This is a genomic window from Nocardia camponoti, assembly GCF_014646135.1.
Lineage (GTDB): Bacteria > Actinomycetota > Actinomycetes > Mycobacteriales > Mycobacteriaceae > Nocardia > Nocardia camponoti.
Window position 1 is genome coordinate 283,025 of sequence record NZ_BMMW01000003.1, and the last position, 115,343, is coordinate 398,367.

The following is a 115,343-nucleotide window of genomic DNA, read 5'->3' on the forward strand; positions in this document are numbered from 1 at the left end:
GACAGTGCCACCGGCGGCGGTGATCTTGTCCTTGGCGGACCCGGTCACCTTGTCGGCGGTAATCTGCACGGCCACGGTGATGTCGCCATCGCCGAGGACCTTAACCAGCTCGTTCTTGCGAACGGCGCCCGCAGCGACCAGCTCGGCCTTACCGACCGTGCCGCCCTCGGGGAACAGCTCCGCGATACGGCCCACGTTCACGACCTGGTATTCGGTGCGGAACGCGTTCTTGAAGCCCTTGAGCTTCGGCAGACGCATGTGAAGCGGCATCTGGCCACCCTCGAACGCCGGGGAGACGTTCTTGCGTGCCTTGGTGCCCTTGGTACCGCGACCAGCGGTCTTGCCCTTGGAACCTTCACCGCGACCCACACGGGTCTTTTCGGTCTTGGAACCCGGCGCAGGACGCAGGTGGTGCAATTTGATGGTCATGTCTAGACCTCCTCAACTGTTACGAGGTGGCGCACGACGTTGATCAGACCGCGGTTCTGAGCGTTGTCCTCACGAACAACCGTCTGGCGGATCTTACGAAGGCCGAGCGTACGCAGGGACTCCTTCTGATTCGCCTTGGCGCCGATGGTGCTCTTGATCTGGGTCACTTTGAGATCAGCCATGTCAGGCTCCCTGTCCCGCACGCGCACGCAGCATGCCCGCCGGAGCGACGTCTTCGATGGGGAGACCGCGACGAGCGGCAACCTCTTCGGGACGCTGAAGCATCTTGAGCGCGGCAACCGTCGCGTGAACGACGTTGATCGCATTGTCGCTACCGAGCGACTTGGCCAGAATGTCGTGAATGCCAGCGCATTCGAGCACGGCGCGAGCCGCACCACCGGCGATCACACCGGTACCGGGCGAAGCCGGACGCAGCATGACGACACCGGCCGCCGCCTCACCCTGAACGGGGTGAGTAATGGTCGAACCGATCATCGGGACGCGGAAGAAGCTCTTGCGAGCCTCCTCGACACCCTTCTGAATGGCCGCGGGAACTTCCTTGGCCTTGCCGTAGCCGACGCCGACGAGACCATTGCCGTCACCGACGATCACGAGGGCGGTGAAGCTGAAGCGACGACCACCCTTCACGACCTTCGACACACGGTTGATCGCGACAACGCGCTCAAGCTGGTTCTTCTCGGCAGCGTTGTCACGGCGGTCGTTGCCACCGCGACGGTCGCCGCCGCCACGCCGGTTGTTGCCCTCAGGGCCACCGGCGTTGCTGTTGTTGTTGTTTGCTCCGGCGGGTCCGTTTCCGCCGTCACGCCGCTGACGTCCCGGCATCAGACGTTCCCTTCGTTCGTAAGCTTGATCATCAGAACTTCAACCCGCCTTCACGAGCGGCATCCGCGAGCGCGGCGATACGACCGTGGTAGTCGTGACCGCCACGGTCGAAGACGACAGCCTCGACGCCGGCAGCCTTGGCACGCTCAGCGATAAGCTGACCGACCTTGGCGCCCTTGGCGGACTTGTCGCCCTCAAGCGCACGCACATCGGCCTCGATCGAGGAAGCCGAAGCGATGGTCTTGCCGACCGAGTCGTCAACGAGCTGCGCGTGCAGGTGGCGCGCGGAGCGGTTGACAACGAGACGGGGACGCTCGGAAGTGCCGAGGACCTTCTTACGAAGGCGGAAGTGGCGACGGTTCTTGGACAGACGACGCTTGGTCGAGTTGTCCTTGCCCAGCGGAGTCCGCTTGGCCTTCTGGTTTTCAGTTTGCGCCATGATCACTTACCCGTCTTTCCGACCTTGCGGCGAACGACCTCGCCGGCGTAGCGGATGCCCTTGCCCTTGTACGGGTCGGGCTTACGCAGACCGTGGATGACAGCGGCGATCTGACCGACCGCCTGCTTGTCGATCCCGGCGACCGAGAACTTGGTCGGCGACTCCACCGCGAAGGTGATGCCCGCCGGGGCCTCGATCGGCACCGGGTGGCTGTAACCCAGGGCGAACTCGAGGTTCGAGCCCTTGGCGGCCACACGGTAACCAACGCCGAAGATTTCCATCTTCTTCTCGTAGCCCTTGGTGACGCCCTCGATCATGTTGGCGATCAGGGTGCGCGAAAGGCCGTGAAGTGCACGGTTGGCGCGCTCGTCGTTCGGGCGAACGACCTCAAGCTCGTTGCCCTCACCCTTAACAACGGTGATGGGCTCGGCGACGGTGTGCGACAGGGTGCCCTTGGGCCCCTTCACCGTGACGACCTGGCCGTCAATGGTGATGTCAACACCGGCCGGGATTTCAATTGGCTTCTTACCAATACGCGACATTAGTCCTGACCTCCCTTACCAGACGTAGGCGAGGACTTCGCCCCCGACGCCCTGTTTGGCCGCTTGACGGTCGGTGAGCAGACCGGTCGACGTGGAGATAATCGCCACGCCGAGGCCGCCGAGGACCTTAGGCAGGTTGGTGGACTTGGCGTACACGCGCAGACCCGGCTTGGAAACGCGACGCAGGCCCTGAAGGCTGCGCTCACGGCTGGGGCCGTACTTGAGGTCGACGATGAGGCTCTTGCCCACCGGTGCGTCCTCGGTGCGGTAATCGGCGATGTAGCCCTCACGCTTCAAGATCTCGGCGATGTTCGCCTTGAGCTTGGAGTGGGGCGCCTTCACCTGATCGTGGTACGCCGAGTTGGCGTTGCGCAGACGCGTCAAGAAGTCTGCGATCGGATCAGTCATGGTCATGGTTAGACCTCGACACCTTTCTCGCCGCGGTTCCCATGCAGCATCATGCGCATTTTCATGCGCTGACCGTGGGCCTACGACAATTCGGCTGGTCCGGCCGAAGGTTTTTCGACCGGATGAGGACTCTTGCGAGCTCTCGGTGCACTGGGCGGCGTCTCGGGCGAGCTAGCGCGCGATAGACACAGATGTGCCCAGGCAACCGCTCTAGTGTAGACAATGCCGTGGTCGGGGCCAAAATCGGGGGTGTTAGTTCCCGGTTGCTTGCCGCTTTCGGGGGCGGGCGAAGCGGTTCATGATCGGCAGGTCGACCCAGCGATACATACCTGCCGCGATCGCGAGGGCTACCGCGAGGCTGAGCAGCGCGAATCCGGCCCAGCCGAGAATGCCGAAGCGATGGCCGCCGATGAGGTAGCGGGTGATCACGACCATCACCGGGAACTGGATGAGATAGAAGGCGAACGACACGTTGCCGAGCCACACCATGCGCGGGTGGGAGTTGAGTCCGCGAATGCCGTTGAGATCGCGCACGGCCATTGTCGCGACGACGGCGGTCATCGGGACAAGCAGCAACGCCGACATCTTGTAGTTGACCGGAACCACCCACGTCGCGGCGAACGCGACAGCGAGCGCGAACAGCGGCGGCCCCATTCGCACGTTGCGCCACACGCCTTCTAACACCATGCGCGCGGCGAGCACGCCGAGGAAGAACTCGGGCAGTCGCGTGAGGGGGAAGGTGTAGCTGAGCCAGTAGGAAAGCGAGACCGGGATGTCGGGCTGAACGAACCACGCGGGGTGGGCGTGCAGTTCGAATTTCGGGGAAACATCGCCTGGCTGGAGGCGTGGCGCGAAGGCGTTCGCGATTTCCTTCGGCCCGTCAACCCACAGGTAAAGCGCGGTGTGGATGGCGAGGATCGCGAGCATGATCGCCGCGAAGGCGAGCAGCAGACGTCGCGTTGGGATGCGCATGATCAGCGGCAGCGCGAGCGGAAAGCAAAGGTAGAAAAGCACTTCCGCCGCCAACGACCACGCGGGCACATTCAGGCCGCCGATCGTCGTCCACTTCGGAACCCATGTATGTACAAGCAACAGGTTGGGCACCCAAACAATTGCACGCGAAAGCGGAACGCTTGCAGCGACAACAAACGCGGCAGCCGCGAGCAGGTGCATCGGATAAATCTTGAGCACGCGGCGTCGATAGAACCCGCGCACCGACATTCCCGGCCGGAACGACCAGTAAATGATGAAGCCCGAAAGCACGAAGAAGAACGTGACGCCGGCCGCGCCCAACTGCATGGGAACGAACGAGTGAATCGTGCGGAACAGTTCGGATTTTTGGAACGGATAAACCGGCAGGAAAACCAGCGCGTGCAGCACGAAAACCGCGAACGCCGCCCACCAGCGCGCCCCCGTCAGCGACGGGAGCGGCGGGCGTGAACCAGTTTTCGCGGTGGTCGGCTTGGGGGCGACGGTCGTCATCGGCGGCTGTCGAAAATCGCTTGCGCGACGGCGGCGTCACCGCGCGCCGACGGGTGGAACGGCAGACCGATCGCGTCGGCGCGTGGATCGATGATGCCGTTGATCCACGGTTCGGCCGAGCACAGGCCGTGGCCGCGCGTCGCCGCGCGCGCGTCGAAGAACTCGACGCCGAGCAGTTTCGCCGCTTCGCGCTGGGCGGTGTCGACGCTGTTCAGGTACGCCTGCAGCGCTTGGGCGCGCGGCTGCACGATCGGCGACGGGCCGAACACGTTCAAGCACAACTTCGTCGCGCCCGGTTCCATGACCTCGGGGTAGCCGACGATCACGACGCGGGCATTCGGCGCGTAGAAGCGAATGTAAGTGAGCGCGTTGCGCATGCGCTCGGCGTAACGCTCGCCGGTCACGCCACGGAAATCGGGGATGCGACCCTGTTCGGCCGCTTCGATGTCGCAGCCGCGAATCAGGTCGAGCACGCAGTCGGTGAGCGCGTTCCACAGCGTCGACGGGTGCTCGCCCCACGAGTCGTTGGCGCCGAATTGGAGTGCGACGAGTTCGGTCGCGGGACCGAAGCCGCCTGCCCGGTCGGCGTCGCGGGTTTCGAGTGCGAGGGTGAAGCCGGGGCCCGTGTCGATCGACGCGCCGGAGCACGACACGTCGACGACGTCGTTGTTCGCCTTCATCAGCGTGGTCAACTGGGTCGGCCACGAAGTGTCTTTGCGGACGCAGTGGACGTTCTCGGTGAACGGGTCCCAGTTGTTGGCGCTGAACGAATCACCAAGTACCACAAGCTTTTTCCCAGCGGGGGCTTGCGCCGGTGCTGGATCTGCGTGGGCGGTTGCGATGGTGACCGATAGCGCTGCGCAGGTCGCGAAGAGCAGTCGCGTTAGGCGTGCCATTGATCAGTAACCTGCGCGGGGTTCGAAGCCGGGGAGGTTCAGCGTGGGCGCCTGCGCGGGCTGTTGCGCGGGGGCGGGCTGGGGCGCGGGCTGCGGGGCCGGTTGCGGTGCTGGCTGCACGGCAGGGGCGGGCTGCGGCGCCGGGGCGGGCGTTTCGACCTGCGGGGCCGGGGCTTCGACGGTGGTCGTCGCGCTCGGCTCCGGCGCGACGACCGGTGCGGATGAGGTTATCGGGGCGACCGTTGTGGTTGTCGGCGCGACGGTGGCGCTGGTAGGAGCCGGTTTGGCTTCTTCGCTGCCTCCGCACGCGGTCATCGCGCCGACGATCAAGAACCCACCAACCACGCCAGTCGCAAGTCGACCAGCGCGCCGCATCTTTGAACTCACCGAAAACCCCATATCGATCTTAAAGTGACTCGCTTCACTTCAGGTCGCAGCATACCGATCGCCTCGGGTTTGCCAGGGCAAAATGGGTGCCCCAATTAAATTAGGGCCAAACCTTGGTTGAGCTTGGTTGGTTGTGCTCAGGAGAAGAAGCACAGGAAGTCATAGAGCGGCGGCTTCTCGACGCTGCCGGTGGAGAACAGGAACTGCGCGATCGGCGAGCACATCAGGTTCCCGTCGGCCGACCCAGTTGAGCCGGTGCTGGGCGTGGTAGCCGCGTTCGCGGTTGCGATAGGTGCGATGACGAGCGCGGAACACAGCGCGGCAGTGGTGATGAACTTCCTCATGCGCAGCAGCCAACACCATGCGCCGCGCTGCGCGGAGTGAAACGCACATATTTCCCCCCCGCGGCCACAGCTCGACAACAATCAGCGGTTGACGGCGCGTTTGACGCGAATTAGGGACGCCCAAGCGCAACCCGACAGCTTCGGCAACCACGTCGCTCGACTGCCGCTGACGTCTATCATCAGTCCATGACGCACGCGCCCGACGAGCGCCCCGACCTGCCTGAATACATGACGTGGGAAGAGCTTGAGCAACTCCCCGAGGACATCGCCTCGTGCATCGAACTGTGGGACGGTCGCGTGGTCTGGGCGCGACGCGGGCCGGGGGAACATCAGGAAGCCAGCAATCTGATGTGGAGTGAGTTACGTCGAGACGCGAAACGGGCGATGGCAAACGAGCCCGAGAGGTGCTGGCAGGTTCGCACCGAAACCAACGTCTTCTTTGGCCACCACGGCAAATCCGACTTCGTGACTCCGGATTTCATGGTTCATCGGTGCCTGGATAAGGCATACGCCCACGTTCGCGCGGACGACGCGGTCCTGGTCGGCGAGGTGCTTTCGCCGTCGAACACTGCCGCTGAGATGGATGCCAAAAGAGCTAAGTACGCGGCGGCGGGCATTCCCTGGTACTGGGAAGTCACCCTGCATCCTCGGCGTAGCGAGATCGCCTACGTGCAGGCATACGGCCTCGCGTCGGCCACCGGGACCTTGCCCGCGGGCGTCTCCCCCCTCCACAAAGCTAACTACCTCTTGGCCGATGCGTGGTCACCAAATGACTCCACCCACATCGCCATCGACTTCCCGTTCCCGATCAGCATCCCGTGGACCGAGCTGTCACTTTAATCTGGGCCGCGACTGCGCGAAAAACGCAACAAGGCACGGACTCTCGCATAGAAAGTCCGTGCCCTGCTTCGTTATTCGCCTAGACGGCTGCGCTCACGAAGAGCGCGGGCTCACCAGGAGCTCTTGTGCACGCCCGGGAGCTCACCGCGGTGCGCCATTTCACGCAGGCACACGCGGCAAAGGCCGAACTTGCGGTAAACCGCGTGGGGGCGGCCGCAACGCTGGCAGCGGGTGTAGGCGCGGACGCCGAACTTCGGCTTGGCCTCCGCCTTGATGCGCAGTGCTTTCTTAGCCATGTGCTCAGTTCTCCTTGAACGGGAAGCCGAGGTGCTTCAGCAGCGCGCGGCCTTCTTCGTTGTTGGTCGCGGTGGTGACCACGGTGATGTCCATACCACGCGGACGGTCAATGGAGTCCACGTCGATCTCGTGGAACATCGACTGCTCGCTGAGGCCGAACGTGTAGTTGCCGTTGCCGTCGAACTGCTTCGGCGAGAGACCGCGGAAGTCGCGGATACGGGGAAGCGCGATGGACACGAGACGGTCCAGGAACTCCCACATACGGTCGCCACGGAGGGTGACCTTCGCGCCGATCGGCATGCCCTCACGGAGCTTGAACTGCGCGATCGACTTGGTGGCCTTGCGGACCTCCGGCTTCTGGCCGGTGATCAGCTCAAGGTCCTTGATGGCGCCGTTGATCAGCTTCGCGTCACGGGCGGCGTCGCCGACACCCATGTTGACGACGACCTTGACGACACCCGGGATCTGCATCACGTTGTCGTAGTCGAACTCGCCGTTGAGCGCGTCCTTGATCTCAGCGCGGTAGCGCGCCTTGAGGCGGGGCTGAGTCTGCTCAGAAGTGGTCATGTCAGATGTCCTTCCCGTTCTTACGGGAGATCCGAACCCGCTTACCGGTGGTTTCGTCGGTGCGGTAGCCCACGCGAGTGGGGTTACCGTCGGAATCGACGACCATCACGTTGGAAACCTGAATGGGGGCTTCCTGGGTCACGATGCCACCCGATGAGGCGCCACGCTGGTTCGCCGAGTCGGCGACGTGCTTCTTGATGCGATTCACGCCTTCGACGAGAATCTTGCCGGTCGCGGGGTAGGCCTGAATGACCTTGCCCTTCGCGCCCTTGTCCTTGCCCGAGATGACGAGGACGGTGTCACCCTTGTGCACCTTCATGGTCAGAGCACCTCCGGGGCCAGCGAAACGATCTTCATGAAGCGCTTGTCGCGCAGCTCACGGCCGACAGGGCCGAAGATGCGGGTGCCACGCGGATCGTTGTCCGGCTTGATGAGGACGGCGGCGTTCTCATCGAACTTGATGTAGGAACCGTCCGGACGACGACGCTCCTTGGTGGTGCGAACGACGACAGCCTTGACGACGTCGCCCTTCTTGACGTTCGCGCCGGGGATGGCGTCCTTGACGGTGGCGACAATGATGTCACCAATTCCGGCATAGCGACGCGACGAGCCACCGAGCACGCGGATGCAAAGGATTTCCTTCGCCCCGGTGTTGTCGGCGACGCGCAGTCGCGACTCCTGCTGAATCACTTCAGCACCTCCTGGACCTGGATGTATACGTACGCCGGATTGCCGACCCGACGCACATGGTCAGTTGCCACCCGAAACGCGCGCCTGCCAGCGGAAATAGCTCTCCACTGGGGGTTCGCGGCCGAATCGCGAACGCACAACGTTCGCAGGCAACCGGTCTAGTGTAGGCGAACCTGCAGCTCAGCCCCAAACTGGGGTGTCTGGAAGCGAAGCGGCCTCGCAGTGACGGTAACAGGTGGCAGCATTACTGCTTGACGGCATTGCAGCTAGCGAGGACCATCGTGACATGGCTAATTATCATGGTTATGCCGCCATCCAAGGGCGGGGCACGGTGGCGCTGCCCGCCGAATTGCGGCGAAAGTACCGCCTCGATGAGCCCGGCGCGCAACTTGAGATCGCTGAGCGCAGCGACGGCGTCATCGAACTACGCCCAACGCTTCCGGTCCCTGTCGACGAGATGTGGTTTTGGTCCGAGGGACACCAGGCAGCCGAACAGCAGGTTGAAGCCGATCTTGAGGCCGGCCGCTACCGCACCTTCGATGACGCCGAATCGTTCCTCGCCGACCTAGCTGAGCTTGCCGCGGAGCCGGAGGCGGAAACCAAGTGAAGTATCGGGTGGCCGAGTCGTTTCGCAATGACTTCCGACGCTTGCCCAGCGAGCACCAACGCCTATTCCAGGAGGCAGTACGCGTGCATTTCCTGCCCGCGATTGAAGCAGGCTCGTTTTCCGGCAGCCCGACGTGGCCGAAAAGGCTGCGCATTCACCGCCTGAATAACACCGAAATATATTCGCTCACCTGGAATTTCGCCTCTCCAGATGGGCGTGCCACTTTTCATCTTGACAAGACCGACAGCGGTGACCCCGTCCTGATCTGGCGCCGAATCGGCAACCACGACATCTACCGCCAGCCGTAGCCACCAAGACAAGACGGCCGACCCCCGTTGAATTGAGGATCGGCCGACCGTCGCTTACAGCGGTGCGAGTCGCCAGCTGCCGTCGCCTGCGAGGGTGAGGACCTGGGTGTGGTGCTGGTCGACCGTGCTGCGGTGGGCGACGCTGACGATGATGGTGTTGGGGGTTTCGGTGCGGATGAGGTTGTAGAGGGCGAACTCAAGCCCTTCATCGACTGCCGATGTTGCCTCGTCGAGGAAGACAACCTTCGGCTTCATCAGCAGGATTCGCGCGAAGGCGAGACGCTGCTGCTCGCCCGGCGACAGAATCTTCGCCCAGTCAGCTTCCTCGTCGAGCCGGTCGATCAGGTGTGCGAGGTGAACCTTGGTGAGCGCCTCACGAAGAGCTTCGTCGGAGATCGAGTCGGGGGTGCCCGGATATTCGACTGCGGTACGTAAATCGCCCAACGGGAGATAGGGAACCTGCGACAGGAACAGCGTCTCGGAGCCTGCGGGTCGACTAATTTCGCCGTCGCCGTAAGGCCACATCTGCGCGAGTGTTCGAAGCAGTGTGGTCTTGCCCGACCCGGATGCACCCTTCACCACCACCGCGTCGGTCGGCTGGAGCGCGAGGTTCAGCTCGTCGATCAGCGCGTCACCGTTGGGCTTGCGAACGCCGATCTTGTCGAGGTTGAGTCCGTCTTCGACGTCGGTCGCGGCGATCTTGGGCAGCTCACGCGATTCTTTGCTCGCGACCAGTAGGCCGTCAAGACGGATCACCGACGCCCGGTAGGCGGCAAAGTCGTCGTACGACTCACGGAAGAAGGAGAGCGAGTCTTGAATTTCGCGGAACGCGGAGGCGGTCTGACTCATTCCGCCGAGCGTCACCTCGCCGCTTGCGAAGCGCGGGAACTGAATGAGATACGGGAACAGCGACGCCGACTGCGTAACAACGAAGTTCCAGCCAACGAACTTGAGCATGCGGTAGACGTAAGCCCACTGGACTTTGATGACCTCAGCGAACCGGCTGAACAGGCTGACTCGCTCGGACTGCTCACCTCGGTAGAACGCGACACTCTCGGCGGCGTCGCGCACCCGCACAAGCGCGTAGCGGAAGTTGGCGTTGGTCCGTTCCATCAAGAAGTTGATGCGAATCAACGGGTGACCGATCCAGAACGCGATAATGGTCGAAATCAGTACGTAGGTCAGCACGATGAACAGCGCCGCGCGCGGAATCGTCACACCTAGAACGGTCATGGGGCCCGACAGATCCCACAGCACCTTCGTGAACGAGACCACCGAGACGACAGCCTCGATCGCGCCGAGCGAGAGTACGCGTGATTGCTCGGTAAAGGTGATGGTGTCGGCCTGAATTCGCTGATCCGGGTTGTCGATCGTCTTGTCGATGAACCGTGTCCGGTAGAACGCGCCGCCCTGCATCCAGTCGGCAGTGACGCGCTCAGTCAGCCACACGCGCCAGCGGATGTCGAACGCGAGTTTCGCGTAGAGGTAGACCAGCTGATTGACCGTCCAAATCACGATCAGCACAACCCACAGTTTGACCGCGTCCCAAAACGCCGACTTGGCTTCCGAAAGCGCGGCCGCATCACCGGAACCAAGCCCGGCGACAATGGCTTGGAATGAGGCGAAAAGGTCGTTGCCCCAGTAGCTGAGCAGCACACTGAGCCGAACGGTGAGTAGCGAGAACAGCAGCAGCACCGCGACGAATAGCCAAGTGCGCCAAGCACCTTCACCGCGGAAGTAGTTCCCACTGACGTTCCAGAACTGGCGACCCCACTTGGTCAGCGTCAGTAGCAGCGCACCAACTATGAGGGCAACAATCGCAGTGATGGGGAACGCGATCGCGAGCCATTTAAGGCTCTCAACCCACTCGATGCTCCAGTCCCTAGACGTCTCCACGCACACCCCATCTACGACGGCCGAAATTCGGCGCAGTCTAACCCGCCCCTAGTCTCCCCGCTCGCCAACAAAGCTGGCCCATCTGCAACGGAGTGCGTCAACAGCACGCGCGCCCCGAACTACACCCGAGCAGGAAGATAGGTTAGCCTAATCTCAGTAAAGGTTCAGGCTAGGAGATCCACCATGACGTCCATCCTCGGGAAGCATCGGATTTCGCGCGGTTGGCGCAGGCTGGGGATTGCGGTTGTCGCGGGCGCGCTCGCGGTCGGGGTTACCGCGTGCGGTTCCAGCGACGCAACCTCGGAACAGGGCGGCGATGTCACCATCACCCACGCCAAAGGCGAGACCACCATTTCGGGGACCCCGAAAAAGGTTGTCGCGCTTGGCAATCAGTGGCTCGACGCTTCGCTCGCGCTCGGCGTGACGCCGGTCGGCTACGTCGACAACATCGCCGCGCTGTCGAAGTCGACGCCCGCGTGGGAGCCCGAATCGCTTAAGCAAGCGAAAGCCCTCAGCACCACCGGCAACATCGCCGAGCAGGTCGCCGCGCTTGAGCCCGACCTGATCCTCGCCGACCCCTTCATCGCCGATCAGAAGACTTACGACGACCTGTCGAAGATCGCGCCGACCCTGCCCGCGCTCACCAAGGACGCGGTTTCGCCGTGGCAGGACCAGGTGGCCGCGCTCGGCAAGGTGTTCGGTAAGGAATCCGACGCTAAAGCTGTCGTTAAGTCCGTCGACGACAAGCTGGCCGCGATCACCGCGGCGAACCCGGGACTCAAGGGCAAGACCTTCGCAAGCACCTGGCTCGCCAGCCCCGCGCAGCTGATGGTGCTCACCGACCCTAACGACGGCTCGTCGAAAACCTTCACCCAGCTCGGCATGAGCATCCCCGCCAACCTCACCGCGTTGCCCGCGAACCAGGGTCGCCTGGCACTGTCGCCGGAGCGCGTCGACGAACTCACCGCCGACCTCCTGCTCGCCGGCTACTCCCCCGGCCTCGACGAGAAGTACCGTGCGCTGCCGGGCTACCCCGACCTGCCCGCCGTCCGCAAGGGCTCGATCGTCTTCCTGACCACGCAGGAGATCAGCGCCGTCAACCAGCCGACCGCGCTTTCGGTGCCCTACCTGCTCGACAAGCTCACGCCAGCGTTCACGGCCGCCGCGAAATGACCGCGATGCTCTACCCCGAACAGACGCGGTTCGCGCTGCGTACCGGCGTCACCTGCCTGACGACACCTGTCGGCGCTGTCCTCCTGAATCCGCCGACGAAGGAGAAGCTCACCGGGCTCGCATCGGGCGCGTTGCAGGCGCTCAAGACCCTGAATCAGGGTCCGGCGACGGTCGGCGAAATGGCTCGCGCGGCGGCGGGCGACGACATCGCGCCGCTGATGCGTCAACTGACCGACGGGGGCTGGCTCACGGTGACCGTCCGCGACGGTGGCCGCGACCTCTACAGCATCCGCCCGTTCGCCCAGCCAACCCCGCGCCCGTCAACGCCGCTGCCCGCGTGGTCGGCTGCGCTGTCGAAATTCGCTGTGCTGCATCGGGATTCGCAGGGTTTCGTCCTTGAACACCCGCGCGCGTGGGCGGACATCCGTATCCACGACCCGCGCCTACTCGCGTTGCTCGACGGCCCGCTTGCCGTCGATTCGCAGGTCCCCGTCGGGGTTAAGGCGCAGCTCATGGACGACCTGCAGTGGGCCGGTTTCCTGGTCGACGAAGGTGCCGAGGAAGCTGAGTTCAACACGCGGTCGTGGAACGCGCCCGACCTGTGGTTCCACCGCCGAAGCACGCTCGGCGCCCGCACAGTGACGTGGGACAACTTCGGACCAACCCGCTGGGCCGATGGCAAATTCCCCGAATTGCCAACGCGCCGAACGCCTTTCGATGCCGCGCCACTCCCCCTGCCGGTGCCCGACTTGGTCGCCCTGCGCGACGCGGACCCGAGTTTCACCTCTACGCTCGAAGACCGCGTTTCCACCCGTGCCTTCAACGACAACGTTCCGATCGACCTAACCCAGCTGGGCGAACTGCTGTACCGGACGTCGCGCACGCGCGCGGACGGTTCGCGCCCGTACCCGTCGGGCGGCGGAGCATACGAGCTTGAGGTCTACCCACTCGTCCGCAACGTGACTGGCGTGAATCCTGGTCTCTACCACTACGATTCGCACGATCACGCGCTTCGCCTGGTCGCCTCGATCGATGCGGAGCCGGTGCGCAAGCTGCTGCGCGCGACCTCGGCGACGCTCGCTGGCGGCGCGGAACCGCAGGTTCTCCTGCTGGTCTCGGCCCGTGCGGGTCGGGTGATGTGGAGCTACGAGCAGGTCGCGTACGCGAATATCCTCAAGCACGTTGGGGTGTTCATGCAGACGGTGTATCTCGCGGCGACCGCGATGAAATTGGGCGTCGTTGCCCAAGGTTTCAGTGACACAACAGCTTTCGCTTATGCGACCGGCTTGGATGAACTGGAAGAGATGAACGTCGGCTCAATAGTCCTGGGGACGACCAGAGCCAGTTGACGTAGCATTTTCGTGCAAGTTCGCCGCCTAACGGTCGGAAATCGGCCCTTAGTGCGCGAACTTGCACGATTATGCCAAGGGATCAGCCCCGTTTCACTTACCGATCAGCCCAAAGGGATTCGCGTCGGTGTCCTCAAGTACGCACACCCGCACTCCTGGACTCACCTCGCGTGGTGGCGCGATTTCCGAAGCGCCAGCGTCGATTACGGCTTTCTTCGCCGCGTCAACATCGGGAACCGCGGTGTAGGCGACGGGCCCCTGCGCGACGTCGCCGTTGGGGTTGAGCCCGACCTCAAGCCCGTCAACGGAGTAACCGACGTAGTAGGCGGTATCGGTATGCGGCTCCCCGAACAGGGCGGAATAGATGTGCTTCGCGGCGTCAAGATCCGACACCGGGATAACGATGCTGCCGAGCTTCACACTCATGAGGTTCCTCTCGGTACGACCCGTAGTGGACCCGACTGAGCGTATCGACCGAGGCACCCAATGCCGACGGAGCGGAACCCGCGTGTCAGTGGCGGCGCTATTGGCTGATGGCCTCGATCACCTCAGTCAGTGCCTGTTCCCAGCGGGTGGCGAAGGCGGCGGCTTCTTCCTCGGTGAACAATGACGCGCTCCAGCGGAAGTTTGTTGTCAGTGCCGGGCCGGTCGGGGTGGTGCCGATGCCAGCGATGACATCGATCGCGTAGCGCAGCGGGAGGTCGGGTTCGGGGTCGAGTGGGAGGGCGTCGTCGTACTTCCCAACCAGCAGCGACCACGGGTCGGTTGTGCTGCCCGCGAGGTCGATGCGGCCGAGATAGTTGAACTCGACCTGTGGTTCCGTGCGCAGCTCGGGGGCGCGGTTCACGTAGCGGAGTAGGCCGTAGTCGAGGCCCTGGTTCGGGATTTCGCGAAGGTGGATGGTGACGCTGTCGAGCAGGTCGCGGGTGTTGCCTGGCACGTGATCGGCGCCAAGTCGCACCGGGTACACGCTCGTGAACCAGCCGAGGGTGTTGGCGGTGTCGGTGTCGAGTTCGGCGTCGGCGCGGCCGTGACCTTCCAAGGCGATTAATGCGCCCGGGTTGTTGCCGTTCGCGGCGTGGGTGGCGTTGATCGTCAAAGTTAGTGCGGTGAGGAGCAATTCGCGCACGCCCTCGTCCTTGCCGACATGCGCGAGGAGTCGTTCGGTGAGCGCGACCGGCGTTGCGACCGTTTTCACCCGCAGACTCGACCACGTGTCGGCCGTCGGGTCGGGCAGTCGCGAGCCGAGCGGGGCGTCCGGCGCGCTTACCTGCGAAGCCCAATAGTCGCGTTGCGCAAGCACTTCCGGCTGATTGGCCCGCCGCGTCATCAGCTCGGCCCACTCCCGATACGAGGTGAACTCGGGCAGCATCTTCGGCGCGACACCGGCCTGAATCTGCTGCCATGCGGCGGCGAGCCCGTCGAGCATGATGTGCCAGGAGACGACGTCGACGGCCAGATGGTGGATCGAAAGGAGCAGCATCGGTTCGGGGCCGTCGAACCAGACCGCGCGCACCATTTCGCCTGCGTAGGGGTCGATTGCGTCGTTGGCGATGCGCGCGTACTTGGTGACAAGGGGCGCGAGATCGGGCTCCGGCGCGAAGTCGCGTTGCATGACGTTGGGGGAACTGTTGGCATCGGTGGGACCGCTGACCGGCGCGCCCGGCACGGCTCCTGCTCGCGGTACCTCGATCAGGACGTCTGCCGCGTTCACTACTCCCCGGGCGCGGGTCACCAAGCGTGGGCCGTCCGGGGTGTCGGTGAGTGTCGCGCGCAACGTGTCGTGGGCATCAAGCAGCGCCTGGAGCGTCGCGGTGAGGCCCGTGCGATCGACGCCAACCGGCAGGCGCAGCAGCGCGCTTTGGGTGAAGCGGCGGAAGTTGCCGTGTTCGTAGGCCCACGAGACGACCGGCAGCGGCTTGACCTCACCGTACGCGTCTTCGCCCCCGGTGGCCGTCACCGACGGCGCGTCATCAATCGCGGCGGCGAGCTCGCGAATAGTGGGACAGGACAACACCATTCGCGGATTCAGCGTCAACCCACGGCGACGCGCCTTGTTGACCAGCGAGATGGCGACGATGCTGTCGACACCAAGTTCGTAGAAGTCCGCGTCGACTCCGGGCGTGCGGCCGTCGAACAGTTCCGCGAACACCTCGCTCAGCACGGTTTCGGTCGCGGTCTCAGGTGCGGCGTTGCGCGACGCACTCGAAAGTGCCTGCTCGGCAAGAACATTCAGCACAGGCGCATCGAGCTTGCCGTTCACATTCACCGGCAACTGGTCAAGCACGATGATGCGCGCCGGGATCATGTACGACGGCAAGCGCTGCGCGAGGTCGGCCCGCACGCGACTCACCGCGACCGCGCGTCCCGCCTTCCCAACAACAAAACCAACGAGCGAAGCGCCACCCGCGCGACGGACAACGGTCACGGCGGCGGTGTCGATATCGGCCGACCGCCGCAACGCGGTTTCGATCTCGCCAACCTCGATCCGGTACCCGCGCACCTTCACCTGGGCGTCGGCGCGACCGAGGTAGCCGAAGCGACCTTCGGACAGTCGGCGGACGAGGTCGCCCGTCCGATACATGCGCTGACCTGGGCGAAGCGGGTCGGCGACGAACCGCTCAGCGGTGATCCCCGGCTTGCCGAGGTACCCGCGCGCCACCTGAACACCGGACAGGTACAACTCGCCGACGACCCCGCGCGGCACGGGCCGCAACCGCGAATCGAGGACGTAGGCGACCATGCCGCCGTTCGCGGTGCCAATGGTCGGGATCGGCGACGACGCGATCGGCGCGACCACCGCTTCGACCGTGGTTTCGGTGGGCCCGTAGCAGTTGTAGACGGCGATATCGGGCAGCGCGCGCAGGCGACCCCAGAGCGCGGTGTCGATGGCTTCGCCGCCGAGTGCAAGCACCGAGAGGTTTTGCTCAAGCAGGCCCGCGGTCGCGAGTTGGGCGAGCATCGACGGGGTGGTGTCGACCATGTCGATACCGAAAGTGCTTATCCCGCTGACGATTCGACTCGCGTCCCGCATCTCTTCGCTGTCGAACAGGTGCAGCGCCTGTCCGGCGAAGAAGCCGACCATCGGCTGCCACGACGCGTCGAACCCGAGCGACCACGCATGCGCGATACGCAGCGGACGCCCGAGCCGGGCCATCGCGGGCTCGTAAAACCGCGCTTTGTGGTCGGCGAAGTAGCCGACGAGGGCGGCGTTGGTGCCGACGACGCCCTTGGGTTCGCCGGTCGAGCCGGAGGTGAAGATGAGGTAGGCGGCGTGGTCGAGTTGGCGCTTGACCTGCGGTGCGATGGGCGGATGTGCCGCGATGCGCGCACGGACGTCGGCGTTGTCGATTGCCAGGAAGGCAGGGGCGATGCCAGACCGCCCGTCATCGGCGGCATCGATGCCGCGAGAGGCGGACGAACTTGCTGCGACGCCGCTCGCCAAGGGTGTGGGGACTACGTCGGTGCGGGCGGGTGTCACTGGATTAGGTGCCGCAGCGACTACCCATCCCGGGAACTCGTAGGCGTCCTCGTGCACGATGAGCACTGGGTTGGCTTGGCGGAGAATCGAATTGACGCGGTCCGGCGGGAGCGTGATGTCGACGGGGACGTACGCCGCGCCCGCTGCCAACGTCGCTAGAATTGTGATGATCGAATCTGTCCCGCGCGGAAGCAAGAGGGCGACAACGGTTTCCGGGGCCACGCCGTGACGCGCGAACTCTGATGCCAATTGGCAAGCCGCCGCATGCAATTCGCGGTACGTGAAGCGAGCGCCTTCCGTGGTCGTCAGTGCGAGTGCGTCGGGGGTCAGCGCGACCTGGCGCTCGAACAGTTCCCACGGGGTTTCCGTCGGCGCTGCGTCCAGAACCGTTGCTGCCGCGCGCAATTCGTCGTGTTCGGCAGGGGTGAGTAAGTCCAGTGCATCCGTTGTCGCGTCTGCAGCGAGGCCCGGCAGCGCGCGCAACAGCGTTACCAATCGCGCCCCCAAATCGGGGGGGTCGAGGTGGCCGAGCAGCGCGGGAATCGCCTCTACCAGCACCAACAGTTCGCCGTCGCTCATGTGCGAGACCACCGTCAGCGGGTAATGCGCCAGGCTTTCCATCTCGACCGGCTGAAAACGTGCACCGTCGGGAGCCGTCACCGCCTGAATCGCGTCGTCGATCGGGGCGTTCTCGAAAACGAAGAGCGTGTCGAACAGCGAACCGTGGCCCGCTACGCGCTGCAACGTCGACAGGCTGAGGTAGCCGATGTCGCGCATGGTGGCCGAATCTCGTTGCAGGCGTGCACATTGCGTAATGACGGGCTCGTCCGCGTCGAGCGTGTGCACCACCGGCACCGTGTTGATGAATAGGCCGACCATGCCTTCGACGCCAGCCAACTTCTCTGGACGGCCCGAGATTGTCGTCCCATAGACCACGTCGCGGCGGTCGGTGATGCGGCCGAGCAGCAGCGTCCACGCGAACTGCACGGCGGTGTTCAGGGTGATGCCATTGGCGCGCGACCACCTTTGCAGCTGATCGGTCTCGGTAGCGGTTAGGCGCAGCCGGGTGGTTTCGGGCACGGCAGACGCGGCCCCTGCCGCACCATCAGCCAGCACCAACGGCGCGGTGACCTGCGACAAGTACTCGGCCCAGCGCTCGGTCGCTGCGGCGTGGTCCTGGGCACCGAGCCAGCCGATGTAGTCGCGATAGGGGCGCGGCGCGGGCAGTCCGGCGATGCTGCCGCCCGCCTGATACACCGCGAGCAGTTCGGTGAAGAACACCGCGACCGCCCAACCGTCCATCAGGATGTGGTGCGCGGTGAGGATCATCCGCCGACGCGGTTCGGGTGCGTCCGTGACGTTGAGCAGGAGCACGCGCAACGCGGGACCACGGTTGAGCGCGAACGGAATTCGACGTTCAGACTCCGCGATCGCGTCGAATTCCGTTGCCGCCGCGTCACGTTCGGCCCACGGCAGTTCCGCGAACGATGGGATGATCTGTACCGGCTTGGGCACGTCGGTGTCCCAGAAAGCGGCGCGCAAGTTGGGGTGCCGGTCGAGCATGGCCTGCGCGCTGCGTCGCAGCAGTTCGGTGTCGACGGGGCCATCGATGTCGACAACGAATTGCATTGTGTAGAGGTCGATTTCCGTGCCCGCGAGGCGCGAAAGGGAGAACAGCCCTTCCTGCAGAGGACTCAGCGCGAGCACGTCTTCGATCTTCGGCGCACTCATCGGCTGCCCTTTCGAGTGTTGGGGTTGAACGGGCGCGTCGCAGGGGTCGCGTGGGGTCTGTGCACGGCCGACGCGCTGGTCGGATTCATTACTGCGAACCCCAAGCCGCGCTCAGGGCCGACAGGGCGTCGTCGTCCAGGCCCGACGCGCTCATCGGCGCGTGCGAAACCTGTTCGACCTCAGCCGAAGTCGCTGCGGCATCGACCGCGACGGCAAGTTCAGCGATCGTCGCGCACTCGAAAACCAACTGCGGGCTCAGTGGCAAGCCGAGCGCTTCGGCGCGGGCCGACCACTGGATCGAGATCACGCTGTCGCCGCCGAGCGCGAAGAAGTTGTCGTCGCCTTCCACGTCGTCGATTTCCAGCAGTTCCTCGATGAGCGCGATCAGCGTCGCTTCGGTGGTCGAATTACCCGCTGTAACGGCACCTGGAGTCGCGCTGGCAACCACCTCGGGCACCGTCCGCAGTCGCGCGAGTTCGTCGGCGGGCAGTACCGTCAGGTCGCTCAGCGGCAGGTCAGGACTGTCTGCGAATGCGCGCAACGTCGTGGCGAGCGCGTCGGCGATCGACCGCGCCGTCGTCGCGTCGTACAGGTCGGCATTGACGACAAAGCGCACGTCCATCCCACCTTCGGCGGTCACGTTGAGGCTCAGATTCAGGTCGAGGAACGACACGTCGAAGTCCGTCGGCAGCGGGGTAACGGTCGCGTCGCCAAACGGCACTGTCGTCGGTGCCCAATCCGCGCCACGGAAGTGGATCATGCTCTGGAACAATGGGTTTCGCGATCGCGAGCGACGCGGGTTCACCGCTTCAACGAGTCGCTCGATCGGGAGATCCTGATGACCGTTGGCATCGAGGACAACGTTGCGGGCGTGGATTACGGTGTCGCGCAAGGTGACTGACGACGCCAGATTGTTGCGCAACACGACCATATTCGCGAAGAGGCCGATCAGGTTGGTCGTCGCGGCATCGGTCCGGGCGGCAACCGGGGTGCCCAACGCGATGTTATCGCCACCCCCGAGGGCCCGTAGCACCGTGGCGACAGCGGCCTCGCACACCATGAACTCGGTCGCGCCGACCTGAGAAGCCATCCGCACCAGCCCATTTCGCACATCGGACGGCAGCGCGAAGGTCACGACTTCGCCCCGCTTGCCGAGCACCGGCGGACGCGGGCGATCGTGCGCGACATTGATCTCGTCAGGCACGCCAGCGAGCGTGTTGCGCCAGAACTCCAGTTGCGCCCCAGCGAACTCGCTTGGCGCACCGTCGAATTGATCGCGTTGCCATTGCGCGTAGTCGGCGAACTGGATGTCGAGTGGCTGCCACGCGGGCTCGATCCCCCGGCTGCGTGCCTGGTAGGCGGCGGTGAGGTCGGTGAGCAGCACGCCGAACGACGCGTGGTCGGCGACGATGTGGTGCACGAGCAGCGAAAGCACGTGGGTTTCGTCGTCGAGGGCCAACAGTTCGGCGCGCAGCAGCGGTTCGCCGTCGAGCGCGAAGGAGTAGGACGCGAGCTCGGCGAGCGTGTCGGTGACCTCGTCCTCCGCGATCGCGCGAACCGGTAGCGCGACCGGTTCGGCCGGGTGAATCACCTGGTGCGGGACGCCTTCGTGCTCGGGGAACGTGGTCCGCAGCGACTCGTGTCGCGCGACAACGTCGTCGAGTGCCGACCGCAGTGCGGCGATGTCGAGCGGCCCATCGAACCGCAGCGCGAGCGGGAGATTTCCGACCGCCGACGCCCCTTCCATGCGGTACTGGAACCACATCGCGAGCTGGGAATACGAAAGGGGAATGCGCTCGCCGCGTGCGCGACGCGTGATGGGCGGACGTACGTCGCGCCGCTGCTGCCCGGGAAACGCGGCGGGTGCGCGCTGCTCAGCGCGGTCAATGTTGGCGCACGCCAGCGGCATTCGCGCCGCATCGGGGTTCTGTTCGGAGCTCGAAACGGCTTGCGATTGCGCCGTACCCGAGTCAGTGCTCGCGTCGGCTTGCGATCGCGCCGTACCCGAGTCAGTGCTCGCGTCGGCTTGCGATCGCGCCGTGCCCGAGTCGGTGCTCGCCTCGGTGTCGACCGAACCGCCGCTGGCGAGCGCCCCGGGCGACTGCGTGGCGGCAGGCTCGCTCACGAGTCCCGCGCCCGCGCTGTCGACGGCGGACTCGTCGCCCGGCTCGTCGACCGCGTCGAGGTCCAGGTCGAATTCCGCAAGGAAGCGCGCGACCAAATCAGCAGCCAATGCCGCCGGGGTTGGGCTGTCGAAGATCACGCGCACGTCGAGTTCGATGCCGAATTCCGCGCGGATCTGCGCGACTAACCGGGCCGCGAGCAGCGAGTGACCGCCGAGTTCGAAGAACGAATCTTCCGCGCCGACCTTGTCGAGGTTGAACAGCGTGCCGAACAAGGCGCAGACCTTGCGTTCCGTCGCGGTCGCGGGGGCGCGATGCGTGCGGACGACGGCCGAGGTCGCGGTGGGCAGCGCGCGCTTGTCGAGCTTGCCGTTCACCGTCAGCGGGATTTCGTCGATCACCGCGAACGCGCTTGGCACCATGTATTCGGGCAGGTCAGCGGCGATAAATGACTGCACTTCGGCGAGGTCGACGGTATCGCCAGCGGGCACAACGTAGGCGGCGAGCATCGCGCCGATCGTGTCGTCGGTGGTGACAATGACAACGCAGTGCGCAACCGACGGATGGGCCGCGATCGCCGCCTCAACCTCACCCAGTTCGATGCGGAACCCGCGCACCTTCACCTGCTCGTCGGCGCGACCGACGAACTCCAGCTCACCAAAGTTGTTGCGGCGCACCAGGTCACCCGAGCGGTAAAGCCGTGCGCCGGGCGTGAACGGGTCAGCGACGAAGCGCTGCGCACTTAGCGCGGGCCGGTCGAGGTAACCGCGTGCGAGCTGCGCGCCGCCGAGGTACAGCTCGCCGACAACACCGTCCGGCACCAGCTGCAATGCCGCATCGAGCACGTAGGTGTACACGTTCCGGTTCGGTACGCCGATCGGGACAACGCCGGTGCCCTGCGGGCCCGTGACCGGCATGTGCGTCGAGCACACGACCGCCTCGGTGGGGCCGTAATGGTTGCGCAGCTCGGCGTCGAGGGTGTTGGCGAAGCGGTCAGCGACCTCGCCCGGCAGAGCTTCACCGCCAACCGGAACCTGTCGCAGCGAACGCCACTCGCTCACTTCGGGCAGCAGTAGGAACGTGCTCAGCATCGACGGCACCATGTGCAGGACCGTCACCTGGCGTTGCGAAATCAAGTCGGCGACGTAGCGGATATCGCGAAACGCGTTGGGCTTCGGGACAATTAGTTGCGCGCCGACGGTGAGGGTGATCGCGATGTCGACAAGCGACGCGTCGAAACTCACCGAGGACGACTGCATCAGACGGTCGGCTGACGTCATGTTCCAGTCGGCGGTGAAGCACACGATGTGCTCGGCAATCGCGTTGTGCGGCACCGGAACACCCTTGGGCTTGCCGGTTGAACCGGAGGTGTAGATCACATAGGCGAGGTTGGCCGGGACGAGCGGGCGCACGCGGTCGGCGTCGGCGGGGGCGGTTGTTGGCAATTCTTGCGCCGCTTCTTCCGCCAGGCCCAATTCGACTGCGCCAAGCAGCATTCGGGGCTTCGAGTCTTCGACCAGGTAGCCGATGCGGTCGTCGGGGTAGGCCGGGTCGATCGGCAGGTACGCCGCGCCAGCCTTCAGCACCGCGAGCACGGCGACGATGAACTCAACCGACGTGCCGAGTCGCAGGCCGACGATGTCTTCACTGCCGATACCCTCACCAATTAACCAGTGCGCCAACCGGTTCGCGCGGGCGTGTAGCGCGGCGTAGGTGAGTTCGGTGTCGTCGGAGACGAGCGCGAGCGCGTCCGGCGAGGCCGCAGCGGCCGACTCAAGCAGTGCGACGAGCGTGGTGGCCGGTTCGTCAACGAGCAGGCCGTGCGAACGGGTGAGGAGCGCGGCGCGGTCGGTTTCGCCGAGCATGTCGAGGTCGGCGATGCGGCGGTCCGGGCTGGTCACGGCGTTGTCGAGCAGTCGAGCGAAGTGGCCGAGCATGCTTTCGACGAGCGGAGCGGCGAGCACGTCGGTCTGATATTCGGCTTCGACGACCGCTGAACCGTCGGCTGCCAGCACGATCGCGAACGCGAGCGGCACCTGAGCGCTCACGGCACCCAGTTCGAGTTGAGTTGTCGTGATTCCGTCGAGTGCGAACCCGTCGGCGCTCTTGCGGACCGAGAAGCCAAGGCGCACAAGTTGATCCATGCCGTCGCGCCCGGCAACGCGGTCGGGGTTCGCCTCGCGCACAACGCGGTCGATCCCGACGCTGCGGCGCGCGAAGGAGTCGGTACAGGTGTCGCGGACGAGGACAAGTAGGTCGGCGAAACTTTCGGTGCCTGCGAGGGTCGCGCGGAGCAAAAGGGTGTTGCCGAAGTAGCCGATGAGGTGCTCGGTTCCGGCGGGACGGTCGGTGACCGGGACGGAAACGAGGAAGTCGTCGGCGGCGGTGTAGCGGTGGATGAGCACGTCAAATGCACTGAGCAGCACCATAAATGGGGTCGCGGAGTGTGCGCGGGCGAAGGCTTCGGTGCGGGCGACCAGGTCCTTGTCGAGCGTTGTTGTCGCGCGCGCGGCCTGGCGACCCGGGGTCGCGACCGGCGAACCTGGTAGTTCGAGCGGCTCGGGGACCGGGCGCATCACCGTACGCCAATAATCGACGTCGGCCTCGGCGGGTTCGGTAGTGGGCGCGATGGCGGCGAACTGCACCGATCCGCCCGGCCGCGTGCCCTGGTACGCCGCGTTGAGTTCGGCGAAGAAGATGGCCCACGAGTCGTCGTCGAAGCTGATGTGGTGAATGGTGAGCGCGAGGACGTGCTGGGCCGGGCCGGTTTTGAGGACCAGCGCGCGGATGGTCGCATCGGTCGCCAGGTCGAACGGGCGACTGAACTCGCGCTGAGCGAGCACCTCGACGCGCAGGTCACGGGCTGATTCCACGACAGCGGTGAGGTCGACTGTGGTCCACTCGGCACGCTTATCGGCGGCGAAAGTCTGGAACGGTTCGCCGTCGGCGTCGACGCCGTAGGTGGTGCGGAGGATGTCGTGGTTGGCGACGACGGTGTCGAACGCCGCGTGCAGGCGGTCGACGTCGAGTGGGCCGGTGAGGCGGTAGGCGACGCAGATGTTGAGCGCGGTGTCGGCGGCGTCGCGGGTTTGCAGGAACCACATGCGGCGTTGGCCGGGGGTGAGCGGACGACGTTCGCCCGGTTCGATGCGCTCCACGGATTGTGTTGTTGCGGTTGCCAATCCAGCCGCACGCAGCTTCTGCTGAAGGAGCAGCTTGCGACGCTCGGCGACGGTCAAGGTGGCGTCGGTGTCAGACATAAAGAATCGGCCCCTTAGCCCTGGTTGGTTGTCATGAGCGCGACGACGTCGTCGAGCGACGCGCCGCCAAGAATCGCGGCGACCGGCAGATCGCGATCAAGCCGCGCTTTGACCCGTTTGCGGAAGTCGAGCGCTTGGAGCGAATCGAGGCCGAGGGCAACGAGAGGTGTTGCGGCGTCGATGGATTCGGCATCGTCGCCGCCGATGACGTGGAGAAGTTCGGCGCGGACTTGGAGGTCGAGGGGAACGTCGTTGCCGACTGCACCGTGCGCGTCGGATCCCGTGCCAGTCGCGCTCCCTAGGCCGTTGCTCCGCTGCGCAGGCGAAAAGCGTGGTCCTGACGTGCTCCCGGCTGTCGAACGCGATCCCTCCGCGTAGGCGCCGTCCGAGCCAGCGTGGCGCGACTGGTCGTAGTGAGCGACGCCGCCGTGCACCGATCGTGCGGGCGCGTGTTCGGTCAGCGGCTCATCGCTGCGGGTTTCCGGGATCGACAGCTCCGACAGCAGTGCTGACCGGCCGAAAGCGCCCAATACCTCGCGTAGGAAGTGCCAGTCGGCGGCGATGATCATGCCGTCGCGGGCCGGGGTGGCTAGGCCGAGGGCGATCGCGTCTCCCGGGAGCATCGGGTACACGCCCGCCTCTTCGACGCGCGCGAAACCGGCCGCGTCGAGTGGGCCAGCGACGTTCCACAAACCCCACTGCAAACTCGCCGCCGCGATGCCGCGTGCGCGAAGGTTGGCGGCGACCACGTCGAGCATGCGGTTGGTGACCGCGTACAGGATCTGGCCCCGGCCGCCGATAGACGCGGCCATCGACGAGAACAGGAGGACGCGCGCATCGTCGGTCAGCGGGACGGTCGCGAGTACGTTCTCCAAGCCCGCGATCTTGGAACTTATCGCGGACTGAACGTCCTCTGCCGTGATCGAATCCAGTTCGGCGTCAACGTAATTCACCGCCGCATGGAGGAGCAGGTCCACCGGCTTGTCGATGGTCAGCCCGTCACTGATGTCGCGCGCAAGGACAACGATCTCGGTCGAACTGATCCGCCGCAGATGCGCGAGTTCGCTTGCCAATTCCGGGGTTTCGCCGCGACGGCTCACCAGCGTGACGCGACTCGCACCGGTTCGCGCGAAGTGCTCAGCGAACCGCAGTCCCAGCTTGCCGGTGCCGCCGAGGATCAGCACGTGGTCGGGAGCGAGCGCACCGTCATCGACGGCAGTGTCGACAACGAGCCGCTTAGCGAACAACTTGCCCCCGCGCAGCGCGAGTTCGGCCTCGCCGCTGGTGTGCAGCGCACCGACGATCTTGTTGGCCTGGTCTAGCGGATCTTCGCCCGCCGCGAGGTCGATGTGTCGGAAGTTGCGTCCGGGATGTTCGATCCCGGCACTGGCGAACCCGGCACTCACGCCCGCGTGGAAAAGGCTTGGGGCTGAATCACTTTCGCGGACGGCCACACCACCCACGGTGACGAGCCAGCAGTCGCCACCCGGGGCGAGTTCATCGAGCGCACGGGCCCACGAACGTTCGGCGTAGAACGAGGTGAGCGCCGCAGTCGCGCTAGCAACATCGTCTCGAGTCTGCGGCAGGAGAATGACCACGGAGTCGACCCGCGTATCAACGAGACCTTGGGCCACTGCGGACATCACCCGCGCCTGTGCCCCATGCCGATCGGCCGCCTTCACCAACGCTGCCGCCAGGTCAGCGCACTCCCCCGTCGGGTCGACGATCAGGAGAGAGCGCGAGTCGGTCAGGGTGCGGCGCGCAACCGGCTTCCACTGCGCGATCAAACGCTGCGGGCGCGGGGTCGTCACCTGCAGTTCCGGCGGGCTCGGCTGACGGTCGAGCGGGGCCCAAAGGTGCTTCGGGGACATGATGGTGTGCGGGAAATCGCGCAGCGGCAGAGCGACCGCGTCACTCACTTGCAAAGCGGACCAATTGAATTCGCTATGCAGTACCGCGACCTGCGCGAGGTTTCGGGTGAACTCCTCAAGGCCCGTCGCGGTGCGCAGCGACGTGCCGAGAACGCGTGGGTCGCGCACCGAACCCGCCGGTACGAGGCCCAAGTTCTCCTGCAACGCCAACTGCAAAACAGGGTGTTCAGCGACCTCAATCAGCAGGTCAACACCATCGCGCCCCGCCGCGACAACCGCCTTGTCGAAGCGAACCCGGTTGCGCAGGTTCCAGTACCAGTACTCCTCGTGCGTGAGGTCGGCTGTAATCGCCGCACCCAAAGTCGCGCCGTAGCAAGCGATTTCGGAGTCGGCGAACCGCGGCCCACTCATCTCGTCGCCGAGCAGCCCTTCGAATTCTTCGCGCAACTCCGCGACAATCGACGTATGCGCCGGGTAGGCAACGCGAATCTCACGCGCGAACTGGCCGCGCTCGGTCGCGGCGGCAACCAGGTCGAGGATGGTCTGGCGGTCGCCCGAAATCGCAAGGATATGAGGCGAATTCACCACTGACAGCTCGGCCCACCCCGAATTGCGAGCAAGCAGCGCTTCGCACGCCTCGCGGTCCATACCAAGCACCGCCATCGAGTAACCGCGCGGCGAAATGCGCTCAACCAAGCGCGACCGGTGCGTGACGGCGAGCACCGCGTCGCGCACGGTCATCACGCCAGACACCGCACCAGCGGCGAGTTCGCCCTGACTGTGCCCAATGGTCGCGGCTGGTTCAACGCCTGCCGCACGCCACATCGCGGCGAGCCCGGTCATGTGAAACATCAAGGCGGGCTGGACTTCCCACACGGTGTCCTCGTACGCGCCCTCGGTCCCGAGCAGGTAATGCAGCGGCTGCGAATGCCCGAACCGCTCGGCGTGAATGGCCGCGCACTCGTCGACGGAGGCGCGATAGGCTGCCGACAGCGAGTAAAACAGCGCGCCCATCCCGGGCCGCTGACTCCCCTGACCAGGGAAAACGAAGCCAACTCGCCGCCTGCTCGCAGCGCCGCGAATGAGCGCGGGATGCTCGCCACCGTCGGCGAGCGCACGAAGGGCGGCAAGGAGAACGTCGCGCCGCCCGTTCGCGTGACTGGCAAAGCTGTCCGCGACTGCGCCCGCGCCGCCGCCGTCCGCGCCAGCAAGGCTCGGACCCGCCTGACTAGCAGCGCCAGCTGACGCGATGTCCACGCGCACATCGGCGATAGTCCGCCCTACGTCGCCCTGGTGTTCGCAGCCATCCGCGACGCGGCCCTCAACGAGAATCAACGCCCGATACCGGCGCGCACTCCTCGTACGAAACAGCATGCTGGACAGCTCTTCTGGCGAAACATCATCGTGCGTCTCGACGTACGCCAACAACGACCGCGCCTCAGCAACCAGCCCAGCCGCCGTGTCGGACGAAACAAGCACCGGCACGGTCCCGTCCGGCATCCGATACTCAGCCACGGTTTTCCTCCTGAGCAGGCAAGCCGATGATGGCGTGCGCGTTGGTTCCAGCAACGCCGAAGGACGAGACAGCCGCGTAGCGCGGACGGTCCGACGGCCACGCGACCAACGAGGACGCAAGCCGCAAACTTGTTGTTGACCAGTCGATTTCGGAAGTCGGCGACTCCGCCCACAAGCTCGGCGCGATCGCCTCATGCTCACCGCACAGCAGCACCTTGATCAGCCCGAGCATCCCCGACGCCGCCTGCGCGTGCCCCACGTTCGACTTCACCGAGCCAAGCAGCGGGCCACTAGCGCGATCAACAGACCCGTAAGTCGTTGCGATAGCCGCTAATTCGAGTGGATCGCCGACTGCGGTGCCGGTCCCGTGACCCTCAACCAGGTCGACGTCGGCGAAAGAAATCTCCGCCGCGGCGACCGTGTCGCAAATCAACCGCTCCTGCGCGGCAGCGCTCGGCACCGCGAGCGCCGCACCAGCCCCGTTGTGATTCACCCGCGAACCAAGCAACTCACCGTAGATGCGATGACCCAAAGCCCGCGCGCGCGAAGCGCGTTCGAGCACGACAACACCCGCGCCTTCGCCCCACAACGTGCCCGTCGGGTCAGCCGCGTACGGACGACAGTGCCCATCGGTTGCGAGCGCGTTCGCCTTCGCGAACTCGTAAAACGCACCCGGCGAACCCATGACGCAAACGCCACCGGCCAACGCCCACTCGCACTCCCCCGCTCGCAGCGCCGACGCCGCCTGATGCACGGCCGTCAACGACGACGCGCACGCGGTATCCACCGACACCGAAGGACCTATTAGCCCGAGCCCGTGCGAGATTCGGCCCGCGACAGCGCCGAGCGCCGTTCCCGTCGCCCGATATCCGCTGTACTCATTGACTCCCGCAACGCCCGGCCCATACTCGGTCGTCGAAACCCCCATCCACACGCCGGCCGAATCCCCGTCCAGCGCACCGGGATTCAACCCGGCTTGCTCGAGCGCACGGAACGCGACCCGCAGCGCGACCCGCTGCTGCGGATCCATCGCAACCGCCTCGCGCGGGGTAATCCCGAAGAACGATGCGTCGAATGCGGTTGCGTCCGAAAGGAACCCGCCAGCGTCGCGCACCAGCCCCCAACCATCAAGACGACCAAGCGCGAAGATCTCATCGACCGGCCAACCCCGGTCACGTGGGAACGGACCGATGAGTTCCTTGCCAGCGGCGAGCGCGGTCCAGTAATCGCGTGGGGTCTCGATGCCGCCGGGCGCTTCGATCCCCATCCCGACAATGACGATCGGATCAGCATCACGCATCAGGCGGGCACCCCGGCCGTGAGCACTTCGGCGATGGCGTCGAGATTGTCATCGAGGAAGAAGTGACCACCGTCGAACAGCGCGACCTCCGCCGTAGCGGTGGTGCAATCGGCCCATCCGCGCAGGTCACGCGGCCCGACGAACGGGTCGTCTTCGCCGCCGAGCACGAGCACCGGCACGTCGACGCGCACGTCGGCAGCGCACGAATACGCGTCGAACGCGCGGTAATCCGCCTTCAACACCGGCAAGGCCATTCGCATTACCTCGCGACTCGCCATCACGTCAGCGCCGGTGCCGTTGAGCGCGCCCATGTGGTCGAGCAGCGCTTCGTCTTCGGTCGGGTGCGCGGGCAGCTCGGCGATGCGATGCGGCGACGCGGCTGCCGACGCAACCAGCAACCGGACAGGTAACCCCTTCGATGCCGCGAGCCGGACGAATTCGAACGCGACGATCGACCCCATGCTGTGCCCAAAAACGGTGACCGGAACGCCGGTTTGGTGAGCCGAGGCAACGAACGCGTCGAACGCACCGGCAGCTAACTCTGGCAACGTCTCAGCAGCCGCTTCGCGCGCCCGGTCCTGACGGCCGGGATATTGGACGATAACGGTGTCGAACTGGGCGGAAAACGTCTTCGCGAAGACGCGGTAGGCCGAGGCACCAGCGCCCGCGTGCGGGAACACGATCAGCGGCGGCAAACCTGCTGCTTCCGGGGCTTTGAACTGCCGGATCCAGCCAAGTTCACGTGCCATGTCGCTCTCCTCGTACGTTGACGGTCATGTTCACACCACCACGCACAACGGGAGTGGAGTTCGATTGCCACGCAAGCCCATTCGAGCTCGCGAACGCCCTAGCAACCGCCGGGCGATTAGTCAGGTAACCCTAACACTAGAGCATTAGTATAGGCTAGCCTTACCAACCCAGGTGATCAAGGTTACGACTGAATTGGAGCGCCGATGACGACCTACGTGCTGCCGCGCGAGCAGACCAACCTGCCCGCCGACGTTGCCGCGACCCCCGCGCCAGCACTGCCGGTTTTCGCCGCGCCCTTCCGCATGCGCATCGCCGACCCAACGGGCACCGACCCCGCGCTGCTCGCCGAATGGATGTCGCGCCCACACCTGCTTGAGACGTGGGAACAGGACTTCGACGCCGACCGTCGACGTGCCGATTTCGAAGCACAACTGGCCGGAACCTATTCGCGCCCTTGCATTTTGAGTCTCGACTTCGCGATCCTTGCCCAGCCAGAGCGCGGCTACGTCGACATTGCCTACGTTGAGTTGTATCGGCCAGCCAAGGACGAGATCGCACGGCTTTACGACGCCGAACCAGGCGACATCGCCTTCCACATCGCGACCGCCGAAACCGCGGTGATCGGCAAGGGCATCATGTCGGCGTGGATCACCACGATGTCGGCGGCGGTCTTCGCGGCCAACCCTGATTGCCGTCGCATCCTCGGCGACCCCGACCATCAGAACCCCGCTATCTGCCGCAGCTTCGACAAGATCGGCTGGCAGCGCGTTGGCGAGTTCCAGGTGCGCCCGACCCGGCGCATCGCGCTGTACGCGACGGGCCGGACGCCAACCGATATCGCGGTGGCCCGCTAGGCGACCAAAGCTGTTCGCACCGCGGCGCTTTGGAGCACGCGGTCCGAAAGCTCGCCAAGGCAACTGAGATTCGGGAACCCTGGCCCCTGCGACATCGCCGCCATGTTCGGCAGATACAGCTTGCCGGGCAGTCCAGCGACCGCGAGGTCGTACCCGATCGACGCCTCAAGTCGCGCCTGCGTCAGTGGGCCGCCAATCGCGAGTTCCATCCGGTCGGAAACACTTTGGTCGAACATCTCGGTGAACCACAGCGGTTGACCACCGGTCGCGTCGACAACCAGATCGAAGCCATGCACCTGGTCGGCGCGCTGCTCGTTCGTGAGCGTCAGCGCGAGCGAATCACCGTCGGGGACAACGCGAGTCACGCGGCCCTGCAAATGATGAACTCGACTGTCACCCAACAAACTTTCCTGCACGCGTACCGAGAAGACACCACGATCGGTGCGCCGAATCACGTCGCGCCGTTCCTGAAGGCTCAGCGCGTTCCACTTCACCGGATCGCTGAAAAGAGCGTTCTCGAAGTAGCTTTCGCCGCGCGTATACAGCGTTGCCATCGGCGAGATGACCGAAATGGTGAGCATCTCGTGCCGCACGAGTTCGTCGAGTGCCGAGCCAGCTGTTTCGCCACCGCCGATCACCGCAGCGCGGGAAGCCGCTGGGAGAGCGCGCTTTCCGGCTAAGTGCCAGAAGTCGGCGATGCTCAAGACGCGCGGGTGGTCAGCGAGCGCACGGGTGCTGCGGCCGGGGCCGGTAATCATCACGCCGTCAGCGCGGTGCTCGGTGCGCACACCGTCGGCGTCAGCGACGGTGACCGTCCACTGGTCGCCATCGTGGCCGAGGGTTTCGACGCGGCCAGCGACAAGGTCGAGATTGATCGAACGGGCGACCCACTGAAGGTATTTCGCCCACACGTGATGCTGCGGGCTCGGGCGACCACGGTCGATCCACTCGGCGTAGGTGCCATGTTCGATCAGGAACGACACCCAACTGAACGCCGACATCGCCTGGTCGATTTCACGGTTGCGGCCGCGCGCCCAGGTGGAGTGATACGGGAAGCCGATGTCTTTTTCCGGGCTTGTCCCGAGGCGATGTTGGCCGTCGGTCCAGCCGCCGCTCGGCAGCCAATTGCCGCCAACCACATGCGGTTCGACGACAACAACGCGCGGCGCTGCGAGCCCGAGCGAGCCCAAGACGTGCGCTTTTGTCGCTACCGCGAGCGCTTTGGGGCCCGCGCCGACTACTAAGAGGGTTTCCACCGCTTCGTTCTCCACTCTCACGCAGTCCCACTTTGCATAGGCTTACCTTACACATTTAGAACGGATAGGCTAACCTAAGCCGCATGGGTAAGGGATTCAATGGCCTGATGGTCAAGGCCTGGGGCGGCAGCGACTACCGGCTGACGGTCACCAGCAACGAGAAGATCACCGACAACTTCGTTCGAATCGGGTTCAGCGCCGGTGGCCTGCTCGCCGACCATCCCGTGCACCCCACGCAGTGGGTTCGCCTGTGGATCCCCGAGGAAGGTAGCGACAAGCTGCACCATCGCGGCTTCACGCTGGTCAACCAGAACCCTGAAGCCGACACCGTGAGCATCGACTTCGCCCTCCACGACGGTCCCGCTGCCAACTGGGCTCGCAACGCGAAGCCCGGGGATCCGCTCGACGCGAGCGTGCTTGGTTCTGACTTCCAATTGCCCGCCGAGACACCAAGTGAGTACGTAATTTTCGGCGACACCGCGTCGCTGCCCGCGATCAACTCGCTGCTCGCCGCCATCGGCGACACTCCCGCCCGCGTGTGGCTGGAATGGCAGTACGAATCCGATCAGCAGATCCCGGTGAACGCGGGCGCGAGCCACTCGGTGACGTGGTTGCGGCGCGTCGACGACGGTCGCCTGTTGCGCGAGGCCGCGCAGGAACTCGCTTGTGCGACAACCGCTTTCGCGTGGGTTGCATGCTGCGGACAGACGACGCGCTCGATCGTGAAGACCTTCAAGACCCAGCACGGCCTCGGCAAAACCGCCATCAAATCGCAGGCTTACTGGAAGTGACGCCGCGCTAGGCTGGGCCCAGACGTGCCCAGCCCCAGTCGCGAGGAGTCCGTTGTGTCGATTGTCGATGAAGCCACCCCGTTCGGCGCGCAGGTCGCCAAGCGCCTAGCCGATGAGACGATCATCTGGCTCACCGCCATCGCCGACGACACCCCGCAACCCAACCCGGTGTGGTTCCTCTGGGCGCACGACGAATTCCTCGTCTTCTCGGAGCCGTCCGCTAAGCGACTCGGCCACATCGTCGCCAGCCCGCGCGTCTCGTTGAACTTCAATTCGACGGCGAGCGGCGGCGACGTCGCGGTGTTCACCGGCCAGGGCCGCGTCGGCGTGCCGCCCGCCAGCGCCGACATCGCCGCCTACGCGAAGAAGTACGCCAAGGGCTTCAAAGACATCAAGATGACCGAAGAGTCCTTCTTCGCGACGTACTCGACGTCGATCTACATCCGCCCCGACCACCTGCGCGGTTTTTAGCCTCAGTAGCGATTGAGCCGGCCGCGCTGTTTGCTTGTGGTGCGCGCTGTCTAGAACACTGGACGGATGCGACGCAGGCAGCAACCGCCGCTGCCGAAACGGCACGGTCTCGATCCCGCTCGACTTCGACTACCCGAAGACGGGCAGTGGGCAACCGTGCGCGACCACCTCGTCGAGCGACTTCCCCGCGTTGATCCCGCTCGCATCGACGCGATGTTGGTCGCTGGCGAGATTGTTGACCTCGACGGGCCACTCGCGCCGGACGCACCTTATGTCCCCGGCGGCGCGGTGTGGTTTCACCGCGACCTGCCGGTTGAGCAGCACGTTCCCTTCGACATCGGGATCGTGCATCGCGACGACGACATCCTTGTTGTCGACAAACCGCACTTCCTCGCGACCATCCCGCGCGGGCAGCACATTCTCGAAACCGCGCTTGTCCGGTTGCGCCGCGACCTCGACCTGCCCGATTTGATCCCGGCCCATCGGCTCGACCGGGTGACGGCCGGGCTCATTCTTTTCGTCGTCAATCCAGCGCGACGCGGCGCGTATCAGACGATGTTCCACAAGCGGACAGTGTCGAAAGAATATGAGGCCATCGCGCCTTACGATCCTTCACTCGAACTGCCGCGCACGGTTTCCTCGCGCATTATCAAGGAAAAGCAGGTGCTCGCCGCCCAGGAAGTTCCCGGCGAGATTAATGCGATTACCGACGTCGAACTGCTTGAGCACCGCGACGGGCTCGGGCGCTATCGACTCCGCCCGCACACCGGTCGCACGCATCAGTTGCGCCTACATATGAATGGGCTCGGGGTACCGATTCTTGGCGACGATTTCTATCCGGTGATTACCGACAAGTCGGTCGATGACTATTCGCGGCCATTGCAGTTATTGGCCGCGTCGCTGGCGTTCACCGATCCGCTCAGCGGCGAACCGCGACGCTTCGAAACGCGACGCCAGTTGCAAGCGTGGGCCGATCCGACCGGTTGGGCTGCCGGTTAGGTCACACGTTTGGTGAGTTCGGACGATCTTGGTCGCTAGGTGTTCGGCCGGTCAGTTCCGCGATTTGCCGTTATCCGCGCGCGTCATCGCGGTTATTGGTCCGTGTTCATTCCGTAATAATCGCCTACACTCGGTCGAGTGCCTATGCCCGCTACCAGCGCCGATCCCCGGCCACGCCTTCACGCCTACGTCGACATCGCTGTCGTCGTTGTCGTGCTTGTCGGCACGAATTTGATCGCGCATTTCACGACACCGTGGGCGAATGTCGTCGCGGTGCCGGTTGCCGCGTTCACGCTTGTCGCATTGATGCGCAAGCGCGGGCTTGGATGGGCCGAGCTTGGGTTGTCGCCGCGACACTGGCGACGAGGAACGGCTTATGCGCTTGGCGCGGTCGCGATTGTGCTGACCGCTGTCGCGATTGGCGCGCTATTGCCGCTCACGCGACCGTTCTTCCTCGCCGACCGATATGCCACGATTTCCGGCGCGCTTATCGCGTCAATGATCGTCATTCCCTTACAAACGGTGATCCCCGAAGAGCTCGCTTTTCGGGGTGTCCTGCACGGCACGCTCGATCGCGTACTCGGCGCGCGCGGGCTCTTCGCCGGTGCTTCACTGCTGTTTGGGTTGTGGCATATCGCGTCGTCGCTTGGGCTCACCACGTCGAACACCGGGCTTACGCAATTGGTTGGCGGCGGGGTTTTCGGGCAGGTAGTTGGGATCGCTGGGGCGGTCGCGGCTACTGCGGTAGCGGGCATGGTCTTCACGTGGTTGCGGCGGCGCAGCGGCAGTTTACTCGCGCCGATCGCGCTGCACTGGTCGCTCAACGGCGCGGGTGCGCTGGCGGCGGCCCTGGTCTGGCACACCGCAGTTCGGTAACTGACATACGATCGGGTCAGATTTGGTACCGATCGGAGGTCAGGTGAATCGCTCGCTTGTTGGGCTTGTTGTCGCGGTAACCGGGGGTGCGGCCGGGATCGGACGGGAAATCGCGCATCAACTCGCCCTTCAAGGTGCGCTGGTCTGCATCGGCGACCTCTCGGGCGACGCCGCCCGCCTAGCCTCCCGCGAACTACCGGGGACGGTCCACGGGTGCGAACTCGACGTCACCGACGAGCGGTCGTTCCACGACTTCCTTGCCACCACCGAAGCGCTGTATGGGCCAATCGATGTGCTTGTCAACAACGCGGGTGTCATGTGGGTTGGGTCCTTCGACACCGAACCCGACACCGCAACCGCGCGCATGCTCGCGGTGAATCTGCACGGGGTGATTCGCGGCGTTCGACTTGTCGCGCCGCTGATGCGTCAGCGCGGACGCGGGCACATCGTGACCATCGCTTCGCTCGCGTCGAAGGTCGCGCCGGCCGGTGAGGCGACTTACGCGGCGACCAAGCATGGGGTGCTTGGGTATTTGACGGCCGTGCGCGAGGAGTTGCGCGGCAGCGGGGTTGCGCTGACCGCGATCATGCCCGGCGTTGTGGATACCGAACTTGCCGCTGGGACGGCGACGGGCGCGGCAGGCTTGTTGACCCCAGCCGACGTTGCCACCGCGGTGGTTTCGGCGATCCGCCAACCGCGTTTTCAGGTGACGGTGCCCGCGTACACGGGTCCGTTAATGGGGCTTGTTGGGATCTTGCCGCAGGGTTTGCGCGACGCGGTTTTGCGACGAACGGTGCCGAATCAGGTTGCCGCCGTGCGTGATTCGTCGTCGCGCTCGGAATACGAACGTCGCCTGACTGACTGAGGTGCATGCTTCTCGTTGACCGCGTTGGCGCTTGCGTTTACGCTCACTGGCAATCACACATATGTTCGATGAACATGTGTTCGAGCCATGCGGAAGGCGCGCGATGTCCAACGATCAGTCGACTGATGCTGGGCGCAGTGAGGTCGCTGTGCTTGCGCAGCAGGTAGCGACCGCGCGCGACAAGCTGCCGCTGCAACACGACACCGCGCTCTACGACGCGCTTTCCGACGCCGAGATTCGCGCGGAACGGGAACTGGCCGAATGGGTTCGGGCTAAGCAGCGCAAGCAGCGGCGGCGTGAGGTGATCGACGACATCGCCTCATCGCGGCGTGATCGGCGCACGCAGGCGTCGTTGCGACGCACCGATGAAGCGGACGCGCGCTGGCATCGCAAGGCGCTTGCCGCGCGGCGGCGGGCGTCGTCGGCGGATGCGCGGCTTGCGCAGCTGTATCAGCGGGCCGAATGGTCGTCGCGTGCACTCATTGGCGTTGTTGTGCTTGGCATGGTGTGGGCTGGGGTGAACGTCCAGCACAACCTCGTGCCGAGTGGGAACATGCGAGACCCGTTGTACTGGTTGAGCTTTGGTATTGAGGCGATGATCTCGGTGCCGATCATCACGATCATGGTTGCCGCTACCACCGCCGCTCGGTGGGGTCGAGAGTTGGAGCGGGGCAAGGTTTTTGCCGTTGAAGTGGTGTTGCTCGGAACCACGGTTGGGTTGAATACTGGGCCGCACCTAGCCTCCGGGGATTACGGGCGGGCCGTTGAGTTCGCGATCGCGCCGGTGATGGTTGGTGTGGTGATTTGGTTGCACGCGTGGGTTGCCGCGCGGTATGCGGTGTTGATTGAGGTGGCGAGTGAGGAAGATGTTGCCTCGGAAATGGTTGTGGCAGACCATGTTTCGCGCGGCCACTCGGCGCATGAGAGGGAGCCCATAGCCGCGTTGACCGCGCGGCCTGACACAGACCATGCGCTCGAAGGTGTTGCCGAGGCCCTAAAGGTGCCGTCCCCAGTCGCCGTCGAAGCGCGGCCGAGCGATGCGCCCATATCTGGTGCGCGCCACGCGGAAGCCGCGCGCCTGTCCGAGGCTGCGCAGCCGAGTGCACCCGTTCCCCACACCACCGTCGCATTCGACGTCATCCCCCAGCCTCGCGCGCAACAGACGCCCGCCAGCGAGCGGCGAATACCCGCGGCTGCGTCAACCGAAGTAGGTGAGCTCAACCCCGTTCCCGAGGCGACGGCCCACGCCGACCCCGCCGCCCGCGAACCCCACGGCGAACCCCCCGAGCTCCCCGAGCCCAACGAGCCCAACGAGCCCGAGGTTATCCCCAGCGCTCCCCAGCCCGAACAGTTGATGTTCGCGCCGGACCCCACTCCCCCGCTGACGGCCGACATCGTCGCGACCGCGCCCAAGGTGCTTGTCGACGCGACCAACTTGGTCAAGCCTTCGCGAACCGAGCGCACTGGTTCCGTCACCCGCGATGTCGCAGACAAGCCCGTAGGCGATGAAGATCAGCCGCGCACCCAGCCGAGCGATCCCACTTCAAGCGACGTCGCAGACGAGACCGACGACTACGACGACACCGAGGTCCGCGCCCTCGCCCGCCAGGTTGCCCACGCAAGCCCCCTGCGCCTGACGATCGACCAGATCGAAGAAATCCTGGAACTGGCCGACCAGTCATGGACCCCACGCAGCATCGGCGCGGAAGTGGGCGTCCCGGGCAAGACAGTCACGAACGTCATCGACTTCGCCCGCAAACTGAGCACCCCGTACGCCATCACCGGATGATCGCGCGCCCACACTCGCGCGCATGCCGACCGAAGTATGAGCCGGTCACGGAGCAGTCCGCGAAGTCCGCCGTCGCACTGCTCAAGGAAGCGGGTCTGCCGGGTCACAAGTACGCGCTCGACGCGTCTGTCGCCGAAGTCGCGTTGCGCCAAACCCCACCGGTCGCCATCGTCACGTCCGACGTCGACGACCTGACCAAACTCTGCGGAAACAAAGTCCGACTGATTGCCGTATAACGCGACCGGTCAGCCCCGGCGACCTTCTGGCTGCCGCACAGCTTCGGTCGTGTGGCGCTGCGCGATTATCGCGCGGACCTCATCCCTGGTCAGTGGGCCGCCCAAGTCGAATGTCTCCGAATCACTCAGTAGCGGACGCTCCGGCAGGAATTTCTCGCGGTCGTAGGAATGCTCGCTGCTCATGGGCGCTCATTCTCCTCCCTGTACACGCCGCACAACAAAGGCCCGCCTCCCAAAAGGGAGGCGGGCCTTTGCAGAAAAACGATCTCGATGGATCGAGGAAAAGACCTACTTGGCCTTCTCCAGGACCTCGACCAGACGCCAGCGCTTGGTGGCCGACAGCGGACGGGTCTCCATCAGCTGAACGCGGTCGCCGATGCCGGCGATCTCGTTCTCGTCATGCGCCTTCACCTTGGAGGTGGTGCGGATGATCTTGCCGTAAAGCGGGTGCCGGTGACGGTCTTCCAGCTCGACGACGATCGTCTTGTTCATCTTGTCCGAGACAACATAGCCGCTGCGTACCTTGCGGCTGTTGCGCTCTTCGGTGTTCTCGCTCATGCCGCATCTCCCTTGCCAGCGGGTGCCGAGGCCAGACCGAGCTCGCGCTCACGCATGACCGTGTAGATGCGCGCGATCTCGTGGCGGACAACGCGCAGACGACGGTTATTGTCGAGCTGACCCGTCGCCATCTGGAAGCGCAGGTTGAAGAGCTCTTCCTTCGACTCGCGCAGGCGGGCCACAAGCTCGTCTTCGTTGAGCTCGCGGAGCTCTGCGGCCGGTGTTCCTGTAGCCATCAGAACTGCTCCTCCCTGGTCACGATCCTGCATTTCATCGGGAGCTTGTGCATCGCGCGGCGCAGGGCCTCACGAGCAGTCTCCTCATTCGGGTAAGACATCTCGAACATGACCCGACCGGGCTTCACGTTCGCGACCCACCACTCCGGCGAACCCTTACCGGAACCCATTCGGGTTTCAGCAGGCTTCTTGGTAAGCGGGCGGTCGGGGTAGATGTTGATCCAGATCTTGCCGCCACGCTTGATGTGGCGGGTCATCGCGATACGCGCCGACTCGATCTGACGGTTGGTGACGTAGGCCGGCTCGAGAGCCTGAATGCCGTAGTCACCGAACGCCACAGCGGTGCCACCCTTGGACATGCCGGAACGGCTGGGGTGGTGCTGCTTGCGGTGCTTGACCCTACGGGGCATCAGCATGCGTCAGCCCTCCTGACTCTCTGCCGGCGCATCCGCCACAGCGGTGGCAGCGCGACCGACCTCGGTGCTGGTCGCGGTGGTGCCCGAGGCACCGGAACGACGCGGGCGGCTCGGACGCTCGCGACGCGGGCGCTCCGGAGCAGCAGCGGCAGCGGTCAGTTCACGACGACCGCCGACGATGTCACCCTTGTAGATCCAGACCTTGACGCCAATGCGACCGAAGGTGGTCTTGGCCTCGTAGAGGCCGTAGTCGATGTCCGCACGCAGCGTGTGCAGCGGAACGCGACCTTCACGGTAGAACTCCGAGCGCGACATTTCGGCGCCACCGAGGCGGCCCGAGCACTGCACGCGGATGCCCTTGACGTTCGGCGAACGCATGGCCGACTGAATGGCCTTACGCATCGCACGACGGAACGCCACACGGTTCGAGAGCTGCTCGGCAACACCCTGAGCAACCAGCTGCGCATCCGATTCGGGGTTCTTGACCTCGAGGATGTTGAGCTGAACCTGCTTGCCGGTGAGCTTCTCCAGCTCGGCACGGATGCGATCAGCTTCCGCGCCACGACGACCGATCACGATGCCGGGACGCGCGGTGTGGATATCCACACGGACGCGATCACGGGTGCGCTCGATCTCGACCTTCGAGATACCTGCCCGCTCCATGCCAGTGGCGAGGAGCTTGCGGATCTGAACGTCTTCCTTCACGTATTCCGCGTACTGCTTGTCCGCGTACCAACGCGACTTCCAGTCGGTGGTGATACCGAGGCGGAAGCCATGGGGGTTAATTTTCTGTCCCATTTACTTTGCCCCTCCCTTCCGGCGGCTACGAGTTGCAGCGCCGGCAGTGGGCACGCTCTCGACCTCGATGGTGATGTGGCTGGTGCGCTTGCGAATCCGGAACGCACGGCCCTGGGCACGCGGCTGGAAACGCTTCATGGTGGCACCCTCGTCGACGAAAGCCGTCGAGATGACCAGGGTGGCCGGGTTCAGGCCGAGGTTGTTCTCGGCGTTCGCCGCGGCAGACGCCACGACCTTGGCCACCGGCTCGCTCGCGGCCTGCGGTGCGAACCGCAGGATCGCCAGCGCGTCTTCGACACGCTTGCCGCGGACGAGGTCCACGACGCGACGAGCCTTCATCGGGGTGACACGGACATGCTTGGCAGTAGCCCGAGCAGTCGGGTTCTGCACCTCAGTTGCAATGTTTTCGCTCATCGCCGCTTGCTCTTCCGGTCGTCCTTGACGTGGCTCTTGAACGTCCTGGTCGGCGCGAATTCACCAAGCTTGTGACCGACCATGTTGTCCGAGACGAACACCGGCACGTGCTTGCGACCGTCGTGGACGGCGAAAGTGTGGCCGATGAAATCGGGGATGATGGTCGAGCGACGCGACCAGGTCTTGATGACCTGCTTCGTGCCCTTTTCGTTCTGGACGTCCACCTTCGCGAGGAGGTGGTCGTCGACGAACGGGCCCTTCTTGAGGCTGCGTGGCATTTCTTACCTCCTCCTTAGCGCTTCTTGCCGGTCTTGCGGCGGCGGACGATGAGCTTGTCGCTCGGACGGTTGGGCTTGCGGGTACGGCCCTCAGGCTGGCCCCACGGCGAGACCGGGTGGCGACCACCGGAGGTCTTGCCCTCACCACCACCATGCGGGTGGTCGACCGGGTTCATGACGACACCACGGACGGTAGGACGACGGCCCTTCCAGCGCATACGGCCGGCCTTGCCCCAGTTGATGTTGCTCTGCTCGGCGTTGCCCACCTCGCCGACGGTTGCGCGGCAGCGCACGTCGACACGACGGATTTCACCCGAGGGCATACGAAGGGTCGCGTACGGCCCTTCCTTGCCGAGCAGCTGGATGCTCATACCGGCCGAACGGGCCAGCTTGGCACCGCCACCCGGACGCAGTTCCACGTTGTGCACGGTGGTACCGGTCGGGATGTTGCGCAGCGGCAAGTTGTTACCCGGCTTGATGTCGGCCGTGGGGCCGGACTCAATCGGGCTGCCCTGCTTGATGCCCTTCGGCGCGATGATGTAGCGCTTCTCGCCGTCGGCAAAGTGCAGCAGTGCGATGTTGGCGGTGCGGTTCGGGTCGTACTCGATGTGAGCGACCTTGGCCGGGATGCCGTCCTTGTCCAAACGACGGAAGTCGATCAGACGGTAGGCACGCTTGTGGCCGCCACCACGGTGACGAGTGGTGATGCGACCGTGCGCGTTACGACCACCGGACTTGGTGAGCGGGCGCAGCAGCGACTTCTCCGGCGTCGACCGGGTGATCTCGGCGAAGTCCGACACGGACGAACCACGACGGCCCGGCGTTGTCGGCTTGTACTTACGGATTGCCATGAGTTCTTCTCTACTTTCTGGACGCCCCTCCGCTTACGCGGCCGGGCCTCCGAAGATCTCGATGGGCTTGCTATCGGCCGAGAGGGTCACGAGCGCGCGCTTGGTGTCCTTGCGCTTGCCGTAACCGAAGCGGGTCCGCTTGCGCTTGCCCTGACGGTTGGCGGTGTTGACGCTGGTCACCTTGACGCCGAAAACCTTCTCGACGGCGATCTTGATCTGCGTCTTGTTCGAGTCCGGGTGCACCAGGAAGGTGTAGGTGCCTTCCTCGATCAGCCCATAGGACTTCTCCGAGATGACCGGTGCGAGCAGGATGTCGCGGGGGTCGGCGATGGTGCTCACTTGCTCTCCTCCTGGGCCGCCTCGGCGGGACCGTGAACGAACGTGTTCAGGGCCTCGACAGAGAACACCACTTCGTCGCTGTTAAGCACGTCGTAGGTGTTGAGCTGATCCGGGGCGATCGGCAGCACGTTCTGCAGGTTCGCCACGCTCTTCCACGCGGCGACGTCCTCGCGACCGACGACGACGAGGAACTTCTTACGATCCGAAAGTTCGGCGAGGAAGCTCTTCGCGGTCTTGGTCGACGGGGCCTGCCCGGCGACCAGTTCAGTGATCACGTGGATGCGCTCGTTACGGGCCCGGTCAGACAGGGCGCCACGCAGTGCGGCGGCCTTCATCTTCTTGGGGGTCCGCTGGGTGTAGTCACGCGGCTGCGGGCCGTGGACAGTGCCACCGCCAACGAACTGCGGTGCACGGGTCGAACCCTGACGGGCGCGGCCGGTGCCCTTCTGGCGGTACGGCTTCTTGCCACCACCACGGACCTCACCACGAGTCTTCGTGGAGTGAGTGCCCTGGCGAGCGGCGGCCAGCTGCGCGATGACAACCTGGTGCATCAGCGCGACGTTGGCGGTGACGTCGAAGATCTCCGCGGGGAGTTCGACGGTGCCTTCGGTCTTGCCGCCAGCGACCTTGACCGGAAGGGTCAGGTTGGCCTTCTTCTCAGTGCTGACAGTGGTCATGCGCGCGCACCACCCTTCACTGCGCTCTTGACGATCACGACGTTGCCGCGACGGCCGGGGATTGCACCCTTGACCAGCAGCAGGCCGTTCTCAGCGTCGACCTTGTGAACCGAGAGGTTCTGCGTGGTGACGCGCTCGTTGCCCATACGGCCCGACATGCGCATGCCCTTGAACACGCGGCCGGGGGTGGCGCAGCCACCGATGGAGCCGGGACGACGGTGCACAGCTTGGGCACCGTGCGAGGCGCCCTGACCGGCGAAGCCGTGACGCTTCATGGTGCCGGCGAAGCCCTTGCCCTTGCTGATACCGGTCACGTCGACGTAGGTGCCCTCTTCGAAGACGTCGGCAGAAAGTTCCTGGCCGACCTCGAAGGTGGAGGCATCCGCGACGCGGATCTCGGTGATGTGGCGGCGAGGGGTGACACCGGCCTTGGCGAACTGGCCCGCGGTGGGCTTGTTCACCTTGCGCGGGTCAATGGCGCCGAACGCGATCTGCACGGCCGAGTAGCCGTCGCGTTCCTGAGTGCGAATCTGGGTCACCACGTTGGGGCCCGCCTTGATGACGGTGACCGGGATGACACGGTTCTTCTCATCGAAGACCTGCGTCATGCCAAGCTTGGTGCCCAGGATGCCGGCCTGAGGCCGATTCTTGTTATCAGTCATTGCTCGAGTCCCCGTCACTGAATGTTGACGTCGACGCTGGCCGGCAGGTCGATGCGCATAAGCGCGTCAACCGTCTTCGGCGTCGGGTCGAGGATGTCGATGAGTCGCTTGTGAGTACGCATCTCGAAGTGCTCGCGCGAGTCCTTGTACTTGTGCGGCGAACGGATGACGCAGTACACGTTCTTCTCGGTGGGCAACGGCACCGGCCCGACCACACGGGCGCCAGTGCGGGTCACCGTCTCCACGATCTTGCGCGCTGACGCGTCGATCGCCTCGTGGTCATAGGCCTTGAGCCTGATGCGGATCTTTTGTCCCGCCACGCTAAGTGTCCTTTTCTCCGCTTTCCTTCGTGGCAACAGAAGCGAACTTCCGCGCCACCCTCAATTTGCACAGCCCGAACACACGATGGATTTCCAGTCGAGACCGCGACCGCACGCGCCACAAATCGGGCACTGCTAGTCCTCGCCGCTGTTCATCTGTCATGGTTCTTCCGGTCCACGCGGTCGGGCGTGTCGCCCTGATGCTCATAATGCGATCTCGAAAAATTTCTTTCCCGAGACCGGCGAGCACACATTCGGTGGGCCGGAACGTATCCACACCGGTTTCCCGGAGGGACACTAACTATTTCTCGCCTTGCACGACATAGAACCTGTACAAGGCAACCCGAACAGTATGCACCATGCCGAGAGGCCGGTTCAAATCGGGGGGCTGCGGTATCGATCACGCCCGCGTTTGGGGCGCGACCTGGGCCGCAGCGACGTTCGAGCTGAGCTAGTCAATAGTAGCTGGAGCGATGCGGGCGACCTTAACCAGGAGCCTCCCGCACTAACTTACTTTTGAGTAAGATCGAGTGATGACGAAGGAAACCGCGACCTATCGCGGCTGGAAGAAGCTGCCCGACAATCGAATCGGGCACACCCTGTTCTCACTCGGCATGGTCGCGCGGGTGCCGTACTTCGGCACGGTGTTGCCGCAGGTAGTGCGGTTGGAACCGGGATTGTGCGAGGTCGTCGCGCCGAAATGGTTCGGCATCCACAACCACATCGGTACCTTCCACGCCATCGCGGCATGCAACTTGGCCGAGTGCGCGATGGGCATGCTCAGCGAAGCGACGGTCCCGACCAGCCACCGCTGGATCCCCAAGAGCATGAACGTGCAGTACTTGACCAAGGCCGAATCGGGTTTGCGCGCGATCGCGAAACTGCCCGAACTCCCCGACTTCGACGCGCTCACCGAGGGCACCGACCTGGTGGTCCCGGTGTCGATTTACGACAAGCGCGGCATCGAAGTGGTCCACGCCGACATCACGACGTGGGTCACTCCCGCCTGAACACCGCCCGCCACCCGCTCCGCTGACGAACTGCTTGAGCGGTTCGGACTGGCGGCGCGGCGCAAAGACAAGCTCGTGTTCTTCTAAACGGCTCTACCGGCGGGCGCTGCTGCAAACGCAAGGTCGGCTCACGCTTCGGCAAGCGCTGCGCCTTGCCGACTGACGAGCTGGGGTTTGCGGGCTGAGCTGGAGAAGCGATTGAATGCGAAGGTGAGTGTGCGGGAGTTTGATGTCGCGGTCGTCGGGCTTGGGCCTGCTGGGCGGGCGCTTGCCCATCGGGCGGCGGTCGCCGGGCTCAAGGTAGCTGCCATTGATCCGCGACCCGATCGACTGTTTCCGCCCACGTTCTCCTGCTGGGTCGACGAGCTGCCCGCGTGGTTGCCCGGGTTCGCGATCGCGCAGCGCATCGAAGCGCCGACCGTGTGGACCAGTGTCGAGCGAAGGATCACCCGCCCCTACTGCGTGCTTTCCAAGCCGGGCCTGCATGCCGCGCTCAACATCGACGACGCGACGGTCTACGCGGCGCGCGCCCGCAACGTCGACCAGCATCTCGTCGAGCTCGACAACGACACCACCGTCAAAGCGGCAACCGTCTTCGACACGCGTGGCCTGCCCGTCCTCAACCAGCGACGGGCGGCGTCAGCACACGGCATCTTCGTCAGCGAGGAAACCGCGGCACCGATGGTCGCGAAAGGTGAAGGGCTGCTTCTTGATTGGCGTCCGGAGAATGGCGCTGGTCCGGCTGAGCCGCCGTCGTTCCTGTATGCGGTCCCCCTCGGCGACGGCACGGTGATCTTCGAGGAAACCAGCCTCGGCCTGCGCGGCGGCATGCCGCAACACGAACTACGCAAGCGGACCCTCGCCCGGCTCAAGGCCCACGGCATCGAACTCACCGGCGACGAACCACACGAGGCCGCGCACTATCCACTCGACCAGGAACCGCCGAAAAAGGGTAGGGCCATCGCGGTGCCGTTCGGTTCGCGCGGCGGCATGATGCACCCCTGCACCGGCTACAGCGTCGCTGACTCGCTGGCCCTGGTCGACCCCGCGATCGACGCGATCAAAGCGGGCAACGACCCGATCGAAGCGCTGTGGCCGTGGCAGGCGCGACTGGTCTATTGGATGCGGATGCGCGGCCTGTGGGGCCTCGGTCGCCTGACGACCGCGCAGTCGATCGCGATGTTCGACGCGTTCTTCACCGAGTCCGAGCGCGGACAGCGCGCGCTGCTGTCCGCCCACGACGACTACCTAGGGTTGGGCGCGGTGCTGTTCAACACCGTCGCCCACACCTGGCCGTTCCGCTGGCGCTACGACCTCGTCGGTTGGCGCAACCGCGATCGTTGGCTGAACTACCCGTTCTGAGCTGCCCGCTTGTACCCGATGATCGCCGGGTAACCGAAGACGATGAGCATCCCGACCGACCACGCCGCGGTCTCAAGCAACGGCCCAGCCACCGGGCCGCCGTAGGAAAGCCCGCGCATCGCGTCGATCGCGCAGCTCATCGGCTGATGCGCGACGAAGGGCTGCAACCACGTCGGGTAGGCGAACACCGGGACGAAGCCCGAGTTGAAGAACATCAGCAGCGTGTTGACGATGCTGATGACGCTGAGCAGCATCACGCCTTCGGTGACGGTCGCGAGCGCGGTGACCATCACGGTGAACCCAAGCCCGAACAGCACGGGAACGCAGACCAGCGCGATGTTGGTGAGCGGGTTTTCCATGAAGAGGAAGCCCAATGGCACCGCGACGAGCAGCACGATAACCGTGGTCAACACGATGCGCAGCATTTCGGCGAGCAAGCGCCCGGTGAGCAGCGAACCCTTGTGGATCGGCATGGTGTAGAACCGGCTCAGCAGCCCTGACGACTTCTCGCGCTTGAAGCCGAGCGCACTCACCTGCGCGCCCGTCATCGCCGCGACCAGCGTCAGCATGGCGGCTTGGCCGTAAATGCTGGGGATGCCGGTGGCGTTGGTGATCGAATTGCCGAGCACGATCTGGAACATCAGCAGCGTGAGCGCCGGGTAGACGATCGTCTGAATCGTCGTTGACGGGTCGCGCAACCACACCTTCAACATGCGGCGGCACTGGATCAGGCTTTGGGTGAACCACAGCGTCAGCGAGTTCTCGGGCTTGCCAACAACGACAGGCAACCGAGCCGCGACCGCGTGAGCCGCGTCGGCATCGGGCTCGGTGAGCACCGCGTTGGCGTGTTCCATCGTTGTCATGATCGCCTCACACTCGCCCACACCGCCAGTGGGAGGAACAGCGCGGTGATTCCGCCGAGCCATGCCAATGACACCCAAGAACCGCCCCAAGTCATATGTCCGTTCGCCATGTCTTGCAGGGTTTCGGAGAACTGAGAAATGGGCTGGTTACGCGCGAACGGCCGCACCCATTCGGGGAAGCTCTTTTCCGGAACGAACCCGGTCGAGAGCATGCCGAAGATCAAAATCGGCAACGTGAGCGCCTGGGAGAGCGCTTCGGGGTTTTTGCTCAAGCTGCCCATCGCGTCGGCACCGAAGGTGAGCGCGACACCAACCGCGACGGCGAAGGCGGCGAAGCACAGCGCGTCGAGCCAGCCGCCGAGGAACCGGAAGCCGATCAGATAGCCGTAGAGGATGGTCGCGGTAAGCGAGATGAGCGAACGCACGATGCCAGCCGCGATCCGCGACATCAGCGGAACGAATTTGCCGATCGGCATCGTTTGCAGTCGCGTGCTGAAGCCGGTGAGCGCCTCGAACGCCGACAGCTGCGCGTTCGACATCATCGTCATCGCCATCGTCTGCAAAACGACGACGGGCATCACGAACTGGGCGTAGTCGATGCCCTGGAACTTCATCACGTACCGCAGCGGCAGGTAGAAGCTGATGGTGATGATGAACGGCGTGATGCACGCGACGATCAGCTCGCCCTTGGTAGCCATCGTGTGCACGATGCGCCCGGTGAGCGCGCGCCACTGCGCGAAGCTGCTCGGCCGTACCGCTGGTAGCTCAGCGAACAGCGCGTTCGCCGGTTTTATCGTCGCGGTCACTAGTTGCCGCCAGAGTGTCCGGTGATCGACAAGAACACGTCGTCGAGCGAAGGGCGACGCAGCGCGATGTCGGCGAGCTCCACGCCGGCGGCGTCGAGGCGACGCAGCGCTTCGGCGAGCGTTGCCGCACCGTCGGGCGCGGGGATCGACAGCTTGTCGGCGTTGACAGCTTCGGCGGCGACGTTGGCTGGCACGAGGTCGCCAAGCGCGGCGATGGCCGCGGGCAGCCGCGTGACCTCAACCGGGACGATCTCGCAGAAGCTGCCGCCGGTGCGGGCCTTGAGCTCGTCGGCGGTGCCTTCGGCAATGACCGTGCCCTTGTCGATCACGATGATGTTGTCGGAGAGGATGTCGGCCTCTTCGAGGTACTGCGTGGTGAGCAGCACGGTGATGCCCTGATTTTTGAGCGCGGTGACCAGGTCCCACACGCCCTGACGGCTGCGCGGGTCGAGCCCGGTCGTCGGCTCGTCGAGGAACACCACTTCCGGCCGAACAACAAGCCCGCACGCGATGTCGACGCGACGACGCATGCCGCCCGAGTAGTTGGCGACCGCGCGCTTACCAGCGCTGACCAGGTCAAATTCCTCAAGCAACACATCGGCGCGCGACCGGGCCGCCGACCGAGTAAGCCCCATCAACCGACCGAACAGTTCCAGGTTTTCCCGACCGGAAAGGTTCTCGTCGAGCGCGGCGTACTGGCCGGTCATCATGATCGATCGACGCACGCCAGCGGCATCGGTAACCACGTCATGACCCGCGACAACAGCGCGACCGGAGTCGGGGCGCAGCAACGTTGACAGGATTTTGACGGTGGTCGTCTTGCCCGCGCCATTGGGCCCGAGGATGCCGAGCACGCTCGCCTTTTCCGCCCGGAAGCTGACGCCCTGCAAGGCGTGCACGTCGCCAAAGGACTTGCGCACGTCGGACACCAGCACCGCGGGTTCGGTGTCGCGTGCCGCGACGCCTCCCACGGGCGAATCCACTGAGATCGAACTCGGCATCAACTCTCCACCATCGGCCGGTGCGCGGCGCGAACACACGCACGCGGATTGTTTGGGTTCCAGTAGGTGATCCCCACTGCTCGGCGCGATGTTACCGGTCGGCCGACTTTCCCGATTGTTCTTCGGCCTACTCACACGATCGCCGCAGGTGATCTTGTGTCGTTGCTCACCTGGGCAGTGGAAGGGCAGTACGCGAGCCTTGTCGGGTGTGTACGGCGGCCCATACCCTGACGAGCAGGGAAGTGGAGGTGACCATGAATGACCACATCATCGCGACCGTCGATCCACGCACTGGCGAGGAGAACGCGCGCTATCCGGTGCGCGGCCACGCCGAGGTCACCCTTGCGGTTCGTACCGCCAACCACACCCAAAACTGGTGGGGCGAGCTCGATTTCGCGCAGCGTCGGTCGGTGCTACTCGATTGGCGAGCCGAAATCGCAAGACGCAGTGGCGATTTGGTCGACATCCTCCGTAGCGAAACCGGTAAACCTGCCGCCGACGCGAACCTCGAAGTCATGCTCGCTGTCGAAAACCTCGACTGGGCCGCCCGCAACGCCAAACTCGCTCTTGGTCGAAAACGCTTGGCCGCCAATTGGCTAACGCGCAACCAGCACGCTTCGGTTGGCTATCTCCCGCTCGGCGTCGTCGGCGTGCTCGGCGCGTGGAACAACCCAGTTTTCACCCCGATGGGGTCGATCGCCTATGCGATGGCGGCGGGCAATTCGGTGGTTTTCATCCCCCACCAGACAACAACGGGCGTCGGGCTCTGGCTCGCGCAAAGTTGGTATCGCGTCATGCCTGACCAGCCGGTTTTGCAGGCCATCACCGGCGACGACGGCACCGCGCACGCGCTCTGTCAGGCGGGCGTCGACAAGATCGCTTACGCGGGGCCAGCCGAGTCGAGTCGCGACGTCATCACGCTCTGCGCGCGCACCCTTACGCCCGTGATCGTCGAGCACACCGGCAAGGGGTCGATGATCGTCGCCGACGACGCCAACATCGACGCCGCCGCCGAAGCAGCGGTGTTCGGCGCGATGGCCAACTCCGGCCAAAACGCCACCGGCATCCAGCGCTGTTACGTCGCCGACGCCGTCTTCGACGACTTCCTCGCCCGCACCGCCGACCGCGCGGCCCGCCTGCGCCCCGGCGCCGACAATCGCGCCTCCTACGGCCCGATGATCAATGCCGACCAGGTCGAAGTGGTGCGCGCGCAGGTCAGCGACGCGCTCGATCGCGGTGGGCACGCCGTGCTCGGCGGGCTTGAGTCATTCCGCGACCCCTACGTTGAGCCGATCGTGCTCGCGCATGTGCCCGAGGACAGCATCGCGATCACCGGCGAGGGCATCGGCCCTGTCCTTGTTGTCAATCGCGTCGCCGACCTCGCCGACGCCGTCACGCGGTCCAACGCGGCGGGCAACGGCATCGCCGTCACCATCTTCACCGCCGATGTTGGCACGGCCGAGTTCGTCGCTGAACAGCTCAAAGTTGGTGTGGTGACAGTCAATTCGTCGACCGCGTTCACCGGCATCCCCGCGCTGCCGTTCGGTGGCGTCGGCGAATACGGGCAGGGGCACAGTCACGGCAAGGAAGGGTTGCGCGAATTCAGCCGCACGATGTCGATCGCGCGCAGGCGCTTTCGTGCCCCGGTTCGCCTATCGACCTTCGACCGTCATCCGCGTCACCTGCGCACTGCGAAAGCCCTTTTCCGACTACGACACGGAAGGGGATAACACCGACGAAGCTAACGCGCCCATCCGCGCCAATTGCGCTGGGCGAGAATCGAATCGAAGTAGTCGACCAACGTCGATGATGATGCCAAGCGCGGCGTGAACGCGGAAGCGCGCCTCGATGGGATCGCCGTCAAGCAGGTTGGCCCATTCCAGCACCGTCTGCCGTTGCAGCGCGCGCAAGCGATGCTGTTCGGCGGGCGGGAGGCTGCCGAATTCGGCGTAGTACACCGGCATCAGTTCGGGCGTCATGAAGGTGAGTCGCACGAAGCGGTCAGCGATGCGGCGGGCGGCGTCGGGACGGTCGGTCGCTTCGCGCAGCGCGTCTTCGATGGCGAGGGTGATGCGGTCGCTCGCACGGTTGAACGCGGCGAGCAGCAGGTCGGCTTTGCTGTCGAAGTACCGGTACACGCTGCTCGCGTTGATCCCGACGGCAGCGCCGATTTCTTCGATCGCCGACTCGTGATAGCCGTTGCGGCCGAAGATGCGCATCGCTTCAGTGAGTAGCTGTTCGCGTTTTGATGAAACGGTGAGCCCAACTTGGCCGGGCTCAGCCGCACCTTCGGGCGGTTCGGGCGGCAGGTCGGCGAAGATCACCGCCATCGCCATTTCCAGCATCAGCGCCAGCGTGCGGGCCTGCGGCAGGTTGCTGCGATGCGCGGAGATGCTGGCGAGCACGCTCAACGCGCCAACCGCGCGCATCGCCACTTCGGTCTCGCTGAGCGAGGGGCGCAGCTCGGCGATCGGCGCGCCGACCATCGCTTCCAGTTCGCGGTAGTACGCGCGGATGCGATGCCGGTCTTCGCGTTCGAGGTAGCGGCGTTCCCAGCGGTAGAGCCCGGCTTCGCGGCGAATGTCGATGTCGCGCTCGGCAACCGCGGTGAGCAGGGCGGTTAGCCGATCGAGCGGCGGAAGCGAAGGATCGTCGGCGGCTGCCGCGCTGTCGCGTAGATCGCGCGCCCCCTCTTCAGCGGCGGCGACGAGCAGCGCGTATTTGTTCGCGAAATGCCGGTACAGCGCGGGGCCGGAGATGCCAACTTCGGCGGCAATTTCGTCGACCCCGACCGGGTGATAACCACGCTGACTGAACGCACGCGCTGCCGCTCGCATGATCTGGAGCTTGCGATCCTTGGGTCGACGGCGCACGGGACCCGATTCGGCCTCACTGCGTTCGGCGACCATCGATCCTCACTTAGGTGAACGGGGTCCGCCGGTGGGCGGAGGGCAACGTTGCTCCAGTCAACCTAAGTTAACCACAATTCGCAAACGCCCAGCTGCCGATCACCACGGCGAAATTACAGCCCAAGCCCCTTGGCGAGCACCGGCCACGACTGGTGCAAGTCGTCGTTCCAGTAGCCCCACGAGTGGGTGCCGGCGTTGCGGAAGTTGAAGGTGGCCGGGATGCCGAGCTCGTTGAGCTTGGTCTGCAAGTTGTGCGTGCAGTAGTTGGTGCCAGCTTCGATGATGCCGCCGACGATCAATTGGTTGGCGAGCCCGAACTGGCCGGGCAGCGCGTACGGGCCGTCGAGCGTGTCGTACGGACCAGGCAGCCCGTTGCCGCTGGACACATAAAGCTCAAGGCCGCGCAGCCCTTCGGCATTCACGTACGGGTCGTTGCGCACCCACTCGGGCGAGCCGACCGGGCCCCACATGTTGAGCGTGTCGCCGTTGCCCCAGGTCTCGACGGTGACCTTCACAAATTCCGAACCAACCGCGTCGGAGGTCTGCGCGCACCCGCTGTAGGCGGCGGCGGCCTTGTAGAGGCCGGGCTTGGCAATAGGCAACGCGAGAACGGTTGTCCCCGACGTCGACAACCCGGCGATCGCGTTCACGCCGTTGGTGCCGAGCGCGCCGTCGACGAGCGGGGGAAGTTCCTCGGTGAAGAAGGTCTTCCACTTGTTGCGACCGAGCACGGGGTCGTCGGCGATCCAGTCGGTGTAGTAGGTCCACTTGCCGCCGATGGGCTGAATGACGTTGACGTTCTTGTCGCCGAGGAACTGCAACGCGCCGGTCTTAGCGACCCACGAAGCCGAATCCTCGCCTCCCCCAGCACCATTGATCAAATACAGCGTGGGGCGCGGCACCGATGCGTCGGCCGGACGCTGGACGTCGACGATGACCTCTTTGTCCATCGCCGCCGAAAACACGTGCAATCGCAGGCTGCGCGAATCCTTGATTTCGGCCTTCACGATGCGCGAGCCGTCGGGTGCGGTCGGATTCGCAAGGAGCGCACGTCCGTCGATGATCGGGTCAGCCGACGCTGTGCCGATGCCACCAGCGGTGAGCAAGCCAGCGATCGTCGCGAGCGTAACCACGAACATCGCGGCAGCGCGGGAGCCCGTTTTCGACACGGTTTCCACCTTCACCTGGGAGACGCATATGGAATCGGTCACATCATGCCCCATGCGCAACATGACCGATAGCGCGCCCCATGATCATCTGTCGGTCTTATTGAGCAATTCGCCAAGGATCGGACCGATTTCGGCGAAGGCCCGGGCGCTTGTCATTTGGTCGTGCACCACGCCGGTCGGCCGGTCGATGATCTCGCCATCAACATAAGGTGCCCACTTCGCCGCGTCGTGGCCGAGCGCGCTGAAGTACTCAAGGCGACCCTTGAACCGGTCCGGGGTGTGCTCGGCGATCAGCTCGGCCGACCGCACCGCGCTGCGGTAAATCCGTCGCACCCGTTCGGGCGTGAGCACCGCCATGTTGGCCGGAATGATGGCGTGGAGGGCGGCGAGCGCGTCGTCGCTGAGTTCGCGCAGTCCGCCCGTTGGCAGGGCCGCGCCCAGGTCGACGCCCAGTTCGGCAAGTGCGTCACGCAACGCCGAGTGGAAATCGGGCACATCGGTGTCGGGGTGGGAGTCGAGCATCGCCAACAACGCGACCTCGTCGCCCGCCGCTTGCAGCCGCGTCGCGACCGCGTGCGCGAGCACACCGCCAAGCGACCAGCCCATCAGTCGATACGGACCTTCCGGCTGCACGGCCTTGATTTCGGTGACGTACCGCCCGGCCATCGCGGCGAGCGTGCCCGGCAGGTAACCGGCCTCGCTCAGCGCGGGCGATTGCAGTCCGAAAATGGGCCGCTTGCTCGGCACATACTGTGCGATTCCGGCGTAGCACCAGGAAAGCCCGTAGGCCGGGTGCAGGCAAAACAGCGGGTCAGCGGCCTGTTCGCCATGCGGGACACGGTTGCGGATGGGCAGGACGATGTTGAGCGCGTCGTCGGATTCAAGGTCGTAGTCGGCAGCGCCTGCCTGGGTCACGTCGATGCGTTCGGCGAGCGCGGCGACGGTAGCGTCGGTGAAGAACCACTGCACCCGAACGTGGACGCCAACGCGCATGCGAAGGCGGGCAATGGCTTTCGTCGTGACGAGCGAATTGCCGCCGAGTTCGAAGAAGTCGTCGTCGAGGCCAACCTTGCCGACGCCGAGCACTTCGGCGAAGACCTCGGCGACCGCTCGCTGCACGGCCGTCGTCGGCGGACGGTACGGGCGTGTTGCGAAGGCGGGCGAAGGCAGCGCGTGGCGGTCGAGCTTGCCGCTTGCGGTGAGTGGCAGGGCAGGCAGGACGACGAGCGCGCTCGGGGCCATGTACGCGGGCAGTTCCGTGCGCGCTTTCGCGAGAATGCCTGTCTCATCGACACTTTCGCTACTCGGAACCACGTAGCCAACTAGGCGGTCACCGCTCGGGCCGTGCACGAGGGTGACGGCGGCGGCGCACACGTCCGGGTGCGCGGTCAGTACCGCTTCGACTGCTGCGGGTTCGATGCGCTGGCCGCGCAGCCGGACCTGAAAACCGGTGCGGTCCAAGAACATTAAGGTGTTGCCGGTGAGCGCGACCAGGTCGCCGGTGCGATAGAGCCGGGTGCCACCCTTCGCCGCGACAAAGCGCTCAGCGGTGCGGGCGGGTGCGCCGAGGTAGCCGCGTGCGAGTTGAACGCCTTCGATATACAGCTCGCCCGCCGTGCCGGGCGGGACCGGGCGCAGGTGGCGGTCGAGGATGTGGACCCGCATGTTGGCGACTGGTTTGCCGATGGCGACAGTCACCTCGCCGGTGCCGCTTGCCGACGCTGCCGTGGCAACCGTCGTCTCCGCTGGGCCGTACCAGTTCACGAGTTCGCCGCTGTGCGACAGTCGGGCGGTTTTGCCACTAAGCGTCTCGCCTGCCGCGAAAACCCTTCGCAGCGAAGGGAACTCCCGTGTCGGATGTTCCGCGAAGAACGCGTCAAGCATGGACGGGACGAAGTGGATCACGGTAACGCCGTTGTCGTTGATCAGCCGACCCAGGTACGCCGGGTCCCGATGACCTCCCGGTTCCGCGATCACGACTGACGCGCCAGTCTGCAAGGGCCACAACAGTTCCCACGCTGCGATGTCGAACGCGACCGACGTCTTGTGCGCGACAACGTCGGTTCGACTCAGCGGATACGCCCGCTGCGCCCAACGGAACTGCGCGACGAGCTGCCGATGTGTGAGCATGACGCTCTTCGGCATCCCCGTCGAGCCGGAGGTGGGGATCACGTAGGCGAGGTTGTCGGGGGTCGCTGCGGCGAAGTCCGTCGCGGGGTCGCCCGCACAGGCAGCGAGGTCGACGACGGGCACGGCCGAGCCGGTGCTGAACCCGGTCGCGGCGGTAGTGAGCACGCAGACCGCACCGGCGGCGGCAAGCACACGTTCGGTGTGTTCGGCGGGCTGGTCGGGGTCGAGTGGGAGGTAGGCCGCACCGGTACGCAGGACCGCGTAGATCGCGATGGCGAGGTCGATGCCGCGTTGAATGGCAACGGCGACAAGGGCTTCGGGTACTGCGCCGTGTTCGACGAGCCCGGCCGCGACGGTGCGAACGCGGGCGTCGAACTCAGCGTAGGTGAGGGTGGTTGCGCCGCTAGTTGGCGCGAAGGAGTCGACGCCGGCGCCCGACGTGGCACCGGGGACGCTTACCGGGTGGGTGCGGGTTTTGCCGTCAACGAACGCGATCGCGTCCGGTGTGCGCGCGACCTGGGCGTCGAACAGCGTCAATAACGTTGCGCCGCCGAGCAGTTCGGGGGCGCCTGTGGCGTTGAACGACGCGAGACTCGCACGTTCCTCAGCGAGGAGCACGTCGATCGCGCCGATCGGTGTGGTCGGTGCGGCGACGAAGCGGGCAAGCAGCATCGAAAGACGTTGGGCGACAGCATTAGCCGCGTCTTCGTCGAACACGTCGCGCAGGTACTGCACCGAAACGCGCAGTTGACCGTCGGTGGTCACCCGAACCGTGAGCGGGTAATGCGTGGTGCTCACCGCGTCGTCGGTTTGCGACGCACCGAAGGCGACAAGCGAGTCGAAAAGGGGATCGATGCCCGCGATGTCCTGAATCTCGCCGAGACCGAGAACCTGGTGGTCGCGCAGCGCCACTTGCTCGGCGTGCAGGGTGGTGAGCAGGTCAGCGACGCTGTCACCAAGGCGAACGCGCACCCGAACCGGGACGGTGTTGAGGAACAGCCCGACCATGCGGTCAGCGCCCGGCAGTGCGGCGGGACGCCCGGAGACAGTCGCGCCGAAGACTACGTCGTCGCGGTCAACGAGACGCGCGATCAGCACGCCCCACGCCGCGTTGACGACCGTGTTCACCGTGACGCCAAGCCCATCAGCAAGCGCGATGAGCGCTGCGGTGTCGTCGGTCGACAGCTCGAAGCCGACTTCCCCTGTGCCAGCCACTATTTCGCGCCCAAGATCAACGGGCGCGAGCGGTGTCGGCTCGGTAAGCCCAGCTAGCGCACCCCGCCATGCCTGTCGCGCCGCATCAAGATCCTGTGCGGCGAGCCATTCGAGGTAGTCGCGGTAGGGCGCGGGTTTGGGCATGCGCCGAGTGCGGCCGTTGAGCCCGTGCGCGGCAAGCAGATCCTGTCCAAGCAGCGCCAGCGACCGCTCATCAAGCACAATCCGATGGCTCGTGACCAGCAGACGCGCTGCCGTTGGCGTGCATACCAGCGTGAACCGCACCAGCGGCGCGACGGCCATGTCGAAGTGGGTGGCGAGGTCGGTTTCGCGGATCTTCGCGAAGTCCGAGTCATCCGCCTCGACGGTCCGCCACGGCAGCTCAACGTCATCGACAACTACCTGCACGGGCGTGCCCGCCGTGTCGCTAGCGAACGCGACACGCAAATTGTCATGTCGCTCAACAACACTCGCGGCTGCGCGGCGCACCTGGTCGGGATCGACGCCAGGTTCGAGGTCGAGTACGGCCTGCGTGAGGTACGGGTCGACCGATGACTCCGCGAGCAGCGCGTGGAACAGCATCCCCGACTGCAACGGCGTCGCTGGCCACAGGTCGCTCAGCGACGGGTAGGTGCGCATGAGTCGGGTCAGCTCGCCCTGCGTCAGCCGAACGAGCGGGAAGTCCGAGGGCGTGAAACCGCCTGCGCCAGGGCGCAATCCGTGCTCCGCGAGGCCGCCCAGTGCGCGAATCCAGCCTTCGGCGAAGTGGCGAACCGCGTCGCCAGTGAGCGCCGATGTCGCGTAGTCGAAGCGCGCGTGTAATCCGTCGTCGGTGGCGTCGACGGTGATGACGAGCACGAGGTCGTCGGTGAGCGCGTCGGTGTGGACCTTCGCGGGCCGCAGATCGCGGAAGCGCACCGCGAAACGGCCACGGTCGAGGGTGCGCACACCGTCCGAATGTTGTTGGCGCAGTAGGCCAAAGCCAGCTCCGCCCATCGGGACAGCACGTCGCGCTTCCTTGACCTGACCGAGCGCGGCACCCGCCGCCGGACCACCGACGAGCGCGTCCGCGACATCGATGCCGTCGAGCCGCAGCGCGAGCGGGTAGTCGGTGGTGAAGCCACCAACGACCGCACCCGACTCTTCGCCGCCGAAAACGCGCTGGTCAGCCCATAGTCGCGCGACGGTGCCGAGCGTGCGCGCGGTGCCAGCCTCGATCCCGCCGTGCAGGGCGAGCGCGGCGGCGGTGAGCAGCACTTCGTCGATGGTCGCGCGATAGGCCTCGGCGACGGCGGCGACGGCCGCACTGCCTTCGCCCGTGATGCTCAGCGAGACACGTCCGCGTTGCCGCAGGTCAGGGGCTTCGGCGGTGCGCGGCCTGACCGCGCGATGCCAGTACTGTCGCTCGGCCCGCGCCGCCGCCGAAGCGGGGTAGGCGGCGAGCCCGCGCACGAGTTCGTCCATGCCAGCGTCGGGGGTCGACGGCGCGGCGTGTCGCCCGCGACTCCACGTGGCGGCGAGTTGGTCGATGACGGCGCGTAGCGAAAGGTCGTCTAGGACAAGGGCATTGGCGACGACAACGAGTCGACTCCCCACCCGGTCGCCGAGCGTCGCGTCTGCGACGCCCTCGGCACCCGTCAGCAAGAAGTGGATATTGCGGCCTTCGTCGGGGTCAAGCGCGGCCGTTGCCGCGGCGACGATGTCGTCGATCGGCAGCGACGCCTCACCGTCGGCGGTGTCGAGGCGACGGAACGCGGTACCCGTCCGCTCCCCCTGCGACGGGATGCGCAGCACCGGCGTTTCGCCCGTTCGGTCCAGCCGCACCCACAGCATCGGGTGCTGTCGCATCACGGCAGCAGCCGCTTCAGCGACCGAGTCGGCCGAACAGTGCGCGGGCACGTCGAGCACTACCGCGCGCGGCGAAACCGCAGCTTGATCGGCGTCGAGCAGCGCGCTCGCCGTTGCGGTCAGCGGGATCAGTTGGGTTGGTTCGGCCTTGGTCGGCAGCTCAACCCGGTCCGCGAGCGCGCCGATCGTTGACGTGTCGAATAGGTCGCGCGGGCGTAGTCGCGCGCCGGACGCGGCCGCGCGCGCGACCACCTCAAGTGCGGTGACGCTATCGCCGCCGAGTGCGAAGAAATCGTCGTCGATGCCGACCTCATCGTGGCCGAGCACCGCGCCGACGACCCGCGCGACGATGCGCTCAGGCTCGGTTTGCGGGGCGCGATACGTGCGTGCGCTTGTCGGCTCGGGCAGGGCGAGCTTGCCTGCCGCGTTCACGGGAATCGCGTCGAGCACGATGATCGCGGTAGGCACCATGTAGTCGGGAAGTACGCGCGAAGCATGGGCGGTGAGGCTGGTCGCATCGACCGCATCGCCAACGACGTACGCGATGAGTGTCGAAGCGCCGCTGGCATTTTCGCGACTGACCGTGGTCACCCACGTGACGCCCGGTGCGGACGCGAGCGCCGTATCTACCTCGCCCAGTTCAACGCGCAGACCACGCACCTTGACCTGAAAATCGTTACGCCCCGCGAACTCCAGCGCGTCGCCGCGCCTGCGCACGAGGTCGCCGGTGCGGTACAACCGCTCCCCCGGCTCACCGAATGGATCGGCGAGGAAGCGGCCTGCCGTCAGCCCAGCGCTTCGGTGGTAGCCACGCGCGAGACCTGGTCCGCCCAAATACAATTCGCCAACAACGCCGGGCGCGACCGGACGCAAGCGCTGATCGAGCACCAGCGCGCGCATCCCGCGAATCGGTCCGCCCATCAGCACGGGCTCGCCGGGTAGCAGCGCATCGGACATCGTTGCCACGATGGTGGCTTCGGTCGGACCGTAGCTGTCGTGAATACGCCGGTTAGGCAACGTATTCCATCGCGCGGCCAGCTCGGCGGGGACATCTTCCCCGCCAATGCAGACCGCGCGGAGCCCTGGCACCCCGTTCGGGTCGAGCGTCGACAGCACCGCTGGCGTGAGGAAGGCGTGCGTCACCTGTTCGTCGCGGATGAGTCGGGCGAGTTCAGTGCCGCCGACCGAAGCCGCGGGTGCGACGACGAGCGTGCCTGTCGAACCGATCGCCAGCAGGAGTTCAATCAACGACGCGTCGAAGGGCGGCGATGCGAAAGCCAGTGGGCGAGAAGAACTGTCGAGCTTGAGTCGCGCTACCTGTTCGGCCTGGAGATTCACCAAACCTCGGTGCGAGACCAGCACGCCCTTGGGCATTCCCGTCGAACTGGAGGTATAGGTCAGGTACGCGGCATTGTCGGGACGCGGGGTGCCGAGCAGTTCGATTTCGCGCAGCGCGACGGTCGCGTGTCCGGCGACCTCGGCGGTGAAAACCGCGTTGTCGAGCGCGACCCAGCCAACGGTCCCGGGCAGTGTCGGCAGGTCAGCCAGTTCGGCGGTCATCGTGATGCCGAACGCGACACCCGAATCGTCGAGCATGTGGCTGATGCGTTCGGCCGGATAACCGGGGTCGATAGGCACGATGGTCGCGCCGGTACGGGCGATCGCCCACACCGCGAGCACCGATTCGACCGAACGCCGCATCGCGACCGCAACACCGACCTCCGGCCCAGCACCCCGCGTGACCAGGGCGCGAGCGAGTTGATTGGCCGCTTTGTTGAGGTCGGTGTAGGTGAAGTCGCGCCCGTCGCCGCGCACCGCGACGCCGGTCGGATTGGCGGAAACCGCCGCGTCCATGAGGTCAGCGAGGGTGCGCGCGGGTTCGGCGGGCGGGCCAGCGAGGGTTACTTGGGAGAGTTCGTCGGGCGACATGAGCTCGATGGCGCCCGCGCTGACGGTCGGGTCGGCGACGGCTTGGGTGAGAATGCGGATGAGCTGGTCCGCGAATCTCGCGACGGTTGGCTCATCGAATAGTTCTGTGGCGTAGGTGAATTCGCCATCGAGTTGCGACGAGTGCTCACGGATGGTGAGCGAGAGGTCGAGCCGCGTCGCTGCGGTACGCGCGTCGATGCTGGTGACTTCGAGTCCCGGCAGGGTGAAGCTCCGCGCTGCGGAGTTGTCGAACGCAAGCGCGACCTGGACGAGCGGGTGCGCGGATGACCTGGTTGGTGCGCCCGCGCTTGTGATCCGGTCGGACCTGGTTGGCGTATCGATGTGGTGCCCGGACCTGGTGGGTGCGGGTGCCTCGGCGTGCCGGTCGGACTGGGTTGGCGCGAGGCTGTCGGGGTGCCGGTCGGAGTCGGTCTGTGCGAACCCGTCGGCGGGGCGCTCAGACCTGGTCTGCGCGAGCCCGTCGACGCGCCGATCGGCCCCTGCGTGCGCGAACCCGTCGCTGCGCCGCCCAGACCTATCCGGTGCGAGCCCGTCGATGTGGCGGTCGGACCCGGTCTGTGCGAACCCGTCGGGGTGGCGCTCGGACCTCGTCTGCGCGAACATCTCGATGAGGCGCTCGAAGGGAATGTTTGCGTGGGCGAAGGCGGCCAGGTCGGTTTCGCGGATAGCGGCTAGTAGGTCGGCGAAGTGGGCGTCGGGGGTGACTCGGCTGCGCAGGACGAGGGTGTTGACGAACGGGCCGACAAGGTCGTCGAGTTCGCGGTGAGCGCGTCCTGCGACGGGGGTGCCGATGGGGATGTCGTCGGTGCCGGTGAGTCGGGCGAGCAGGACCGCTAGAGCCGTCTGGACGACCATGAACACGGTCGCGTTGTGCGTGCGGGCGAGGTCGGCGAGGCTTTCGCTTAAGGCAGTCTCGATCGTAAAGCGAACTGTCGCAGCACTATTCGATGCAACGCGCGGGCGCGGGCGGTCGAGCGGAAGTGGCAGCTCGGCGGGGAGGCCTGCGAGCTGGGTCGTCCAATAGTTCAGTTGCGTCTCGTCCGACGAATCTTGTTGCAGGACGGCATAGTCCGCGTATTGCAACGGCAGGTTGGTCCACGAGGGTGCGCGACGGGCAGCGCGAGCGGTGTATGCCTCAACCAAGTCGCGAACGAGCGGACCCATCGAGAAACTGTCGACACTGATGCGGTGGACGACGAGCACGAGCACGTGGTCTTCCTGGCTCAGCCGAAGCAGTTTGACGCGGACCGGCGGCGCAGCGGTGACGTCGAAACTCGTTGCGACAGTTCGGCGAATCTCCGCGCTCAACGCATCTTCGGCGACCTGGACCGCCGTCAGCGACGGTCGGGCTGGCGGGCGGATCGACTGCACCGTGCCCGAACCATCGTCGGGATAACAGGTGCGCAGGACTTCGTGTCGGGTGAACAGGTCGTCGATCGCGGCGGCGAGCGCGTCGGTGTCGAGCTGGCCTGTCAAGCGCAGCGCGAGGGGGACGTTATCGACCGTCGCGGTGGGGTCGATGCGATTGAGCAACCAGTTGCGTTGCTGGGCGGCGGTGAGCGGGAGTCGATCGGGGCGCGTCGGCGCTTGCAGCGGGGTTTGCGCGGGCTCGTCCAGATGCGAAACCCGGTGTGCGAGTTCAGCAACCGTCGGTGCTTCGAAAAGCAGGCGGACGCCGATGGGACGGTCAAGTGCGGTGCCGATCCGCGCGACCGCGCGGGTGGCGAGCATCGAATTGCCGCCGAGCGCGAAGAAGTCGTCGTCGGCACCGACGGTCTTCGCGCCTAGAACTTCCGCGAACACGTCGGCAACGAGCTGTTCGGTTGGCGTTTCGGGAGCGCGGAACGTGGCGGTCGCGAAGGTTGGTGCGGGGAGATCGGCGCGGTCGATGGTGCCGTTGACCGTGCGCGGAAGCGCGTCTACGACGACAAACGCGTCAGGGACGAGGTAGGCGGGCAGGGTCGTGCGGAGCGCGTCGCTGATCTTGGCGACGTCGACCGAGCCGACCAGGTAGGCGACCAGTCGGACGCCCGTGTGCGCGTCGGCGCGGGCGACGACGGCGGCCTGCTCAACGCCGGGGAGTGCGGTGAGTGCGGCTTCGACTTCGCCGGGTTCAACGCGAGCGCCATGAACGCTGACGCGGAAGTCGTTGCGGCCCAGGTACTTCAGGGTGCCGTCAGCGTCGCGTGAGCCGAGGTCACCGGTGCGATACATGCGCCCGGCCGGGTCGAAGGGGTCTGCGACAAACCGCTCAGCGGTGAGCGCGGCGCGGCGCAGGTATCCGCGCGCGAGTTGGACGCCCGCCAGGTATAGCTCGCCACGAATCCCGGGAGGCACCGGACGCAGGCGCTCATCGAGCACGTACACGCGGGAGTTCCACTCCGGCTTGCCAATTGGCGTGAACGTGCTGTCGTCGGGGGTGCAGCGGTGATCGGTAATCGAGACGACGGCTTCGGTTGGGCCGTAAAGGTTGTCGATGCGAGCATCGGGCAGGAGGGCGCGCAGCCTAGTCGCGAGCGCGGGGGTGAGGTCTTCCGCGAGCACGCGGGCAGGGGCGCCGCGTTGGGGGCGCGCGTTGTCCCAGACAGTGGCGAGCGCGTCGAGTAGCGACGGCACTGCGGCGAGCGTCGTGACGCCGGTTTCGGCGATGAGGGTCGCGAGGTAGGCGGGGTCACGGTGACCGTCAGGTCGGGCGATCACCGTGCGACCACCGCAGACGCTGCCGGACCAGAGTTCCCACGGCGAACGGTCGAAGGTCGCAGGCGTTTTGAGCAGGATCGCGTCGGTAGTGTCGGTGCCGAATTCCCCACGGAACCACTGCAATTGGTTCACGATCGCGGCGTGCGCGACCGCGACACCCTTCGGCCTGCCGGTCGAGCCGGAGGTGAAGAAGACGTACGCGGTGTTGTCTGGGCGGAGCGGTTTGCGCCGGTCGCGGTCGGTGATCGGGGCCGCGGATGCGCTGTTGAGCACGGGGTGGTCGACGCGCAGCAGCGGGGCCGCTTCGGTGCGGAAACCCTTGGTGAGCACGCAGATTGGGGCTGCGGTGTGCAGGAGGTAGTCGGTGCGCGCCGCAGGTTCGTCGGGGTCGATCGGGACGTACGCACCGCCCGCGCGGGCTACTGCCAGCATCGCGATGAGGAGGTCCGCGGAGCGCGGAAGCGCAACGGCCACAAGCGATTCAGGGCCAACGCCCATCGAGATGAGATGCCGGGCGAGGCGATTGGCCTTCGCATTGAATTCTGCGTAGGTGAGGTCAATGCGGCCGTCGGCGGTGTCTTCGACGATGGCGATCGCGTCGGGGTCCGCGTCTGCGGCAATGTCGGCGAGGGTGCCCGCGCTGGTGGTGAGGTCGGCGGCACCGGCGGTGACCTCGGTGAGCCGTTCAGCGTCGGTGCGGAGGTCGATGTCGCCGACGGGCCGGTTCGGCGCGGCGACAATGGCTTCGAGCAGGAGGCCGAAACGGGTTGCGAAGGTGGTGACCGTGCGTGCGTCGAACAGGTCGGTTGCGAAGGTGAGGAAGCCTTCGATGCCCTGCGGGCTGCCGTCGTCCGCGTAGGTGTCGGCGACGACGAGATGCAGGTCGAGGTGGGAAACGGCGAGGTCGGCTTGAACCGGGGTGATGGTGAGCCCGGGGAGTTCGCGCGCGGGTTGCGTGTCGCTTTGTAGTGAGAGGCCAACCTGGAAGAGGGGGTGGTGCGCGGTTGAGCGGGGTGGGTTGATGGTTTCGATGAGGTGGGCGAAGGGGATGTTGGCTTCTACGGCCCGCTGGTTCGATTTACATTGTGCACCAAGGAGATTGGTGAAGGTTGTGCCGCCGTCGTAAGTGGTGCGCAGGACGATGGGGTTTTCGAAGAGGCCGATGAGGTTTTGGAGTTCGCGATTGGCGCTCGCGCGGCCGGAGGTGTCCGCTGCGCTGGGAGTGCCGATGCGGCCGGAGCTATCTGGGTAGCGGAAAGTGCGTGCGGGGCCGAATGTATCCGCGCGGCCAGAGGTGTCGCTTGAAGTGTCGAGGGAGCTACCCGGGCGCGCGGAAGCGCCGACGTGACCGGTGGCGCCGAGGCGGTCGGAGCTGGAGGTGTGGTCGGCAGCATCATGGCTGCCGAGGCGGGCGGTAACGCCAGCGTGACCGGAAGAGTCTGCGAGGCCGGTGGGGTCGAGGCGGCCGGGGCGGGCGCTAGCGCCAGCATGACCGGAAGAGCCTGCGGGGCCGGTGGGGTCGAGGCGGCCGGGGCGGGCGCTAGCGCCAGCATGGTCCGAAGCGACGGGGCGACTGAGGAATTCGCGGCTGTCACGACCGGGGACGGAGGTGCCGACGGTGATGTCGTCGCTTCCGGAAAGGCGAGCGAGGAGGATCGCGAAGGCGGTGTGCAGGGTCGTGAACAGCGTTGCGTCGGCTTCGGTGGCGATGCGCGCGAGGGCGGCATGCGTGGCGGCGTTGATGCGCACGCCGACACGTCCGCCCGCGAGTGACGCGACGGGCGGGCGTGGTCGATCGGTGGGGAGTTCGATCGCTGCTGGGAGCTTGCTCGCCTGTTCGCGCCAGGACGAAAGCAGTTCGCGCGCAACTGGATCTGCTGCGAGGTCACGCCGTGAGCGAAGCGGTGGCGCACTTGCGCCGTCATCGCCATCGGAGACTGGGGCACCTGGCTGTGAATGGGCCGCAGCTCCATCCGGGAGCGCACGCGAATGCTCGCCAGACGACGCGCGTAGAAGATCCGCTTGTCCGAGCGCGTAGTCGGCGTACTGCAGCGGGAGATCGGCCCAGCCGGGCGCGTTTCCGGCGGTTCGGGCGGCGTAGGCGGTGGTGAGGTCGTGCAGCAGCGGCGCCATTGATGCTGCGTCGGCGGCGATGTGGTGAACGACGATCGCGAGGACGTATTCGCGACTTGTCGACGCTGCTTCGTCGCTCTCGGTCGTCTCTTCTACGTTGTCGCCGGGCGATGCGTCGGATTGGGCGTCGATCACCTCAATGAGCTGAACGCGAAGCGGAACGTCGGCCGTGACGTCGAAACCCGTCGTAGCGAGCGAAGTTACGTGCTCGAAGACCTCATGGTCGGCGGCACGATGCACCGAGACATCAAGGTTCACCTCGTCCGCCGGGAGAATCATCTGATGCGGGCCACTGGCACTGTCGGGGTAGATGGTCCGCAGGATTTCGTGCCGAGCGATCACGTCGCGCAAGGCGGCAGCGAGCGCGTCGGCATCGACGTCCCCGCTCAGCCGAAGAGCAAGCGGCCGGTTGTACGCGGCGGCCCTAGCGCTGTCTAACCCGAACCGATTGAGGAACCAAACGCGGCGTTGAGCGGGGGAAAGGGGAAGGTTCGCGGGCCGCGGAGGAACCGGGAAATGGGGTGCGCCCGCGACATCGTCGCTGGACGCAACCTCGACCTCATCTGGTGCCGCCGCGCTCTCGATTCTGGGGCCAGATCCCGCACCGGGCGCCGCGACTTGCGCACTCACATCAGCAAGGTTCGAAGCGGCTTGCACCCCCGCCGCTAACTCGCCAACAGCGGTGTCCGCGTTCCCGGTGGCACCAGCACCCGCCACGTCATCGTCGGCGTTCAAACGCAGCGGGTTGATGCCTACGCGGCCGACTCGCTCGCCTCCACCGGTAAGCCCGATCCTGCGCGGATCACTGCCCGCCGTCGGATGGTCAGCGACGTCGACTGCCTTAGTCCCCTGAGCCGCAGTGAGATTCGCACTATCCGGCTCACCCGATACCGACGCGACCGGTTCGTCCTGCGGCGCGGCAGTCGCCGTATCAACGAGCCCACTTGGCGTAGCCGCCGGGAGTTCGGTAGCCTCCGTCACCCCTGCCCGCGACTCACAGCCAGGCGCGGATATCAGGGCATCGCCTACGACGCGGTCTTGCTTAACAAGGTCCTGCATAACGCGTTGCGGCAGAGCGGCATTGGTGGATGCCACCTCACCCAATTCTGACGTGTCTGGTTCGCCCTGCGGCGCGACAACCGCCGCATCGGCGGGTCCCGTTGGCGTTACGGCCGGGAGCTCACGAGCCGCCGTCAGCCCTGCACGTGACTCACGGTCGTCCGCAGGGTTCGGTGCGTCACCTGCCGCATCGGCCTCGTTAGCGCCTTGCGCGGGAAGCACTTTGATTGCGCCCTGCTCGCCCGACCCCGGCGCGACTGGCTCGCCCAGCGGCGCGGCTTTCGCCAGATTGCCTCGTTCAGTTGGCGTTACGTGCGCGAGTCCGGGAGCCTCCGTAAGTCCGGCTCGCAACTCACGGCCGGGCGTCACATTTGGGTCGTCACCTGCAACGTCGGCTGCCTTAATTTGCAGTGGCACAGCAACTCTGGTCGAGGCCGGCTCACCCGTCACTGGCCCGGAGGAAGCGACTTGCAGTGCGGGCGTCGCCAGCTCGGGCAACTCAGTTAGCTCGGCTGGCTCCTTCGACGCGGGGAGTGCCGCGGTCGGATTGGGGCCAGGCACGAGTGTGGCCGGGGTATCGATACGCGCGACCTCGGGGGCGTCGGCGTCGGAAATCAGTTCAATGGTCGGAGAGGGCGTGGGCGAGCTGCCGATTGTGGTCGGCGGCGCAACCTCTTCGCGCTCAATGGCGGGAAGGGGGACCAGGTCCGCAACCGACGTCGTCGGGTCGCTCGTCGCGCCCGCGAGTACGCCCATGAACTGGGCGGTCAGGTTCTCGATCGAAGGGGCGTCGAAAAGGGGCGTCGCGTACGTGATCGACGCGGGCATCGGGTCGCCAAGCGAAGCCGGTTCGACCGTTAGGTGCAGGTCGAAGCGTGCGGGCTTCGTGACGAAGTCGACGGGGGTCACTTCTAAGCCGGGCAGTCGTAGGGTCGGCAAAGCGACGGGTTCAAACGACAACGCGACCTGGCACAGGCAGGTGCGCTCCGGCGCGACCAGCTCCATCACGCGCTCAAAAGGCAAGTCGGCGTTGGCGAATGCGGCGAGGTCGGTGCGGCGGATGTCGGTGAGTACGTCGGCGAAACTCGCGTGGCCGTCGATGCGCGTGCGCAGTACGACTGTGTTGGCGACAGGGCCGACCAGGTCATCGAGACCCGCGTCGCGACCGGTGACGAAGGTGCCGATCACCACGTCGTCAGTCGCGGCCAACTGGCTTAGCAGCACCGCGAGCGCGGCGTGCATGACCATGAACTCCGACGCGTCGGACTGCACGGCGAGCTTGGCGACGCCGGCGCGCAACGGTGCCGGAATGCTGAACGCGAACTCCGCCCCTGTGCCGGTGGAAGCGTCCGGGCGATCGGTTGCCAGGTCAAGCAGTGCGGGCAGGTCAGCAAGCTCGGCGGTCCAATACGAAGCTTGTTGAGCGGCAACCGAATTCGGCTCATCCTCAGACCCGAGCGAAGCGGCGTGCCGCAGCAGGTGATCGGCGTACTGCGCGGGCAACGGTCGCAGCATCGGCCGCGACCGGTTGCGTCGCGCCAGGTACGCGCCGACAAGGTCGCGCAGCAGCGGCGCGACCGACGCCCCGTCAGCGGCGATGCGATGCACCGCGATCGCGAGCACGTGATCAGTCGGGCTCAGCGTGGCAAGTGCGACCCGCAACGGCACCTCTTCGGCAACGTTGAACCCGGTGGCGGCGAACTCGGCCAACCAAAGCGGCACGTCGTCTTCGTCGAGGTCATCGAGGAAAACATCGGGCGCGGCATCGGCGAGCACCACCTGATGCGCAACCCCGTCACCGCCGACCGGGTAGTGGGTCCGCAGCGATTCATGGCGAGCGACGAGGTCGGCGACCGCCGCATGCAGTGCGCGCGGATCGAATGACCCGCGCAGACGCAGCGCGAACGGAATGATTTCCGCGTCGCCCTCAAGGTCGCCCTGATTGAGCGCCCACAAGCGTTGCTGGGCAGCGGAAAGTGGAATGACAGAAGGCCGTTCGCGCGGACTTGTAGCGTCGAATGAGCGAGGGGCACTGGGAGATTCAGGCAGAGCTCCGCCGGCAATGTCGGGGCGCTCACTCACGATCGACTCGGGAGCAGTCACCACCGACTCGGGAAAATCGGCGGTCCGACTCGCCACCTCAGGCACGTCGCCGAGTTCACGCGAACCGAGAGTGGATGACGCGCCGACCCGGCCCTCGCCCGGCTCGGCGTCGTCCGATCGAGCCGAACTGATGTGGTCGGCCAGCGAGGACACTCCCCCGATTCCGCGCGACTCAAGCGACCCGGCCGGTCCGCGCACGCCGAACTCAGCTAAATCGGCGGCCGAATCGGAGACTACCGCCGAATCGTCCACGCCGGACGCGGACGAATCGGCATGCGCAGCGATAGGTAGTCCGGGCGCGACGGCAAGCTCACGCGTGGTCGGCGCAGGTGAATCGGCAACCACCCGTGCGAACCGGTCGGGTGCGGCAGGAAGCTCATGCACGTCTAACTCAGGAGAGAATCCTGTTACAGCAGGAGCGGACTCGCCTCCATCAACGCTCAATGCCGCCGCATCAGCAACCGTCACCTCGACCAGTTCCGGAACCGCAGTCAGGCGGCGCACCGAATCCGCGTGATCGGGGACCGGCAGCTCACGCGAGTGGACCTCCGGCGCGTCCGTGAGTTCACGGCGCTCCACAGGCCCAACGCCCATTTCCACAGGCTCAACTCCGGGAGCAGCGAAAGAAACAGCAGAAGCGCTCTCCCCCACCAGTTCCAGCGCGCCATCCACCCGTCGCACCAGTTCGCCCGTGCGGTACATCCGCCCAGCACCAAACGGATCAGCAACGAAACAGGCGGCGGTCAACGCACTTTCAAACCGATAACTCCGCGCAACCCCCGGCCCCCCGACGTACAGCTCACCAACCGCCCCATCCGGCACCCGCGCGAGTCGCTCATCAAGCACGTACTCGACCACATCGGCAAGCGGCGCACCAACATTCACCTCACCGCCAGCCATCAGCGCCGCGCTGATGTTGGCGACAACCGTCACTTCCGTCGACCCATAACAACGGTGGAAACGGCGCGTCGTCCCGTCCGGCAGCGGTCTCGCCCAGTCCGCGACCAACTCGGGCGCACAGTCGCCGGTCGCGACAACCTCAAGCGTCTCAAGCCCGGTCGGGTCCAGCGACGCCAACACGGCCGGGGTCGCGAACAGGTGTGTTACCGACGCGGCGCGAATCACCTCGCCCAGCGCAGCCCCGCCAAGCACAGCGTTCGGCGCGAGCACCAACGTCGACGCCGCGCTCACCGCCATCAACAGCTCAAGCGTCACCGCGTCCGCAGCGGGTCGCGCGAAAACCAGGACACGAGAACGAGATTCGAGCGCGAGTCGCACCCGCTGCTCCGCGCAGAGCGCGGCGAGACCAGCATGCGTCACAACAACACCCGCCGACCCTGCCGGATAAACCACGTACGCGGGGTGCTGCAGGCGAAGCGGCCGAACACGGTCGGCGTAGGTAACCGGGTCGCTCGACTGCGCCCCAAACGCGGCCCGCAGTTCCAGATCGTCAAGGTAGCGCCACCCAACAACATTGGGCAGCGCATCAGCATAGGACGACAGCGAAAGTCCAAGCACCGCACCGGAATCCGCGACGACAGCGGCATCGTGCGGGTCAACCGGCAAATAGGCGGCACCGGCCTTGGCGACGGCCCAGATCGCGATAATCGCATCAGGCGAACGCGGAAGCGCAACGGCGACAACATCTTCGGGACCGACACCGTCGGCGATAAGCAGGCGAGCAAGTTGGTTGCTGCGCGCGTCGAGCGCGGCGTAGGTCAACGACCCGCTCGGCCACGCGAGCGCGATGCCGCCCGGATTGGACTCAACCGCGACGGCGAGCAGCTGCGGCAGTGTTCTACCGCGCTGACGACCCCGGGTTCCGCCCGACCGAATCCCGTTGGTCGCCCCAGCCCGTCGCTGCACCACTTGTCGCCACCTATCCGTCCATCCCAACCGCCACGATCCGCCTATGCGGAGCGGGCGCGTTGCCGATCATCTCACTGACCCCGACAACCGTCGCGGCCGTCCCTCGCAACCCATCACCCGACGTGGTGAGCACGTGACTCACCTCGTCCTCCTCGTCGCTGCCCGCGCTCAACACCAGCGCGGCACCGACAATTCCAGCTGAAACTATCTCCGCAACCGCGATGAGTGAATCTGGCTGCGCGACAACGCGAGTCCGCGATTCATAGGTGAGTCCAACGCGTTCCGCGACGGCGGCGAGCTGGTCGTAGGTGAGCACGTAGTCGGTGCCCAGGTAGGCGATGTCGTCGCCGCGTAGTGCGCGCGTGCGGTGCGCGTAGGCGATCGGACGCGGCGACTCGGCAGCGACTTCGGCGACGAGCGCAGGGTCGGCGAGGTCGTACCAGTCGAGCCCGTCCGGCACGTCGACAACGTGGTACGCCAGTCCCAAAACCACCTCAAGGATGGCGGGCGGCGGCGCATCGAGGTGACGCAACGGCACGACAGCCGCGCCCGCCTTGAGAATCGCCCACGTCGCGACCGCCGACTGCACACCGCGGTCGAGTCGGATCGCGACGCCGGTGCCCGGGCCCGCGCCGCGTGCGATGAGCGAGCGCGCCAGTCGCGACGAACGCGCGTCGTAATCGCCGTATTCGATCGCGGTTTGGCCGAGGTCGAGCGCGGGGGCTTGCGCGTCGTCTTCGACAACGGCGGCAAGCTCTTGCGAGAGGGCGACACCGCTGGTTGACGGCGTGAAACTCACTGCCGGGTCAGCAGATTCGACGTCAGGAAGCGATGGTCGCGCCAGGTTCAGTTCCGCGACAATGGCATTGGGGTCCTCCGCAACGGCGGCCAAGATATCGACGAAGCCACTACCCAAGGTGCGAATGCTCGCCTCATCGAAAAGCGCTGTCGCGTAAGTGAATACCGCGCGCACCGGAGCTGGCTCGCCCATCTCGTCAACCGACGCATCGACACTAACCTGCACATCGAACTTCACCGGCCGCGCGACGAGATCAAACGCGTCGACCGTGAGTCCCCGCAGCTGCACCGTCGGGGTATCGGGTCGGTTGACCTCAAGAAGCACTTGAAGGTTCGCGTCAAAAGGCGTGTCCGCGTTGGCAACTGCGCGCGCACCTACTTCCCGCGCGACCGATACCAGCTCACTGAACCGCGACTCCGGCGCGAGAGTCGTGCGCAATGCGAGCGTGCTGCCGAAACTGCCAATCAGCTCGGCGAGTTCGGGCTCACTACGTCCCGCGAAGGGTGTGCCGACAACGATGTCGGTGTTGCCGGAGCTCCGCGACAGCAGCGCCGCCAACGCCGCATGCACTACCGCGAACAGCGTCGCGTCGTGCTGCTCCGCGACCGCAAGCAACCCAGCGTGCACGTCTGCGGGCAACGTGAAGCTGACCTCGGCGCTGCGCAACGAGGTGCGTTGCGGACGGTCATAGGTCAGGTCAGGCGCGGCACCCCGACCCGCGAGGTTATCCCGCCAGAAGTTCAATTGTGTTGCGGCCAATGAGGTTTCATCGGAAGAGTCGCCAAGAACCGCCCGTTCCCACAGCGCGTAATCGGCGTACTGCACCGGCAGCGGCGGCCAACTCGGCGAGCGACCTTCCACCCGCGCGCGGTAGGCGATCGCAAGATCACGTGAAAGCGGCCCAAGCGACCCAGCATCGGCGACGATCTGATGCACGACGATCGCGAGCACATGGTCTTCTTCGGCGAGCGGGTCGTCGGTCGGCACCGTGTAGAGGCAGGCGCGCAGCGGCACGCGCTCTGCCACGTCGAACCCGCCAGAAAGCAGGTCGTGAATGCGCTCGTGTGGGTCTTCGGTTTCCTCGACCGCGAGGCCGCCCGGCAGCGCGACGCTCACCGGCACGACGTCCTGAAACGGCACGCCGTCGTCGCCAAGGGGGAAGCGCGTGCGCAGCGCCTCGTGCCGTTCGAGCACGTCAGCGACGGCGTAGCGCAGGGCCGACGTGTCGAGTGCGCCGCGCAGGCGAAGCACGAGCGGGACGTTGTCGACGGCACCGTTGCGCGACCAAAGCTGCTGCTGCACAACGGAAAGTGGAACGACGCCGCGCTCGGCAGCGGCAGCCAAGGCCGGGCGCGCGACGATGGGCGCGGGCGCGGCTGGCGCGCCGATTTCCGGAACGTTCGCCACCACGATTTCCGGCGCGGGCAACGCGGAACGGTCGAGCTTGCCGCTTGCCGTCATCGGCAGCGCGTCGAGCACGACGACCGCGTCCGGGACCATGTATCCGATCAGGAATTCAGTCACCCGAGCGCGCACGACCGCCGGGTCAAGCTGGGTTTCGGTATCGGCGGGCACGACATACCCGATCAGCCGGTCGCCCGCGTGTTCATCTACGCGCACAACCGCCGCCGCACGCCCCACCCCGGCCACGCTGAGCAGCGCGGCTTCGATCTCGGCAGGCTCAATGCGATGCCCGCGCAACTGCACCTGCGCGTCGCCGCGACGGCCGTATTCGAGCACCGGCTCGCCACGGAATCCGACCCAGCGGCCGAGGTCGCCCGAGCGGTACCGGCGCGAACCGGGCGCACCGAACGGATCGGCGACGAAGCGCGTCGCGGTGAGGCCGGGCTCACCGAGGTAGCCGCGCGAAAGTTGGTTGCCGCCAAGGTAAAGCTCACCGGCGACGCCGAACGGGACCGGCTGTAGTCGATCGTCGAGCACCGCGACCGAAAGTCCGGGAATCGCGCGACCGATCAGGCTCACTGGCAAGTCGACGGTGCCTGGGTCTAGCTCCAAATGTGTGACGTGTCCGGCGCTTTCGGTCACGCTGAGCATGTTCACCAGCCGTGGCGCCGTCTCTGAGTACCTGCCGTACCAGCCGGTTAGCTTGCGCGGATCGACGGCTTCGCCACCAAAGATCAGGTAGCGCAACGGAAGTGGCGGTTCGCCCGCCACATAGGCGGCGCGGTCAGCCGCATCGAGGCGCTCGAACGCCGTCGGGGTTTGCGTCAGGACCGTAACCTGTTCGCGCGCAAGCAATTCCCGGAACTCGACTGGTGAGCGCGACGTGAGGTGGTCGACAACAACAACCGACGAACCGCCAGCGAGCGCGCACCACAGTTCCCACGCGGCGAAGTCGAAGGAGTGCGACATCGCCCACACGTCGTCCTCGTCAAAGTCGTAGAGCAGTTGCGTATTCGCAAACAGCTCAACGACATTGCGATGACTGGTGCTCACCCCGGTCGGTTTGCCCGCCGGACCGGACAGGTACGTCACGTAGGCGACATGATCGGGGCGAAGCGGCGCGTTGCGTTCGGCCGGGTGCAGCGGGTTGGGCGAGTACGCGAGGTCATCAAGCAGGACGACCGGGACGTCGGACGCTGGGATCAGCGCCAGTTCCGTTGTGGTGGTGAGTAATACCGACGGTCGCGCTTCGTTGAGCAGGTATTCGATGCGCTGCGCTGGGTAGCCCGAGTCGATGGGCAGGTAGCCCGCACCGGAAAGTAACACCGCAAGCAGCGCGACAGGCAGTTCCTCCGTGCGCGGAACACTTACCGCGACAAGCGATTCCGGCCCAACACCCGCATCGATCAGCGCGCGTGCCGCCGCCGATGCCTGACCGAGCAGTTCGGCGAAGGTGAGCGTGGTGTCGCCCGCGCGGATCGCGACCGCATCCGGTCGACGTTGCGCTTGGGTGGCGATGAGGTCGGGCACTGTGACCGGCGGAACGATCGCGCCTGCCGACTTTCCTTCGCGCAGAACGAGATCGCGCTCGCCGGGGGCGAGTACGTCGATGTCGCCGACGGGGATGGTCACGTTGGCGAGCACCGAGGCGAACACGCGGGCCCATCGGTCGGCGATGTCGACGACGGTTGCTCGGTCGAAAAGGTCCGTGGCGTAAGCGAATCCGACGATGATGCCGTCGGGCTGGCCGTCTTCGGTGAAGCGCTCGACGATGCCGACTTCCAGATCGACCTGCGTTTCGACGTTCGCCCGAAGGTCGCGTTCTTGGTCGGGGAAGGTCAGTAGCACCTGGAACAGCGGGTGGCGCGCTGGAGAGGGGGCAGGGCCGACCAGCTCAATCACGCGCTCAAGGGGGACGTCGGCGTTGCTGAACGCAGCGAGGTCGCGGTCGCGGACATCGGCAAGGAGGTCACCGAACGGGCGCGCAGGGTCGACGTGGCTGCGCAACACAACCGTGTTGGCAACCCCGCCCTCGTGGCCGCCGACCGCGATATCGCGACTTCCGGACAGTCGCGCGAGCAGCACAGCGAGCGCGGTATGCACAACGGTGAACAGGGTCGCGTCGGCCGTGCGCGCCAACGTCGCGAGCCCCGAGTGGGTTTCGGGTGGCACTTCGAACGACAGCGTTTCGGCGTCCCCGCTAGCGACAGCTGGACGCGGTCGATCGGTCGGCAGGTCGAGCTGTTCGGGGAGGTCGGCGAGGGTGTCGAGCCAGAACCGCACGCTGTCATCGCTGACCTCGTCGCGCTGCTGCGGAACGGATGCGGTCGCACGTTCGGCGGTGCCCGTAGGTGCCACGACCCCGGCGACGACCAGGCTTGAGTCTCGAACGGAGATGTCCTCGGCGGACGCACCGGCCCAGGCGGCGGCCCGCTCTTCATCTGGGCCACGCACAGCACCGGTGGACGCGACACCTGCGGCGACGCCTAGGCCTTCGCCACGGCCACGTACATCTTCGGCGGGCACGCCTTCCCCAGCAATTGCCGACTCTCGAACGCTCGCCGCCTCAGCGGACGCACCAAAGCTGGCGACAGCACTCTCTTCGCCCGAGACGCGCCCGTCGACGGCGTCCCTACCTCGCGTGCCAGCTTCGACATTCGAAGGGAAGCCACTGGGTGCGGCGAAGACCCCGTCCGCACTGCCATCGCGCGTGCCAGATTCGGCATTCGAAAATGAGCTGCTGGGTGCGACGGCAGCGGCGTCGCCACCTCCCACACCGCCCTGCGCGCTCGACGGCAACGTGCCCCCGGCGAGGTCGGCGACAGCGTCGGAACTGAGTTCGGCGACCTGAGTCCCTCCCCCGACCCGCTCACCACCACCCCGGCGATGCAATACCTGACGTCCCTCACTCGCCCACTCCGCGACGAGTTCGGGGCGCACCTCATCGCCAACAATCAGCACCGCGCGCAAATCGGGCAGCCCAGCCGGGTCTACGGATTCGAGTGCGTCCGGCGTGATCAGCAGGTGCGTGACCGCTTCACGGCGCACCAGGTCGGAAAGTTCGAAACCGCCAGCGATGCGCGGCGGGCAGATCACCAGCAGCGCGCCAGCGCGGAAGGTGAGCAGCAGTTCAAGGACCGCGTTGTCGTGCGCGGGCGAACCGACGTGCAGGACGCGGGATTCGGCGGTGATGTTGAGGTCGGCGCGCTCGGCCTCAACCCGCGCAGCCAAGCCAGCGTGCGGCACAACAACGCCGGTCGAACCCGATGGGTAGATGCGGTAAGCGGGGTCGCGCTCGTCAAGTGGGCGAACACGGTCGGCGTCGTTGACCGGATCGGCGGCGCGCGCGGCGATGCGTTCGGCGACAACCGGGTCGTCGAGTTCGATCCAATAGATCGCCGAGCCAAGCACTTTGCGATGCGCGGCCGTCGTCAGCCCAAAATCAGCGCCAGCATCTTTGGCGATGTGGGCGATGCGGTCGGCGGAATAACTGGGGTCTACCGGAACGAATGCCGCGCCGGACTTAACGACAGCCCAGGTCGCGACAACCGATTCGATCGAGCGGGCGATCGCGATGACGACGACGCTGCCCGGCCCGATCCCTCGATGAATGAGTTCGCGCGCGATCCGCGACGACTGCTGATCGAATTCGGCGTAACTGAGTTCGCGTTGCGCCCCGGGCATGCCGGTTGGGTTGTAGCGAACCGCTACGCCCTGCCCCACCCATGCGCTGACACTTGAGGAAGTTTCCACAGAACAAAGCACCTCTCGCGTCCGGCAGCCAGCCCGGTTCCGACACAGCATAGCCACACGCGAAACACACGCACCGCTTCTTTGCGGGCAATCCTAAACCGCTTGGTCTCGTAGTGCGTGAGTATCGCGTTCTGCAACCCCCGAAAACGCAAGCAGTCAGCGTAGCTCAGTGAGCCGACGGGCCCCACTCCAGCGGAACGCCCTTCGACGCGAGGTACGGCAGCGGGTCGGTCTTCGTGCCGTTCGCGTCCCAAATCTCAAGGTGCAGGTGCGGGCCGGTGGAGTTGCCTCGGTTGCCGACCGTCGCGATTACGTCGCCGGTGTTCACGCGCTGACCGGCGTGCACCAGCATCTCGTTGACGTGGCCGTAAACGCCGATGGTGCCGTCGTCGTGCTTGACGCGCACCCACAAACCGAAGCCCGACGCCGGGCCAGCCTCGATGACGGTGCCGCTGGAAACGCTGCGGATGGGCGCGCCGATCGAGTCGGCGAAGTCGATGCCGTAGTGCATTTCGCCCCAACGCGCGCCGAAGCCCGAACTGATCGGGCCAGCGACCGGACGCGAACCCTGCGAGGGCGCGACCTGATGCTGGATGCCTTGGACGATGTCTTCGACCTGCGACAGCGGAGCCGCGATCTCAGGCGGCAAGTTCTGGAGGCCGAACGGGGCGGCGACCGGCGCGGCGACCGGCGCGGCGACCTGGGTAACCGGCGCGGGCGCTTCGGCCTGCTTGGCGGCGACGAAGCTAGCTTCCGCTTCCTTTACCGACGCGACGGGCGCGACCGAGGGAGCAACCTCGTCGTCGTCATTGTGCGTTGGCAGCAACGGTGCCGCGTAAGCGATGGTCGGCGCGACCTGCGCGGCGACGCCAAGGACAGCGCCAGCGGCGACGGCGGCCGATGCGGCGGTGCGCACCCGATCCGAACGCGAAGCCGCCGCGCGGTGCTTACGCCGGGAACCACCCGGACCCCTGCCTGGTCCAGCGCAGCTCTCGCCGCCTCCGCTGAGCAACGACTGCACAGAGATGGATTCGGGACCGACACGGTGCTGCGACAAGGGTTCGTCCTAGCGTCCGACAACAGGGGAACGAAAGCGCCGAAAGTGGCGCTCCAACGGCCATTTCGGGCCGCTGGACCGAACCTAAACGTTACGGTTCGGCATCGTTGTGACGGGAACTCTACGCCGTCGTGACCATTTCGCAACCTTTTGTCCGACTTGATTTGAAAAGTCCCAGCTCGCGTCGCGCGTCACCCGCGACACGTTCGGGTCAAGATGCGGTATCGGTCCGGCGTGCGATCCAGACTGTAAGACATGGTTCTAGAGAAGTTGCGCATTCCGATCGTGGCCGCACCGATGGCCGGTGGTCCGTCTAGCCCAGAACTTGTGAGCGCGGTCGCCAACGCGGGCGGGTTTGGCCAGCTAGCGGCCGGTTACCTCACAGTTGAGACCCTGGTTGAGCAGATCGCGACTACCCGCCTTAACACCGGCGCGCCGTTCGGCGTGAATCTCTTCGCACCGGGCGCGTCGGCCGACCCGGCGACTTACGCCGATTACCTCGCCGAACTCGGCGCGCGGTTCCCGCTTGGCAAACCCGTGCACGACACCGATCACTGGGCCGAGAAGATCGAAGTGCTTGTCGCCGAACCGGTCGCGGTGGTTTCGACGACGTTTGGCTGCCCGACAGCCGTCGAGGTTGATCGACTGCACGCGGTTGGTTCGGAAGTGTGGGTCACCGTCACCTCGCCCGCTGAGGCGGCGATCGCCATCGACGCAGGTGCCGACGTGCTCATCGCCCAGGGTGTCGAAGCGGGCGGTCATCGCGCGAGTTTCATCGACGATCCGGCCGACGATCCCGTCGACGGACTCGGCCTGCTTTCGTTGCTGCAATTGCTCACCGCGAGTACCGACCTGCTGTTGGTCGCCGCGGGCGGCATCGCGACGGGCGCGGGCTTGGCCGCCGTGCTCGCGGCGGGCGCTTCGGCTGGACAGATCGGCACCGCCCTCCTGCGCTGCACCGAAGCGGGCACCAACCCTGTGCATCGCGGCGAGGTCGGCTCGGCTGAGCCGACGATGCTCACGCGCGCGTTCACGGGAAAGCGTGCGCGCGGAATTCGCAACACCTTTCTTCGCGACTACACCGCCGACGCGCCAGCCGCCTACCCCGAAATTCACTATGCGACAGCCCCGTTGCGCGCGGCGGCACGGGGCACCGGCAACCCCGACGAAGTGAATCTGTGGGCGGGCCAAGCACATTCTCTCAGCAGGGAGTTACCAGTAGGCGAACTGCTCGAAGAGCTAGCGGAAGGCGCGAAAGCCGCTCTCCGCAAAGCACTTTCAGAATGAATCCAGGGTTATTGACAACGGATTTCGTTTAGACTTGCAGAGCCGTTAATGAGGCATCGCATCCGCCGACCACCCCCTATTGGAGGAGAGCGCAATGTCCCTCGATGTATCCCCCACCCTGCTTGAGCGCGCCGAATCTGGCGATATCACCGACGCCGAATTCGTCGAATGTGTGCGTACGTCACTGCCTTACGCGTGGGAGGTGGTGAGTCGCGTCGCGGGCGAACTCCAAAGTTCGGATGCCTCAGTCGAATTCACCGACAACGTGGTTCCGCCGCCGGACGAGATCTCGCGCGGCCAGTTGCTTCGCGCCCTTGCCTCCGATGCCATTCGCGGTGGGCTGGAACGGCATTTCGGTGTGAAGCTGGCGTTCCAGAACTGCCATCGCGTCGCGGCGTTCCCGCTGTCTGCGGTGGGCGGGGACACCTACACCCGCTACATCAGCCCGCGCGCGCAGTTGCTCAACCAGAGTCCTGAACTGCGCAACTGCTAGACACACGAAAAAGGGCGGCACCAGAAGTTGTTCCGGTGCCGCCCTTTTCGACTATCCGAGGGTGGTTACGTCCAACTCGCCTTCGGCGTACTGCGCGCGCAGGCGCTTCTTGTCGAACTTGCCAACGCTGGTCTTGGGGACCTCAGCGATGAAGGTCCAGCGCTCGGGCAGCTGCCACTTCGCGAACTTGTCGGCGAGGAAGTCGCGCAACTCGGCGGCTTCGGCGGCGGCACCTTCGGCGAGCACGATCGCGACAAGCGGACGCTCGTCCCACTTCTCGTCCGGCACACCGATCACGGCGGCTTCGGCGACGGCCGGGTGGCCCATCACCGCGTTCTCCAGGTCGACCGACGAGATCCACTCGCCACCGGACTTGATGACGTCCTTCGACCGGTCAACCAGGGTGAGGTAGCCGTTCGGGCTGATCTTGCCGACGTCGCCGGTGCGCAACCAGCCGTCGTCGAACTTGTCCGGGTCGATTTCCGCGCCGGAAGGCGAGTAGTACGAACCGGTGATCCAGCCGCCACGAACCTGCAACTCGCCGAGCGACTCGCCGTCATTCGGGACGACCTTGCCCTCATCGTCGACCAGACGCGCTTCGACGTTGGCCGGGAAGCGACCCTGGGTGTAGCGGTAGGCCCACGCCTCTTCGCCTTCCACCCCAGCGGGCGCGTGCGCGACGCTGCCGAGCGGCGACGTCTCAGTCATGCCCCACGCGTGCAGGATGCGCACGCCATGCTTTTCCTCGAACGCGCGCATCATCGACGGCGGCACCGCGGCACCACCAACAACAGCGGTCTTGAGGTGCGAAATGTCTTGCGGCGCAGCGGCAAGCGCGGCGAGCACGCCACCCCAAATGGTAGGCACGGCCGCGGCGAAGGTGGGCTTCTCCGACGCCATCAGCTCAAGCAGCGGCTGCGGCTGCAGGAACCGGTCGGGCATGATCACGTTCGCGCCCGACATCAGCGCCGCGTACGGCAGGCCCCACGCGTTGGCGTGGAAGAGCGGAACGATCGCGAGCACCGAGTCCGAACCGTCGAAACCCATGCCGTTCGGCGAGTTGACCTGCATCGCGTGCAGCCAGTTCGAGCGGTGCGAGTAAACGACGCCCTTCGGGTCGCCGGTGGTGCCCGAGGTGTAACACATGGCAGCGGCGGACCGCTCGTCGATGACGGGGAAGTCGAAGTCGGGCGACTGGCCGTCGATGAGCGTGCGGTAGTCGTGCACCGTGACACCATCGGGCGCGGTGAGCGCCGACGCGTCGCCGTTGACGACGATCACGTGCTTCACCGTGGTGAGCTTCGGCAGGTACTGCGCAAATAGCGGGACCAGGGTGCCGTCGACCAGCACGACCTTGTCCTCAGCGTGGTTGGCGACGAAAACCAACTGCTCAGGGAACAGGCGAATGTTGAGCGCGTGCAGCACCGAACCCATCGCGGGCACGGCGATGTAGGCGACCATGTGCTCGTTGTTGTTCCACATGAAGGTGCCGACGCGGTCGCCCTCTTCGACGCCGAGGCCGCGCAGCGCGTTGGCCAGCCTGCCTGCTTCGGCACCCAGCTCGCGGTAGGTCATCGTGCGCACGCCATCGCCGGTCCAGGTGGACACGGTCGAATCGCCCTGGAAAGTGGCGGCGTACTTGAGCAGTGTGGCCAGCGAAAGCTGGTCCTGCTGCATGGTGCTCTGCATCGAGGCTCCTTCTAAGTTGGCGCACATGAGCTGCGTCACACGAAATGCTACCGAAATGTCGGGATTTAGCTATTAGTGCCGATCATTTTTTGGTCACCGCACCAAACCGTATGGTGTGGCGCATGGCTGTTGAGCGCATGCTGCCCACCGAAGAGGCACGCGATCTGATCGAATTGACCCGCGACATCGCCGACAAGGTGCTCGAACCTCGGGTCAATGCGAGCGAGAGGACGGGCGTCTTTCCGGATGGCGTTTTTCCCGCGCTAGGTGCTGCTGGCCTGCTCAGCCTGCCCTATCCCGAAGAATTCGGCGGCGGCGGGCAGCCGTACGAGGTTTACCTTCAGGTGCTTGAGGAGCTTGCGAGTCGATGGGCGGCGGTCGCTGTCGCGGTGAGTGTGCACGGGCTTTCATGCCACCCGCTCTTTACCTATGGCAACGATGCGCAGAAGTCGCGATGGCTTGACGGGATGTTGTCGGGGTCGCAGATCGGCGCGTACAGCCTTTCGGAGGCGCACGCGGGGTCCGACGCCGCCGCGTTGAAGTGTCGCGCGACACCGGTAGCCGATGGCTATCGCCTGAACGGGACCAAAGCGTGGATCACCAACGGCGGTCAGGCCGACTTTTACACGCTGTTCGCCCGCACCGGCGAAGGGTCGCGCGGAATCTCCTGCTTCCTTGTCCCCGCTGACACCGACGGGCTGTCCTTCGGCAAGCCCGAGGAGAAGATGGGGCTGCGTGGCGTTCCTACTACTACCGCCGCTTACGACGATGCCTTCCTGCCAGCCGATCGACTGATTGGCGTTGAGGGGCAAGGTCTTTCGATCGCGTTCAGCGCTCTGGATGCTGGCCGTCTCGGAATTGCCGCTGTCGCAACCGGTTTGGCGCAACGCGCGCTTGACGAGGCGGTCGCGTATGCGAAGGAGCGAGAAGCGTTCGGTCGCAAGATCATTGACCATCAGGGGTTGGGCTTCGTGCTCGCCGACATGGCCGCCGCCGTCGACACCGCCCGCGCCACCTACCTCGACGCGGCCCGTCGCCGCGACGCCGGACTGCCGTACTCGCGCCAGGCTTCGGTAGCGAAGCTCGTCGCGACCGACGCGGCGATGAAGGTGACGACCGACGCCGTTCAGGTGTTCGGCGGGTTCGGTTACACGCAGGACTTCCCCGTCGAGCGGTACATGCGCGAGGCGAAGGTGATGCAGATCTTCGAAGGGACGAACCAAATCCAGCGACTCGTGATCGCGCGGCACCTAGCTAACTAATAAGGTACTGACCCAGCGGGTCGCGGCCAGCCGGGCAACCAGTCAGTAAACTTGAGCGTTCCTCCCATGAAGAGAGGTACGCGATGCTGTGGTGGTTGCTGCTTATCCTCGTTGTCTCGGTTGGGTTGCTGCTGTACTTGCGGGCGTCGGCCAACCGGCGCCAAGCCCGCGAACTGGCCGACGCACGCGACGACGCGCGAGTCACGATCGAACGCCTCGGCGGCCAGGTGTACCAACTCTCCCCAACCAACGACGCGTCGCGGCAGGCGTTGGCCGACGCCTCCGAGCGCTACAACGCGGCTGGCGGACAGATCGACCGCGCCGACTCCGTCCACCAGGCGCTGCTGGCGAAACAGACCGCGCTTGAGGGGCTGTATTACATCCGGGCGGCGCGAGTGGCGATGGACATGGACCCTGGTCCCCCGATTCCTTCGCTCGACGGGCAGCGCATCGCTGGTGAGGTTGAGCAACCGCGCGTTGTCGAGCACAACGGTCGCCGGATCGCCGCATCCCCGACGCCGTCGAACTCGACACCGAACTACTTCCCCGGCGGACGCGTCGCGGGTCGACCTGTCCCCGCGGGTTGGTATTCGGAACCGTGGTGGAAACCGGCCCTGATCGCGGGCGCTTGGGGCGTTGGTTCAGCCTTGCTGTTCTCGACGCTGTTCAACGGGATGCCCGGGGTGCCGTACGACGCGCAAGCGTTTGAAGATGGGAGCGGGGAGGCGAGCTTGGACACCGGCGGCGACACGGCATGGGGCGACCCGGGCTATGACGGAGGCTACGACGCGGGCGCTGGCGGGTTCGACGGAGGTGGCGGCGACTTCGGCTCGTTTTAACGCTTCCCCGCCACAGCTGGTCGCACGCTATACTCGGTCCGGCCGTTTGGCCCCCCGCCTTCGTAGCTCAGGGGATAGAGCAACCCTCTCCTAAAGGGTAGGTCGCAGGTTCGAATCCTGCCGAGGGCACACTTTCGCCGAGGACCGAGGCTCGACCCCGATTACCTAAAGGGCAGGCCTCAGGTTCGAATCCTGCCGAGGGCACACTTTCTTCCGCACCAGCGCTGGGCGCCGAGGACCGAGGCTGACCCTGATTGCCTAAAGGGTAGGCCGCCAAGAACAGGACCTGGAGTGCGGCCCTCGCGGGGAGCGGCATTGTCTTGATCCCTGAATCAGACTGTGCCACATGGACATTCGCCGGGGAAAGGGCAAGCAGGAGGACGAACAAGCCTGCTGCTGACCGATCCTGAGGAGTTAGCGCACAAGATGATCGCGACGATTCGCTTCGATTGACGACCGCGCATCGGCGGTGGGCCTTCGCAACCACCTGGTTGCGGCAAACATGGCATAAACGTGCACGTTCGCGCTCGGATGCTCCAATTTGTGGCTTCCGGCCCTGAACTTGCACGAAAATGCCATCACTGACGCAACCGTGCAGTTGCAACGGCAGTCGGCCGAACGCTTAATTCCCGACCCGGCCGGGGCCAGCGAGCAAAACCGCCGCGCGCGCTCGAATCAAGCGCCGTACCTCCGGCACAACGCTGCCGCACTGTCGTCGATCGCGCTGATGCGCGAAACGCTCACTGGCCGGTTACCCAACAGGCCCACATCGGCGGACCGCGCAAAGCCCCGGCCGGTTAGCGCGATGTAGTGCTGGCCGAGTCCGGCGGCCGCGAGGCGGTGGAGTCTGCGGGCCGCCTGGCGTTCGGGAACCGGCCACTGCTTCGTCGTCATCGTCGACGGACGGGTGGCCTCTCGAAGAAAGCGCGCTGCCTCCTGCCAAGAACCGAGGCCGACCCCGATCGCCTCAAAAGAGTAGGTCGCGGGTTCGAATCCTGCTGACTCCGCAGGTGCGCGGAACGCGATGTCGTATTGCCGCCAGCGACTTTCGCTCACCTCCACGACAGTTGGGAACAACTCGCGCACCGCATGGCGAGTCCCTAATCTCATCCTGCGAAAGGCGAACGGATGCACGTGGTTCCCGGTCTTGAGGTGCTGTATTTCGGGACGCCAGTGGTGCTGATCAGCACACGCAACGAGGACGGAACCGCGAACCTCGCGCCGATGTCATCGGCCTGGTGGTTGGGCCAATCCTGCATGCTCGGGCTCGGCAACAGCGCCCAGACCACGGCGAACCTGCTGCGCGAACGGGAATGCGTGCTCAACTTGCCTTCGTCGGCGATGGTCGACGCCGTTGACCGCATCGCACTCACCACCGGAAAAGCGCCCGTGTCGGACCGCAAGCTGAAGCAGGGCTACCGGTACGAGCGGGACAAGTTCTCGGTCGCGCAGCTGTCCGAGCAGGCATCGGAGCTGGTCCGGCCACCGCGGGTCGCGGAATGTCCGATCCAGCTGGAGTGCAAGGTCGTCTCCACGCACCCCTTCGGCAGTCCCACACCTACCGCCACCGCTTTCGAAGTCGAGGTCCTTCGCGCTCACGTCGAGCAGGACCTGGTCATACCGGGGACCCGCCACGTCGCCCCGCTCGGCTGGGACCCGCTCATCATGAAGTTCTGCGAGTTCTTCGGCGGCGGCCACAACATCCATCCGTCGCGACTTGCTGAGGGCTGGAACATGCCGCATGACATCGAGCCGGTGGCCACCTGAGCAATCGGGGAGCAACGGACTTACGGACACCAGCGGGCGATGGCCGCCGCGATCGCAACGCCTTGGTCCTCGGTGGCGTGGTGACCAGCTGGCCCGATGTGCTCGATTGCCAGACCAGCGACGTTGATCTCCGCCCTCGCATCCTCGCCGAGCTGACCACTACGGCGTGGAGCATCGCCGGTCGAGGCTGGGTCGCCGCCGACGCGAACGGTGGGCGCGGCGACCTCATCAACCGCTTGCATCAGGCCTTCGCCGTCATCCCCGACGCGCTCGAACTGTCGGCGTAACCGGCTAGCGACCCTGGTTGATTTGCCACGTGATGGAGTGCGGCGCAAGCGAATTCAGGAATTCGGTTGGGTCGAACGCTTCGGCAGGCGCGAGAGCACCGGGCTTGAGGTCGCCCACCGCAAGGCGGGTGGCAGCCTCCACCGCCATGATCGCGGTGTCGCGGTAGGCGTCCGGTCCACTGAGTGTCGCGCGCACGGCGGTGCCGTCGGTGCCGATGGCATCGAGCACGAAGTCGTATCGCAGGTCACCGCCCGGCTCTGGCAGCGAATCCAGCAGCTCGGGGGTGAAACCCGCCAGCTGGGACAGCATTTCGGCGCCGACAACGCCCGCTACGAACGACACGTCAGTGTGGCGGGGAATGGTGAGAACCGGTGGCTGCTGGAACTTCGCGACCGCGGTCGGCTCCGGATCTTCGGGGAAGGTCATGAACGGATGCCGATCCATCGGGCCCGTGCGCAGGGCACCGCCCTCGTAGTGCCAGCCGCCCGAGCGGAACCAGTCAAGTCCGGCGAGCACGGTTTCCGCGCTGCCGCGCGATCCGCCGCCCTCACCTCGCGCGATCAAGCTCATCACGATCTCGGCGGGCCCAGCCACCTGCCGCGCGGCCAGGTAGCCGAGTAGGTCACCGGGCAGATTGCTGTTGGTCACACCACTCAGAACTGTCACACCTGCGGCTTCGGCGCGCGGGCCGTACTCATCGAAAGCCTTCTTCACGAACAGTTGCTCACCGGCGGTGTCGGTGTAGTGCGCGCCCGCCGCGATGGCGGCCGCCAACACCGGTTCCCCGAACCTGACGTAGGCGGGCAGCGTGCTGATGACCACGTCGACGTCGGCGAACGCGGCGGTCAAGGCCGCCGGGTCGTCCAGGTCCGCGACCCGGATCTCGGCGTCAGCGAGGCCCGCGGCTTCGGCGGCTGCTTGCATACGGATTTCGTTGCGTCCCACCAGAATTGGCGTGATGGCGCGGCGCTGCAGTTCATCTAGGACATAGCTGCCGGTGTGACCGGTGGACCCGTACACGGCGACAGTGGGCTGCGAGTTCTTCACGGTGTTCGTCATGACTACGAAGTTATGAGGAATTGCGCGGCGTTTGAATGGCTCACTGACTCAACTCGATGCCCGAAACGCTCACCGGGACCGACCCGGCCCGCATCGGCGGACCCCGCGAAGACCCGACACTGCCGGAAACGCTCCTGTTCGCGGCGTATCCGCCAGAGGTCGGGCAACCGTCGCCTTCCGCAGTATGCAAATAGTTGGCTCCTACCCAACTATGTGCCTACTCGCCTCGACATCTACAGGGCGTAGTCGGCAGATTGACGCCGCGATCTTCGGCAGATCCACGGAACCTCCGGCAGATTGACAACTTGGAGCGGGATCATGACACGCAGCAAGCCTCCGATCTCTTGCCCCAAAAGGACGCTGACCTGGGAAAGAGGGCGCGAAGACCTCCGGCTGGGCCATCAACGCGCTCGGCTTCCGCACCCTTCTGCGACGACCAACAACTCCTTTTCGGAGACGACATGTCCGGCATCCCGATCAGCGCCTTGTGGACTACCCGGCACCCATCGGAGCGCCCTCAGCCGTTTAGGCTTGTGGCGATTCCAGAGGGGGCAAACACCACATGACGACCGAACTCGAACGAACCGCAGAGTTGCCGCGCTTTCAAGCACTTCACGATCCGCGCCCACACGACAACGCATGGCCGGCCATGACCTGGCCGGTGCCGAAGCACGCGGTACTCACCGGCCAACATGTGCGGTTGACGCCTGCTGATCCAGCCGCGGATGCATCGGAATTGTTCGACGCGCTCGATCACGACAGTGTGTGGGCTCACGTTCCCGGACGCCCAAATAATGCGCACGGACTGGAAGATGTTCTTCGCCAACGGGATTCGCTCGCCGATTGGCAGGTTTGGGTCGTGCGAACGACAAAGGCGATCGGTGATCTTCCCGCTGGGGCGATCGTGGGCGTCACGTCCTACCTCGACGCCCGACCACACGATGCGGCTTTGGAAATCGGGTTCACGCTCTACACACCAGCGGTCTGGGCGACAGCCGTCAACCCCGAAACCAAGCTGCTGCTGCTTGAGCACGCGTTCGACACGCTTCACGTGGGGCGAGTGCAGCTCAAGACCGATGTCCGCAACCAACGTTCCCAACAGGCGATTGCCCGTCTAGGTGCGACTTACGAGGGAACTTTGCGGCGACACTTCCGGCGCAGCGACGGGACAGTCCGCGACAGCGTCATGTTCTCGATCATCGCCGAGGATTGGCCGGACGTTCGACAGCGGCTCATTAGCCGAATCGACCGCTAGCGACGCGCACCGTCACCCGACGAAGACACGCCCGGATGCGCGCGACACGAAAGCGCCGGTGGCATTTTCGTGCACATACCTCGCCTCAACCCCGCCTTTCGCGGCTCTGCGCGCGAAAGTGCACGAAAATGCCAATGGCTAGGGCCGTTGCGCACGTCATACCGGTCGCGCCGAGATCGACACGCCCATGAGCGCCGTCCACCATCGCCGCAGTGATCGCCACACCGAGTACCCCGCCCAGTTGGCGCAGGGCGGTGAACGCGCCGCTGGTGAGACCGACGACGGCACCGTCCGCTGCGCTCAATAAATTCGCGGTGATAGTCGGAATCGCAAGTCCCACACCGAAACCCAGCAACACGGCGCTCGCTGACACTGCCCCATCGCTGCGCCAACTTATCGCGATCAAAACGGAGCCCAGCAGTTGCGCGGCGAGGCCCAGGGTTACGACGGCGCTGTCGGCGATCCGGGCTCGAATTCGTCCGACAAGCATTGTCGAAACGCCGCACGAGATCATCATCGGAAGAAATAGCGCGCCCACAACCACTGCCGAGTTTTCGCGCCCGTAGTAAATCCCCAGCGCGTAAAGCATGCCAAAATTCACCGCACTGATGATTCCGCCGATCGCGGCGGAATAGCGGAAGACTGACCACATCGCGAGCGCGCGAATTGGCGAAACTCCAGCGAGCTGATGATCTAGAGACTTAATCCGGGAATATGGTCGAAGCAGCACCAGCGCCCCAATAACCAGCGGGACATTAATTACGAAAATTCCTCGCCACGATACGAATTCAACGAGCAGTCCGCCAAGAAGCGGTCCCAGCGAGATCGCGATCGAAGCGGAAAACACCCACATCGCAATAGCGCGTGCGAGCTGCTCCGACGGCATTCGCTCACGCAAGACCGCGAGAGCCGACGGTACACAGATCGCAGCTCCAACACCCTGCACCAGGCGAGATAGCAGCAACAGCGCGAGACTTGGTGCCGTCGCACCCATCACCGATCCCACTCCGAACACCACACTGCCAACCAGAAACGCAGGCGCGGACCCCAGCCGATCCGAGACCGCGCCGCCTGCCAATAGCAGCACCGCGAACGCGATCGAGTACACCTGAACAACCCAACTCAACTGTCCGACGGGCACGCGCAGTTCGCGCTGAATTGAGGTGAGTGCAACGTTCACCATTGTCACATCAAGTGAAATCAACAGATTGACGGTGCAGGTCGCAATAATCGTTCCAACTAATTTCAACGAAACATTCCCTATCACGTGGCGGAATAGCGTGAGATCGCGCTTTTAGGGGGAATGTGCCGAAGAAAGAACTTGCGGCTGACACCGCTTGGCGGCGTGAAGGAAGAAATCGGCAGATGGCTTGACGTGTTCGGTCCCGGTAAGGACACACGAGCCGCACCCTGCAATGGTGACCACTGACGTAGCCCGCAGCTTAGCCGCGTTCGTGTAACTACGCGAGAGTTCGCAGACAGTCAGGCTCTGACCTCGAGCCGCTGTACCGCAACTACGGCTGTTACTAGACCGCACCCAGGTCGATAACGACGTCGAACGGGGCGACTGCGCTCACCGTCCGGGTAAAGACCTCGTCCACGCGATAGCTTCCCGTCGCGGAGTCGAGGATGTAGGTGTAGACCAACGGAACACCAGTCGCGGACTGCTCGACGCGCCAATAGAACGCGATCCCAGCCTTCGCATACTGCTCGGTCTTCACGATGCGGTCGGTAGTTTCCGAACCCGGCGACACCACCTCGACAACGAGCAGCACGTGCTCGGGGCGCGTAGGGCTGATGTCGATCGTGTCAGCGCGGTAGACAACCACATCCGGGCGACGGTTGGTGAATGGCACGTCTTGCAGACGTACGTCGAAGTCAGTGTCGGCGTTCCACTCGGACCCAGCGGCAGCGTCGAGCGCGTTCGCGATGATTCTCGCGAGGCGGTTGTGCCGCTTAGACGCGCTGGGGCTCACGACGACCATCCCGTCCACGATCTCGATACCTTCGCACTGCTCGGCAGACCACGAGTCGTATTCGGCAGGCGTGACCTGCTGATGCATCCAGGCAGGTGCCACCGGCTCAGCGCCCACGTTGGCCTCCTACTGGGTGTCGGACGGGACTCGTTGCGAATTCTATCCAAGACCTGCGGGTAGTGGACCAAAGCCGTAACCCACTCCGTTAACTTCGGCTCAAAATCCCACTAATCTTCCCGATTACCCCCGTCGTCGCGTACGCGACGGTGTTGTCGGGGTTCAACGAGATCGTCGAAACCGCGCCGTTGTCCAAGCAACCGCTTACCCCACCGGAAAGCCTTGCGGTGAGGGTGATTTCGGTGTCACGCACTGCGGTTAACCGCTCGGTCCGCTCGCACCGAGCCGCGCTGAGTTGGCCGGTGTTGACTGCGGTCGCGACATCGTCGCCCACTGCGCCCGCTCGGATGATGACCTCGATGTCAAAGGTGACAAGGGCGTCGCGTGCGGTGCCGGTCCATTTTCCTACTAAGCCCTGCGGGACCGCCGACGTCGGCGGTTTGGCGCCGGGAGAATCGCCGTCGACCAGCGTGGCCGTCACCCACGCGACCAGCACGGTCAGCGCAACGGACAACACGCCAAGAGCCCAGGCGATCCGACGCCGCGAAGGCGCCTTACTCGGGTGCGTCGAAGGCCAATGCGGGACCGACGCTGGCTGGTCAAGTCGCGCGAAAGTCTGTGCCGTGCGCCGGAAATCGTTGTGCGGCACCTCGACCACATCGGGGTCCAGATCAAGCAACGCACTCGCTCGGCGATTGATCTCCTCAAGCATCACCGTCGGCAACCCGCTGCCCAGCGTTGGCTCAGTTCGCAACTCCCGCAACACATCCTGTGGTCCAGGCCGCGCACCGGGATCCTTCGATAGGCAAGCAAGCAGCAGCGGTCGAAGTCGCTGCGGCACCCCGTCCAGATTAGGCTCGCCGTGCACGACCGCGTACAGGACGCGTGTGAGGTCCCCGCCGCCGAATGGCGCGCGACCGGTCACCGCGAAAACCAGCAGACCAGCAAGCGCGAAAACGTCGGCGGCGGGCCCGATCGACGTCGAGGTCACCTGTTCCGGCGCCATGAAAGCCGGTGTGCCAAGCACACTTCCGGTCCTGGTGAGGGCGGTGTCGTCCAGCGTGCGGGCGATGCCGAAGTCGATTACCCGAGGACCGTCAACGCCGAGAATCACGTTGGCGGGCTTCATATCTCGATGCACGATCCCGGCGCCATGTATTGCCATCAGCGCTTCGGCCAAGCCACAACCAAGCGCCAGCACGGCGTGCTCACTGAGCGTGCCGAACCGGTCGACCGCCTCGTTCAACGGCACCCCGGCGACGAATCCGGTTGCGAGCCAAGGCGGATTGCCGTCGGGGTCGGCCGCGAGCACCGGCGCGGTGAACGGGCTGCGCACCCGCCTCGCTGCGTCGACTTCGCGTCGAAAACGCCTGCCGAACTCGTCGTCGGTGCTGAGGTCGGGCCGAATCACCTTGACCGCAACCGCGCGCCCACCGGATGTCCGCCCGAGATAGACCTTCCCCATCCCGCCGGACCCGAGCACGCGCAGCAAGCGATAATCGCCGATGCGGGCGGGGTCGGCAGGACCGAGCAACAGCATGGCGAAACCCGTCCCTCTCCCCGGCTCCGAACCGGTGCGATCAGCTACATGATGCACGAAGAGGGCATTTCACAAAAGCGCGTGGGCGGCAGCCTGTTTCGATCACCGGGCCCTAGCAGAGCGCACCGGAACGCGACGCCAACCTAGCTATTCCGATTTGCCGCGCAGCCGATCACGCTCCGCGCGCAGCCGCGCAACGGTGTCCTCAAGTTCGAGAATGCGCGCGACCGCGTTTAGGTTGACGCCTTCGCCAGTCAGAGCCGTGATGCGGTGCAGGCGAGTGAGGTCGTCGCCGCTGTATCGACGAGTGCCGCCCGCGCTGCGTTCGGGAGTGAGCAGCCCATGCTGCTCGTACAGGCGCAGGGTCTGGACCCCGATGCCTGCCAGTTCGGCGGCCACCGAGATCGCATAGACCGCCCGCGCGGGTGACGGCATGCCGTCGTTCGGGGACACCATCCGTGCTTTCTCCTTTGACTCGCAACCAGATTACTTGGTGTTGGGTCTTGCACTCACCTAAGTCGAGTGCTAAATAATATCTATGTCAGATGGCATAGGTTATCTGACAACGAAACTACCGAGAAATGGAGTGAGTTGGAGGTGGCGACCATGTTGATGCGCACCGATCCGTTCCGTGATCTGGACCGGTGGACCCAGCAGGCGTTCGGCACAGCGGCACAACCAGCGGCAATGCCGATGGACGCTTGGCGCGATGGCGACGAGTTCGTCGTGGAATTCGACCTTCCGGGCATCGACCCGGACTCCCTAGACCTTGACGTCGAACGCAATGTGGTGACCGTGCGCGCCTCCCGGCCCAGCCTCGACGCGAACCGCTCGATGATCGCCGCGGAACGTCCGCGCGGCGTCTTCAGTCGGCAGCTTTTCCTCGGCGAGAGCCTCGACACCGACCAAATCCGCGCCGACTACCGCAATGGCGTACTGCGCCTTTCGATCCCGGTCGCTGAGAAGGCCAAACCGCGCAAGATCGAGATCATTCGCGAAAGCGACCGCGAACCGGCAGTGATCAACGCCTGAGCCCGCCTTTGAGCGGCGGGCGATAACCAGCTTCGACCGATCAGTATCGAGAGCGAGGTGATGGTATCGACCGATCCATGACGAACTCTTCCAGTGAGCTCGATCCGATTCCCTTCGGTCCGGTGGCCGTGGTCCCCCGTGGACCCGGCCACCCCTACCCCTCGGCCCGTGGGCTGTTACCCCTGACGCCAGCTGAACGGGCCAGGCAGGTCGACCGCGTTCTTGCGCGTGCGCGAATTCCACGACCACGGGCCGATTTTCACACCCCACGACGTGAGCCCCGCCTGGGTGAAGTTCAGCTTGATCGGGCCGATCGACTTGCGCTGACGGAATTTGATTGGCATCGTGCCTCCCCTTGTCGTCGCCAAGCATAGCGGCGAATCATGCTGTGCGCGAGGCGGAAATCGAGTCCTGACCTGCGCGTGAGCAAACTTGTCGGTGGGTGCCGATACAGTCTGGCTCGCAAGCAAATCGTGCTACAAGGTTGGGGGCCTTGATGCTCCCAGAGGGGTAGGGGGATTCGATATGCGTACTGACACAACCACTCTCGATGTGCCGACCTGGCTCATTCAGGATGCCGAGCGGCTCGAAGAGATTTCCACGCCGTTGCGCGTCGCGGTCTCGTGGTGGAAGCAACGGCTCGCCAACGCTGGGCTTGAAGACGAAATGTTCGACGCCAGCGGCACTTTGGACCGTGAGGCTATCTTCGCCATCGCGGCCGACGGAATCGACGACGGCCCGAGTGCCCGTAAAGTCCTTTGGGCGGCGCTCGCGTGGGGCGAGGGCAACCGCGTTTTCCGCAATCCGCGCCGGGTTGCCGCAGTACTCGACGATCTCGAAGTGAACGGCAAACTGCTGGTCGAAGCGGCCAATGCCGCAGATCCCGAAACGGGCTACCGCACCCTATTCGGCGCGATCAAGGGGCTGGGGCCAGCATTCTTCACGAAGTACCTGTACTTCGCCAACCCCGACCGCTTCTTGATCCTCGACCAACGGGTGGCGACAGCGCTGCACAACGAGTGCGGCTGGACCTCGCTGTCGCCAACAACCAGCTGGCCACCCGACACCTACGCGCGCTACTGCGAACTGCTCACCCGTTGGGCCGCCGAACTGTCGGAAGCGGGCTTCAAAACCAGCCCCGACCAGCTGGAATACCGCCTGTTCGAGCGCACGTTCGACGACAGCTAGCCCAGGCTGATTCGAGGGAGGAACGCACCGGCGGTCGCACCGACGACCGCCGGTCCGACAACCGTGCCCACCCAGAGCCACCACGTCGGCTGCATTTTGGCCAGCAGTTCTGAGACGTAGTCGTCGTCAACGAGCGGCTCGTAGCTGCCGTAGTAACAACTGGTGGTGTCCGGCCCGACAAACCACCATGCGGCGAGCACGGCGGTAGCCGCGAGCCCGCACGCCAACCCAAACACCATGCCCGCGAACACCTTTGCTCGAAACGAAAGCTGTCGACTCATCGCCGGAGTACATCACGCCGACTCCGCCCGAACGGCTTGACACGACTAGGCAACCTTGGTCGCTTTACCGCAAACTCATCTCAAGGGGGAATTATGTTGCGCCGCTTCATAACTGCGATCGTTGGTGTCGTTGCCGCGCTCACGATGAGCGTCGCGCCCGCGCTGGCTGACACCGGCTCCGCAGCGACCGTGCCGCCCGGTGCTCCGGTAGCGGAACCGATCAACTGCCGACCCGATGCCAGTCACCCAAATCCGGTGATCGTGCTGCCCGGTGGCGACGGACTCGTCGCTGACACCGAGTCGCAGTGGGACACAATGCTTTCCACGCTGCGAGGCGCGGGCTTTTGCGCGGTCACGTTCCAGGGCGGCGTAGTGGATGGTCGAAGGTGGGGCGGCGACATGCCCACCTCAGCGCGACAGCTAGGCGATTACGTCGCAGAGGTGAAAGCGGCAACGGGTGCGGCCAAGGTCGACATCGTCGCGCACTCGGCGGGCGGCTTCGTCACGAACTACTACGCGAAGGTTCTCGGCGGCGGCGCGAACCTGCGCAGCGTTGTGCTGCTCGCGCCGGAAACGCGCGGCGTCGACGGGACGGGCTTCCTCGAACAGTCTGGCGTCACCGGAATGTCAGTCACGCCGGTCGACCTCCTGCGCCAGGTGCCTGGCCTGCGCGCATCCCTAAGCACGGCGATGCCCAAAATGGCCAGCATGCTGCAGGTCCTTCCGGGCTCACCGGCGTATCACGCGGTAATGGACGGCCCGCTTGCCATCGAAGGCGTCCGCTACGCGGTACTCGCCACCCGCAACGACCGCGTCGCGACCCCAGCGGGAGCGTCGTCCTTCATCCTCGAACCGGGCGTCACAAACGTCTTTTACGAGGACGAATTCCCAGCCGCCGCCCCCGTCGACCACTCAACCTTGCGCTCAAGTCCGCTAACGGCGGCCTGGGTTGTCAGCCAACTCGTGTCCTAATGTCCTAATTCTTAGGACAAAACAGCGCGATGTGTCTCAAGAATTAGGACATCGGGACACCTCATCCGGCGATTCGCCTGCACATTCACCGCAAAATCTGCGGCGAATCGCGCGTAGAATCGCCGCATGGCTGGCATGTATATCTGGGAGCGCCCCGACTGGCCCAACTTCACCTACAACTCCGATGTGATCGCTCAACGGGTCGCTGAGGTCGCGCGTGAGCAAGGCAGGCTTTACGGGCGGCTCAGCAGTTTTGAGCAAGCAACCCAGGACCGCGCGGCCGTAGAAGTGCTCACCGCGGACGTCGTGAAGACCAGCGCTATTGAAGGCGAACTGCTCGATGTCGCGTCCGTGCGTTCCTCGGTGGCGCGCCGACTCGGCGTGGATATCGGTGCGACAGACCCGAGTGATCGGCGCGTTGACGGTGTCGTCGAGATGATCCTTGATGCCACGCGCGACTACGCGTCGCCGCTTACCGCTGAGCGGCTTTTCGGGTGGCATGCCGGACTGTTCCCCACCGGCTATTCCGGTATTTCCCGGATCACAGTCGCTGGGTGGCGCCGCGATGAGACTGGACCGATGGAGGTGGTGTCCGGCGCGTACGGGCACCAAAAGGTGCACTTTCAAGCCCCGCCAGCCGATCGACTTGAGGCGGAGACCGCGGCGTTTCTCGCGTGGCTCGACGCGGACACACCCGAGCCTGGGCTCGTAAAGGCCGGGCTCGCCCACCTTTGGTTCGTGACGCTCCACCCGTTCGACGACGGCAACGGCCGCATCGCGCGGGCCATCGGCGATCTTGCGCTTTCTCGGGCCGAACACACGCATCACCGCTTTTACAGTCTTTCCGCCCAGATTCAACGCGACCCGAAGAACTACTACGCGATCCTCGAACGAACCCAGCGTGGCGGGCTCGACGTCACCGACTGGCTGACATGGTTCCTCGACACCGTGGCTGCCGCGGTTGATACAGCGCACGCCATTGTCGACAAGACAACAGCCAAGGCGGAGTTTTGGCGCACCTGGCGGTCGGTCGCGTTGTCTCCTCGGCAAACGGCGATGATCAACCGACTGCTCGACGGTTTCAACGGCAAGTTGACCACCAAGAAATGGGCGGTTATCACCAAAACATCGCAAGATTCGGCGCTGCGAGACATTAACGAACTGGTCGCGCTCGGCCTGCTTCGCCGCTCGACTGAAGGAGGCCGCAGCACGTCCTACGAGCTCGTCAGCAACGCCAACTCCGCGTCCGAATCCGGTTCAACCGGGTAAACAACGATCAGCTAGTCAGGGTGGCTCGCAACGATCAAATCCCCACTGCTCGAAGATAATTCGCCGATATTCGGGAGGTCGGCGGCGAGCGACAAGGTCGACTACAGGCCGCCGATACCCCGCCCGAAGACCAACGCGCCCATCACCGCGAGCACGATCGCCATCACCAAGTGGTTGTTGACCTGCAACCAGTCACGCAGGCTGTGCAGCGTCGGCTCCAGTTTTTCGGCGGCGACCAGGTAGCCGATCACCACCCCAAGCACGGTGCAGGACGCGATGAGCGTGAAGATGATCAGCGCGACAAAGTCACCGCCCGCGCTCACGCCGCCCGAGCCGATCACGATGCCCGCAGTCACGCACAACAAAAGATTCTTGGGGTTGATGCCCGAAAGCAGAAAGCCGATCGCGGCAGCGCGGCCGGTGGTGAGCTTGTCGATCGTCGCCATCCACTCCGGTTCGGCATCGTCGGCACGCGACCACCACTGCTGCACCGCGAGCACAACCAGCGCGAGCCCGAGGATGATCTTGCACCACGATGCCGCCGTCGACGGTTCCTTGGCAGTCGATGTCCCGAGGATCGTCGACATCCAAATGAAGATCAACGTGATCACCACGATGCCAGCGACCCAGCCGCCAGCGAACCCCTTCGCGGCCGACCGCGCGTTGCTCGACAAGACCATCAAAATGGCCGCGATGATGGGGATCGGCGAGATGGCGACGCCGATACCGAGCGGCAGAAGATCTCCGATGACTGTGCCCACATTGTGAAGCTAACCGCGTGCGCGACCCGGCCACCTCACACGAGACGGATGAACCGCGGTTGTGAACCGCCCTAAACCAACAACGGGCATAAAGGACACAACGCAGGCGGGTCGTAAAGTTTCCGCTATGGCTGATCCGTCGGTTGCCGATTCCATCCAACGTCACGCCGAGACGGCGCTGCTCGGCGGACCGTTGCGCTACACGCGCGCCCAGGTCGCCGAACAGTCGGGCGTGCCCGAAGCCGATTCGCAACGGCTGTGGACGGCGTTGGGTTTTCCGGCGAATCCCGACGACGAAGTGGACTACACGCAGGCCGACATCACCGCTGTCACCAATTTCCGCAGCATGCGCGTTGTTGCCGCGTCGGATGTGCGGCAGCAGGCGGCAGCGTCACGCACGATCGGTCAGGGCATGGCGCGACTCGCCGAATGGCAGGCCGACCTCGTGCTCGCCGAAATCAAGGCGCGCGCCGAAGCCGCTGACCCCGCGATCCCACTCGACGAGCGGATCAAAGCCGCGACCGATTCGACGATGGCCAGCATCGAGCAGTTGCAGATCTACGTGTGGCGACGGCATCTGAACGCGGCGATCGCGCGCTCGGTCGACGGACCCAACGACGCGCCTGGCGAGTCCCTTCGACACCTCGCTGTCGGATTCGCTGACATGGTCGGTTTCACCCGGTTGACCAGGCATTTGCATCACGACGAACTCGCGACGCTGCTTGAGGCGTTCGAGTCGACAACAACGTCGGCTATCACCGACAACGGCGGCTGGGTGATCAAAAATGTCGGCGACGAAGTGATGTTCGCCGCCGAAACCCCCGAAGCCGCAGCGCATATTTCGTTGGCGATTCAGGAGTCGACGATGCTCGTCGGCGGCACGCCCGACCTGCGCGTCGCGTTCGCCTACGGCGAGGTGCTGCAACGGCTTGGCGATTTGTACGGGTCGGTGGTCAACATCGCCGCGCGGCTCACCGGTGTCGCGCGCCCAGGCAATGTCCTCATCGACGACGCCGCTGCCGCCGCGCTCGCCGACCACCCGGAATTCGCGATTCGACACCTGCGCAGCGTGCGCGTTCGCGGCTTCAATCGACTTCGACCTCATCGATTGCGCTACGCCTAAGGCCCTAGGGTGTTTGCGGTGACGATCACCTGGGACACCGTGCGCGCGAACAATACGGTCTACGCCGACGACGCGGTGCTCGCGTTGAACAAGCCCGCTGGCATCGCGGTGACCGGCGAACGGCACGACACCGACCTTGTTCAGCTAGCAGAAGAGGCCGGAACGAAGCTCTATCCGGTGCATCGGATCGACAAGGTGACGTCGGGTTTATTCCTCGCCGCGACCGACCTAGCAGCCCACGGGCAACTCACCCGACAGTTCGCGAAGCAGACCGCGAACAAGGCGTATCTGGCGATCGTTTCCGGTGCTGACGACCTGCCCGATCGCGGTGAACTCGACCTGCCGCTGAGCGTTGGTCGCAAAAATCGCGTGCGCATCGCGGCTCCGCGCGAGGCGATTATCCGCGAAGGCGACCGCTGGTTCGTCAACGACGACGACCTACTCGCGACGAAGAACTACCCGTCGCTGACGCGGTTTCGGACCGTCGGACGACGCGGTGACCTCGCCGTTGTCGCGCTCGCGCCGGTGAGCGGCCGACGCCACCAGCTGCGCGTTCAGCTCGCGTGGACGGGTCACCAAATTCTGGGCGACCCGCTTTTCGATCGCTCCGAAACCTTCCCGCGCGCGCACCTGCATTCGTGGAAATTGCGTCTCGACGCCGACTGGCTCACTCCCCCGGCTCTTGACCTGTCAGCGACGCCCGACGCCGATTTCTGGCAACCGTTCAGCACCGACGCCGACGAGATCGCCGATCTGCTGACTCGCGCCGCGCAAGATGAATCGTGACACAAACCACAAGGTCTGCTCACCTCCGTCACGCAGCTCACGGAGACGGATATGCCCAGCTCAGCTAGCCTTATAGGGGTGCCAACGGGTTATCTCGGCACACTCTGAACGCAATGGAGCGATCCCCAGAGCAGGAAGCGACTGCCGATGATCCTGGCGGCCCAAATCAGCGACACCCACTTCGACGAAGCGCCCCGCAACCTCGAACGCGCCGAGCGCGCGATGACCTATCTCGCGAGCTTGCGACGCAAGCCCGACGTCATCCTGGTAACCGGCGACATCACCGATTCCGGTAAGCCAGCCCAGTACGCCCAAGCCGCAGCAACCTTGCGCGGGGTTGGTGATATTCCGGTTTACTTCCTGCCTGGCAACCACGATGACCGTGCCGCGTTCCGCACCGCGTTGCTCGACGAGACGCCGTCGACGGACCCCATCAACGGCGCGTACCGGGTTGGCCCGCTCACGGTGTTGATGCTCGATTCGTCGGTGCCTGGTGAGTCGAGCGGACGCCTGGCCGACGACACCCTCGACTGGTTGCGCGAAGCACTGGCCGAAACACTCGACGGGCCGATCCTGCTCGCCTTACATCACCCGCCAAAGTTGTTGCACAGCCCCATCATTGACGTGATTGGCCTAGCTGAGCCGGAAACGCTGGCCGACATCATCGCCGCCGACGACCGCATCGTCGGCACCCTCACCGGCCACGCGCATTCGGCAGCGGCGTCGACCTTCGGCGGCAAACCGCTGATTACGTGCCCGAGCACCGCGTCGGTTTTGGGCGGAGTTTGGGAGGTCGAACCGCCGACGAAGGTCATGGACTACGCGCCGGACCCGATGGTCGCGTTGCACGTCATCGACGAAACCAATTCGCTCACAACCCATTTCCGATCCGTTCCGATCGGCGGCTGGTTGGCGACACCGCTCGCGTAGGAACACGCCAATGTGGAAAATGTCTCAATCAGTGCCGGAGGGGACCGGCCAAGGACCGTCGGTCTCTTCCGCATCGCACCTCAACCACTGGCGATGCACCCGGGGCCCACACGCTGACGACCACGCGCGCCACTGAACGCTCTGGCTGCTGCGGAGCCCGCGAGTTCATTCCCCCGGTCAGCACGCCCTTCACCCATTAAGGATGAACTGAGGATTCGAGGGATACGCCTTTACTCCTGGCAGACTGGACGCGTGACGAAATCGCCGACCGCCCCCTTGCGCGGCCCGTTGCGCCCCATCGAGTTGGCAACCGGGGCCGTGATGGCTGGCCTGACGGTCGGGCTGATCACCGTTGGTTCGCTTGTCCCGTTGGCCGCCGCATTGCAACTGGTCGCCGCCGTGCCGCTCGGGTTGCTCGCCAATCGCTACCGCCTGCGCGCGCTCGCGACCGCCACCGTCGCCGCGTTCCTCGTCACCTTCGTCGCCGCTGGGTTGATGCCTGCGCTCGGCGTGCTCAGTGCCGCGACGATGGGCGGCATCATCGGCGGGGTTCGACGACACGGTCGCGGACTGCCGACGGTCATCGCCCTTTCGGTGGTCGCCGGGCTCGGCTGGGCCGTGATTTCGATCGGGATGCTGTTGGTTTTCGCCAACACGCGCGAACTGGTCTTCGAAGCGATGCGCAATACCGCGAAGGGATTTCAAGACCTGACGGCGAAGGTGTCGCTGCTCGCGCCGCTCGGCGACTTCGCCAATTACCTCACCGTCACGCTGTTGCGCTGGTGGTGGCTGTATTTGGGCAGCATCGTCGCGCTTGGGGTGCTGGTCAGCGCGGTGATTTCGTGGTTCATCCTCGGCACTGTCCTCGACCGGCTCGCGTGGTTGCCCGGCAGCGACCGACTCGACGCGCCGACCGACGACCGCCCGGTCGACCCGCTGCCCGTTCGCCTGCACGATGTTGGTTACCGCTACCTGGGCACCGACGTCGACGCGCTCGCCGACATCAACCTGGTCATCAACCCGGGCGAATTCGTCGCTGCCGTCGGCCACAACGGGTCAGGCAAATCCACGCTCACCCGCATCCTCGCTGGCCTCCCACCGACCAGCGGATTCGTCGATCGACCTGGCTCGGCCGGGCTCGGGCAAGCGGGCGGAACCGCGCTCGTGTTGCAACGGCCCGAAAGTCAAACGCTCGGCGTTTCGGTCGCCGACGACGTCGTTTGGGGCCTGTCCGCAGAACTAGCGGCAGAGGTCGACGTCGACGGCCTGCTCGCCGAAGTCGGCCTCGACGGCATGGGCGCGTTCGAAACCGCGACGCTGTCCGGCGGTCAACAGCAACGCCTCGCCGTCGCCGCCGCGCTCGCCCGCAAACCCGCGCTCCTGATCGCCGACGAAGCCACGTCGATGATCGACCCCGACGGCCGACGCGACCTGGTCACGCTGCTCGCGAAACTGCCGCGTCGCCACGGCACCGTAGTCGTCCTGGTGACGCATCACGAAGCCGACGCCGCAGCTGCCGACCGGGTGATCCACCTCGCGAACGGCCGCACGGTCGACCACCTGCCGAGCTGGCCGCAGCCACGCCACACCCAGCGCAGCCGACCAACCGCCGAACCGCTGCTCACTCTGCGCGGGGTCAAGCACACGTACAACCGGGGAACGCCGTGGGAAGCGGTCGCGCTGCGCGGCGTCGACCTGACTGTCCATCGCGGCGAAGCCGTGCTGATCGTCGGCGGCAACGGTTCAGGCAAATCGACGCTGGCGTGGGTGATGGCCGGGCTCATCGCGCCCAGCGTCGGCACGTGCGAACTGCGCGGCAAGCCCGTCGCGGACCAAATCGGGAAAGTGGCTCTCGCCTTTCAACATTCGCGCCTGCAACTCCAAAAACAAACGGTCGGTGCCGAAATCGCGGATTGGGGTGGTCACGCGACCGGCTCAGCGGCAGTTGCCCGCGCACTCGACGCGGTCGGCCTTGATCGCCGATTCGCCGCCCGGTCGATCGAGGAACTCAGCGGCGGCCAAGCCAAGCGGGTCGTGCTCGCCGCGATGGTCGCGAGTGCGCCGCAGGTTGTCGTCCTTGACGAACCGCTCGCCGGACTCGACCCGCACGGTCGCGCGGAAGTGGTCGAACTGCTTGCGCGCCTTAGAGATTCGGGCTGGACGCTCATCATCATTTCCCACGACGTTGGCGACGTGACCGCGTTATGCGATCGCACGGTCGTGCTAACCGGCGGCTTCATCGAGACCAACCTGCGCGAAAGTGAGTCGCTGCGATGAGCATGGTGTTGTTGCGCGAAGTGCCGGTCGACTCGCCGATCCATCGACTGTGGGCTGGCACGAAAATGATCGCGGCGTTCGCGCTGAGTCTGTTGCTGATGTTCTTTCCCGGTTGGTGGGTGCTCGGTCTGGTCACCGCGTTTCTCGCGGTGGTGTGGCTGATCGGGCGGATTCCACTCGGCGCGCTCCCCCGCTTGCCGCTGGCGTTTTGGGCGCTTGTCGTCGTCGGCGCGCTGATCAACGTGCCGGTCGGGCTGAAAGCAGTCCTCGGCTACACGCAGATTTTCGTTTTCGGGCTCGTCTTAGTTGTCGCGTCACTGGTCATCGCGCTCACTACCCCGATGGGCGAGATCGCGCCCGCACTCGCGACACTCGGCAAACCGCTGCGCAAACTTGGCCTGCCCGTTGAGGAATGGGCCGTCGTCGTCGCGCTCACGCTGCGCGGCCTTCCGTTGCTGCTCGACGAGATTCGCGTGTTGCGTGCCGCTCGCAAGCTGCGGCCGAAGGGCACCTTCGCGCAGCGCGCGGCTGACAACAACGGACTCATCGACATTCTCACCGCGTGCATGGCCGTCGCGAGTCGTCGTGCGGGTGAACTCGGCGAGGCCATCACCGCGCGCGGCGGCACTGGGATGCTCACCGCGCACCCGTCGCGGCCGTCCGGGCGTGATGCTGTGGCGTTGCTCGTTGTCGCCGCGGTGTGCGTGGGCGGTGTCGCGCTTGGCCTGCTGACCTAGCTCGCGCCGTTGCCGCGTTCGCACAGCTCGACGGGCGATACTGTCCCACGTGAGCCACACCACCGTCCCCGCGTGGCGGCAACCCACCGAAGGTGAGTCGCGACTAGCCGCAGGCAGCGCCATCGTCGTCGTGATCGCCTTCCAGTGGCTACTGCCCGGCAAACTCCTGCCGCAACCAGCATGGATTTTGCCGCTACTCGAAGCAGCGTGCTTGGTGATCTTGATGATCGCCAACCCGAGCCGCTTAAGCCGGGCTGAACCGTGGGTGCGCGGCCTGAGCCTCGTGCTCGCTGGCGTGATCACCATCGCGACGATCGTCTCGACCGTCCGATTAATCGACACCATCGTCGCGGGCACCGCCGACAAATCCGCGAGTGTGCTGCTTGGCTCTGGCGCGATGATTTGGGCGACGAATGTGCTCGCCTTCTCCCTCTGGTACTGGGAGTTCGACCGTGGCGGCCCGGCAGCACGCGCCAATGGCATTGAGCCAGAACCCGACTTCCTCTTTCCACAAATGCAGGACCCACAAAACAAACTGGTTTCCAAGGATTGGCGACCCGAGTACTTCGACTACCTGTACCTGTCGTTCACCAACGCGGCGTCGTTCGCGCCCGCTGACGTCTTACCACTTTCGCGCTGGTGCAAGATGATGATGATGGCGCAAGCGATCATTTCGCTCGCCCTTACCGCGATGGTGATTTCGCGCGCGATCAACATCCTCAAGTAGTTACTGATCATTCATCCGCGCAAAACCCTTGAGCCCACTATGGTTGCCGTCGCGTCATGCTTCTTCCTGCACGTCACCTGGTGAAAAAGGGGAATGTAGTTGATGATCTTCCGCAAGCTCGCCGCAGCCACTATCCCGGCCGTCGCGGCGGTAATTGTCGGCACGGGCACCGCTGCCGCCGAACCGACAACGCCCGATGTCGGCTATCGCGCCGAACTAGTTGGCAACACCGTCATCACCACGCTCGTCAATGGGACTTTCGAATTAACTCCGGACGGCGTTGAGATCCGCGACAAGTCCGGGGCCGCGCTGATCGCCATGCCACTTTCCGTGCGCGACGGCACTTTTGAGTATCCGCTGCCGCACGCGGTGCGCGCGGACAAGAGCGTGCTGGAAATCACCGCGGTCAAGGATGTCGCGAAGGCCGTCCCGAACGCCACGCCGGTCGCTTCGCCTGCCGAAAACCTCTCAGCACAAAGCAACTTCTCGTCGACGTTCGGATTGGCAACGGCCGTCGGCGGTTTCATCGGAACAGGCATTGGCGCGGTGATCGGCTTCACGGTTGGGCTTCTGTTCGGTGGCATTGGCGCGATTCCCGGCCTCATCACCGGAGCCTCCGTTGGCGGCATCATCGGCACGCTCGTCGCGGGCGGCCCCACCCTGGTCATCGCTGGCCTCGACCTGATCAACACTTACAACGCGCCGCCCGGAACCACGAAGTGGGCGCCTAAAACGAACTGAGATATCGGCCGACCCGCAACCGAGTGGGTCGGCCGTTCTCTGTGACTCAGTTACGGATCGCGCCCTTAGCCGCGTCCTGCGCCGCATCGACCTGACCAGCGAACTTGCCGCCGGTCTTCTCGTCGACGACGTCGCCTGCCTTCTCGATCACTCCATCGACCTTGTCCGCGTGCTGAGCGGCCAGGTCCATCGCTTTACCCGCAAGGTTTTTGAAATCCATAGCGCAACCCTAGCAACCATCCAGCGTCCGCGCCGACCGAATCACTTGGGCCACTTCGTAACCCCATCCCAGACCGGATGCCACAGCCTGCCCGAATCGGTCCATGCTTGAAAACGCACGATGCCTTCCAGCTCAGGTTCGACCCAGTGCGCGTCGCGTTTCTCGTCGGCCGTCATTGGGCTGGTGAAAGGCGAAGTGGGGCGCGCCAATTCACGCAGCGCTGCCCCGATGCGGTCCTGCTGCTCATACCCGAAACCAGTGCCAACGCGACCGACGTAGATCAGCTGGTCACCCTCGCGCACCCCGAGCAGCAGCGATTTAAATGGCCGCTTCTCGCTGGCACGCCAGCCGCCAACGACGACTTCTCTTGTGCGCCAATTACGTTCCTTGATCCAGTTGGGGCTGCGTTTGCCCGGCGTGTAGCGCGAATCGAGCCGCTTCGCAACGACACCTTCTTGCCGCTGATCCCGACTGAGCCGCATCGCGAGCTTGCCCGGGCCCGGCGACTGCGGTTCGACGTGTAGCGAAGGGGCAAGTCGGCCAAGCATTTCCAACACAACGCGACGGTCGGAATAGCGTTTGTCGAGCAGCAACGTGCCGTCGAGGTAGAGAAGATCGAAGGCGACGAACACCGCGCGGGGAGCGTCGGCTTGCAGCGCGGCGATGTCGGACAGCCCGTCGGCATTGAGCACGACCGCTTCACCGTCGAGGACAGCATTGTGGCCAGCAAGCTCATCGACGATCGCGGCGAAACGCGGGTAACGCGTGGTCACGACGTTGCCGTTGCGGCTGCGAATCGTGAGCTCGCCGTCGTCGAGTTCGACAATCACGCGGAAGCCGTCCCACTTCGTTTCGAAACTCCAGCCCTCACTCGGCAAGCCTTCGACGTCGCCGGGGCTGGCCAGCATGGGCCGGAGGCCACGTGGAAACGCCGTTTCCACTGGCTTTTGTTCGGCAGGCTGATCGCGCATTTTGTGCATGAGCCACTGGTCGCCCTTGGTTCGAATGAACGCGTACCTGCCGTGCAATTTGTCACCGTCGAAGTCGACAATCACCTCGTCATCGCGCCATTTCTCCGGCGTGTACGTGCCGCGATCCCAGATGGTCATCGCGCCAGCGCCGTACTCGCCTTTCGGGATGGTCCCGTGAAAGTCGAGGTATTCGAGCGGGTGATCTTCGGTACGCACAGCCAGGCGATTGTGTTTCGGATCGGTTGGCGGCCCCTTTGGCACAGCCCACGAGGCGAGGGTGCCGTCATGTTCGAGGCGCACGTCGAAGTGCAGGCGGCGCGCGTGGTGTTCCTGGACGACGAACTGGTCGTCGGAACCCGTGCGTGGCGGGGTTGCCGGGACCGGTTCGGGCGTCCGAGCCGGGTCGCGCATGCTCCGGTATTTCGTGAGCGGATCGGGGCGAAGGGGCGGGTCGAGCCCGGCAAGCAGGTCGCCGTCTTGCGCGAACCGGGCCAGCACCTGTTCAAATGTCAACTGGCGCAATGCTTTCGCGTCTTCGATCTCGGCCCACGTCCGAGGTGCGGCAGCCATCGGGTGCGGACGACCGCGCATCGAATAGGGCGCGATCGTGGTTTTGGCCGCGTTGTTTTGACTCCAGTCGAGAAAGACCTTGTCGACGCGCGCGGTCTTTGCCATTGTCGCCGTGACCAGTTCCGGATGCAGCTGCTGCAAGTTCTTCGCTACCTGCTTGGCGACCGTCGACGCGCCCGCCGAATCAACCTCGCGTTCCAGCGGCACGTAGACGTGAATTCCCTTGCTGCCGCTGGTAACTGGGTAGGCGCGCAAACCAATCTCAGCGACCATGTCGCGCACGGCGAGCGCCACCCGCGCACACTCGACTAGTCCAGCGCCCGGCCCAGGGTCGAGGTCGAACACGATGCGCGTTGCCGGACCACGTTCGTCGTCAACGAAACGCCACTGCGGCACGTGAATTTCCAGCGCGGCCTGCTGGCCAAGCCACGCGAGCCCAGCCTGCGAATCGAAAACGGGATAAACAACCTCGCGATTGGAATGCTGCACGGCGACGCGATGAATCCATTGCGGCGCACTTGCTGGCAGATTTTTCTCAAAGAAATCGGGGTGATCGACCCCATTCGGCCAGCGCTTGCGGGTGGCAGGCCGCCCGGCGATATGCGGCAGCATCGCGGGCGCGATGGCCGCGTAATAGGCGATGACCGCGCCTTTGGTGGTGCCTGTCTCGGGGTAAAGGACTTTATCGAGGTTGCTGAGCTCGACCTCGATGTCGGGTTGACCCGGTGCTCCCGCGAACTCCTCGGCGACCATCGCGGCCGATTGCGCGACTCAGTCGCGGGGATCGCAGCCTGACCAGCGACGACCCCCGTACTGAATCAGGCAGGCGAACCAGGAGTGGTCGGCGGGTTGTTAGGCGGAGTCGGCGGCGTTGCCGGCTTCGGCGCGGGCGGCGGAGTGGCAGTGCCGCTCGCACCTGCGGAGCGGGGGTCGGTTGGCACGGCCTTCTTGGCAGCCTCGGTGGCCTTACCAATCTTGTCGCTGTACTTGCCCTTGGTCTTCTCGTCGATGAAGTCGCCAGCCTTGTCGACCGCGCCAGTGATCTTGTCGGCGTTCTGCTCTACCGTTTCCTTGCCCTTGTCGAACAAGCCCTTCAAGTTATCAACGAAGCTCATCTGCGAGGTCCTTTCGCGTTGTGGCCGTCACTCCACATTTTTCCACCACGAAACCCGTGGTGGAAGGTCATTCGGAACGACGCGCTGTCCCGGCTTGGGAACGACCACCTGGGTGCCAGCCGCATCGGCTGCCGCGACCAGCCGATCGACCGGTTCGCCCCATTCGTGGAACGCGAGGTTAAAGGTGGCCCAGTGAATCGGCACGAAGACGCCGTAGCTCGGATCGCCAAGGTTCAGGTCGGCGTGGGCGCGCACCGCTTCCTCAGGATTCATGTGCACATCAGTCCAGCGGTGGTCATAGGCACCGATGGGTAGCAGCGTGAGGTCGAACGGACCGAGCACCGCGCCCGCCTGCGAAAACGCCTTCGTGTACCCGGTGTCGCCACCGAAATAGACGCGCTTGGTTGGGCCAGCGAGCGCCCACGAGGCCCACAGCGTGGTGTTGCGAATAAGTCCGCGACCGGAAAAGTGGCGTGCCTCAGCGCAGGTGATCGTGAGACCGCCGCTGTGCGCGCCCGCCGAACGACCAACAACGACCGAGCCACCCCAGTCGAGTTCGATAATGCGGTCTTCCGGCACACCCCACAGACGCAGGTGCGCGCCGATGCCGACAGGAACGACGAACGGCGCGAGCTGCTTGCGAACGAGCGCTTCGACCGTTGCTTTATCGAGGTGGTCGTAATGGTCGTGGGAGATGATGACCGCGTCGACCTTGGGAATGTCGGTGAGCGTGCCGGGCACCGGATGCAGCCGCGAAGGGCCGATGAGCGGTGACGGCGAAACCCGTTCGCTCCAGACGGGGTCGGCGAGCACGCGGAAACCGTCGACTTCAACGAGCGCGCTGGCGTGGCCGTACCAGGTAACCGCCAGGTCGGCGGCCAATTCTGGCGGCTCGGGCCGAACAAGCGGGACAGGCCCCGGCGGGCGACCAGCGCGGCCCTTCGTGAGCCCCGACCACAGCAGCGACGCGGTAGCGCCGGCGGCGAGCATGCTCGACGGCTCGGTGTTGTGGAAGCGACCGTCGCGATACGACGACTTGCCCGCCGCCGTTGGCTCGATTTCGGAAGTACGCGCGCCGATGGCGCCAGGTAGGCCCCACGCGGCGCGCGCGAGAACCCCGAGCCCCAGTGCGCTCGCCAACGCCTTCACCGCACTCGGGGCCCGCATCATCGACCCACGAACTTGGCTGGACGCTTTTCCTTGCGAGCCAGTCGGCCCTCTTGCGCGTCTTCGCTCTGCCATGCGGCGGCGAGCGCCGCGCGTAGCTCGGGACCGCCGGGAGTTCGGGTGTCGTCGTCGTTGAGCATGAGCTTCATGGCTTGCAGCGAAAGCGGGGCGAGCGCGGCGATGGACTTTGCCCAATCTTGGGCGTCGGCGAGCGTGCCGAGCTTGTTGGCGAAGCCGTAGCTGTAGGCGTCGCGCGCCGAAACCGATTCAGCGCCAAGCAAAATCGTGCGAGCTGGGCCGCCGCCGATCAGCGAAACCAAGCGCCGAACGGTCCATTCATCAACGGAGATACCAAGTTTCGCAGCGGGAACCGCGATGAAGGCATCGGGCTCGATGACACGCAGATCCGACGCGATGGCCAACTGCACACCAGCGCCAAGCGCACCGCCGTTGATGGCCGAAATGACCGGCACTGGAACCGATTCGATGGTGTGCAGCATGTCGAGCAAACCATCGATGAAGGTCTGCGAGTACACGCCAGACAGGTCGGCACCCGCACTGAAGATCGGGCCACGGCCGGTGAGCACGATGACGCGCGCACCCGCGGCGACCGCTTCGAGCAAGGCCCCGCGCAGCGCGGCGACCAACTCTTCGTTGAGCGCGTTGCGCCGATCTTCCCGTTGCAATTCGATGGTGACCACATCACCATCACGCGTCACGCCGAGCATGCGTCCCTCCGGGGTTAATGGATACCTTCACTCTGCCACAGCAGTGTGACAACTAGTCGAGGCCAGCTTTGAAGACCGAGGGGTCGGGGCCGATTCGGTCGCCTTTGTCGAGGGGGCTCAACGCTTCCATCTGCGCCGGAGTGAGTTCGAAATCGAACACATCGAAGTTCTCGGCGATCCGCGATGGGGTCACCGACTTCGGGATAACGATGATGCCCTGCTGCAAATGCCAGCGAATGATGACCTGGGCCGGCGTGCGACCGGTCTGCTGCGCGACGCCGACAATCGTCGGGTTGTCGAGGAGTTTGCCCTGGCCGAGCGGACTCCACGCTTCGGTCGCGATGGCGTGATTGTCCTGGTACTGCCGCAATTCGCGCTGCGCGAGCGTGGGGTGCAGTTCGATCTGATTCACCGTTGGGGTGACGCCGGTCGCGTCGATGAGCGTTTCCAGGTCAATCACGCGGAAGTTGGAGACGCCGATCGAGCCGATCCGGCCGTCGGCCTGGAGTGCCTGCATCGCGCGGAAGGTGTCGACGAATTTGTTCGCCGACGGCACTGGCCAGTGAATGAGGTAAAGGTCGAGGTAATCGAGGCCTAGTCGTTCCATTGACGCGTCAAAAGCGCGCAGCGTTGAGTCGTAGCCCTGGTCGGCGTTCCATAGCTTTGTCGTGATGAACAAGTCGTCGCGCGGGATGCCCGACGAACGGACCGCTTCGCCAACGCCCTTCTCATTGCCGTAGATCGATGCGGTGTCGATGCTGCGGTAACCAACTTCGAGGGCGGTAGACACGACTCCGGCGACCTGATCCTCGGGCACCTGGAACACGCCGAACCCCAGTTGGGGAATCACGTTCCCGTCATTGAGCACGATGGTGGGGACAGAACTAGCCTGGCTTCGGAAGGTCACTCAAGCGACGGTAGAAGCGTCTACGCTGCACGTCAACGAAGGCGGGCGGTGTGTTTCTCGGCGATACCGAGGCGACGGTAACGGTTGTGCCTGCGTTCGCGCAGTTCGTCGGGGGTCTCGGCGCGTAAGTCGGCGAGCTCGTCGGCGATGGCGAGAACAGTACGCAAAGCGAAGTCAACGGGTTCAGTTGCCGCGTCTGGGTTTTCGTCGATGATGCGGTCGACGATGCCGTCGTTGAGTAACTCAGCCGAGCTAATGCCCTGTGCGTCAGCCAGTTTCGGGGCGTGAGCAGTGTCACGGTAGACAATCGCGCTTGCCCCTTCGGGCGGCAGCGGCGCGAGCCAACCGTGCCGGGCGGCGAGCACGCGATCGGCGGGCAGCAGCGCGAGCGCGCCGCCACCGGTGCCTTGACCGAGCAATACCGCCAGCGTCGGCGTTTCCAACGTCACCAAATCGGCCAAGCAGCGGGCGATTTCGGGCGCGAGGCCACGTTCTTCCGCTTCCTTCGACAACGCGGCACCGACGGTGTCAATCACGGTAACCAGCGGCAGTCGCAGTTCCTGCGCCAATGCCATCGCGCGCCGCGCTTCGCGCAAAGCCGCTGGGCCCATTGTTTGTTCGCCATCTTGGCCAGTGCGGTCATGGCCGAAAACCACGCACGGCTGCCCAGCGAACCGGGCGAGCGCGAGTACACACGTGCGGTCAGTTTCGCCCTGCCCGGTCCCGCTCAGCAGCACGCGCTGCGTTGCGTGCCGCAGTAGGTCACGCAATCCTGGCCGGTTCGGCGAGCGGGAGATGAGAACCGAATCCCACGCGCTCACTTCCTCGGTCGAGCTCGGGGCGTCACGAATCATGTTTGCCCACTGTGGTTCACGCGGCTCGACAACATCACCGCTCGCGACACTCAACGTGCGATGGGCGATGCGACGAAACACCGGCCCCGTAACAACGCCGTCGATGACACCGTTGCGGTAGAGGCTTTCCGCAGTCTGCACGCCTTCGGGAAAGGGCTTGCCGTACAACGCCTCATACACGCGCGGACCCAGAAACCCAATCAGCGCACCAGGTTCGGCGAAAGTGATGTGGCCAAGCGAACCCCACGACGCGAAAACGCCGCCCATCGTCGGGTTACGCAGATAGACCAGATACGGCAGACCCGCCCGCTTGTGCATCGCGACCGCACCAGCGATCTTGATCATCTGCACGAAGGCAATCGTGCCCTCTTGCATTCGAGTGCCACCCGAAGTCGGCGACGCGATGAGCGGCAGGCCAAGTTCGGTCGCCCGTTCAACGGCCGTCACGATCCGCTCAGCGGCGGCAACGCCAATCGAACCAGCGAGGAAGTCGAACTCGCACGCGATGATCGCGACCCGACGCCCACGAAGCCGACCTTCGCCCGTGACAACCGACTCGTCCGTGCCCGACCGCTGTGCGGCTTTCGCCAGCTCAAGCTGGTATTCGGGCGACGGATCAACATCGAGCGGGGACCCATCCCAGCTCACGAACGAATCGGTGTCGAGCAGTTGTTCGATCAGCTCATTGGCCGAGGTCCGCATGGGGTGAGGATGCTACCTCAGTAGCCCTGCATCACCTTGCGCAGCGCGTACTCGGTGAGCTGAACGAGCGCCTGCTTCGCAGGCTCCCGACGACGCGCGTCGATGGACATGATCGGCACGTCAGCGGACACAGCGAGTGCCTGCCTGATGTCTTCAAGCGGGTACTTCGGCGCGTCATCAAACTCGTTGAGCGCGAGCAGGAATGGCAGCCCGCGCGCTTCGAAGTAGTCGACAGCCGCGAAGCTGTCCTCAAGCCTACGGGTGTCGACAAGCACAACCGCGCCAATCGCGCCGCGGATGAGGTCGTCCCACATAAACCAGAACCGGTACTGACCTGGCGTACCGAACAGGTACAAGACCAGGTCGTCGGCAAGGCTGATTCGACCGAAGTCCATTGCCACCGTGGTGGTCGACTTCTGGGGAATCCCAGTGAGGTTGTCGATGCCGGTACTCGCGTTGGTCACCAACGCTTCGGTGCGCAGCGGAACAATCTCCGACACCGCGCCGACCAACGTCGTCTTACCGACACCGAAGCCACCGGCGACAACGATCTTCGCCGAAGTCGGCTTGCTCGTGCGGGTGTCGACCTGCGCCGTCGAATCAAATACGCCGGAGTCCACTGAGAACCCTTTCGATCAGCTCGCGACGTTCATCGTCGCTGGAATCGTCTTTCAAAGTCGCCGAAACCCGCACATGACCAGCCTCGATGAGGTCGGCAACGAGAACGCGGGCCACCCCAATCGGGATAGTCAGCTGGGCAGCTATCTCGGCGACGGACGGCGATTGCCTGCACAACTCAACGATGGATGTCTCGAGGTTGTTCAGTTCGTACTGCCGCTCCATGGCGACCGGATGCGATGCGACAAGCGCCTCCAACGCCAACTCAACCGCCGGCCTGGTGCGACCGGCAGTCAAGGAGTAAGGGCGTACGAGGCTAGGCTCGGCGCTTCCCATGCGGTGATCGTCTATGTCCATCCCACCATCAGGAACCCATCGTGACGCGTGGTGTGGCCTGGACGGTCTGGCCCACACGCTCGACCAACAAAGCCATTTCGTAGCCGACCTGACCAATGTCACACGAGGTGTTGGTCAGGACCGCCAAGTAGGAACCGTCGCCCACTGCCATAAGCAGTAGGTAGCCGTGCTCCATCTCGACGACGGACTGCAGTACCGTACCGCCTTCGAACAGATTCGACACACCGACGGAAAGGCTGGCAAGGCCAGCGGTGACAGCGGAAAGCTGCTCAGCACGGTCAACCGGAAGCTGGGCGCTCGCCGCCATCAGTAGGCCATCAGCCGAGACCAGGACGGCATGGGCTACGCCAGGAACCTCGTTGGCGAAGTTCGAAACCAGCCAATCCAGCTGACGGTTCGTACCACCTAGATCGGGGTTCATCGGTCTCCTTTATCTCCGGTTAGGTTCATTGCCTTCATTGCGCGGCCATCCCGGACGCCCTGCTGGTGACGACTCAGACTGGACCTGATGGTTTCGGGATCGCGCGACGGCGTGCGATCGGCGGCACCGGCCACACCGCCTGGCACAAGTCGAACACCAGGGTTGCGCTGGGGCAAGCCTGCTGCGGTTCGCACCTCAGGCTTGGCCTCGCTGGCCGCGCGAGCAGCCTGCCAACCTTCGTCACCGGGCGATTCGAAGGCAGCTGCCGCTTGCGACCGATCGGAGTTCTCATCCGTCAGCCACGCCGACATCATTTCCGCGAAGATTGGCGTTCCGCCCATCACGGAATCACCCTCGGGTGCCGGCTGCAACCTGGTTTGGAAGAACGACGCGGTCTTGGTCGGGTTAGACCGGTAACTGTGTCGACCCGGATCGCGCCCTGCCGACGCAGCACTCTCCGGCCCAACAGGCGCTACGGAATCCCGTTGCGGCAGTGCCACACCGGGGCCAGCGTTGGCCTGCGGGACAACAGTAGCGCCGGGATCTCGTTGCGGCAGCCCATTCGGACCAGGTTGCCCTGCCGCGGGGGCGCGGGTTGGGCGGACGGTCGGCAACGGACCGCTAAGCGGATCGTTCTTGACCTGCGGCAACGGGCCGCTGAGCGGGTCGATCTTGGGCAGACCGCCGGTGTTGTCGCGGTGCGGCAGGCGGGCTACCGGTTCGCGGGTGCTGCGCTGCGGAGCCGCCGGGTCGCGTTGCGGCAAGCCGTTGGCGTCGTCGCGCTGCGGGGCGGTGTCGCGCTGGGGCGCGCCACGCTGCGGCAGGCCCGATGCGGGGTCGCGTTGCGGAAGTCCGCCGCTGACGTTGTCGCGTCCGCCGCGCTGCGGCAGGCCCGAATCCCGTTGCGGGAGACGGCCATTGGCGTCTTCGCGCTGCTGAGCCGACGAATCACGTTGCGGGGCATTCGCTTCGGTGTCGCGCTGCGGCAAGCCCGTCGCGGCACCGCGCTGCGTGAAGGCAGCACCGGGATCGCGCTGGGGCAGACCACCGTTGGCGGGGGCGCCACGTTGCGGGCTGTTGGTGCCGTCGCGCTGGGGTAGCCCAGTCGACGGATCACGCTGCGGGAGACCGCCATTGGCGCTGTCGCGCTGCGGCAAGCCCGATGCGGGATCGCGTTGCGGAAGGCCACCGTTGGCGCCACCACGCTGCGGCAGGCCGGTCGACGGATCACGCTGGGGCAGACCGCCGTCGGCACCTTCACGTTGCGGGCTATTCGCGCCACCACGCTGCGGGAGACCGGTCGACGGATCACGCTGGGGTAGCCCGGTCGACGGACCACGCTGCGGCAAGCCACCATTCGCACCGTCGCGCGATGGCGCGCCGTTCGAACCTGGCGAGCGCTGCGGCAAGCCGCCCGACGCGCTCCCCTGCTGCTGACCGGGACCGCCAGGCGCTGCCGGACGCGACGGCGCACCGTTCGCACCCGGCTGACGCTGCGGGAGTCCGCCAGCGAGCGACTGCGGCGCGTTGGCCGGCTGCTGATCGCCTGCGGGCGCACCCGAACCGCCGAGGCCGGGACCACCGAGGCCGGGACCGTTAGGCCCACCCGGCCCCGCAGGCGGACGCGGTCCACCAGCGAGGTTGCGCTTCGGGAGTGCCGCCGCGGCGAGCTTGCCGCGCTGCGGCGCATTCGCGGGCGGGTTCTGTCCGGCAGGGCGCAACGTGGGCGCCGACTGCTCGGCGGCATCCTGCTGCAAACCAGTCGCCATCGAATTGCCCGGCTGACGCTGCGGCAATGTGCCGCCCTGGCCGGTCTGAATCGGACCGCTGACACCTGGGTCGACGGTCACCATCACGTTGCCGCCAGGCGTGCGGGTGATGGCCCGCGTCTGCATGGTCGACGGCTGCTGCGGCTGCTGAGGTGCGGCCTGCTGCTTGTTCTGGTTTTGGTTCTGCGGGTTCGGTCGAACCGGCTGCGCGACGGCGGGAACGCCCTGGCCCGCGCCACCACCGGAAACGATGAGGCCGACCGGTACGTGCACCGTCACAGTGACGCCAGGGTCGCGCGCGGTGTCGAACGTCGGACGCAGCCGCACGGTGAGCCCGTGGCGTTCCGCGAGACGACCAACAACGAAGAGACCCATGTGACGCGCGGTGTCGGGACCCGGTTCCGCCGTCTGCTCAAGGCGACGGTTGATCTCGGTCATCTCGACCGGCGGCATACCGATGCCACGGTCAGCGACCTCGATCAGCAGACCCTGGTCGTGTGCTTGCGCGAAGGTGAACTTGACGTCGGTCTCCGGCGGCGAAGCGCGGAGCGCGTTGTCGAGCAACTCGGCGAACAGGTGCGCCATATCCGATGCGGCAGGTTCGACGAGCGAACCGCGCGGAGTGGCACCAAGCTTGACGCGCTCGTAGTCCTCAACCTCGGAAATCGCGGCGCGAAGGACGTCGGCGATTTCGACCGGAGCCGACTTCGTTCGACGCTGCTTAGTACCGGCGAGGATGAGCAGGTTGTCACCGTTGCGGCGCATGCGCGCGGCGAGGTGGTCGAGGCGGAAGAGGTTTTCGAGCAGACGCGGGTCTTTTTCGTCGTACTCCATCGCCTCAATCAGCGTGAGCTGATGATCGACGAGCGACTTCGACCGACGCGCGAGCGTCTCGAACATGTCATTGACCTGCGAACGCATCTGCGCCTGGTCGCTCGCGAGGCGAAGCGCCTGGCCGTGGATGTCGTCGACAGCGCGAGCGAGCTGACCGATTTCCTCATCAGAGCGAACCGGCATCGGCTCAAGCGGCACGTCTTCGGGAGCGGCACCGTTGCGGAGCTGGGCGACCTCGTGCGGCAGGTCGGATTCGGCGACGCGCAGCGCGGCCAAGCGAAGCCGGTGCAGCGGCACGATCATCGAGCGCGCGACGAAGACCGCGAGCAAAAGCGCGGCCATGATGGTCGCGATAACGACGGCGGTGTAGGTCCATGCGCCAGTTGCTGCCGAGCTGGACAGCTGGTCCATCGCCGACTTGATCGCGGTTGCCGACTCACCAACGACAGCCTGATAGTTCGCGAGGCTGGCGTAGGCGGAATTACGAACGTCGCCGACGGGGAGCTTGCCCGCCTGCAGTTCAGGCCCGCTCAGCATCGAAGCGCGTAGATCAGCCTGGCTCTTGAGATCGGCGATGACCCGGTCACCGTCGGGGAAGCGGTTACCAAGCACGTCGAGCAGGTGACGTTCGGTGGCGACGCTGGCCTGGAAGTGCGATAGGCCCGTAGGGATTCCGCGTAGCAACTCGACGATCGCGGCAACCTGGCCAACGAGCACTGAACGGGTATTCAGCGTGTCGACCAAGCGCAGCTTGACCGAGTCCATGACCGGGTCGCTGACCTGCGAAAGCGTGGTCTCGACAATGTCGACGCTGTCGCGACGAACCTGGTCGACACCAGCGAGCGCGGTGTCGGAGGCAGGGGCCGGCGTCTTGCCTTGGGCGCGCACGTTCTTGGCAGCGCCGATCATGCTTTCCAGCGCCGAATGCGCTTTAGGCAGCGCGACGAGCTTGGGCAGCGCCTGCTCGGCAGCGACGGTTGCCGCGTCCAGGTCGGTCAGGTCCTTGTCGTTGACAAGGCTGACACCCGGTCCCGCAGGCACCAACTGGCTGCCGACGACACGCGCGTACGCGGCACTGAGCCCAGTGACCGACGGCAGCGTGTCGACCTGCTGATTGATTCCCGACAGTCGATTGGCCTCCGAGAACTCAGAGGTAATTCTCGACACGCCGAGCCCGACCGCGACCGCGAGAGGCACGGCCAAGACGGCCGTAACCTTCCAACGCAAGTCCCAGTTGCCGAGCGCCCAGCGCTTGCTGCCGGACCTAGCGGCGTCACGCATCTCCCACTCACTTTCCAAACTGGCCTCGTATACCAAGCGGTCTACCAAGCACGCCCGCGACGCTTCACTTACGTGAAGA

97 protein-coding genes and 1 tRNA gene are annotated in these 115,343 nt (G+C 65.2%); 35 read left to right on the top strand and 63 right to left on the bottom strand.

Annotation, left to right across the window (positions count from 1 at the left end):
* The 10 genes from rplO to IEX78_RS16190 all read right to left on the bottom strand — a co-directional run.
* On the bottom strand, window positions 1–429 hold a 429-nt coding region (gene rplO, locus IEX78_RS16145), incomplete at its 3' end, for a 50S ribosomal protein L15 (protein ID WP_188829835.1).
* A 2-nt stretch (window positions 430–431) separates the two neighbouring features.
* Window positions 432–611, bottom strand: coding sequence for a 50S ribosomal protein L30 (gene rpmD / locus IEX78_RS16150; RefSeq protein ID WP_188829836.1), 180 nt, complete (start codon window positions 609–611; stop codon window positions 432–434).
* 1 nt (window position 612) lies between these two features.
* Window positions 613–1,272 carry a 30S ribosomal protein S5 gene (rpsE, locus tag IEX78_RS16155; RefSeq protein WP_188829837.1) on the bottom strand — a complete coding sequence of 220 codons (660 nt, stop codon included), beginning with the start codon at window positions 1,270–1,272 and terminating at the stop codon, window positions 613–615.
* Window positions 1,273–1,303: 31 nt separating this feature from the next.
* A complete protein-coding gene (rplR, locus tag IEX78_RS16160; protein WP_229684039.1) occupies window positions 1,304–1,711 on the bottom strand; it encodes a 50S ribosomal protein L18 in 408 nt (135 codons plus the stop codon).
* 2 nt (window positions 1,712–1,713) lie between these two features.
* Window positions 1,714–2,253 (bottom strand): 50S ribosomal protein L6, encoded by a 540-nt coding sequence (gene rplF, locus IEX78_RS16165; protein ID WP_188829838.1) that lies wholly within the window; start codon window positions 2,251–2,253, stop codon window positions 1,714–1,716.
* A 15-nt stretch (window positions 2,254–2,268) separates the two neighbouring features.
* Window positions 2,269–2,667, bottom strand: coding sequence for a 30S ribosomal protein S8 (gene rpsH, locus IEX78_RS16170; RefSeq protein WP_188829839.1), 399 nt, complete (start codon window positions 2,665–2,667; stop codon window positions 2,269–2,271).
* 246 nt (window positions 2,668–2,913) lie between these two features.
* Window positions 2,914–4,143 carry an acyltransferase family protein gene (locus IEX78_RS16175; RefSeq protein WP_188829840.1) on the bottom strand — a complete coding sequence of 410 codons (1,230 nt, stop codon included), beginning with the start codon at window positions 4,141–4,143 and terminating at the stop codon, window positions 2,914–2,916.
* The gene (locus tag IEX78_RS16180) at window positions 4,140–5,039 is read right to left on the bottom strand and encodes an SGNH/GDSL hydrolase family protein (protein ID WP_188829841.1); all 900 of its coding nucleotides are present in this window, start codon (window positions 5,037–5,039) and stop codon (window positions 4,140–4,142) included. The genes IEX78_RS16175 and IEX78_RS16180 overlap by 4 nt, the downstream gene beginning before the upstream one ends.
* A 3-nt stretch (window positions 5,040–5,042) precedes the next feature.
* Complete coding sequence (locus IEX78_RS16185; RefSeq protein WP_188829842.1) at window positions 5,043–5,426, bottom strand: hypothetical protein; 384 nt, start codon at window positions 5,424–5,426, stop codon at window positions 5,043–5,045.
* Between the two features lie 137 nt (window positions 5,427–5,563).
* Window positions 5,564–5,770, bottom strand: a complete 207-nt coding sequence (locus tag IEX78_RS16190; RefSeq protein ID WP_188829843.1) for a hypothetical protein — start codon at window positions 5,768–5,770, stop codon at window positions 5,564–5,566.
* Window positions 5,771–5,956: 186 nt separating this feature from the next.
* Between IEX78_RS16190 and IEX78_RS16195 the strand changes: the two genes are divergently transcribed.
* A complete protein-coding gene (locus IEX78_RS16195) occupies window positions 5,957–6,610 on the top strand; it encodes a Uma2 family endonuclease (protein ID WP_229684040.1) in 654 nt (217 codons plus the stop codon).
* 110 nt (window positions 6,611–6,720) lie between these two features.
* On the opposite strand, the gene IEX78_RS16200 is transcribed toward IEX78_RS16195, so the two are convergent.
* The 4 genes from IEX78_RS16200 to rplN are packed head-to-tail and all read right to left on the bottom strand — an operon-like array spanning window position 6,721 to window position 8,164.
* Complete coding sequence (locus IEX78_RS16200) at window positions 6,721–6,906, bottom strand: type Z 30S ribosomal protein S14 (RefSeq protein WP_188829844.1); 186 nt, start codon at window positions 6,904–6,906, stop codon at window positions 6,721–6,723.
* A gap of 4 nt (window positions 6,907–6,910) precedes the next feature.
* Complete coding sequence (gene rplE, locus IEX78_RS16205) at window positions 6,911–7,474, bottom strand: 50S ribosomal protein L5 (RefSeq protein WP_188829845.1); 564 nt, start codon at window positions 7,472–7,474, stop codon at window positions 6,911–6,913.
* Between the two features lies 1 nt (window position 7,475).
* Window positions 7,476–7,793 (bottom strand): 50S ribosomal protein L24, encoded by a 318-nt coding sequence (rplX, locus tag IEX78_RS16210; protein ID WP_188829846.1) that lies wholly within the window; start codon window positions 7,791–7,793, stop codon window positions 7,476–7,478.
* A gap of 2 nt (window positions 7,794–7,795) precedes the next feature.
* A complete protein-coding gene (rplN, locus tag IEX78_RS16215; protein ID WP_056818394.1) occupies window positions 7,796–8,164 on the bottom strand; it encodes a 50S ribosomal protein L14 in 369 nt (122 codons plus the stop codon).
* Window positions 8,165–8,450: 286 nt separating this feature from the next.
* Here rplN and IEX78_RS16220 point away from each other — a divergent pair, with 286 nt between their 5' ends.
* Both IEX78_RS16220 and IEX78_RS16225 read left to right on the top strand, forming a co-directional pair.
* A complete protein-coding gene (locus tag IEX78_RS16220; protein WP_188829847.1) occupies window positions 8,451–8,771 on the top strand; it encodes an AbrB/MazE/SpoVT family DNA-binding domain-containing protein in 321 nt (106 codons plus the stop codon).
* Window positions 8,768–9,079: a hypothetical protein gene (locus IEX78_RS16225; protein ID WP_188829848.1), complete on the top strand. Its 312-nt coding sequence runs from the start codon at window positions 8,768–8,770 to the stop codon at window positions 9,077–9,079. Before IEX78_RS16220 ends, IEX78_RS16225 begins: the two co-directional genes overlap by 4 nt.
* A 54-nt stretch (window positions 9,080–9,133) precedes the next feature.
* Here the strand turns inward: IEX78_RS16225 and IEX78_RS16230 are convergent, their stop codons facing one another.
* Window positions 9,134–10,975 carry an ABC transporter ATP-binding protein/permease gene (locus IEX78_RS16230; protein WP_373291602.1) on the bottom strand — a complete coding sequence of 614 codons (1,842 nt, stop codon included), beginning with the start codon at window positions 10,973–10,975 and terminating at the stop codon, window positions 9,134–9,136.
* Window positions 10,976–11,158: 183 nt separating this feature from the next.
* On the opposite strand from IEX78_RS16230, the gene IEX78_RS16235 reads away from it, so the two are divergent.
* On the top strand, window positions 11,159–12,148 hold the full coding sequence (locus IEX78_RS16235; protein ID WP_188829850.1) for an ABC transporter substrate-binding protein: 990 nt from the start codon (window positions 11,159–11,161) through the stop codon (window positions 12,146–12,148).
* Window positions 12,145–13,497 (top strand): SagB family peptide dehydrogenase, encoded by a 1,353-nt coding sequence (locus IEX78_RS16240; RefSeq protein ID WP_188829851.1) that lies wholly within the window; start codon window positions 12,145–12,147, stop codon window positions 13,495–13,497. The genes IEX78_RS16235 and IEX78_RS16240 overlap by 4 nt, the downstream gene beginning before the upstream one ends.
* A gap of 93 nt (window positions 13,498–13,590) precedes the next feature.
* Here the strand turns inward: IEX78_RS16240 and IEX78_RS16245 are convergent, their stop codons facing one another.
* From IEX78_RS16245 to IEX78_RS16280, 6 genes are all read right to left on the bottom strand, one after another.
* Window positions 13,591–13,923, bottom strand: a complete 333-nt coding sequence (locus IEX78_RS16245; protein ID WP_188829852.1) for a VOC family protein — start codon at window positions 13,921–13,923, stop codon at window positions 13,591–13,593.
* Window positions 13,924–14,020: 97 nt separating this feature from the next.
* Window positions 14,021–18,709: a condensation domain-containing protein gene (locus IEX78_RS16250; RefSeq protein ID WP_188829853.1), complete on the bottom strand. Its 4,689-nt coding sequence runs from the start codon at window positions 18,707–18,709 to the stop codon at window positions 14,021–14,023.
* 88 nt (window positions 18,710–18,797) lie between these two features.
* On the bottom strand, window positions 18,798–24,092 hold the full coding sequence (locus tag IEX78_RS24305) for a non-ribosomal peptide synthetase (RefSeq protein ID WP_229684041.1): 5,295 nt from the start codon (window positions 24,090–24,092) through the stop codon (window positions 18,798–18,800).
* Window positions 24,093–24,106: 14 nt separating this feature from the next.
* The gene (gene nbtC / locus IEX78_RS16270) at window positions 24,107–27,478 is read right to left on the bottom strand and encodes a nocobactin polyketide synthase NbtC (RefSeq protein ID WP_229684042.1); all 3,372 of its coding nucleotides are present in this window, start codon (window positions 27,476–27,478) and stop codon (window positions 24,107–24,109) included.
* Window positions 27,471–28,778, bottom strand: a complete 1,308-nt coding sequence (locus IEX78_RS16275; RefSeq protein ID WP_188829854.1) for a beta-ketoacyl [acyl carrier protein] synthase domain-containing protein — start codon at window positions 28,776–28,778, stop codon at window positions 27,471–27,473. The genes nbtC and IEX78_RS16275 overlap by 8 nt, the downstream gene beginning before the upstream one ends.
* Complete coding sequence (locus tag IEX78_RS16280) at window positions 28,778–29,527, bottom strand: thioesterase II family protein (protein WP_188829855.1); 750 nt, start codon at window positions 29,525–29,527, stop codon at window positions 28,778–28,780. The genes IEX78_RS16275 and IEX78_RS16280 overlap by 1 nt, the downstream gene beginning before the upstream one ends.
* A gap of 204 nt (window positions 29,528–29,731) precedes the next feature.
* Here IEX78_RS16280 and IEX78_RS16285 point away from each other — a divergent pair, with 204 nt between their 5' ends.
* Window positions 29,732–30,382: a GNAT family N-acetyltransferase gene (locus IEX78_RS16285; RefSeq protein WP_229684043.1), complete on the top strand. Its 651-nt coding sequence runs from the start codon at window positions 29,732–29,734 to the stop codon at window positions 30,380–30,382.
* On the opposite strand, the gene IEX78_RS16290 is transcribed toward IEX78_RS16285, so the two are convergent.
* Window positions 30,379–31,638 (bottom strand): SidA/IucD/PvdA family monooxygenase, encoded by a 1,260-nt coding sequence (locus tag IEX78_RS16290; protein ID WP_188830239.1) that lies wholly within the window; start codon window positions 31,636–31,638, stop codon window positions 30,379–30,381. The two genes, IEX78_RS16285 and IEX78_RS16290, sit on opposite strands and share 4 nt — an antisense overlap.
* Window positions 31,639–31,721: 83 nt before the next feature.
* Between IEX78_RS16290 and IEX78_RS16295 the strand changes: the two genes are divergently transcribed.
* The 7 genes from IEX78_RS16295 to IEX78_RS16325 all read left to right on the top strand — a co-directional run bounded on the left by IEX78_RS16295 (window position 31,722) and on the right by IEX78_RS16325 (window position 37,665).
* On the top strand, window positions 31,722–32,429 hold the full coding sequence (locus IEX78_RS16295) for a siderophore-interacting protein (RefSeq protein ID WP_188829856.1): 708 nt from the start codon (window positions 31,722–31,724) through the stop codon (window positions 32,427–32,429).
* Window positions 32,430–32,483: 54 nt separating this feature from the next.
* Window positions 32,484–32,900 carry a TIGR03667 family PPOX class F420-dependent oxidoreductase gene (locus tag IEX78_RS16300; RefSeq protein WP_229684044.1) on the top strand — a complete coding sequence of 139 codons (417 nt, stop codon included), beginning with the start codon at window positions 32,484–32,486 and terminating at the stop codon, window positions 32,898–32,900.
* A 66-nt stretch (window positions 32,901–32,966) separates the two neighbouring features.
* Complete coding sequence (locus IEX78_RS16305; RefSeq protein ID WP_188829858.1) at window positions 32,967–33,899, top strand: RluA family pseudouridine synthase; 933 nt, start codon at window positions 32,967–32,969, stop codon at window positions 33,897–33,899.
* Window positions 33,900–34,043: 144 nt separating this feature from the next.
* Window positions 34,044–34,775 carry a CPBP family intramembrane glutamic endopeptidase gene (locus tag IEX78_RS16310; protein ID WP_188830241.1) on the top strand — a complete coding sequence of 244 codons (732 nt, stop codon included), beginning with the start codon at window positions 34,044–34,046 and terminating at the stop codon, window positions 34,773–34,775.
* 43 nt (window positions 34,776–34,818) lie between these two features.
* A complete protein-coding gene (locus IEX78_RS16315) occupies window positions 34,819–35,640 on the top strand; it encodes an SDR family oxidoreductase (protein WP_188829859.1) in 822 nt (273 codons plus the stop codon).
* Between the two features lie 103 nt (window positions 35,641–35,743).
* Window positions 35,744–37,429, top strand: coding sequence for a hypothetical protein (locus IEX78_RS16320; RefSeq protein ID WP_188829860.1), 1,686 nt, complete (start codon window positions 35,744–35,746; stop codon window positions 37,427–37,429).
* Window positions 37,426–37,665: a hypothetical protein gene (locus IEX78_RS16325; RefSeq protein WP_229684045.1), complete on the top strand. Its 240-nt coding sequence runs from the start codon at window positions 37,426–37,428 to the stop codon at window positions 37,663–37,665. The genes IEX78_RS16320 and IEX78_RS16325 overlap by 4 nt, the downstream gene beginning before the upstream one ends.
* Window positions 37,666–37,674: 9 nt before the next feature.
* Here the strand turns inward: IEX78_RS16325 and IEX78_RS16330 are convergent, their stop codons facing one another.
* The 12 genes from IEX78_RS16330 to rpsJ form a co-directional block, all read right to left on the bottom strand.
* Window positions 37,675–37,848 (bottom strand): hypothetical protein, encoded by a 174-nt coding sequence (locus tag IEX78_RS16330; protein ID WP_188829861.1) that lies wholly within the window; start codon window positions 37,846–37,848, stop codon window positions 37,675–37,677.
* Window positions 37,849–37,953: 105 nt separating this feature from the next.
* Window positions 37,954–38,223 (bottom strand): 30S ribosomal protein S17, encoded by a 270-nt coding sequence (gene rpsQ / locus IEX78_RS16335; protein WP_188829862.1) that lies wholly within the window; start codon window positions 38,221–38,223, stop codon window positions 37,954–37,956.
* Window positions 38,220–38,459 (bottom strand): 50S ribosomal protein L29, encoded by a 240-nt coding sequence (gene rpmC, locus IEX78_RS16340; protein WP_188829863.1) that lies wholly within the window; start codon window positions 38,457–38,459, stop codon window positions 38,220–38,222. The genes rpsQ and rpmC overlap by 4 nt, the downstream gene beginning before the upstream one ends.
* On the bottom strand, window positions 38,459–38,875 hold the full coding sequence (gene rplP / locus IEX78_RS16345; protein ID WP_067491147.1) for a 50S ribosomal protein L16: 417 nt from the start codon (window positions 38,873–38,875) through the stop codon (window positions 38,459–38,461). Before rplP ends, rpmC begins: the two co-directional genes overlap by 1 nt.
* A gap of 3 nt (window positions 38,876–38,878) precedes the next feature.
* Window positions 38,879–39,673 carry a 30S ribosomal protein S3 gene (rpsC, locus tag IEX78_RS16350; protein ID WP_188829864.1) on the bottom strand — a complete coding sequence of 265 codons (795 nt, stop codon included), beginning with the start codon at window positions 39,671–39,673 and terminating at the stop codon, window positions 38,879–38,881.
* Window positions 39,674–40,087, bottom strand: coding sequence for a 50S ribosomal protein L22 (gene rplV / locus IEX78_RS16355; RefSeq protein ID WP_188829865.1), 414 nt, complete (start codon window positions 40,085–40,087; stop codon window positions 39,674–39,676).
* Window positions 40,084–40,365: a 30S ribosomal protein S19 gene (rpsS, locus tag IEX78_RS16360; RefSeq protein ID WP_019045020.1), complete on the bottom strand. Its 282-nt coding sequence runs from the start codon at window positions 40,363–40,365 to the stop codon at window positions 40,084–40,086. The genes rplV and rpsS overlap by 4 nt, the downstream gene beginning before the upstream one ends.
* Before the next feature lie 14 nt (window positions 40,366–40,379).
* On the bottom strand, window positions 40,380–41,216 hold the full coding sequence (rplB, locus tag IEX78_RS16365; protein ID WP_188829866.1) for a 50S ribosomal protein L2: 837 nt from the start codon (window positions 41,214–41,216) through the stop codon (window positions 40,380–40,382).
* Between the two features lie 33 nt (window positions 41,217–41,249).
* Window positions 41,250–41,555: a 50S ribosomal protein L23 gene (gene rplW, locus IEX78_RS16370; RefSeq protein ID WP_188829867.1), complete on the bottom strand. Its 306-nt coding sequence runs from the start codon at window positions 41,553–41,555 to the stop codon at window positions 41,250–41,252.
* Entirely contained in the window at window positions 41,552–42,232 is a 681-nt protein-coding gene (gene rplD / locus IEX78_RS16375; protein ID WP_188829868.1) for a 50S ribosomal protein L4, read from the bottom strand. Before rplD ends, rplW begins: the two co-directional genes overlap by 4 nt.
* Window positions 42,229–42,894 carry a 50S ribosomal protein L3 gene (gene rplC / locus IEX78_RS16380; protein ID WP_188829869.1) on the bottom strand — a complete coding sequence of 222 codons (666 nt, stop codon included), beginning with the start codon at window positions 42,892–42,894 and terminating at the stop codon, window positions 42,229–42,231. Before rplC ends, rplD begins: the two co-directional genes overlap by 4 nt.
* Window positions 42,895–42,908: 14 nt before the next feature.
* Window positions 42,909–43,214 carry a 30S ribosomal protein S10 gene (gene rpsJ, locus IEX78_RS16385; RefSeq protein ID WP_003938093.1) on the bottom strand — a complete coding sequence of 102 codons (306 nt, stop codon included), beginning with the start codon at window positions 43,212–43,214 and terminating at the stop codon, window positions 42,909–42,911.
* Between the two features lie 533 nt (window positions 43,215–43,747).
* Here rpsJ and IEX78_RS16390 point away from each other — a divergent pair.
* Window positions 43,748–44,224, top strand: a complete 477-nt coding sequence (locus IEX78_RS16390; RefSeq protein WP_188829870.1) for a hotdog fold domain-containing protein — start codon at window positions 43,748–43,750, stop codon at window positions 44,222–44,224.
* A gap of 210 nt (window positions 44,225–44,434) precedes the next feature.
* Complete coding sequence (locus tag IEX78_RS16395; protein ID WP_188829871.1) at window positions 44,435–45,586, top strand: lycopene cyclase family protein; 1,152 nt, start codon at window positions 44,435–44,437, stop codon at window positions 45,584–45,586.
* Here IEX78_RS16395 and IEX78_RS16400 read toward each other — a convergent pair.
* From IEX78_RS16400 to IEX78_RS16410, 3 genes are read right to left on the bottom strand one after another with little or no spacing between them, the layout of a single operon-like run.
* Window positions 45,574–46,449 carry an ABC transporter permease gene (locus IEX78_RS16400; protein WP_308426546.1) on the bottom strand — a complete coding sequence of 292 codons (876 nt, stop codon included), beginning with the start codon at window positions 46,447–46,449 and terminating at the stop codon, window positions 45,574–45,576. The two genes, IEX78_RS16395 and IEX78_RS16400, sit on opposite strands and share 13 nt — an antisense overlap.
* Complete coding sequence (locus tag IEX78_RS16405; RefSeq protein WP_188829872.1) at window positions 46,446–47,255, bottom strand: ABC transporter permease; 810 nt, start codon at window positions 47,253–47,255, stop codon at window positions 46,446–46,448. Before IEX78_RS16405 ends, IEX78_RS16400 begins: the two co-directional genes overlap by 4 nt.
* Complete coding sequence (locus tag IEX78_RS16410; RefSeq protein ID WP_188829873.1) at window positions 47,255–48,256, bottom strand: ATP-binding cassette domain-containing protein; 1,002 nt, start codon at window positions 48,254–48,256, stop codon at window positions 47,255–47,257. The genes IEX78_RS16405 and IEX78_RS16410 overlap by 1 nt, the downstream gene beginning before the upstream one ends.
* A 254-nt stretch (window positions 48,257–48,510) precedes the next feature.
* On the opposite strand from IEX78_RS16410, the gene IEX78_RS16415 reads away from it, so the two are divergent.
* A complete protein-coding gene (locus IEX78_RS16415; protein WP_188829874.1) occupies window positions 48,511–49,986 on the top strand; it encodes an aldehyde dehydrogenase family protein in 1,476 nt (491 codons plus the stop codon).
* Here IEX78_RS16415 and IEX78_RS16420 read toward each other — a convergent pair.
* From IEX78_RS16420 to IEX78_RS16460, 5 genes are all read right to left on the bottom strand, one after another.
* Window positions 49,966–51,165 (bottom strand): TetR/AcrR family transcriptional regulator, encoded by a 1,200-nt coding sequence (locus IEX78_RS16420; protein ID WP_188829875.1) that lies wholly within the window; start codon window positions 51,163–51,165, stop codon window positions 49,966–49,968. The two genes, IEX78_RS16415 and IEX78_RS16420, sit on opposite strands and share 21 nt — an antisense overlap.
* Before the next feature lie 113 nt (window positions 51,166–51,278).
* On the bottom strand, window positions 51,279–52,304 hold the full coding sequence (locus tag IEX78_RS16425; RefSeq protein WP_188830243.1) for an alpha/beta hydrolase: 1,026 nt from the start codon (window positions 52,302–52,304) through the stop codon (window positions 51,279–51,281).
* 114 nt (window positions 52,305–52,418) lie between these two features.
* Complete coding sequence (locus IEX78_RS24310; RefSeq protein WP_229684046.1) at window positions 52,419–69,341, bottom strand: non-ribosomal peptide synthetase; 16,923 nt, start codon at window positions 69,339–69,341, stop codon at window positions 52,419–52,421.
* 10 nt (window positions 69,342–69,351) lie between these two features.
* On the bottom strand, window positions 69,352–75,348 hold the full coding sequence (locus tag IEX78_RS16450) for an amino acid adenylation domain-containing protein (RefSeq protein WP_444543790.1): 5,997 nt from the start codon (window positions 75,346–75,348) through the stop codon (window positions 69,352–69,354).
* Window positions 75,349–75,463: 115 nt separating this feature from the next.
* Window positions 75,464–76,354 carry a M23 family metallopeptidase gene (locus IEX78_RS16460; RefSeq protein WP_188829876.1) on the bottom strand — a complete coding sequence of 297 codons (891 nt, stop codon included), beginning with the start codon at window positions 76,352–76,354 and terminating at the stop codon, window positions 75,464–75,466.
* Between the two features lie 255 nt (window positions 76,355–76,609).
* Between IEX78_RS16460 and IEX78_RS16465 the strand changes: the two genes are divergently transcribed.
* Window positions 76,610–77,641, top strand: coding sequence for a nitronate monooxygenase (locus tag IEX78_RS16465; protein WP_188829877.1), 1,032 nt, complete (start codon window positions 76,610–76,612; stop codon window positions 77,639–77,641).
* Between the two features lie 94 nt (window positions 77,642–77,735).
* A complete protein-coding gene (locus tag IEX78_RS16470; RefSeq protein WP_188829878.1) occupies window positions 77,736–78,134 on the top strand; it encodes an SCO5389 family protein in 399 nt (132 codons plus the stop codon).
* Window positions 78,135–78,185: 51 nt separating this feature from the next.
* On the opposite strand, the gene IEX78_RS16475 is transcribed toward IEX78_RS16470, so the two are convergent.
* A complete protein-coding gene (locus IEX78_RS16475) occupies window positions 78,186–79,823 on the bottom strand; it encodes a long-chain fatty acid--CoA ligase (RefSeq protein ID WP_188829879.1) in 1,638 nt (545 codons plus the stop codon).
* A gap of 122 nt (window positions 79,824–79,945) precedes the next feature.
* Between IEX78_RS16475 and IEX78_RS16480 the strand changes: the two genes are divergently transcribed.
* From IEX78_RS16480 to IEX78_RS16490, 3 genes are all read left to right on the top strand, one after another.
* The gene (locus IEX78_RS16480) at window positions 79,946–81,085 is read left to right on the top strand and encodes an acyl-CoA dehydrogenase family protein (RefSeq protein ID WP_188829880.1); all 1,140 of its coding nucleotides are present in this window, start codon (window positions 79,946–79,948) and stop codon (window positions 81,083–81,085) included.
* Window positions 81,086–81,168: 83 nt separating this feature from the next.
* Entirely contained in the window at window positions 81,169–81,924 is a 756-nt protein-coding gene (locus IEX78_RS16485) for a DUF1542 domain-containing protein (protein WP_188829881.1), read from the top strand.
* A 56-nt stretch (window positions 81,925–81,980) separates the two neighbouring features.
* Window positions 81,981–82,053: transfer RNA gene (locus IEX78_RS16490), tRNA-Arg, on the top strand.
* A gap of 546 nt (window positions 82,054–82,599) precedes the next feature.
* On the opposite strand, the gene IEX78_RS16495 is transcribed toward IEX78_RS16490, so the two are convergent.
* On the bottom strand, window positions 82,600–82,980 hold the full coding sequence (locus IEX78_RS16495) for a hypothetical protein (RefSeq protein ID WP_188829882.1): 381 nt from the start codon (window positions 82,978–82,980) through the stop codon (window positions 82,600–82,602).
* A gap of 72 nt (window positions 82,981–83,052) precedes the next feature.
* Between IEX78_RS16495 and IEX78_RS16500 the strand changes: the two genes are divergently transcribed.
* Complete coding sequence (locus tag IEX78_RS16500; RefSeq protein ID WP_188829883.1) at window positions 83,053–83,691, top strand: flavin reductase family protein; 639 nt, start codon at window positions 83,053–83,055, stop codon at window positions 83,689–83,691.
* Between the two features lie 80 nt (window positions 83,692–83,771).
* Window positions 83,772–83,978, top strand: a complete 207-nt coding sequence (locus IEX78_RS16505; protein WP_188829884.1) for a hypothetical protein — start codon at window positions 83,772–83,774, stop codon at window positions 83,976–83,978.
* A 4-nt stretch (window positions 83,979–83,982) separates the two neighbouring features.
* On the opposite strand, the gene IEX78_RS16510 is transcribed toward IEX78_RS16505, so the two are convergent.
* On the bottom strand, window positions 83,983–85,038 hold the full coding sequence (locus tag IEX78_RS16510) for a saccharopine dehydrogenase NADP-binding domain-containing protein (RefSeq protein WP_188829885.1): 1,056 nt from the start codon (window positions 85,036–85,038) through the stop codon (window positions 83,983–83,985).
* Window positions 85,039–85,600: 562 nt separating this feature from the next.
* Between IEX78_RS16510 and IEX78_RS16515 the strand changes: the two genes are divergently transcribed.
* Window positions 85,601–86,293 (top strand): GNAT family N-acetyltransferase, encoded by a 693-nt coding sequence (locus tag IEX78_RS16515; RefSeq protein ID WP_229684048.1) that lies wholly within the window; start codon window positions 85,601–85,603, stop codon window positions 86,291–86,293.
* An 85-nt stretch (window positions 86,294–86,378) separates the two neighbouring features.
* On the opposite strand, the gene IEX78_RS16520 is transcribed toward IEX78_RS16515, so the two are convergent.
* The 4 genes from IEX78_RS16520 to IEX78_RS16535 form a co-directional block, all read right to left on the bottom strand.
* Window positions 86,379–87,560: an MFS transporter gene (locus tag IEX78_RS16520; protein ID WP_268240905.1), complete on the bottom strand. Its 1,182-nt coding sequence runs from the start codon at window positions 87,558–87,560 to the stop codon at window positions 86,379–86,381.
* A gap of 259 nt (window positions 87,561–87,819) precedes the next feature.
* A complete protein-coding gene (locus IEX78_RS16525; RefSeq protein WP_188829887.1) occupies window positions 87,820–88,386 on the bottom strand; it encodes a Uma2 family endonuclease in 567 nt (188 codons plus the stop codon).
* Between the two features lie 88 nt (window positions 88,387–88,474).
* The gene (locus IEX78_RS16530) at window positions 88,475–89,926 is read right to left on the bottom strand and encodes a serine/threonine-protein kinase (RefSeq protein ID WP_188829888.1); all 1,452 of its coding nucleotides are present in this window, start codon (window positions 89,924–89,926) and stop codon (window positions 88,475–88,477) included.
* Between the two features lie 147 nt (window positions 89,927–90,073).
* Complete coding sequence (locus tag IEX78_RS16535) at window positions 90,074–90,382, bottom strand: MerR family transcriptional regulator (protein WP_188829889.1); 309 nt, start codon at window positions 90,380–90,382, stop codon at window positions 90,074–90,076.
* A gap of 150 nt (window positions 90,383–90,532) precedes the next feature.
* Between IEX78_RS16535 and IEX78_RS16540 the strand changes: the two genes are divergently transcribed.
* A complete protein-coding gene (locus IEX78_RS16540; protein ID WP_188829890.1) occupies window positions 90,533–90,958 on the top strand; it encodes an Hsp20/alpha crystallin family protein in 426 nt (141 codons plus the stop codon).
* Between the two features lie 176 nt (window positions 90,959–91,134).
* Here the strand turns inward: IEX78_RS16540 and IEX78_RS16545 are convergent, their stop codons facing one another.
* The gene (locus IEX78_RS16545) at window positions 91,135–91,302 is read right to left on the bottom strand and encodes a DUF4236 domain-containing protein (RefSeq protein WP_188829891.1); all 168 of its coding nucleotides are present in this window, start codon (window positions 91,300–91,302) and stop codon (window positions 91,135–91,137) included.
* Window positions 91,303–91,483: 181 nt separating this feature from the next.
* Between IEX78_RS16545 and IEX78_RS16550 the strand changes: the two genes are divergently transcribed.
* A complete protein-coding gene (locus IEX78_RS16550; RefSeq protein WP_188829892.1) occupies window positions 91,484–92,146 on the top strand; it encodes an 8-oxoguanine DNA glycosylase OGG fold protein in 663 nt (220 codons plus the stop codon).
* On the opposite strand, the gene IEX78_RS16555 is transcribed toward IEX78_RS16550, so the two are convergent.
* Complete coding sequence (locus tag IEX78_RS16555; RefSeq protein WP_188829893.1) at window positions 92,143–92,427, bottom strand: hypothetical protein; 285 nt, start codon at window positions 92,425–92,427, stop codon at window positions 92,143–92,145. The two genes, IEX78_RS16550 and IEX78_RS16555, sit on opposite strands and share 4 nt — an antisense overlap.
* Window positions 92,428–92,520: 93 nt before the next feature.
* On the opposite strand from IEX78_RS16555, the gene IEX78_RS24660 reads away from it, so the two are divergent.
* On the top strand, window positions 92,521–93,399 hold the full coding sequence (locus IEX78_RS24660; RefSeq protein WP_188829894.1) for an esterase/lipase family protein: 879 nt from the start codon (window positions 92,521–92,523) through the stop codon (window positions 93,397–93,399).
* Between the two features lie 126 nt (window positions 93,400–93,525).
* Window positions 93,526–94,668, top strand: a complete 1,143-nt coding sequence (locus IEX78_RS16565) for a Fic family protein (protein WP_188829895.1) — start codon at window positions 93,526–93,528, stop codon at window positions 94,666–94,668.
* A gap of 101 nt (window positions 94,669–94,769) precedes the next feature.
* On the opposite strand, the gene IEX78_RS16570 is transcribed toward IEX78_RS16565, so the two are convergent.
* Window positions 94,770–95,429, bottom strand: coding sequence for a GAP family protein (locus IEX78_RS16570; RefSeq protein WP_188829896.1), 660 nt, complete (start codon window positions 95,427–95,429; stop codon window positions 94,770–94,772).
* A 127-nt stretch (window positions 95,430–95,556) separates the two neighbouring features.
* Between IEX78_RS16570 and IEX78_RS16575 the strand changes: the two genes are divergently transcribed.
* From IEX78_RS16575 to IEX78_RS16605, 7 genes are all read left to right on the top strand, one after another.
* Entirely contained in the window at window positions 95,557–96,552 is a 996-nt protein-coding gene (locus IEX78_RS16575; RefSeq protein WP_188829897.1) for an adenylate/guanylate cyclase domain-containing protein, read from the top strand.
* An 18-nt stretch (window positions 96,553–96,570) separates the two neighbouring features.
* Window positions 96,571–97,338, top strand: coding sequence for an RluA family pseudouridine synthase (locus IEX78_RS16580; protein WP_188829898.1), 768 nt, complete (start codon window positions 96,571–96,573; stop codon window positions 97,336–97,338).
* Window positions 97,339–97,485: 147 nt separating this feature from the next.
* Window positions 97,486–98,268: a metallophosphoesterase gene (locus tag IEX78_RS16585; RefSeq protein ID WP_188829899.1), complete on the top strand. Its 783-nt coding sequence runs from the start codon at window positions 97,486–97,488 to the stop codon at window positions 98,266–98,268.
* 252 nt (window positions 98,269–98,520) lie between these two features.
* Window positions 98,521–100,545: an ABC transporter ATP-binding protein gene (locus IEX78_RS16590; protein WP_373291603.1), complete on the top strand. Its 2,025-nt coding sequence runs from the start codon at window positions 98,521–98,523 to the stop codon at window positions 100,543–100,545.
* Window positions 100,542–101,282 carry a CbiQ family ECF transporter T component gene (locus IEX78_RS16595; protein WP_188829900.1) on the top strand — a complete coding sequence of 247 codons (741 nt, stop codon included), beginning with the start codon at window positions 100,542–100,544 and terminating at the stop codon, window positions 101,280–101,282. The genes IEX78_RS16590 and IEX78_RS16595 overlap by 4 nt, the downstream gene beginning before the upstream one ends.
* A 49-nt stretch (window positions 101,283–101,331) precedes the next feature.
* Window positions 101,332–102,009, top strand: coding sequence for a DUF1345 domain-containing protein (locus tag IEX78_RS16600; RefSeq protein WP_188829901.1), 678 nt, complete (start codon window positions 101,332–101,334; stop codon window positions 102,007–102,009).
* 102 nt (window positions 102,010–102,111) lie between these two features.
* Window positions 102,112–102,750 (top strand): DUF8020 domain-containing protein, encoded by a 639-nt coding sequence (locus IEX78_RS16605; protein ID WP_188829902.1) that lies wholly within the window; start codon window positions 102,112–102,114, stop codon window positions 102,748–102,750.
* 46 nt (window positions 102,751–102,796) lie between these two features.
* Here the strand turns inward: IEX78_RS16605 and IEX78_RS16610 are convergent, their stop codons facing one another.
* From IEX78_RS16610 to IEX78_RS16660, 11 genes are all read right to left on the bottom strand, one after another.
* The gene (locus tag IEX78_RS16610) at window positions 102,797–102,970 is read right to left on the bottom strand and encodes an antitoxin (protein WP_188829903.1); all 174 of its coding nucleotides are present in this window, start codon (window positions 102,968–102,970) and stop codon (window positions 102,797–102,799) included.
* Window positions 102,971–103,011: 41 nt separating this feature from the next.
* Window positions 103,012–105,264: an ATP-dependent DNA ligase gene (locus IEX78_RS16615; protein WP_188829904.1), complete on the bottom strand. Its 2,253-nt coding sequence runs from the start codon at window positions 105,262–105,264 to the stop codon at window positions 103,012–103,014.
* 65 nt (window positions 105,265–105,329) lie between these two features.
* Window positions 105,330–105,626: an antitoxin gene (locus IEX78_RS16620; protein ID WP_188829905.1), complete on the bottom strand. Its 297-nt coding sequence runs from the start codon at window positions 105,624–105,626 to the stop codon at window positions 105,330–105,332.
* Window positions 105,627–105,653: 27 nt separating this feature from the next.
* Window positions 105,654–106,793 carry an MBL fold metallo-hydrolase gene (locus IEX78_RS16625; RefSeq protein ID WP_188830248.1) on the bottom strand — a complete coding sequence of 380 codons (1,140 nt, stop codon included), beginning with the start codon at window positions 106,791–106,793 and terminating at the stop codon, window positions 105,654–105,656.
* Window positions 106,793–107,521, bottom strand: a complete 729-nt coding sequence (locus IEX78_RS16630) for an enoyl-CoA hydratase (RefSeq protein WP_188829906.1) — start codon at window positions 107,519–107,521, stop codon at window positions 106,793–106,795. The genes IEX78_RS16625 and IEX78_RS16630 overlap by 1 nt, the downstream gene beginning before the upstream one ends.
* Window positions 107,522–107,573: 52 nt before the next feature.
* Window positions 107,574–108,428 (bottom strand): aldo/keto reductase, encoded by an 855-nt coding sequence (locus IEX78_RS16635; RefSeq protein WP_188829907.1) that lies wholly within the window; start codon window positions 108,426–108,428, stop codon window positions 107,574–107,576.
* Between the two features lie 32 nt (window positions 108,429–108,460).
* The gene (locus tag IEX78_RS16640) at window positions 108,461–109,984 is read right to left on the bottom strand and encodes a carboxyl transferase domain-containing protein (protein ID WP_188829908.1); all 1,524 of its coding nucleotides are present in this window, start codon (window positions 109,982–109,984) and stop codon (window positions 108,461–108,463) included.
* Between the two features lie 17 nt (window positions 109,985–110,001).
* Window positions 110,002–110,604 (bottom strand): GTP-binding protein, encoded by a 603-nt coding sequence (locus IEX78_RS16645; RefSeq protein WP_188829909.1) that lies wholly within the window; start codon window positions 110,602–110,604, stop codon window positions 110,002–110,004.
* Window positions 110,585–110,959: a DUF742 domain-containing protein gene (locus IEX78_RS16650; protein WP_188829910.1), complete on the bottom strand. Its 375-nt coding sequence runs from the start codon at window positions 110,957–110,959 to the stop codon at window positions 110,585–110,587. The genes IEX78_RS16645 and IEX78_RS16650 overlap by 20 nt, the downstream gene beginning before the upstream one ends.
* 7 nt (window positions 110,960–110,966) lie before the next feature.
* A complete protein-coding gene (locus IEX78_RS16655) occupies window positions 110,967–111,380 on the bottom strand; it encodes a roadblock/LC7 domain-containing protein (RefSeq protein WP_011207200.1) in 414 nt (137 codons plus the stop codon).
* On the bottom strand, window positions 111,377–115,264 hold the full coding sequence (locus IEX78_RS16660; protein WP_188829911.1) for an ATP-binding protein: 3,888 nt from the start codon (window positions 115,262–115,264) through the stop codon (window positions 111,377–111,379). The genes IEX78_RS16655 and IEX78_RS16660 overlap by 4 nt, the downstream gene beginning before the upstream one ends.
* Window positions 115,265–115,343 lie beyond the last annotated feature (79 nt).

Coding starts and splice junctions, on each gene's coding strand:
- rpmD (WP_188829836.1), bottom strand. CDS start 611: ATGGCTGATCTCAAAGTGACCCAGATCAAGAGCACCATCGGCGCCAAG.
- rpsE (WP_188829837.1), bottom strand. CDS start 1,272: ATGCCGGGACGTCAGCGGCGTGACGGCGGAAACGGACCCGCCGGAGCA.
- rplR (WP_229684039.1), bottom strand. CDS start 1,711: ATGGCGCAAACTGAAAACCAGAAGGCCAAGCGGACTCCGCTGGGCAAG.
- rplF (WP_188829838.1), bottom strand. CDS start 2,253: ATGTCGCGTATTGGTAAGAAGCCAATTGAAATCCCGGCCGGTGTTGAC.
- rpsH (WP_188829839.1), bottom strand. CDS start 2,667: ATGACCATGACTGATCCGATCGCAGACTTCTTGACGCGTCTGCGCAAC.
- IEX78_RS16175 (WP_188829840.1), bottom strand. CDS start 4,143: ATGACGACCGTCGCCCCCAAGCCGACCACCGCGAAAACTGGTTCACGC.
- IEX78_RS16180 (WP_188829841.1), bottom strand. CDS start 5,039: ATGGCACGCCTAACGCGACTGCTCTTCGCGACCTGCGCAGCGCTATCG.
- IEX78_RS16190 (WP_188829843.1), bottom strand. CDS start 5,770: ATGAGGAAGTTCATCACCACTGCCGCGCTGTGTTCCGCGCTCGTCATC.
- IEX78_RS16195 (WP_229684040.1), top strand. CDS start 5,957: ATGACGCACGCGCCCGACGAGCGCCCCGACCTGCCTGAATACATGACG.
- IEX78_RS16200 (WP_188829844.1), bottom strand. CDS start 6,906: ATGGCTAAGAAAGCACTGCGCATCAAGGCGGAGGCCAAGCCGAAGTTC.
- rplE (WP_188829845.1), bottom strand. CDS start 7,474: ATGACCACTTCTGAGCAGACTCAGCCCCGCCTCAAGGCGCGCTACCGC.
- rplX (WP_188829846.1), bottom strand. CDS start 7,793: ATGAAGGTGCACAAGGGTGACACCGTCCTCGTCATCTCGGGCAAGGAC.
- IEX78_RS16220 (WP_188829847.1), top strand. CDS start 8,451: ATGGCTAATTATCATGGTTATGCCGCCATCCAAGGGCGGGGCACGGTG.
- IEX78_RS16235 (WP_188829850.1), top strand. CDS start 11,159: ATGACGTCCATCCTCGGGAAGCATCGGATTTCGCGCGGTTGGCGCAGG.
- IEX78_RS16240 (WP_188829851.1), top strand. CDS start 12,145: ATGACCGCGATGCTCTACCCCGAACAGACGCGGTTCGCGCTGCGTACC.
- IEX78_RS16245 (WP_188829852.1), bottom strand. CDS start 13,923: ATGAGTGTGAAGCTCGGCAGCATCGTTATCCCGGTGTCGGATCTTGAC.
- IEX78_RS16250 (WP_188829853.1), bottom strand. CDS start 18,709: ATGAGTGCGCCGAAGATCGAAGACGTGCTCGCGCTGAGTCCTCTGCAG.
- IEX78_RS24305 (WP_229684041.1), bottom strand. CDS start 24,092: ATGTCTGACACCGACGCCACCTTGACCGTCGCCGAGCGTCGCAAGCTG.
- IEX78_RS16275 (WP_188829854.1), bottom strand. CDS start 28,778: ATGCGTGATGCTGATCCGATCGTCATTGTCGGGATGGGGATCGAAGCG.
- IEX78_RS16280 (WP_188829855.1), bottom strand. CDS start 29,527: ATGGCACGTGAACTTGGCTGGATCCGGCAGTTCAAAGCCCCGGAAGCA.
- IEX78_RS16285 (WP_229684043.1), top strand. CDS start 29,732: ATGACGACCTACGTGCTGCCGCGCGAGCAGACCAACCTGCCCGCCGAC.
- IEX78_RS16295 (WP_188829856.1), top strand. CDS start 31,722: ATGGGTAAGGGATTCAATGGCCTGATGGTCAAGGCCTGGGGCGGCAGC.
- IEX78_RS16305 (WP_188829858.1), top strand. CDS start 32,967: ATGCGACGCAGGCAGCAACCGCCGCTGCCGAAACGGCACGGTCTCGAT.
- IEX78_RS16310 (WP_188830241.1), top strand. CDS start 34,044: ATGCCCGCTACCAGCGCCGATCCCCGGCCACGCCTTCACGCCTACGTC.
- IEX78_RS16320 (WP_188829860.1), top strand. CDS start 35,744: ATGTCCAACGATCAGTCGACTGATGCTGGGCGCAGTGAGGTCGCTGTG.
- IEX78_RS16325 (WP_229684045.1), top strand. CDS start 37,426: ATGATCGCGCGCCCACACTCGCGCGCATGCCGACCGAAGTATGAGCCG.
- IEX78_RS16330 (WP_188829861.1), bottom strand. CDS start 37,848: ATGAGCAGCGAGCATTCCTACGACCGCGAGAAATTCCTGCCGGAGCGT.
- rpsQ (WP_188829862.1), bottom strand. CDS start 38,223: ATGAGCGAGAACACCGAAGAGCGCAACAGCCGCAAGGTACGCAGCGGC.
- rpmC (WP_188829863.1), bottom strand. CDS start 38,459: ATGGCTACAGGAACACCGGCCGCAGAGCTCCGCGAGCTCAACGAAGAC.
- rplP (WP_067491147.1), bottom strand. CDS start 38,875: ATGCTGATGCCCCGTAGGGTCAAGCACCGCAAGCAGCACCACCCCAGC.
- rpsC (WP_188829864.1), bottom strand. CDS start 39,673: ATGGGACAGAAAATTAACCCCCATGGCTTCCGCCTCGGTATCACCACC.
- rplV (WP_188829865.1), bottom strand. CDS start 40,087: ATGAGCGAAAACATTGCAACTGAGGTGCAGAACCCGACTGCTCGGGCT.
- rpsS (WP_019045020.1), bottom strand. CDS start 40,365: ATGCCACGCAGCCTCAAGAAGGGCCCGTTCGTCGACGACCACCTCCTC.
- rplB (WP_188829866.1), bottom strand. CDS start 41,216: ATGGCAATCCGTAAGTACAAGCCGACAACGCCGGGCCGTCGTGGTTCG.
- rplD (WP_188829868.1), bottom strand. CDS start 42,232: ATGACCACTGTCAGCACTGAGAAGAAGGCCAACCTGACCCTTCCGGTC.
- rplC (WP_188829869.1), bottom strand. CDS start 42,894: ATGACTGATAACAAGAATCGGCCTCAGGCCGGCATCCTGGGCACCAAG.
- IEX78_RS16390 (WP_188829870.1), top strand. CDS start 43,748: ATGACGAAGGAAACCGCGACCTATCGCGGCTGGAAGAAGCTGCCCGAC.
- IEX78_RS16400 (WP_308426546.1), bottom strand. CDS start 46,449: ATGACAACGATGGAACACGCCAACGCGGTGCTCACCGAGCCCGATGCC.
- IEX78_RS16410 (WP_188829873.1), bottom strand. CDS start 48,256: ATGCCGAGTTCGATCTCAGTGGATTCGCCCGTGGGAGGCGTCGCGGCA.
- IEX78_RS16415 (WP_188829874.1), top strand. CDS start 48,511: ATGAATGACCACATCATCGCGACCGTCGATCCACGCACTGGCGAGGAG.
- IEX78_RS16420 (WP_188829875.1), bottom strand. CDS start 51,165: ATGGTCGCCGAACGCAGTGAGGCCGAATCGGGTCCCGTGCGCCGTCGA.
- IEX78_RS16425 (WP_188830243.1), bottom strand. CDS start 52,304: ATGTTCGTGGTTACGCTCGCGACGATCGCTGGCTTGCTCACCGCTGGT.
- IEX78_RS16450 (WP_444543790.1), bottom strand. CDS start 75,348: ATGCTGTGTCGGAACCGGGCTGGCTGCCGGACGCGAGAGGTGCTTTGT.
- IEX78_RS16465 (WP_188829877.1), top strand. CDS start 76,610: ATGGTTCTAGAGAAGTTGCGCATTCCGATCGTGGCCGCACCGATGGCC.
- IEX78_RS16470 (WP_188829878.1), top strand. CDS start 77,736: ATGTCCCTCGATGTATCCCCCACCCTGCTTGAGCGCGCCGAATCTGGC.
- IEX78_RS16475 (WP_188829879.1), bottom strand. CDS start 79,823: ATGCAGAGCACCATGCAGCAGGACCAGCTTTCGCTGGCCACACTGCTC.
- IEX78_RS16480 (WP_188829880.1), top strand. CDS start 79,946: ATGGCTGTTGAGCGCATGCTGCCCACCGAAGAGGCACGCGATCTGATC.
- IEX78_RS16485 (WP_188829881.1), top strand. CDS start 81,169: ATGCTGTGGTGGTTGCTGCTTATCCTCGTTGTCTCGGTTGGGTTGCTG.
- IEX78_RS16500 (WP_188829883.1), top strand. CDS start 83,053: ATGCACGTGGTTCCCGGTCTTGAGGTGCTGTATTTCGGGACGCCAGTG.
- IEX78_RS16510 (WP_188829885.1), bottom strand. CDS start 85,038: ATGACGAACACCGTGAAGAACTCGCAGCCCACTGTCGCCGTGTACGGG.
- IEX78_RS16515 (WP_229684048.1), top strand. CDS start 85,601: ATGACGACCGAACTCGAACGAACCGCAGAGTTGCCGCGCTTTCAAGCA.
- IEX78_RS16530 (WP_188829888.1), bottom strand. CDS start 89,926: ATGCTGTTGCTCGGTCCTGCCGACCCCGCCCGCATCGGCGATTATCGC.
- IEX78_RS16535 (WP_188829889.1), bottom strand. CDS start 90,382: ATGGTGTCCCCGAACGACGGCATGCCGTCACCCGCGCGGGCGGTCTAT.
- IEX78_RS16540 (WP_188829890.1), top strand. CDS start 90,533: ATGTTGATGCGCACCGATCCGTTCCGTGATCTGGACCGGTGGACCCAG.
- IEX78_RS16545 (WP_188829891.1), bottom strand. CDS start 91,302: ATGCCAATCAAATTCCGTCAGCGCAAGTCGATCGGCCCGATCAAGCTG.
- IEX78_RS16550 (WP_188829892.1), top strand. CDS start 91,484: ATGCGTACTGACACAACCACTCTCGATGTGCCGACCTGGCTCATTCAG.
- IEX78_RS16555 (WP_188829893.1), bottom strand. CDS start 92,427: ATGAGTCGACAGCTTTCGTTTCGAGCAAAGGTGTTCGCGGGCATGGTG.
- IEX78_RS24660 (WP_188829894.1), top strand. CDS start 92,521: ATGTTGCGCCGCTTCATAACTGCGATCGTTGGTGTCGTTGCCGCGCTC.
- IEX78_RS16565 (WP_188829895.1), top strand. CDS start 93,526: ATGGCTGGCATGTATATCTGGGAGCGCCCCGACTGGCCCAACTTCACC.
- IEX78_RS16575 (WP_188829897.1), top strand. CDS start 95,557: ATGGCTGATCCGTCGGTTGCCGATTCCATCCAACGTCACGCCGAGACG.
- IEX78_RS16585 (WP_188829899.1), top strand. CDS start 97,486: ATGATCCTGGCGGCCCAAATCAGCGACACCCACTTCGACGAAGCGCCC.
- IEX78_RS16595 (WP_188829900.1), top strand. CDS start 100,542: ATGAGCATGGTGTTGTTGCGCGAAGTGCCGGTCGACTCGCCGATCCAT.
- IEX78_RS16605 (WP_188829902.1), top strand. CDS start 102,112: ATGATCTTCCGCAAGCTCGCCGCAGCCACTATCCCGGCCGTCGCGGCG.
- IEX78_RS16610 (WP_188829903.1), bottom strand. CDS start 102,970: ATGGATTTCAAAAACCTTGCGGGTAAAGCGATGGACCTGGCCGCTCAG.
- IEX78_RS16615 (WP_188829904.1), bottom strand. CDS start 105,264: ATGGTCGCCGAGGAGTTCGCGGGAGCACCGGGTCAACCCGACATCGAG.
- IEX78_RS16620 (WP_188829905.1), bottom strand. CDS start 105,626: ATGAGCTTCGTTGATAACTTGAAGGGCTTGTTCGACAAGGGCAAGGAA.
- IEX78_RS16625 (WP_188830248.1), bottom strand. CDS start 106,793: ATGCGGGCCCCGAGTGCGGTGAAGGCGTTGGCGAGCGCACTGGGGCTC.
- IEX78_RS16630 (WP_188829906.1), bottom strand. CDS start 107,521: ATGCTCGGCGTGACGCGTGATGGTGATGTGGTCACCATCGAATTGCAA.
- IEX78_RS16640 (WP_188829908.1), bottom strand. CDS start 109,984: ATGCGGACCTCGGCCAATGAGCTGATCGAACAACTGCTCGACACCGAT.
- IEX78_RS16650 (WP_188829910.1), bottom strand. CDS start 110,959: ATGGACATAGACGATCACCGCATGGGAAGCGCCGAGCCTAGCCTCGTA.
- IEX78_RS16655 (WP_011207200.1), bottom strand. CDS start 111,380: ATGAACCCCGATCTAGGTGGTACGAACCGTCAGCTGGATTGGCTGGTT.
- IEX78_RS16660 (WP_188829911.1), bottom strand. CDS start 115,264: ATGCGTGACGCCGCTAGGTCCGGCAGCAAGCGCTGGGCGCTCGGCAAC.